Source organism: Arthrobacter cupressi (genome assembly GCF_900099975.1).
Lineage (GTDB): Bacteria > Actinomycetota > Actinomycetes > Actinomycetales > Micrococcaceae > Arthrobacter > Arthrobacter cupressi.
The window spans coordinates 113,026-223,610 of the sequence record NZ_FNEI01000006.1; the positions used below are offsets into that span (position 1 = coordinate 113,026).

General features: G+C 68.4%; 113 protein-coding genes and 1 pseudogene (2 of these 114 only partly in view). 76 read left to right on the forward strand and 38 right to left on the reverse strand.

Annotation, left to right across the window (positions count from 1 at the left end; all coding sequences use genetic code 11):
* Positions 1–1,170 carry the 3' portion of a cytosine permease gene (locus BLP88_RS09005; protein ID WP_074588572.1) on the forward strand. Its footprint begins 150 nt before the window's first position, so 1,170 of the gene's 1,320 nt are visible here — the last part of the coding sequence; its start codon lies beyond the left edge, outside the window; its stop codon occupies positions 1,168–1,170.
* A gap of 48 nt (positions 1,171–1,218) precedes the next feature.
* Here BLP88_RS09005 and BLP88_RS09010 read toward each other — a convergent pair whose 3' ends face one another.
* From BLP88_RS09010 to BLP88_RS09020, 3 genes are all read right to left on the reverse strand, one after another.
* Positions 1,219–2,130 (reverse strand): NADP-dependent oxidoreductase, encoded by a 912-nt coding sequence (locus BLP88_RS09010; protein WP_074588574.1) that lies wholly within the window; start codon positions 2,128–2,130, stop codon positions 1,219–1,221.
* Between the two features lie 57 nt (positions 2,131–2,187).
* Entirely contained in the window at positions 2,188–2,778 is a 591-nt protein-coding gene (locus BLP88_RS09015) for a hypothetical protein (protein WP_074588576.1), read from the reverse strand.
* A gap of 72 nt (positions 2,779–2,850) precedes the next feature.
* The gene (locus BLP88_RS09020) at positions 2,851–3,225 is read right to left on the reverse strand and encodes a DUF5997 family protein (RefSeq protein WP_373366907.1); all 375 of its coding nucleotides are present in this window, start codon (positions 3,223–3,225) and stop codon (positions 2,851–2,853) included.
* A 162-nt stretch (positions 3,226–3,387) separates the two neighbouring features.
* Between BLP88_RS09020 and BLP88_RS09025 the strand changes: the two genes are divergently transcribed.
* The 4 genes from BLP88_RS09025 to BLP88_RS09040 are packed head-to-tail and all read left to right on the forward strand — an operon-like array spanning position 3,388 to position 6,450.
* A complete protein-coding gene (locus BLP88_RS09025) occupies positions 3,388–3,798 on the forward strand; it encodes a TOBE domain-containing protein (protein WP_074588579.1) in 411 nt (136 codons plus the stop codon).
* Positions 3,795–4,568, forward strand: coding sequence for a molybdate ABC transporter substrate-binding protein (gene modA, locus BLP88_RS09030; protein WP_074588581.1), 774 nt, complete (start codon positions 3,795–3,797; stop codon positions 4,566–4,568). Before BLP88_RS09025 ends, modA begins: the two co-directional genes overlap by 4 nt.
* 8 nt (positions 4,569–4,576) lie before the next feature.
* Positions 4,577–5,392 carry an ABC transporter permease gene (locus BLP88_RS09035; RefSeq protein WP_074588764.1) on the forward strand — a complete coding sequence of 272 codons (816 nt, stop codon included), beginning with the start codon at positions 4,577–4,579 and terminating at the stop codon, positions 5,390–5,392.
* On the forward strand, positions 5,389–6,450 hold the full coding sequence (locus tag BLP88_RS09040) for a sulfate/molybdate ABC transporter ATP-binding protein (protein ID WP_074588582.1): 1,062 nt from the start codon (positions 5,389–5,391) through the stop codon (positions 6,448–6,450). Before BLP88_RS09035 ends, BLP88_RS09040 begins: the two co-directional genes overlap by 4 nt.
* A 26-nt stretch (positions 6,451–6,476) precedes the next feature.
* Here the strand turns inward: BLP88_RS09040 and BLP88_RS09045 are convergent, their stop codons facing one another.
* Both BLP88_RS09045 and BLP88_RS09050 read right to left on the reverse strand, forming a co-directional pair.
* The gene (locus BLP88_RS09045) at positions 6,477–7,334 is read right to left on the reverse strand and encodes an SDR family NAD(P)-dependent oxidoreductase (protein WP_245679821.1); all 858 of its coding nucleotides are present in this window, start codon (positions 7,332–7,334) and stop codon (positions 6,477–6,479) included.
* A 173-nt stretch (positions 7,335–7,507) separates the two neighbouring features.
* On the reverse strand, positions 7,508–9,001 hold the full coding sequence (locus BLP88_RS09050) for an amino acid permease (RefSeq protein WP_074588583.1): 1,494 nt from the start codon (positions 8,999–9,001) through the stop codon (positions 7,508–7,510).
* 478 nt (positions 9,002–9,479) lie between these two features.
* On the opposite strand from BLP88_RS09050, the gene BLP88_RS09055 reads away from it, so the two are divergent.
* Complete coding sequence (locus tag BLP88_RS09055) at positions 9,480–10,262, forward strand: substrate-binding domain-containing protein (protein WP_084111014.1); 783 nt, start codon at positions 9,480–9,482, stop codon at positions 10,260–10,262.
* A 63-nt stretch (positions 10,263–10,325) separates the two neighbouring features.
* Here the strand turns inward: BLP88_RS09055 and BLP88_RS09060 are convergent, their stop codons facing one another.
* The 3 genes from BLP88_RS09060 to BLP88_RS09070 form a co-directional block, all read right to left on the reverse strand.
* Positions 10,326–12,200 (reverse strand): APC family permease, encoded by a 1,875-nt coding sequence (locus BLP88_RS09060; RefSeq protein ID WP_245679822.1) that lies wholly within the window; start codon positions 12,198–12,200, stop codon positions 10,326–10,328.
* 202 nt (positions 12,201–12,402) lie between these two features.
* On the reverse strand, positions 12,403–12,873 hold the full coding sequence (locus BLP88_RS09065) for an iron chaperone (protein WP_074588584.1): 471 nt from the start codon (positions 12,871–12,873) through the stop codon (positions 12,403–12,405).
* Between the two features lie 93 nt (positions 12,874–12,966).
* Entirely contained in the window at positions 12,967–13,635 is a 669-nt protein-coding gene (locus BLP88_RS09070) for a GntR family transcriptional regulator (RefSeq protein ID WP_074588585.1), read from the reverse strand.
* A 106-nt stretch (positions 13,636–13,741) separates the two neighbouring features.
* Between BLP88_RS09070 and BLP88_RS09075 the strand changes: the two genes are divergently transcribed.
* Genes BLP88_RS09075 through BLP88_RS09090 form a run of 4 tightly spaced genes read left to right on the forward strand, consistent with a single transcriptional unit; the run spans position 13,742 to position 19,336 of the window.
* The gene (locus BLP88_RS09075; RefSeq protein ID WP_074588586.1) at positions 13,742–14,500 is read left to right on the forward strand and encodes a LamB/YcsF family protein; all 759 of its coding nucleotides are present in this window, start codon (positions 13,742–13,744) and stop codon (positions 14,498–14,500) included.
* A 60-nt stretch (positions 14,501–14,560) separates the two neighbouring features.
* The gene (locus BLP88_RS09080) at positions 14,561–15,895 is read left to right on the forward strand and encodes an MFS transporter (protein WP_074588587.1); all 1,335 of its coding nucleotides are present in this window, start codon (positions 14,561–14,563) and stop codon (positions 15,893–15,895) included.
* A 37-nt stretch (positions 15,896–15,932) separates the two neighbouring features.
* Positions 15,933–17,567, forward strand: a complete 1,635-nt coding sequence (locus tag BLP88_RS09085; RefSeq protein ID WP_074588770.1) for a 5-oxoprolinase subunit B/C family protein — start codon at positions 15,933–15,935, stop codon at positions 17,565–17,567.
* The gene (locus tag BLP88_RS09090) at positions 17,567–19,336 is read left to right on the forward strand and encodes an acetyl/propionyl/methylcrotonyl-CoA carboxylase subunit alpha (RefSeq protein WP_074588588.1); all 1,770 of its coding nucleotides are present in this window, start codon (positions 17,567–17,569) and stop codon (positions 19,334–19,336) included. The genes BLP88_RS09085 and BLP88_RS09090 overlap by 1 nt, the downstream gene beginning before the upstream one ends.
* 163 nt (positions 19,337–19,499) lie before the next feature.
* Here the strand turns inward: BLP88_RS09090 and BLP88_RS09100 are convergent, their stop codons facing one another.
* Entirely contained in the window at positions 19,500–19,841 is a 342-nt protein-coding gene (locus BLP88_RS09100; protein WP_074588591.1) for a hypothetical protein, read from the reverse strand.
* 172 nt (positions 19,842–20,013) lie between these two features.
* Here BLP88_RS09100 and BLP88_RS09105 point away from each other — a divergent pair, with 172 nt between their 5' ends.
* From BLP88_RS09105 to BLP88_RS09130, 6 genes are all read left to right on the forward strand, one after another.
* Positions 20,014–20,922 (forward strand): methyltransferase family protein, encoded by a 909-nt coding sequence (locus BLP88_RS09105; protein ID WP_074588592.1) that lies wholly within the window; start codon positions 20,014–20,016, stop codon positions 20,920–20,922.
* A gap of 26 nt (positions 20,923–20,948) precedes the next feature.
* Positions 20,949–21,299: an ArsR/SmtB family transcription factor gene (locus tag BLP88_RS09110; protein ID WP_074588593.1), complete on the forward strand. Its 351-nt coding sequence runs from the start codon at positions 20,949–20,951 to the stop codon at positions 21,297–21,299.
* Positions 21,296–21,994: an aquaporin gene (locus BLP88_RS09115; protein WP_074588594.1), complete on the forward strand. Its 699-nt coding sequence runs from the start codon at positions 21,296–21,298 to the stop codon at positions 21,992–21,994. The genes BLP88_RS09110 and BLP88_RS09115 overlap by 4 nt, the downstream gene beginning before the upstream one ends.
* Positions 21,991–22,401: an arsenate reductase ArsC gene (locus BLP88_RS09120; protein ID WP_074588596.1), complete on the forward strand. Its 411-nt coding sequence runs from the start codon at positions 21,991–21,993 to the stop codon at positions 22,399–22,401. The genes BLP88_RS09115 and BLP88_RS09120 overlap by 4 nt, the downstream gene beginning before the upstream one ends.
* A gap of 168 nt (positions 22,402–22,569) precedes the next feature.
* Positions 22,570–23,946, forward strand: a complete 1,377-nt coding sequence (locus BLP88_RS09125; RefSeq protein WP_074588597.1) for an FAD-dependent oxidoreductase — start codon at positions 22,570–22,572, stop codon at positions 23,944–23,946.
* 37 nt (positions 23,947–23,983) lie between these two features.
* Positions 23,984–24,403: an arsenate-mycothiol transferase ArsC gene (locus tag BLP88_RS09130; RefSeq protein ID WP_074588598.1), complete on the forward strand. Its 420-nt coding sequence runs from the start codon at positions 23,984–23,986 to the stop codon at positions 24,401–24,403.
* A 31-nt stretch (positions 24,404–24,434) separates the two neighbouring features.
* On the opposite strand, the gene BLP88_RS09135 is transcribed toward BLP88_RS09130, so the two are convergent.
* A complete protein-coding gene (locus tag BLP88_RS09135) occupies positions 24,435–25,337 on the reverse strand; it encodes a helix-turn-helix transcriptional regulator (RefSeq protein ID WP_074588599.1) in 903 nt (300 codons plus the stop codon).
* 123 nt (positions 25,338–25,460) lie between these two features.
* On the opposite strand from BLP88_RS09135, the gene BLP88_RS09140 reads away from it, so the two are divergent.
* A complete protein-coding gene (locus tag BLP88_RS09140) occupies positions 25,461–26,204 on the forward strand; it encodes an SDR family NAD(P)-dependent oxidoreductase (RefSeq protein WP_074588600.1) in 744 nt (247 codons plus the stop codon).
* A 143-nt stretch (positions 26,205–26,347) separates the two neighbouring features.
* Positions 26,348–26,953 (forward strand): dihydrofolate reductase family protein, encoded by a 606-nt coding sequence (locus tag BLP88_RS09145; protein ID WP_074588602.1) that lies wholly within the window; start codon positions 26,348–26,350, stop codon positions 26,951–26,953.
* A gap of 9 nt (positions 26,954–26,962) precedes the next feature.
* Here the strand turns inward: BLP88_RS09145 and BLP88_RS09150 are convergent, their stop codons facing one another.
* Positions 26,963–27,421, reverse strand: coding sequence for a hypothetical protein (locus BLP88_RS09150; protein ID WP_139163347.1), 459 nt, complete (start codon positions 27,419–27,421; stop codon positions 26,963–26,965).
* 147 nt (positions 27,422–27,568) lie between these two features.
* Between BLP88_RS09150 and BLP88_RS09155 the strand changes: the two genes are divergently transcribed.
* Positions 27,569–28,579 (forward strand): LacI family DNA-binding transcriptional regulator, encoded by a 1,011-nt coding sequence (locus BLP88_RS09155; RefSeq protein ID WP_074588605.1) that lies wholly within the window; start codon positions 27,569–27,571, stop codon positions 28,577–28,579.
* A 128-nt stretch (positions 28,580–28,707) separates the two neighbouring features.
* Positions 28,708–29,766, forward strand: coding sequence for an Ig-like domain-containing protein (locus tag BLP88_RS09160; RefSeq protein WP_175453527.1), 1,059 nt, complete (start codon positions 28,708–28,710; stop codon positions 29,764–29,766).
* A 6-nt stretch (positions 29,767–29,772) separates the two neighbouring features.
* On the opposite strand, the gene BLP88_RS09165 is transcribed toward BLP88_RS09160, so the two are convergent.
* Both BLP88_RS09165 and BLP88_RS09170 read right to left on the reverse strand, forming a co-directional pair.
* Positions 29,773–31,443 carry a thiamine pyrophosphate-binding protein gene (locus BLP88_RS09165; protein ID WP_074588771.1) on the reverse strand — a complete coding sequence of 557 codons (1,671 nt, stop codon included), beginning with the start codon at positions 31,441–31,443 and terminating at the stop codon, positions 29,773–29,775.
* 119 nt (positions 31,444–31,562) lie between these two features.
* Entirely contained in the window at positions 31,563–32,066 is a 504-nt protein-coding gene (locus tag BLP88_RS09170; RefSeq protein WP_074588607.1) for an Lrp/AsnC family transcriptional regulator, read from the reverse strand.
* A gap of 93 nt (positions 32,067–32,159) precedes the next feature.
* Here BLP88_RS09170 and hisC point away from each other — a divergent pair, with 93 nt between their 5' ends.
* On the forward strand, positions 32,160–33,287 hold the full coding sequence (gene hisC / locus BLP88_RS09175) for a histidinol-phosphate transaminase (protein ID WP_074588608.1): 1,128 nt from the start codon (positions 32,160–32,162) through the stop codon (positions 33,285–33,287).
* Between the two features lie 81 nt (positions 33,288–33,368).
* A complete protein-coding gene (locus BLP88_RS09180; protein WP_074588610.1) occupies positions 33,369–34,796 on the forward strand; it encodes an amino acid permease in 1,428 nt (475 codons plus the stop codon).
* A gap of 96 nt (positions 34,797–34,892) precedes the next feature.
* Here BLP88_RS09180 and BLP88_RS09185 read toward each other — a convergent pair whose 3' ends face one another.
* The 3 genes from BLP88_RS09185 to BLP88_RS09195 form a co-directional block, all read right to left on the reverse strand.
* Positions 34,893–35,876, reverse strand: coding sequence for a bile acid:sodium symporter family protein (locus tag BLP88_RS09185; RefSeq protein ID WP_074588611.1), 984 nt, complete (start codon positions 35,874–35,876; stop codon positions 34,893–34,895).
* Positions 35,877–35,977: 101 nt separating this feature from the next.
* The gene (locus tag BLP88_RS09190; protein WP_074588612.1) at positions 35,978–36,976 is read right to left on the reverse strand and encodes an aldo/keto reductase family protein; all 999 of its coding nucleotides are present in this window, start codon (positions 36,974–36,976) and stop codon (positions 35,978–35,980) included.
* Between the two features lie 35 nt (positions 36,977–37,011).
* A complete protein-coding gene (locus BLP88_RS09195; RefSeq protein ID WP_074588614.1) occupies positions 37,012–38,037 on the reverse strand; it encodes a LacI family DNA-binding transcriptional regulator in 1,026 nt (341 codons plus the stop codon).
* 195 nt (positions 38,038–38,232) lie between these two features.
* Between BLP88_RS09195 and BLP88_RS09200 the strand changes: the two genes are divergently transcribed.
* The 12 genes from BLP88_RS09200 to BLP88_RS09255 all read left to right on the forward strand — a co-directional run bounded on the left by BLP88_RS09200 (position 38,233) and on the right by BLP88_RS09255 (position 49,672).
* Positions 38,233–39,018 (forward strand): amino acid ABC transporter ATP-binding protein, encoded by a 786-nt coding sequence (locus tag BLP88_RS09200; protein ID WP_074588615.1) that lies wholly within the window; start codon positions 38,233–38,235, stop codon positions 39,016–39,018.
* Between the two features lies 1 nt (position 39,019).
* Entirely contained in the window at positions 39,020–39,664 is a 645-nt protein-coding gene (locus BLP88_RS09205) for an amino acid ABC transporter permease (RefSeq protein ID WP_074588616.1), read from the forward strand.
* On the forward strand, positions 39,661–40,314 hold the full coding sequence (locus BLP88_RS09210; protein WP_074588617.1) for an amino acid ABC transporter permease: 654 nt from the start codon (positions 39,661–39,663) through the stop codon (positions 40,312–40,314). Before BLP88_RS09205 ends, BLP88_RS09210 begins: the two co-directional genes overlap by 4 nt.
* A gap of 49 nt (positions 40,315–40,363) precedes the next feature.
* Positions 40,364–41,236 (forward strand): substrate-binding periplasmic protein, encoded by an 873-nt coding sequence (locus BLP88_RS09215; protein ID WP_074588619.1) that lies wholly within the window; start codon positions 40,364–40,366, stop codon positions 41,234–41,236.
* A 166-nt stretch (positions 41,237–41,402) separates the two neighbouring features.
* On the forward strand, positions 41,403–42,308 hold the full coding sequence (locus tag BLP88_RS09220) for a dihydrodipicolinate synthase family protein (protein WP_074588620.1): 906 nt from the start codon (positions 41,403–41,405) through the stop codon (positions 42,306–42,308).
* Positions 42,309–42,506: 198 nt separating this feature from the next.
* Positions 42,507–43,508: a proline racemase family protein gene (locus BLP88_RS09225; protein WP_074588621.1), complete on the forward strand. Its 1,002-nt coding sequence runs from the start codon at positions 42,507–42,509 to the stop codon at positions 43,506–43,508.
* Complete coding sequence (locus BLP88_RS09230; protein ID WP_074588622.1) at positions 43,505–44,452, forward strand: ornithine cyclodeaminase family protein; 948 nt, start codon at positions 43,505–43,507, stop codon at positions 44,450–44,452. Before BLP88_RS09225 ends, BLP88_RS09230 begins: the two co-directional genes overlap by 4 nt.
* On the forward strand, positions 44,449–45,168 hold the full coding sequence (locus BLP88_RS09235; protein ID WP_074588624.1) for a GntR family transcriptional regulator: 720 nt from the start codon (positions 44,449–44,451) through the stop codon (positions 45,166–45,168). The genes BLP88_RS09230 and BLP88_RS09235 overlap by 4 nt, the downstream gene beginning before the upstream one ends.
* A 5-nt stretch (positions 45,169–45,173) precedes the next feature.
* Positions 45,174–46,370 carry an NAD(P)/FAD-dependent oxidoreductase gene (locus tag BLP88_RS09240; RefSeq protein ID WP_074588625.1) on the forward strand — a complete coding sequence of 399 codons (1,197 nt, stop codon included), beginning with the start codon at positions 45,174–45,176 and terminating at the stop codon, positions 46,368–46,370.
* A complete protein-coding gene (locus tag BLP88_RS09245; RefSeq protein ID WP_175453528.1) occupies positions 46,367–46,618 on the forward strand; it encodes a (2Fe-2S)-binding protein in 252 nt (83 codons plus the stop codon). The genes BLP88_RS09240 and BLP88_RS09245 overlap by 4 nt, the downstream gene beginning before the upstream one ends.
* Positions 46,615–48,048: an FAD/NAD(P)-dependent oxidoreductase gene (locus BLP88_RS09250; RefSeq protein WP_074588626.1), complete on the forward strand. Its 1,434-nt coding sequence runs from the start codon at positions 46,615–46,617 to the stop codon at positions 48,046–48,048. Before BLP88_RS09245 ends, BLP88_RS09250 begins: the two co-directional genes overlap by 4 nt.
* A gap of 139 nt (positions 48,049–48,187) precedes the next feature.
* On the forward strand, positions 48,188–49,672 hold the full coding sequence (locus BLP88_RS09255) for an aldehyde dehydrogenase (NADP(+)) (protein WP_074588628.1): 1,485 nt from the start codon (positions 48,188–48,190) through the stop codon (positions 49,670–49,672).
* Between the two features lie 189 nt (positions 49,673–49,861).
* On the opposite strand, the gene BLP88_RS09260 is transcribed toward BLP88_RS09255, so the two are convergent.
* Positions 49,862–50,968, reverse strand: coding sequence for a GTP pyrophosphokinase (locus BLP88_RS09260; protein ID WP_074588629.1), 1,107 nt, complete (start codon positions 50,966–50,968; stop codon positions 49,862–49,864).
* Between the two features lie 138 nt (positions 50,969–51,106).
* Here BLP88_RS09260 and BLP88_RS09265 point away from each other — a divergent pair, with 138 nt between their 5' ends.
* Positions 51,107–51,925: an alpha/beta hydrolase gene (locus BLP88_RS09265; protein WP_074588631.1), complete on the forward strand. Its 819-nt coding sequence runs from the start codon at positions 51,107–51,109 to the stop codon at positions 51,923–51,925.
* Positions 51,926–51,962: 37 nt separating this feature from the next.
* On the opposite strand, the gene BLP88_RS09270 is transcribed toward BLP88_RS09265, so the two are convergent.
* Positions 51,963–52,817, reverse strand: coding sequence for a lipase family alpha/beta hydrolase (locus BLP88_RS09270; protein ID WP_074588632.1), 855 nt, complete (start codon positions 52,815–52,817; stop codon positions 51,963–51,965).
* A 179-nt stretch (positions 52,818–52,996) separates the two neighbouring features.
* On the opposite strand from BLP88_RS09270, the gene BLP88_RS09275 reads away from it, so the two are divergent.
* Entirely contained in the window at positions 52,997–53,938 is a 942-nt protein-coding gene (locus BLP88_RS09275) for a carbohydrate kinase family protein (RefSeq protein WP_074588634.1), read from the forward strand.
* Between the two features lie 30 nt (positions 53,939–53,968).
* On the forward strand, positions 53,969–54,784 hold the full coding sequence (locus tag BLP88_RS09280) for an HAD family hydrolase (RefSeq protein WP_175453529.1): 816 nt from the start codon (positions 53,969–53,971) through the stop codon (positions 54,782–54,784).
* Positions 54,785–54,789: 5 nt separating this feature from the next.
* Here the strand turns inward: BLP88_RS09280 and BLP88_RS09285 are convergent, their stop codons facing one another.
* The 3 genes from BLP88_RS09285 to BLP88_RS09295 all read right to left on the reverse strand — a co-directional run bounded on the left by BLP88_RS09285 (position 54,790) and on the right by BLP88_RS09295 (position 59,814).
* Positions 54,790–56,208 (reverse strand): FAD-dependent monooxygenase, encoded by a 1,419-nt coding sequence (locus BLP88_RS09285; protein WP_074588637.1) that lies wholly within the window; start codon positions 56,206–56,208, stop codon positions 54,790–54,792.
* A gap of 44 nt (positions 56,209–56,252) precedes the next feature.
* Positions 56,253–58,469: a LuxR C-terminal-related transcriptional regulator gene (locus BLP88_RS09290; protein WP_074588638.1), complete on the reverse strand. Its 2,217-nt coding sequence runs from the start codon at positions 58,467–58,469 to the stop codon at positions 56,253–56,255.
* 70 nt (positions 58,470–58,539) lie between these two features.
* On the reverse strand, positions 58,540–59,814 hold the full coding sequence (locus tag BLP88_RS09295; RefSeq protein WP_074588640.1) for a LuxR C-terminal-related transcriptional regulator: 1,275 nt from the start codon (positions 59,812–59,814) through the stop codon (positions 58,540–58,542).
* A gap of 140 nt (positions 59,815–59,954) precedes the next feature.
* Between BLP88_RS09295 and hxlB the strand changes: the two genes are divergently transcribed.
* The 12 genes from hxlB to BLP88_RS09350 all read left to right on the forward strand — a co-directional run bounded on the left by hxlB (position 59,955) and on the right by BLP88_RS09350 (position 69,868).
* Positions 59,955–60,560, forward strand: a complete 606-nt coding sequence (gene hxlB / locus BLP88_RS09300) for a 6-phospho-3-hexuloisomerase (protein WP_074588642.1) — start codon at positions 59,955–59,957, stop codon at positions 60,558–60,560.
* Positions 60,561–60,610: 50 nt separating this feature from the next.
* A complete protein-coding gene (gene hxlA / locus BLP88_RS09305; RefSeq protein ID WP_074588644.1) occupies positions 60,611–61,234 on the forward strand; it encodes a 3-hexulose-6-phosphate synthase in 624 nt (207 codons plus the stop codon).
* 260 nt (positions 61,235–61,494) lie between these two features.
* Positions 61,495–61,743 (forward strand): hypothetical protein, encoded by a 249-nt coding sequence (locus BLP88_RS09310; RefSeq protein ID WP_074588646.1) that lies wholly within the window; start codon positions 61,495–61,497, stop codon positions 61,741–61,743.
* Between the two features lie 16 nt (positions 61,744–61,759).
* A complete protein-coding gene (locus BLP88_RS09315) occupies positions 61,760–62,554 on the forward strand; it encodes a glycerophosphodiester phosphodiesterase family protein (RefSeq protein WP_074588648.1) in 795 nt (264 codons plus the stop codon).
* Positions 62,555–62,634: 80 nt separating this feature from the next.
* Positions 62,635–65,343, forward strand: a complete 2,709-nt coding sequence (locus BLP88_RS09320) for an AMP-binding protein (protein WP_074588649.1) — start codon at positions 62,635–62,637, stop codon at positions 65,341–65,343.
* On the forward strand, positions 65,312–65,458 hold the full coding sequence (locus tag BLP88_RS18960; RefSeq protein WP_175453530.1) for a hypothetical protein: 147 nt from the start codon (positions 65,312–65,314) through the stop codon (positions 65,456–65,458). Before BLP88_RS09320 ends, BLP88_RS18960 begins: the two co-directional genes overlap by 32 nt.
* 93 nt (positions 65,459–65,551) lie before the next feature.
* Complete coding sequence (locus BLP88_RS09325) at positions 65,552–66,694, forward strand: glycerate kinase (protein ID WP_074588651.1); 1,143 nt, start codon at positions 65,552–65,554, stop codon at positions 66,692–66,694.
* A gap of 4 nt (positions 66,695–66,698) precedes the next feature.
* A complete protein-coding gene (locus tag BLP88_RS09330) occupies positions 66,699–67,574 on the forward strand; it encodes an HAD-IIB family hydrolase (RefSeq protein WP_217635140.1) in 876 nt (291 codons plus the stop codon).
* A 92-nt stretch (positions 67,575–67,666) separates the two neighbouring features.
* Complete coding sequence (locus BLP88_RS09335; RefSeq protein WP_074588653.1) at positions 67,667–68,131, forward strand: GatB/YqeY domain-containing protein; 465 nt, start codon at positions 67,667–67,669, stop codon at positions 68,129–68,131.
* On the forward strand, positions 68,128–68,340 hold the full coding sequence (locus BLP88_RS09340; RefSeq protein WP_074588655.1) for a helix-turn-helix domain-containing protein: 213 nt from the start codon (positions 68,128–68,130) through the stop codon (positions 68,338–68,340). The genes BLP88_RS09335 and BLP88_RS09340 overlap by 4 nt, the downstream gene beginning before the upstream one ends.
* Positions 68,341–68,462: 122 nt before the next feature.
* Positions 68,463–69,377, forward strand: coding sequence for an SDR family oxidoreductase (locus tag BLP88_RS09345; protein ID WP_074588656.1), 915 nt, complete (start codon positions 68,463–68,465; stop codon positions 69,375–69,377).
* Positions 69,378–69,412: 35 nt separating this feature from the next.
* Positions 69,413–69,868, forward strand: coding sequence for a hypothetical protein (locus BLP88_RS09350; RefSeq protein WP_074588658.1), 456 nt, complete (start codon positions 69,413–69,415; stop codon positions 69,866–69,868).
* Positions 69,869–69,981: 113 nt separating this feature from the next.
* On the opposite strand, the gene BLP88_RS09355 is transcribed toward BLP88_RS09350, so the two are convergent.
* Positions 69,982–71,334: a uracil-xanthine permease family protein gene (locus tag BLP88_RS09355; protein ID WP_074588659.1), complete on the reverse strand. Its 1,353-nt coding sequence runs from the start codon at positions 71,332–71,334 to the stop codon at positions 69,982–69,984.
* A gap of 62 nt (positions 71,335–71,396) precedes the next feature.
* Positions 71,397–72,341: an NAD(P)/FAD-dependent oxidoreductase gene (locus BLP88_RS09360; RefSeq protein ID WP_074588661.1), complete on the reverse strand. Its 945-nt coding sequence runs from the start codon at positions 72,339–72,341 to the stop codon at positions 71,397–71,399.
* Between the two features lie 77 nt (positions 72,342–72,418).
* On the opposite strand from BLP88_RS09360, the gene BLP88_RS09365 reads away from it, so the two are divergent.
* From BLP88_RS09365 to BLP88_RS09375, 3 genes are all read left to right on the forward strand, one after another.
* Positions 72,419–73,009, forward strand: a complete 591-nt coding sequence (locus BLP88_RS09365; RefSeq protein WP_074588663.1) for a helix-turn-helix domain-containing protein — start codon at positions 72,419–72,421, stop codon at positions 73,007–73,009.
* Positions 73,010–73,137: 128 nt separating this feature from the next.
* Complete coding sequence (locus BLP88_RS09370; protein WP_074588664.1) at positions 73,138–73,743, forward strand: malonic semialdehyde reductase; 606 nt, start codon at positions 73,138–73,140, stop codon at positions 73,741–73,743.
* Positions 73,744–73,861: 118 nt separating this feature from the next.
* Positions 73,862–74,404 (forward strand): 2'-5' RNA ligase family protein, encoded by a 543-nt coding sequence (locus BLP88_RS09375; protein WP_074588666.1) that lies wholly within the window; start codon positions 73,862–73,864, stop codon positions 74,402–74,404.
* On the opposite strand, the gene pgm is transcribed toward BLP88_RS09375, so the two are convergent.
* Positions 74,401–76,053, reverse strand: a complete 1,653-nt coding sequence (pgm, locus tag BLP88_RS09380; protein WP_074588668.1) for a phosphoglucomutase (alpha-D-glucose-1,6-bisphosphate-dependent) — start codon at positions 76,051–76,053, stop codon at positions 74,401–74,403. The genes BLP88_RS09375 and pgm overlap by 4 nt on opposite strands.
* Before the next feature lie 158 nt (positions 76,054–76,211).
* On the opposite strand from pgm, the gene BLP88_RS09385 reads away from it, so the two are divergent.
* A complete protein-coding gene (locus BLP88_RS09385) occupies positions 76,212–76,775 on the forward strand; it encodes a DUF4190 domain-containing protein (RefSeq protein ID WP_074588669.1) in 564 nt (187 codons plus the stop codon).
* A gap of 95 nt (positions 76,776–76,870) precedes the next feature.
* Here BLP88_RS09385 and BLP88_RS09390 read toward each other — a convergent pair whose 3' ends face one another.
* The 3 genes from BLP88_RS09390 to BLP88_RS09400 form a co-directional block, all read right to left on the reverse strand.
* On the reverse strand, positions 76,871–78,340 hold the full coding sequence (locus tag BLP88_RS09390; protein ID WP_074588670.1) for a peptide MFS transporter: 1,470 nt from the start codon (positions 78,338–78,340) through the stop codon (positions 76,871–76,873).
* Between the two features lie 85 nt (positions 78,341–78,425).
* Complete coding sequence (locus BLP88_RS09395) at positions 78,426–79,865, reverse strand: amidase (RefSeq protein ID WP_074588672.1); 1,440 nt, start codon at positions 79,863–79,865, stop codon at positions 78,426–78,428.
* Positions 79,858–80,586, reverse strand: coding sequence for a Type 1 glutamine amidotransferase-like domain-containing protein (locus tag BLP88_RS09400; RefSeq protein WP_074588674.1), 729 nt, complete (start codon positions 80,584–80,586; stop codon positions 79,858–79,860). The genes BLP88_RS09395 and BLP88_RS09400 overlap by 8 nt, the downstream gene beginning before the upstream one ends.
* Positions 80,587–80,717: 131 nt before the next feature.
* On the opposite strand from BLP88_RS09400, the gene BLP88_RS09405 reads away from it, so the two are divergent.
* The 3 genes from BLP88_RS09405 to BLP88_RS09415 all read left to right on the forward strand — a co-directional run bounded on the left by BLP88_RS09405 (position 80,718) and on the right by BLP88_RS09415 (position 82,366).
* The gene (locus tag BLP88_RS09405; protein ID WP_074588675.1) at positions 80,718–81,044 is read left to right on the forward strand and encodes a rhodanese-like domain-containing protein; all 327 of its coding nucleotides are present in this window, start codon (positions 80,718–80,720) and stop codon (positions 81,042–81,044) included.
* 31 nt (positions 81,045–81,075) lie between these two features.
* Positions 81,076–82,053 (forward strand): prephenate dehydratase, encoded by a 978-nt coding sequence (gene pheA / locus BLP88_RS09410; RefSeq protein ID WP_074588676.1) that lies wholly within the window; start codon positions 81,076–81,078, stop codon positions 82,051–82,053.
* 103 nt (positions 82,054–82,156) lie between these two features.
* Complete coding sequence (locus BLP88_RS09415; RefSeq protein WP_074588677.1) at positions 82,157–82,366, forward strand: hypothetical protein; 210 nt, start codon at positions 82,157–82,159, stop codon at positions 82,364–82,366.
* Between the two features lie 10 nt (positions 82,367–82,376).
* Here BLP88_RS09415 and BLP88_RS09420 read toward each other — a convergent pair whose 3' ends face one another.
* Positions 82,377–83,426, reverse strand: coding sequence for a diacylglycerol/lipid kinase family protein (locus tag BLP88_RS09420; protein WP_074588679.1), 1,050 nt, complete (start codon positions 83,424–83,426; stop codon positions 82,377–82,379).
* Positions 83,427–83,556: 130 nt separating this feature from the next.
* Here BLP88_RS09420 and serS point away from each other — a divergent pair, with 130 nt between their 5' ends.
* Positions 83,557–84,837, forward strand: a complete 1,281-nt coding sequence (gene serS, locus BLP88_RS09425; protein ID WP_074588680.1) for a serine--tRNA ligase — start codon at positions 83,557–83,559, stop codon at positions 84,835–84,837.
* Positions 84,838–84,929: 92 nt separating this feature from the next.
* Here serS and BLP88_RS09430 read toward each other — a convergent pair whose 3' ends face one another.
* Positions 84,930–85,922 carry a hypothetical protein gene (locus BLP88_RS09430; protein ID WP_074588681.1) on the reverse strand — a complete coding sequence of 331 codons (993 nt, stop codon included), beginning with the start codon at positions 85,920–85,922 and terminating at the stop codon, positions 84,930–84,932.
* A gap of 237 nt (positions 85,923–86,159) precedes the next feature.
* Here BLP88_RS09430 and BLP88_RS09435 point away from each other — a divergent pair, with 237 nt between their 5' ends.
* Positions 86,160–87,005 carry an HAD family hydrolase gene (locus BLP88_RS09435; RefSeq protein ID WP_074588683.1) on the forward strand — a complete coding sequence of 282 codons (846 nt, stop codon included), beginning with the start codon at positions 86,160–86,162 and terminating at the stop codon, positions 87,003–87,005.
* 64 nt (positions 87,006–87,069) lie between these two features.
* On the opposite strand, the gene BLP88_RS09440 is transcribed toward BLP88_RS09435, so the two are convergent.
* The gene (locus BLP88_RS09440; protein ID WP_074588775.1) at positions 87,070–87,810 is read right to left on the reverse strand and encodes a GAF and ANTAR domain-containing protein; all 741 of its coding nucleotides are present in this window, start codon (positions 87,808–87,810) and stop codon (positions 87,070–87,072) included.
* Between the two features lie 210 nt (positions 87,811–88,020).
* On the opposite strand from BLP88_RS09440, the gene BLP88_RS09445 reads away from it, so the two are divergent.
* The gene (locus tag BLP88_RS09445) at positions 88,021–88,731 is read left to right on the forward strand and encodes a sigma-70 family RNA polymerase sigma factor (protein ID WP_245679823.1); all 711 of its coding nucleotides are present in this window, start codon (positions 88,021–88,023) and stop codon (positions 88,729–88,731) included.
* Here the strand turns inward: BLP88_RS09445 and BLP88_RS09450 are convergent.
* A pseudogene (locus BLP88_RS09450) lies at positions 88,685–89,636 on the reverse strand (glycosyltransferase family 9 protein). The gene BLP88_RS09445 and the pseudogene BLP88_RS09450 overlap by 47 nt on opposite strands.
* An 86-nt stretch (positions 89,637–89,722) precedes the next feature.
* Between BLP88_RS09450 and BLP88_RS09455 the strand changes: the two are divergent.
* Genes BLP88_RS09455 through BLP88_RS09485 form a run of 7 tightly spaced genes read left to right on the forward strand, consistent with a single transcriptional unit; the run spans position 89,723 to position 96,476 of the window.
* The gene (locus BLP88_RS09455) at positions 89,723–90,256 is read left to right on the forward strand and encodes a D-glycero-alpha-D-manno-heptose-1,7-bisphosphate 7-phosphatase (RefSeq protein WP_074588685.1); all 534 of its coding nucleotides are present in this window, start codon (positions 89,723–89,725) and stop codon (positions 90,254–90,256) included.
* A complete protein-coding gene (locus BLP88_RS09460) occupies positions 90,253–91,365 on the forward strand; it encodes a glycosyltransferase family 9 protein (protein WP_074588687.1) in 1,113 nt (370 codons plus the stop codon). Before BLP88_RS09455 ends, BLP88_RS09460 begins: the two co-directional genes overlap by 4 nt.
* A complete protein-coding gene (locus tag BLP88_RS09465) occupies positions 91,362–92,381 on the forward strand; it encodes a glycosyltransferase (protein ID WP_074588688.1) in 1,020 nt (339 codons plus the stop codon). Before BLP88_RS09460 ends, BLP88_RS09465 begins: the two co-directional genes overlap by 4 nt.
* A complete protein-coding gene (locus BLP88_RS09470; protein WP_074588689.1) occupies positions 92,378–93,646 on the forward strand; it encodes a glycosyltransferase in 1,269 nt (422 codons plus the stop codon). The genes BLP88_RS09465 and BLP88_RS09470 overlap by 4 nt, the downstream gene beginning before the upstream one ends.
* Positions 93,643–94,329, forward strand: coding sequence for a D-sedoheptulose-7-phosphate isomerase (locus BLP88_RS09475; protein WP_074588690.1), 687 nt, complete (start codon positions 93,643–93,645; stop codon positions 94,327–94,329). The genes BLP88_RS09470 and BLP88_RS09475 overlap by 4 nt, the downstream gene beginning before the upstream one ends.
* Positions 94,326–95,735, forward strand: coding sequence for a PfkB family carbohydrate kinase (locus BLP88_RS09480; RefSeq protein WP_074588692.1), 1,410 nt, complete (start codon positions 94,326–94,328; stop codon positions 95,733–95,735). The genes BLP88_RS09475 and BLP88_RS09480 overlap by 4 nt, the downstream gene beginning before the upstream one ends.
* A gap of 45 nt (positions 95,736–95,780) precedes the next feature.
* Complete coding sequence (locus tag BLP88_RS09485; RefSeq protein ID WP_074588693.1) at positions 95,781–96,476, forward strand: SDR family oxidoreductase; 696 nt, start codon at positions 95,781–95,783, stop codon at positions 96,474–96,476.
* Positions 96,477–96,554: 78 nt separating this feature from the next.
* Here BLP88_RS09485 and BLP88_RS09490 read toward each other — a convergent pair whose 3' ends face one another.
* Positions 96,555–97,652 carry an FUSC family protein gene (locus BLP88_RS09490; protein WP_074588694.1) on the reverse strand — a complete coding sequence of 366 codons (1,098 nt, stop codon included), beginning with the start codon at positions 97,650–97,652 and terminating at the stop codon, positions 96,555–96,557.
* 174 nt (positions 97,653–97,826) lie between these two features.
* Here BLP88_RS09490 and BLP88_RS09495 point away from each other — a divergent pair, with 174 nt between their 5' ends.
* From BLP88_RS09495 to BLP88_RS09505, 3 genes are read left to right on the forward strand one after another with little or no spacing between them, the layout of a single operon-like run.
* Entirely contained in the window at positions 97,827–98,693 is an 867-nt protein-coding gene (locus BLP88_RS09495) for a hypothetical protein (protein WP_175453531.1), read from the forward strand.
* Complete coding sequence (locus BLP88_RS09500; RefSeq protein WP_074588697.1) at positions 98,690–99,121, forward strand: phage holin family protein; 432 nt, start codon at positions 98,690–98,692, stop codon at positions 99,119–99,121. Before BLP88_RS09495 ends, BLP88_RS09500 begins: the two co-directional genes overlap by 4 nt.
* On the forward strand, positions 99,118–99,693 hold the full coding sequence (locus BLP88_RS09505) for a DUF3618 domain-containing protein (protein ID WP_074588698.1): 576 nt from the start codon (positions 99,118–99,120) through the stop codon (positions 99,691–99,693). The genes BLP88_RS09500 and BLP88_RS09505 overlap by 4 nt, the downstream gene beginning before the upstream one ends.
* A gap of 85 nt (positions 99,694–99,778) precedes the next feature.
* Here the strand turns inward: BLP88_RS09505 and BLP88_RS09510 are convergent, their stop codons facing one another.
* The 6 genes from BLP88_RS09510 to BLP88_RS09535 all read right to left on the reverse strand — a co-directional run bounded on the left by BLP88_RS09510 (position 99,779) and on the right by BLP88_RS09535 (position 104,165).
* A complete protein-coding gene (locus BLP88_RS09510; RefSeq protein ID WP_074588700.1) occupies positions 99,779–100,378 on the reverse strand; it encodes a hypothetical protein in 600 nt (199 codons plus the stop codon).
* A 79-nt stretch (positions 100,379–100,457) separates the two neighbouring features.
* On the reverse strand, positions 100,458–101,090 hold the full coding sequence (locus BLP88_RS09515; protein ID WP_074588701.1) for a hypothetical protein: 633 nt from the start codon (positions 101,088–101,090) through the stop codon (positions 100,458–100,460).
* Entirely contained in the window at positions 101,077–101,703 is a 627-nt protein-coding gene (locus tag BLP88_RS09520; RefSeq protein WP_074588703.1) for a hypothetical protein, read from the reverse strand. Before BLP88_RS09520 ends, BLP88_RS09515 begins: the two co-directional genes overlap by 14 nt.
* Positions 101,704–101,751: 48 nt before the next feature.
* A complete protein-coding gene (locus tag BLP88_RS09525; protein ID WP_074588704.1) occupies positions 101,752–102,528 on the reverse strand; it encodes a hypothetical protein in 777 nt (258 codons plus the stop codon).
* On the reverse strand, positions 102,525–103,502 hold the full coding sequence (locus BLP88_RS09530; protein ID WP_074588705.1) for a WXG100 family type VII secretion target: 978 nt from the start codon (positions 103,500–103,502) through the stop codon (positions 102,525–102,527). The genes BLP88_RS09525 and BLP88_RS09530 overlap by 4 nt, the downstream gene beginning before the upstream one ends.
* A 174-nt stretch (positions 103,503–103,676) precedes the next feature.
* Positions 103,677–104,165 (reverse strand): inorganic diphosphatase, encoded by a 489-nt coding sequence (locus tag BLP88_RS09535; protein WP_074588706.1) that lies wholly within the window; start codon positions 104,163–104,165, stop codon positions 103,677–103,679.
* Between the two features lie 135 nt (positions 104,166–104,300).
* Between BLP88_RS09535 and dacB the strand changes: the two genes are divergently transcribed.
* The 7 genes from dacB to BLP88_RS09570 all read left to right on the forward strand — a co-directional run.
* Positions 104,301–105,779 (forward strand): D-alanyl-D-alanine carboxypeptidase/D-alanyl-D-alanine endopeptidase, encoded by a 1,479-nt coding sequence (dacB, locus tag BLP88_RS09540; protein WP_074588708.1) that lies wholly within the window; start codon positions 104,301–104,303, stop codon positions 105,777–105,779.
* Positions 105,780–105,891: 112 nt separating this feature from the next.
* On the forward strand, positions 105,892–106,368 hold the full coding sequence (locus tag BLP88_RS09545; protein WP_074588709.1) for a hypothetical protein: 477 nt from the start codon (positions 105,892–105,894) through the stop codon (positions 106,366–106,368).
* 86 nt (positions 106,369–106,454) lie between these two features.
* Complete coding sequence (locus BLP88_RS09550) at positions 106,455–107,603, forward strand: zinc-dependent metalloprotease (protein WP_373366891.1); 1,149 nt, start codon at positions 106,455–106,457, stop codon at positions 107,601–107,603.
* Positions 107,604–107,659: 56 nt separating this feature from the next.
* Positions 107,660–108,766 (forward strand): tRNA lysidine(34) synthetase TilS, encoded by a 1,107-nt coding sequence (gene tilS, locus BLP88_RS09555; RefSeq protein ID WP_074588778.1) that lies wholly within the window; start codon positions 107,660–107,662, stop codon positions 108,764–108,766.
* Between the two features lie 25 nt (positions 108,767–108,791).
* Complete coding sequence (hpt, locus tag BLP88_RS09560) at positions 108,792–109,343, forward strand: hypoxanthine phosphoribosyltransferase (RefSeq protein WP_074588710.1); 552 nt, start codon at positions 108,792–108,794, stop codon at positions 109,341–109,343.
* 161 nt (positions 109,344–109,504) lie between these two features.
* Positions 109,505–110,113 carry a SipW-dependent-type signal peptide-containing protein gene (locus BLP88_RS09565; protein ID WP_074588711.1) on the forward strand — a complete coding sequence of 203 codons (609 nt, stop codon included), beginning with the start codon at positions 109,505–109,507 and terminating at the stop codon, positions 110,111–110,113.
* Between the two features lie 22 nt (positions 110,114–110,135).
* Positions 110,136–110,585 carry the 5' portion of a SipW-dependent-type signal peptide-containing protein gene (locus BLP88_RS09570; protein WP_074588713.1) on the forward strand. Its footprint extends 207 nt past the window's final position, so the window shows 450 of its 657 coding nt (coding positions 1–450); it begins with the start codon at positions 110,136–110,138; its stop codon lies off the right edge, out of view.

Below are 110,585 nucleotides of genomic sequence, written 5' to 3' on the forward strand. Positions count from 1 at the left end.
GCCGTGCCCGGTGGCCTCGTGGTGGCCCTGCTCGGCTTCTGGCAGGGCCTCGCCGCGATTGTCGTGGCCAACCTGATCATGTTCGTTTACGTCAGCCTGCTCAGCTACCGGGCCGGAAAGACGGGCAAAAGCTTCGCGTTGCAGGCCACGGAAACCTTCGGCACGGCCGGCTACGCCATCGCCTCGGGCTTCCTGGCCACGGTGGTGGTGGGCTGGTTCGCCTTCAACACCGGCGCCACCGGGGCCAGCCTGAACAAGGCATTCGGCTGGAACGAGACCCTGGTGGTGGCGGTGGCCGGCGTCGCGTTCATCGCGGTGACCTACCTCGGCATCAAGGCGCTGTCCTGGCTCGGTGCCATCGCCGCCCCGCTGTTCATCGTCGCAGTGATCATCGCCATCGCGATCGCGGCCCAGAGACACGACCTCGGCCAGATCGTGAACTTCCAGGGCGTGGGCGGCGGCGCCATGACCTTCGGCGTGGCCGTCACCTCGATCATGGCCACTTTCGCGGACTCAGGGACCATGACGGCGGACTTCACTCGCTGGTCGAAGAACGGCCGCGAAGCGGTGCTCGCCACCGTCACCGCGTTCCCGTTCGCGAGCCTGGTGGCCCAGCTCAGCGGCGGCCTGCTGGTGGCGGCCGGCGCGATCGCCTCCGCGCAGACCGCCGGCGGCGACTTCACCCCGATCCTCACCGGCGTAAACAACCCGCTCCTGAACGCCCTCGTGGTGGTCTTCGTGGTGATCAACCTGGGCTCGGTGTGCACGCACTGCCTGTACAACGGCGCCTTGGGCTGGTCCCACCTAACCCGTTCGAAGATGCGCCTGCTCACCCTGGTGCTGGGCGTGGTCGGCGTGGTGGTGGCGCTGCTGGGCGCGTGGAACTACTTCGTGAACTGGCTCGCTTTCCTCGGGGTGATCGTTCCGCCGCTCGGCGCCGTGCTCATCGCCGACCAGATCATCCTCCGCAAGCGACTTGCGGACCGCGCCGAGTCGAAGATCCGCCCGACGGCGTTCATCGCTTGGGCGATTGGTGCGGTGGCCGCCGTCGTGGTCCATTTCGGTGCGCCGATGCTTTCGGACGCGGTGGTCGGCCTGATCGTCGGGCTCGTGGCCTACCTGGCGATCGAGCGGCTGGCAGGCACGGCGGCGGCTGGCGTGGGGTCCTAGGAATGCGAAGGGCCGGGAGCCGTGCGGCTCCCGGCCCTTCGCCGGTTCTTAGTTGAGCGTGATGATGATCTTGCCGCGCACGTGGCCCTGTTCGAGCCGGCGGTACGCGTCGGCCACCTGCTCCAGCGGGTAGCTTGCCTCGAGCGGAAGGACCAGCGAGCCGTCCGCCAGCCCTTGGGCAATCCGCGGCAGGGCGTCGGCCGGCGCGTCCACGCCGCCGGTCGCGACGAAGCCGCCGTCCTCGTGGCCGTGGGCCGCGATGGCGGTGATGCGCCCGGCCGGGACGCCGAACTCCTTCGCCGTCTCGATCACTTCGACGCCGTTGAGGTCCGCCGCCGCCGTCGGCGTTCCGAGGTCCTTCACCCGGTCCGCCAGGCCGTCCCCGTAGCTGACCGGAATGGCATCCAGGCCGCGGAGGAATTCGTGGTTGCGTTCCGAGGCGGTGCCGATCACCGTGGCCCCCGTGCGGGCGGCCAGCTGGGTGGCCAGCACGCCGACGCCGCCGGCCGCGCCGCCGATCAGGACCGTGTCCGAGGCACCCAGGTCCAGTTGCCCGATGGCAGCGGCGGCGGTCCGCCCGGCAATCGAAAGCCCCGCCGCGAGTTCGTCCGTGACGCCGTCGGGCGTGCGGTGCAATGCCCTGGGTGAGGTCACCACGAAGTCCGCGATGGCCTCGTGGCGCTTGCCGCCGAAAACCCGATCGCCGACAGAAAGCTCCGTGACGCCCTCGCCCACCTCGTCCACCACGCCGGCGAAATCGTTGCCGACGCCCGATCCGGGTGCGCCGCCGAACGCTTCCGCCGCCGGGCCGCCGTGGAAGATCTTGTAGTCCACCGGATTCAGGCCTGCCGCCGAAACCCGGACCCGCACCTCACCCGGGCCCGCATGGGGTTCCTCGACCTCAACTACCTTCAGGACCTCGGGTCCACCGAACTGTTCGTACCGTACTGCGCGTGCCATGCCGTCCTCCTTTGATCGTTGTTGCCTGACGCTCCGTGCAACAACGCCGAGGGCAGGCTATTCCGGAGGTTTCGGGGCATGAAGGAGGGTGACGCCCGGTGACTGCGCGGCGGCACCGGCCGCGTCCTCGGCGTCTTCGAGAGCCTTCGCGAGCTGTTCGACGGCGGCCGGGTACCCGCCGTCGGCCATCAGCCGGGAGGACTCCGCCTGACGCATGGCCCGGAACAGTTCGGCGGTCCTGGGTGCTCTGGGGTCGCTCATCGCGGGGTAGTCGATCTGCCGGGCCGGATCCAGCTCATAGAGCTGCCAGCGCTTGAGGATCGCGTGGTGCCGGGCGGCGGCGGACGCCAACATGGATTGCTGCCGGCGCAGTTCGCCCACCTTCCGTTCACCGAAGAGCGCGGCGAGTGCCGTGGCGGCGGCGAGGCAAAACAGGACAAGCCCGACGGCGGGGGACAGCAGCGCGGGAACCAGCAGCGCCGGGACAATCACCACGAGCCCGGCGAACGCGTTCCAGAAGAAGGCGTCCGGCTCCTGGCCCTGTTTCCTGCGGAGGGAGAGAACGGTGGCCGCCACGGCCGTGACAAGCAGGACCGCCCAGAAAACGGTCTGCCAGGGGCTCAGCTGGGCTCCGGATATGGCGGGCATTGGACACCTCCGCAGACTGCATGGCCGCCTTTCATCCAGTATGCGCCGGTGCGGAGGTACTTGCGAGGGTGCCTAGGCCTTCTTGCCCTCGGCCTTCTTGGCGTCCTTCTTCGCGTCCTTGACGCGCTTCGCTTCGGAGCGCACGGCGGCGTGGGTGGCGCGTTCGACGACGAGCCACTGCGGCGGTGCGGCCAGCAGGGCGGCGATTTCCGCCGTCGTCAGCGGCTCGGTGATGCCGCCGCGGGCAAGTCCTGCGATGGAGATGTTCAACTTCTGGGCGACCACCGGGCGGGGGTGCGGGCCGGTGCGGCGGAGCTCGGCGAGCCACTCGGGCGGATTGGCTTGCAGTTCCGCGAACTCGGCGCGGGTGACGGCCGAGTCCTGGAACTCCTGGGGAGCTGCGGGCAGGTAGATGCCAAGCTTCTTCGCAGCGGTGGCCGGCTTCATGGCTTGGGGGCTCGGGGTCTTCATTGTCCAAGGGTATCGCCAGCGGCGGCATCCCGGCCGCCCGGGCACAACCGTCAGCCTGCCGGAGCGGCACTTGGTAACATTTGTTTTTGCGGGTCAATCAGATGGATTGCTCCGCAAATGCGTATCTATGATGAATGTATGCCGCAGATACGAGTTTCCGAGGCCGCGCGCTTCCTCGGGGTGAGCGATGACACCGTGCGCCGCTGGATCGACAACGGTGCCCTGACCGGGACGAAGGACGACGCCGGGCGCGTGGTGGTGGACGGTCTGGAACTGGCCCACCTGGCCCGCGAACAGGCCGCGCTGCCGGAGGATCCCACCCGCGTGGGCAGTTCTGCGCGCAACCGCTTCGTAGGCCTCGTCACCGGAATCACGGCGGACAAGGTCATGGCCCAGGTGGAACTGCAGTGCGGCCCCTTCCGCGTGGTGTCCCTGATGAGCAGTGAAGCCGTGCGGGACCTCGGCCTGGAGCTTGGCTCGGTGGCTACCGCCGTCGTCAAGGCGACCACCGTCATCATCGAAACACCCCAAGGAAAGGGCATCGTATGAGGATCACGCGCAGGAAGACGGCGGCGCTGGTCGTCTCCGCTGTGCTCGCTGGCTCCCTGGCCGCCTGCTCGCCGGGCGGGGGCGGGAGCACTGGATCCGGCACGGTGACCGTCTACGCCGCAGCGTCCCTGAAGAAGACGTTCACCGAGCTGGCCGCCAAATTCGAAGCAGCCCACCCCGGCACCAAGGTCACGCTGAACTTCGCCGGTTCCTCGGACCTCGTCACCCAGATCACCCAGGGCGCCCCGGCCGACGTGTTTGCCTCGGCGGACTCGAAGAACATGACCAAGCTTTCGGACGCCTCCCTGGTGGACGGCGACCCCGTGGACTTCGCCACGAACGTCCTGGAGATCGCCGTTCCACCGGCCAACCCCGCGTCGATTTCGTCCTTCGCGGACCTCGCCAAGCCGGGCGTGAAGGTTGTGGTCTGCGCACCCCAGGTGCCTTGCGGCGCCGCCACGGAAAAGGTGGAGAAGGCCAGCGGCATCACCCTGAAGCCGGTCAGCGAGGAATCCTCCGTGGCAGACGTCCTCGGAAAAGTCACGTCCGGGGAAGCCGACGCCGGGCTGGTGTACGTCACGGACGTGAAGACCGCCGGGGACAAGGTCAAGGGCATCACCTTCCCGGAGTCCGGCCAGGCAGCAAACACCTACCCGATCGCCACCGTCGAAAACAGCAAGAACAAGGAGCTGGCGAAGGCGTTCATCGAACTGGTTACCGGCAGCGAGGGCAGGAAGGTCCTGGGCGACGCCGGCTTCGGGGCGCCGTGAACCCTTCCTTGAACGCTTCCCCGGCCGACGGCGGCCACGGCTACAGCGGCATTCCGCGTTGGCTGTACCTTCCGGCCGCCGTCGGGGCCCTGTTCGTCCTGCTGCCGCTGGCCGCGGTGCTGGCGAAGGTCAACTGGGCCCAGTTCATCCCGCTGGTAACGTCCGCCGCTTCACTGGACGCGCTCGGCCTGAGCCTGCGGACCTCGGCGGCCAGCACTCTCCTGTGCCTGGTGTTCGGGGTGCCGCTGGCCATGGTCCTGGCGCGCCGGCCATTCCGGGGCCAACGCCTGCTGCGCGCCTTCGTCCTGCTGCCCCTGGTGCTTCCGCCGGTGGTGGGCGGCATCGCGCTGCTTTACACCTTCGGCCGCCAGGGCCTGCTGGGGAAATCGCTGGAACTGGCCGGAATCCAGATTGCCTTTTCGAACACCGCCGTGGTCCTGGCCCAGGCCTTCGTGGCCCTGCCCTTCCTGGTGGTCAGCCTCGAGGGCGCCCTGCGCACCGCCGGCAACAAATACGAAGCCGTGGCCGCCACCCTCGGGGCAGCGCCCACCACCGTGCTGCGCCGCGTGACCCTGCCCCTGGTCATGCCGGGCCTGGCCTCCGGTGCCGTGCTGTCCTTCGCCCGCAGCCTGGGCGAGTTCGGCGCCACCCTCACCTTCGCCGGCAGCCTGCAGGGCGTGACCCGGACCCTGCCGCTGGAAATCTACCTGCAGCGCGAGTCCGACGCCGATGCCGCCGTCGCGCTGTCCCTGCTGCTCGTCGCGGTGGCGGTGGCCGTCGTCGGACTGTCCTACCGCAAACCCGGCAGGCAGGTCGGCGCATGACGTTCCGGATGACAGCGCGCGTCCATGGACGGCTCGACGCCGAATTCACGGTGGCGCCGGGGGAGACCGTGGCGGTCCTCGGGCCCAACGGCGCCGGGAAATCCACGCTGCTCGCCGCGGCCGCCGGGCTGGTCAAACCCCACGGCGGTTCCATCCGTTTGGGGGACAAGGTCCTGTTTGCTCACGACGGCGGCCGGCAGCATTGGGTTCCGCCGCACCTGCGCGGGGTGGCGCTGCTGGCCCAGGAGGCGCTGCTGTTCCCGCACCTGAGCGTGCTGGACAACGTGGCGTTTGCGCCGCGCAGCGCGGGGGAGCCGCGCGCCCGGTCCCGGGAAACGGCACGCCGCTGGCTGGCCGAGGTGGATGCGCTGGACCTGGCAGGGCGCCGTCCTGGGCAGCTCTCCGGCGGGCAGGCGCAGCGTGTCGCCGTGGCCCGTGCGCTGGCCGCCGACCCGGAACTCCTGCTGCTGGACGAACCCATGGCTGCCCTGGACATCCACGCCGCCCCGCAGCTGCGCAGGGTGCTGAAGCGGGTGCTGGCCAGGCGCAGCGCGTTGATCGTCACCCACGACGTGCTCGACGCCCTCATGCTCGCGGACCGGATCGTGGTGCTGGAGAAGGGCCGGATCGTGGAGGAAGGCCCTGTCCGCGAAGTGCTCGGCCGCCCGCGCAGCGCCTTCGCCGCCGGGCTCGCGGGGCTGAACCTGCTCACCGGCACGGTCACCCCGGACGGGCTGCTCGTGTCCGGGCCCGGGGCCGCGGGCGGGCAGGCTGTCTCCGGAACTCCCGACGGCGAAGCGCTGGCCGGGGAGCCCGGCGTCGCCGCCTTCCCGCCGTCGGCCGTCTCCGTGTTCCTCGAGCTGCCGCACGGCAGCCCCCGCAACTGCCTGCCCGTGGCCATCACCGAACTGGAGCCGCACGCGGGCCGGATCCGGGTGCACGCCGGGGAGCTGGCCGCGGACATCACCCCGGCGGCCTCGGCCGAGCTGGGCCTGGAGCCGGGGACGCAGGTGTTCTTCGTGGTGAAGTCGGCCGAGGTGCAGCTGTACGGGGCCTGATTTTTGGTGGTCCTGTGTTGCCCGGCTTACGGCATCCGGGTGAGCTGTGCGCAGGCGTCCCACAGGCGGTGGCGGGCTTCCGGGTCCGAACCCATGCCCGGCGTCGGGAGTTCCTTGCGTTTGGCCCAGAGCTTTCCGGAAACGGATGCGGTTTCCGGTGCCGTGGCGAGCCAGAGCGGGGTGTCCGCGGCCTTCTCGGCAGGTGCGCCGAAGGTGTTCGTGACCCAGCGGAACGGGCCGCCGACGTCCTGCAGCAGCGAGGTGTTCTTGACCAGCCCCGGATGGACGGCATTCGCCACCACGCCCGAACCGGAAAGCCGCTCGGCGAACTCCTGGGTGAGGAGGACCCGGGCGAGCATTGTGGGCGGCGTGGAGCGCAGGTAGCTGTAGGTGCCGTGGGCGGTCTGGAGGTCGTCGAAGTCGAGCTTCGTGTTCCCGTACCTGGACGCAATGTTGACAATGCGGGACGTGCGCGGCCCTGCTGTGGCGGCGTTTTTGAGTGCGTCCTGAAGCAGGTTGCTCAGCACGAAATAGGCCATCACGTTGGTGGCGAAGGTTAGTTCGAGCCCGTCGGCGGTGATGTGGCGTTCCTTGCGGAACACTCCCGCCGCGTTGACGAGCACGTGGAGGCTGTCGTGGCGGGCCAGGAAGCCGCCCGCCGCGGCACGGATGGAGGACTGGTCCGAGAGGTCACAGGCCAGCGGCTCGAGCAGGGCACCGGGCACCAGCGAACGGATGTCTGCCATTGCCTCTTCCGCCCGGGCCGCGGAGCGTCCCACCACCGCCACCAGGGCGCCTTCGCGCGCGAGCCCGGTGGCCACGGCCTTGCCCAAGCCGCCCGTCGCGCCCGTCACCAGCGCCACGGTGCCTTCCATGGAAGCCATCGACTTCGCCTCCTGCGGTCCTGTACCCCGTCGACTGGGCAACATCACAGCACACCACCGTCGGCTTTGCCAGACTGCAGGTGCGCCGGGGACGCCGGGTCGCCGGAACGCTGCGGGGTCGCCGGAATTTTCCAGCGACCCCGCAGCGCTCCCGCGAATTCGGCGCGCCAGCTCTAGGCGCCGACGCCGGCCGGAACCTTCGCGTCGTCCTCTTCAGCGCCAAGCGGTTCGGAGGCCGCAACCGCAGCCGCCCCGCGCTTCTTGTACCGGAAGTGGAAGAACAGGTAGCAGGCCACCGTGAAGGCACCGCCGAAGTACAGCGCCGGGGCCTGGGTGGGATCGAAGCCGATGCCGACCATGGATCCGAGGCAGGCCACAAAGGCCAGGATCGGCACCAGCGGGAAGAGCGGCGCCTTGTACGGCAGGGTGGAGAGGTCCCCGCCGTTCCGGACGAAGGCGCGGCGGTGGAAGTAGTGGGATGCCACGATCGACATCCACACGGCCACAGTGGCGAAACCGGCAACAGAAGTGAGCACCAGGTACACCGTGGTGGGAGCCACGATGCTGCTGATCAGGGAGGCGAGGCCGCCGAAGATGCTCACGATCAGGGCAACCAGCGGGATGCCGCGCTTGGTCAGCTTGGCGAAGGCCTTGGGGGCGTGGCCCTCGTCGGCCAGCGAGAAGAGCATCCGGGCACAGGAGTAGAGGCCGCTGTTGCCTGCCGAAAGCAGGGCCGTGATGACCACGAAGTTCATGATGTCCGCGGCATACGGGACGCCGATGCTGGAGAAGACGGTGACGAAGGGGCTCTCGTCGAGGCCGGCCTTCTCGTACGGGATAGTGGCGGCGATGACCACGATCGCGCCGATAAAGAAGATCACCAGGCGCAGCACGGTGGTCCGCATGGCCTTGGGGATGTTCCGTGCCGGGTCTGTGGTTTCGCCGGCCGCCACGCCGATCAGCTCGGAGCCGGAGAACGCGAAGAACACCACAAGCACGGTGACCAGCACGCCGGTGAAGCCGTTCGGGAACAGGCCTGCCGACGTCGAGAAGTTCTCGAACAGCTGCGGGTAATCGCCGCTGGCCATGGGGTGGAAGCCCAGGAGTGCGGCGCCGCCAAGGATAATCAGGCCGACGACGGCGGCGACCTTGATCATGGCGAACCAGAATTCGCTCTCGCCGAAGACCCGCGAGGAGATGGCGTTCATGGAGAACAGGACGGACGCGAAAACCAGGCACCAGATCCACACCGGGACGTCCGGGAACCAGCGCTGCATGAGCAGGCCGGCGGCGGTGAACTCCGAGCCGAGGGCCACGGCCCAGGTCAGCCAGTAGAGCCAGGCCGTGGTGAAGCCGGTGGCGGGGCCGATCGAACGGGCGGCGTAGATGTGGAACGCACCGGAGACGGGGTAGGCGATGGCCAGTTCGCTGAGGCAGGCCATCACCAGGTAAACGACGACGGCGCCGATCAGGTAGGCGATGACCGCACCGAGCGGCCCGGCCTGGGAGATCGTGTACCCGGAGCTGACGAACAGCCCGGAACCGATCACGCCGCCGAGGCCGATCATGACCAGGTGGCGGGCTTCCATAGACCGCCTCAGGCCGGTTTTGGCCGGTGCTGCCGGGGTTCCCTGTGTGTCGGCTTCTTGGAGCGGAGCAGCGCTCATGGGTCCTCCGTTGGTTGATGCAGGGGCAAAGTTGGGCGCGCAGAAAGAGCCGGGCAACGCCGGAATCTGCGGGATTCTGTTCTTCAGGATAAGGGGGAGTGCCCCGTCTGGGCCCACGCCGCCAGGGTTCCCTGGCCGAAGCGAAGCGAGGCTAGGGTGGCGGTGGGGACCATTCCGGTGATCAAGCTAACACCGCCCGGGAGGGCCCATGAGAGCTCGGGCACATTGGCAAAGGATCGTCACCGATGAGCGTCGCGGCTGCCGTTTGAGCAACAGCTGAGCTGATGCTGAGGCGGAATTGTTTCAAGCGTTGCTTGGGTTGGGTGCTATCTTGCCCCCGATGATGATTTGCCCGGCGGCCGCCCTGGCTGAAGTGGCCCGGTTTTCGAGGTTCCGTGGACGGAAAATCAAGGCCGGATGCGCCTGAGGCCGCAAGAGATGGGCCAGTCCGGCCGGCGCTGCGCGGTACTGTGAAGTGGTGCCAGCCGACCTTGATCCCGCTCCCGCATCCGACGACGCAGCATCCGACGAAACCGCGCCGGCCGAAACCGCGCCCGACGAAGGCCGCCGCGAGCTGCGCTTCGCCTATGTCCCTGGGGTAATGCCGGGCAAATGGATCCGCCGCTGGGAAGAGCGCATGCCGGACGTCCCGCTCCATTCGTTCATGTCCGACGGCGACGCGCAGCTTTCGGTGCTGCGCGACGGTTCCGCTGACCTCAGCTTCGTCCGGCTGCCGGTGGACCAGGAAGGCCTGCACGTCATCCCGCTCTACGAGGAACAGCCCGCCGTCGTGGCGCCGAAAGGCCACGAGATCACGGTGTTCGAGGACGTGGACCTGGCCGACCTGTCCGAGGAGAACTTCCTGAACATCGCCGAAATGGGCGGGCCGGAGATGGCCCTGCAGGTGGTGGCGTCGGGCGCCGGCCTGGTGATCATGCCGATGCCCATGGCCCGGCACTTCAACGTCAAGGACACCGTGGTCCGGCGCCTGCACGGAGCCGAAGGCACGCGGATTGCGCTGGCGTGGCCCACGGACGCCACGGACGACGTGATTGAGGAATTCATCGGCGTGGTCCGCGGCCGTACCGCCAACAGCTCGCGCCAGCCCTCGGCCAAGCAGGACAAGCCGAAGAAAGCCCCCAAGCCGGACCGCCGGGGCACCGGCTCTTCAAGCGGCGGCGCCAAGAAGGTGGCCCAGCGCTACGCCCCGAACCCGGACAAAGGCCGGGGCCGCGGTTCCCGGAAGAAGGGCAAGCGCTAGGAAGCCCGCCGGCTGAGGGCCGACGGAACTCCGGAGTCCCCGCTCAGCCGCCCGAGTCGCGCCTCAGCCGACGTGGATGCCGGGGCGGAGTGCCGGGTCCGGTTCGTTCTCGCGGATGATTTCGCGGACCACCGGCGCGGTGTCCCCGCGGCCGAGCAGCAGGTAGCGCATCAGGTGCGCCAAGGGATTGCCCTCGGACCACTCGAAGTAGGCGTGGGGACGGACACCGGTGGCGTCGCGCAATGCCAGGAGGATTGCGGCGATCGCGTTCGGGGCAGCGGGGCTCTCCGTGCGCAGGACCCGGTGACCTTCCACCTCGATGCCCCTGACAACCAGGGTATCGCTGAAACCGGACGGGTCCGTGATGTCGATTTCGAGGAAGATGACGTCGGCCGTACCCGGGACCGGGTTCATTTCCCGCTGGTCGATTTCCTTTGCCAGGTATTCAGCGGCATCCCGGGCCTGGGGGCGGTTCGCGATCAGGTTGATCCGGCCGTCGAAGTCGATGGTGTCCTTGATGAAGCGCCGGGCGTTCTCATCGAACTCGATGCGGTCCACGCGCAGCTCGGTGGTGCGGCTGACCCGGGAGACCAGGGAGACCGCAATGATGCCGAGGATGAAGAAACCGGAGATGGTGAGGCCGTCCGGCTTTTCGATCACATTCGCCACCAGGGCGTAGATCAGCACGAGGCTCAGCACGGTGAAGCCGATGGCGGCGGCCCGTTGTTTCTTGCGGATCGCCGAAATGGTCACCGCGACTGCTCCGGAGACCATCATGGCGAGGATGCCGGTGGCGTAGGCGCCGGCCTGGGCGTTGACGTCGGCGTTGAATCCGATGGTGATGAGGATGCTGACGGTGGTGTAGACGAGCACCACCGGGCGGACAGCGCGGCTCCAGTCCGGGGCCATGCCGTAGGAGGGCAGGTAGCGCGGGACGATGTTGACCAGGCCCGCCATGGCCGAGGCACCGGCGAACCAGAGTATCAGGATGCTGCTGATGTCATACACCGAGCCGAAGCCCTCGCCGAGCCTTTCGTGGGCCAGGTACGCCAGGGCGCGGCCGTTGGCTTCGCCGCCGGCCTGGAAGGCTTCGGCGGGAATCAGGACGGTGGTGACCAGGCTGCTGCCGATCAGGTAGACGCTCATGATCAGCGCCGCCGTCGTGAGGAGCTTCCGGGTGTTCTTGATCTTGGAGGCAAGCCGTTCTTCGGCGGTTTTGCCCTCGGCGGCCACCAGCGGCATCATGCTGACGCCGGTTTCGAACCCTGACAGGCCCAGGACCAGGAGCGGGAAGGCAACAAGGGCGGGCCCGATCAGTCCGCCCGGGCCGCTGCCTGCCGAGCCCAGGGCCGCCGTCCAGTTCGAGAGCATCTGCGGGGACGTAAAGACTTCCACGAGGCCGCTGCCGATGATGACCGCGTTCATGAGGAGGAAGACCGCCACCAGGGGGATGGCGACGGCCACGGCTTCGGTGAAGCCCATGAGGAACACGCCGCCCAGGATGAGGAGAAGGACCACCGTAACGGTTACGGCCTGGCCCTCCAGGAAGTGCGGCACCAATGGATTCTCCAGCAGGTGAACCGTGGCGTCGGCGGCGGAAAGGGTGATGGTGATGATCCAGGAGGTCGCGACGAAGCCAAGCAGGATCAGCACGAAGATCTTGCCGCGCCAGAAGGAGAGCAGCGTCTCGAGCATGGCCACGGAGCCTTGGCCGTGCGGGCTCTCCTTGGCAACTCTCCGGTACATGGGCAGCATGCCGAGCAGGGTCAGGGCAACGATCAGCAATGTGGCCAGCGGCGAGAGTGCACCCGCGGCGAGGGCGGCAATGCCGGGAAGGTAGGAAAGCGTGGAGAAGTAGTCCACGCCGGTGAGGCACATGACCTTCCACCAGCGCTGTTGCGGTGTGTGGTCCTCGGCGGATTCCGGTCCGACTGGCATGTGCACACGGTGTTCCAGCAGCCAGCGCATCAGCGGATGGCCGGATTCCGGCCGCCTTTGCGGGGTGGGAACGATCGGTGGAAGGCCGTGGGTGGCAGGTGCCGTCAAGGACTCGTCTTTCTGTTCGCAGGCTATGACCTCCCGGAGGCTAGCACCGCGAAAAACCCCGGCGGGCGAAAATCAGCCGATCTTAACGGTTCCTTTACGCCTGTGAACCCGCCGCCCTGCTGACGAGCTCCGCGATCCTGGCCTCGACTTCGGCGGTCAGCTCGGTCAGGGCGTAGGCGACCGGCCACATGTCGCCGTCGTCGAGTTTGGCCGGATCGTTGAACCCCAGCGTGGAGTAGCGGGTCTTGAACTTGCCCGAACCCTGGAAGAAGCAGACCACCTTGCCGTCCCTGGCGTACGCGGGCATCCCGTACCAGGTTTTCGGTTCGAGCGCCGGGGCGCTTTCCTTGACGATGGCGTGGATGCGTTCGGCCATGCCGCGGTCCGGTTCCGGCAGATCGGCGATCTTCGCCAGGACGTCGCTTTCGCCGTCGACCTTTGCCGCCTTGCCGGTGGACCCCCGGCGCTTTGCGCCCGACTTGAGCTCCTGCGCGCGCTCCTTCATCGCGGCGCGCTCTTCCTCGGTGAAGCCGTCGTAGGACTTGTTCCTGGTGCTCTCCGCCATGGCCGTTCCCCTTAAGAGTGGTGTGTGTAACCCACCCTACGCATGGGCCACGACGGCGGCTTCTCCGGAACTGCTCGATCGGAAACTCGCCCGCTACTCCCCGTGAACAGTGAGCTGCTGCTCCTCGGAGCGGTTGAGGTAGGCGAGGAGGAGTTCGCCGGCCCGCTCGAGCTCGCCGGCTTCGAGGGCGGCGCAAATGGCGTCATTCTCCTCGAGCCAGCCGCTGTAGAAGTGCGCATCCGCGGTGGCCTTGTGGAAGTACAGGCGCATCTCGGCCAGCACGTGTTTCATGATCGTGTCCAGCCGTTTGCTTTCGGCCAGGGCCACGATGGCGCCGTGGAAGTGCTGGTTGGCGCTGCCCAGAGCGTCGTTGTCTTCGGCCGCGGCGGCGCGCTTGCCCTCGTCGACGGCCGCACGGACTGCCGCTACCCGCTCGGCGCTCCCGCCGCCCCGGATCGAGCTCACCTCGATTGCCCGGCGCACGGTGTAGAGATCGTGGATATCCCCGGCTTCGAGGGTGGCCACGAAGACGCCGCGGTTGGGCTGGCGGACCACGAGCCGTTCGCTGGCGAGCTCGGCAAAGGCCTCCCGAACGGTGTTCCGCGAAACACCCAGATCCTCGGCGATGGTGGCCTCGGTGAGCCGGGCGCCGGGCAGGAGCATGCCTTCGGCGAGCTGGTAGCGCAGCTCTTCGGCCACGCGCTCGGCCACGGACGGCACGGCGACGCGAACGCGGGCGCTGCCGGTCTGGGTAGGTGCCATGACACGAATTTACACGATCGTCACATCTTCGGATCGAAGAATCGTTGAACAATTCGACAATGTAGTGCATCCTAGATGGACCACATCCGATGAGATAGGGATCACAATGGCAAGCATCGACCTGAACAGCGACGTCGGGGAGTCCTTCGGACGCTGGACCCTTGGCGACGATTCCGCGATGTTCGAGTCCGTTTCCAGCGCCAACGTGGCGTGCGGTTTCCACGCCGGCGACCCCAGCGTCATCCGCGCCACCACCGCGAAGGCGGCCCAGGCCGGCGTCGTGATCGGTGCGCACGTGGGCTACCGGGACTTGGCAGGCTTCGGCCGCCGCTTCCTGGACGTCGACCCCAAGGAGCTGGCCGACGACGTCGTGTACCAGATCGGCGCACTGCAAGCCCTGGCGGCCACCGCCGGAACCCGGGTCAAGTACGTGAAGCCGCACGGCGGCCTCTACAACGCGATCGTCAAGCACACCGCCCAGGCCCAAGCCGTCGTCGACGCCGTCAAGGCAGTGGACCCCGGCCTGGCGATCCTTGGCCTCCCTGGCTCGGAGGTCCTGCGCCTGGCCGAAAAGTCCGGCCTGCGGCCGGTGACCGAAGCGTTCGCTGACCGTGCCTACAACCCGGATGGAACCCTCGTTTCGCGCACCCTGCCGGGAGCCGTCCTGCACGATCCCGCAGAGGTCGCCCAGCATGTGCTGCGGATGGCCACCGAACGGCGGATCATGGCAATCGACGGCACCATCCTCAATGTCCGCGCGGAAAGCATCTGCGTGCATGGTGACTCACCGGGCGCCGTGGCCATGGCCACCGCCGTGAAGTCCGCCCTCAGCGACGCCGGCGTCAGCATCGCCTCCTTCGCCTGAATCCGTTCCCCTAGGAACCCCCCAAAACCCCAGCAAAACCCTCATCCCCCGGAGGAAACCATGACCACCAACAGCAAGGCACGTGCCGTGACAAGGAAGCCACCGGCCGGCGCCCTCAAGGCGTACATCGCCAGCCTCACCGGCACCTCGCTGGAGTACTACGACTTCGCCATCTACTCCGTGGCCTCGGCCCTGGTGTTTCCCAAGATCTTCTTCCCGGCGGGCGATGAGTTCGTGGGCCTGCTGCTTTCCTTCTCCGCTTTCGCCGTGGGCTACCTGGCCCGCCCGATCGGCGGCGTGGTGTTCGGCCGGCTCGGCGACAAGATCGGCCGCAAGTACGTGCTGGTCTTCACCCTGGTCCTCATCGGCGTGGCCACCGTCCTTATCGGTGCCCTGCCGGACTACTCGGTGATCGGCATTGCCGCCCCCACCATCCTGGTGCTGCTGCGCCTGGCCCAGGGCATCGGCGTCGGCGGGGAATGGGGCGGCGCGGTGCTGCTCTCCAGCGAATTCGGCGACCCCAACAAGCGCGGATTCTGGTCTTCCGCGGCCCAGATCGGCCCGCCCGCCGGCAACCTGCTGGCCAACGGCGTGCTGGCCGTCCTCGCCGCCTCCCTCAGCAACGAAGCCTTCCTCTCCTGGGGCTGGCGCGTGGCGTTCCTCGCCTCTGCCGTGCTGGTGGCCTTCGGCCTGCTGATCCGCCTCAAGCTCGAGGAAACCCCGGTGTTCAAGGCCATCCAGGCCCACGGCGACCGGCCCAAGGCCCCCATCAAGGAGGTCTTCACCACCGAACCCAAGGCGCTCATCTCCGCCGCCCTGTCCCGCGTCTGCCCGGACGTCCTGTACGCCCTCTTCACCGTGTTCGTGGCCGTCTACGCCACCAAGGAACTGGGCATGACCACCGGAAACGTGCTCGCCGCCATCCTGATCGGCTCCGCATTCCAGCTGTTCCTCATTCCGCTTGCCGGCGCCACGACGGACCGCTTCAACCGCCGCCTCGTCTACGGCGTCACCGCCGCAGCCACGGCCGCGTTCATCCCGCTGTTCTTCCTGATGATCCAGGGCAAGTCCGTGGTGATGCTGACCATCGGCGTGGTGATCGGTCTGGCCCTGCACGCCTTCATGTACGGCCCGCAGGCCGCCTACATCACCGAACAGTTCCCGGCCCGCCTGCGCTACGCCGGCAGCTCCCTGGCCTACACCCTGGCCGGCGTAATCGGCGGCGCCGTGGCACCGATCATCTTCACCGCGCTCTACGGTGCGGCCGGCGGCGGCTGGTGGCTGATCGCGCTCTACCTGCTCCTGGCCTCCGTGGTGACGGTAGTGGGCCTGCTGCTCGGACGCGACCCGCAGCCCGAGGAGGACGTCCGGCTCCTGCAGGACGCCCAGGCCTGAGCGGTCGCATAAGTTGAACTGAGTGAGGAAACCGATGATGGAAACCGGGATGCAGACCGTCCACAAGGTGCGCTCCGTGCGGCCGGTGGGGACCCGCGCGGTGCTCGCCGAGCTGGACGGCATGCAGGATGTGCTGGCACTGCAGTCGCTGCTGGCGGCCTCCCCGCTGCCGGGGCAGCTGGACGTGCTGGCCGCCGCCGAAACCGTGATGGTGGTTGCCGAATCCGCGGCCGCTGCCCGCGCCATCGGATCCCGGCTGCTGGAGCTGGAGCTTGCGGGTCCGGTGGAAACCGACAGCGCCCTGGTGGTCATCGATACTGTGTACGACGGCGAGGACCTCGCCGAAGTCGCCGGGCTCACCGGCCTGGGTGTGGACGGCGTCATCGCCGCCCACACCGGGCAGCTCTGGACCGTGGCCTTCGCCGGCTTCGCGCCGGGCTTCGGCTACATGGTGAGCGAGAACCAGCTCCTGGAAGTGCCGCGCCGTTCCACCCCGCGCACCGCGGTTCCCGCCGGTTCCGTGGCCCTGGCCGGCAACTACTCGGCCGTGTACCCGCGGCGTTCCCCGGGGGGCTGGCAGCTGATCGGCCGCACGGCCGCCCGCATGTGGGACCTCGACCGCCCGCAGCCCGCACTCGTCCGGCCGGGGGACCGGGTGCAGTACCGGGCCGTGCGCGAACTCGTTGACGTGTCGCCGGCTGCTGCCCCCGCGGCCGCTGCCGAGCCCGCCACCGGGATCCGCATCGTGGCCCCCGGCGCGTTGAGCCTCATCCAGGACCTGGGCCGCCGTGGCCATGGCGGCCTGGGAGTTTCGGCCGCCGGCGCCTTGGACCGGGCCTCGATCCGCCGTGCCAACCGGCTCGTGGGCAACAAGGCCTCCGCCGCCGCTATCGAAACCGTCAACGGCGGGCTCACCATCCAGGCCGTGGGGGACCAGGTGATCGCCGTGGCCGGTGCGCCGTCGAGCCTCACCATCACGCCGCCGTCGGGCCTTGCGGAAAACGACGACGACGGCGGGCCCGCCGGCCAGCCCCGCACCGTTCCGATGGCTGCGCCGTTCGCGCTGCTCGACGGCGAGACCCTCACCGTCGGCGCCCCGGAGGCCGGCTTCCGCAGCTACCTCGCCGTCCGCGGCGGGGCGGACCTGCCCGCCGTCCTCGGCAGCCGCTCCACCGACACGCTCTCCGGAATCGGGCCCGCGCCCCTGGCCGCCGGGCAGCTGCTCGCCGTCGGGCAGGACACCGAATCCACCGCCGTCGGGAGCCCCGAGCTGCAGCCCGACTTCCCGGAACCCGGCAGCGTCACGGTGCTGGACATCGTTCCCGGCCCGCGTGACGACTGGTTCGACCTTTCCGAACTCGAGTCCCTGTGCAGCCAGGAATGGGAGGCCACCCCGCAGTCCAACCGGGTAGGCATGCGCCTGGCCGGCGAGCCGCTCCAGCGCAGCCGCGACGGCGAGCTCCCGAGCGAAGGCACCATGGCCGGGGCCATCCAGATCCCGCCCGCCGGGCTGCCCGTCCTCTTCCTGGCCGACCACCCGATCACCGGCGGCTACCCCGTGATCGGGGTGGTCATTGACGAACACCTGGACCGCGCCGCGCAGGTCCCCATCGGCGGGAGCATCCGTTTCCGCGTTTCCCCCGCCCTCGGCACGAAAGAAGTGAGCAAGTAATGCGCAAGGTCCTGATCGCGAACCGCGGCGAAATCGCCGTCCGGATTGCCCGTGCCTGCGAAGACGCCGGCCTCGCGTCCGTGGCCGTCTACGCGGACATCGACGCCGATGCCATGCACGTCGGCGCCGCGTCCGAGGCCTTCAGCCTGGGCGGCAACAGCCCGGCCGATACCTACCTGAACATCCCCAAGCTGCTTCGAATCGCGCAGACTTCCGGCGCCGACGCCGTCCACCCCGGCTACGGTTTCCTCTCCGAAAACGCGGACTTCGCGCAGGCAGTGCTCGACGCCGGACTGGCCTGGATCGGCCCCTCGCCGGAGGCGATCCGGCAGCTGGGCAACAAGATCACCGCCCGCGAAATCGCCGTCCGTGCGGGCGCCCCGCTGGTGGCCGGCAGCGACGGGCCCGTGGCCTCGGCCGCCGAGGCCCGTGCCTTCGCCGAAGAACACGGGCTGCCCGTGGCCATCAAGGCGGCGTTCGGCGGCGGCGGACGCGGCCTGAAGGTGGTCCGCGAGCTGGCCGAGGTGGAGGAAGCCTTCGACTCCGCGGTGCGCGAAGCCGTGGTGGCCTTCGGCCGCGGGGAATGCTTCGTGGAGCAGTACCTGGACCGGCCTCGGCACGTCGAGGCGCAGGTGATTGCCGATACCCACGGGAACGTGGTGGTGGTCGGCACGCGCGACTGCTCCCTGCAGCGCCGCCACCAGAAGCTGGTGGAGGAGGCCCCCGCGCCCTTCCTGACTGCCGGGCAGCGTGAGTCGATCTACACCGCGGCCAAGGCGATCTGCCGGGAAGCCGGCTACACCGGGGCCGGAACTGTGGAATTCCTGGTTTCGGCCGGCGGCGCTGTGGCGTTCCTGGAAGTCAACACCCGGCTGCAGGTGGAGCACCCGATCACCGAGGAAACCTCCGGGATCGACCTGGTGCAGGAGCAGCTCCGGATCGCCGCCGGGCTTCCCCTGAACCTTCTGTCTGACCCGGAGCCGCGCGGGCATTCCTTCGAATTCCGCCTCAATGCCGAGGACGTGGGACGGGGCTTCCTGCCCTCCCCGGGCACGGTTTCTGGCTTTGTGGGGCCGACCGGCCCGGGCATCCGCCTGGATACCGGCGTGCGCGCAGGCTCCGTGGTGCCGCCGCAGTTCGACTCCCTGCTGGCCAAGCTGGTGGTCACCGGCGCGGACCGGCAGCAGGCCATCCGCCGTGCCCGCCGTGCCCTGGCCGAGATGGAGATTTCCGGGCTGGCGACCGTGCTGCCGTTCCACCGGGCCGTGCTCGAGGCGCCGGAATTCACCTCCCCGGAGGGTCTGGGCGTGCACACCCGTTGGATCGAGACCGAGTTCGCCGACCGCATTCCCGTCGACCCCGAGTACAGCCCCGTGGCCCCCTCCGGTGAGCGCCGCACGATCACGGTGGATGTGGACGGCAAGCGCCTGGCCGTGGGCCTGCCCGCTGATCTGCTGGACGGCTGGGCCCGTTCCGGCGGTTCCCTTTCGGGGGTTTCGTTCGCGCCCGACGGCGGTGCTTCCTTTGGGGCCGACGCTGCCGGTGCCGCTCTGCCTGAGTCCGCCGTGGTGTCCGGCATGGCCGGCACCGTGGTGAAGTGGCTGGTGGAGCCCGGCGCTCCGGTTGCCGCGGGCGATCCGCTGGTGGTCCTCGAAGCGATGAAGATGGAGACCCAGGTGCCCGCGCACCGTGGCGGAACGCTCGCCTCGGTGGAGTCAGCGGCGGGCGGCGTGGTGTCCGTCGGCTCGGTGCTGGGACATATCGAGTAGGGCTATCCGGGCTGTCCCGCCTGAATTGGGCGGAGTGCCCGCGGCGCCGGTTTGAGGCGGAGGAGCCGAATCGACTGCAGCATCAAGGCGAGGTACACGAAGGCCAACCAGAAGACCGGGAATTTCCGCAAGGTAATCGCGATGTCAATGGCGTTGATGACGGCTAGGACGAGGCATATGCCGGACAAAACTGCAGCCACGATGAGCGGAGCTTTCCCCCAGGAGAGCGCCGGGCCACAATGTTCCAAATTCCTGTCGCGAAAATGGCGAGAAGTTGCAGGATGGCTAACGCCGCGTCCAGGGCTTCCTTGCTTCTTTCGTCCCGGTCCATGAGTTCCAAGACGGGAAAGTATTGTGCATAAAGCCAAGCCGTGGCGGCCGTAGCGATCGCGCCCATGACGAGAAGCCCGATGCCGATGCTCGTCCGTCCCCTGCGGGAGCGTTTGGAATCGGGGTCTTCCACTGCCGGTGAAATGATTGCCTGCTGCGGGTATTGAGCGCTCATCCTGGGTTCCTTTGGATAGGGGAGTACCCTGATGCGCCCCCACTGCGAAGAATGTAGCAGTCCGGGTCCTCTTGTGGCGCAGTTTTCTGCGGTCGGTTTTGAAGAATTCGCTACGCTGAAGCCACCATTTGTTGTCGGCTTTAGGATGGGCCGAATTGTCCTGGGTTCGGTGATGCATTTGCTTCGGTTGGGAGCGGCCTATTTCGCGGTTCAGGCGGCTGCCGGTCTTTTGTGGTGGGTCCTGGTTTTCACTGTGCCGTTGGTGCGTGAGGCGACGCTTGGCAGCCTGGACCCGGTCATCGTAGCCGTCTTCGACATCCCGCTGTTCGTCATCGAATCGGCGGTAGCCGGGTTCGGCGTCCGGGCCGCCGCGGCGGTGAGCACGGGCTGGACGGTGATTGTCGCCGTCGTACTGGCCTCCTACGCAACAATCACCGGCGAGGCTGGCTGGGGCGTGCTGGCGATGGGTGCGGCCACCGCGGCTTTCCCGGCGGCGCTCTGCGCCGTCCTCCTAGGTCGCATACCCACCGAGCTGATTCTCCGGGGGCCTTTTGCGTTCCGCCCGGCCAGGCGAGCGGATTCTGCAAACCACGTGGCCACGACATTCGGCCAGCTCGTTGTTTTCTGGGGCTTCTTCCTGGTGGTGGTTCCGACTGCCATAAGCGCCCTGGAACAGCGGTGGAACGTGGCACTGCCCTTTCCGCCGTTGGCGGCTGGTGCCGGGGCCGTGATCCTTGTGCTTGCCAGCGTGCTTGGCGTCGCGTCCGCGGTGGCGATGTCCACGAAGGGGGAAGGCACGCCGCTGCCGGCCGCGATGCCGAACCGCCTGGTCATCGCCGGCCCGTACCGTTGGGTCCGCAATCCCATGGCCCTGGCCGGCATTGCCCAAGGCGCCGCGATCGGCCTCATCCTGCAGTCCTGGCTTGTTGTCGCATACGCGCTTGCGGGGTCGCTGTTCTGGAATTACGCCATCAGGCCGCTGGAGGAATCCGATCTGAAGCAACGGTTCGGCGAGGACTTCGAGCGGTACCGGGAGGCAGTGCGCTGCTGGATTCCCGGCACTCCTTGCGCCAAGACATAGATGAGTGTAGATATTTACATGTGTCTATGTCTCTTGAACTGACCCCGGTGCAGGCGGTCGCGTGCTGTTCCCCGCTTTCCCGCGAGCCGCTGTCCGAAGACGCCGCTGAGCAGGCCTCGGTGGTCCTGAAGGCGCTGGGCGATCCGGTGCGGCTCCGTCTGATGTCCCTGGTGGCGTCGCACGAAGGTGGCGAGGCCTGCGTCTGCGACCTCAACGATGCCTTCGACCTCTCCCAGCCCACCATCAGCCACCACCTGAAGGTCCTCCATGATGTGGGCCTGCTGGACCGCGAGAAACGCGGCGTGTGGGTGTACTACCGCGCCCGCAGCGAGGTGCTGCAGAACCTGGCGTCCCTGATCGGAGGGCAGGCCGGGTGAGCGGCTTCGCCCGCCGTGCCGCCGCCGAGTTCACCGGCACGGCCTTCCTGGTGATGGCCGTCGTCGGGTCCGGTGTGATGGCCTCGCGCCTGTCGCCGGACGACGTCGGGCTGCAGCTTCTGCAGAACAGCCTCGCCACCGGCGGCGCCCTGGTGGCGCTGATCCTTGCGCTGCAGCCGGTTTCCGCGTCCTTCAACCCGGTGGTCACACTCGTGGAACGGGCCCTGGGCGTGCTTGATACGCGGACGGCCGCGGTGCTGATCGCCGCCCAGTTTGGCGGCGGGCTTGCAGGAACCGTGGTGGCAAACCTGATGTTCGGCCTGCCGGCCGCGGATTTTTCCACCCACGAGCGCACGGGCGCCGGCCTGTGGCTGAGCGAGGTGGTTGCCACAATCGGCCTCCTGCTCATCGTGTTCGGAACAGTCCGCTCCGGGCGGGCGGAGCGGGTGGCCTTCGCTGTCGGCGGCTACATCACCGCCGCTTACTGGTTCACCAGTTCCACAAGTTTCGCCAATCCCGCGGTGACCATCGCCAGAACGGTCACGGACAGCTTTGCCGGCATCGCACCGTCGTCGGCTCCGGCGTTCATCCTTGCTCAACTGCTTGGCGGCGCCGCTGGATTCTTCCTGGTCCGCCTTCTCTACCCGATCCCCGCTTCCGCCGCCATCGTGGCTGACCGAAAGGTGCTCTCATGAGCAGCAAACCCTCCGTCCTGTTCGTCTGCGTCCACAACGCCGGCCGCTCCCAGATGGCCGCGGCATTCCTCACCACCCTGTCGCAGGGCGCCATCGAGGTCCGCTCCGCCGGGTCCCAGCCCGCGGACAAGGTCAACCCCGCCGCGGTGGAAGCCATGGCCGAAGTCGGGATCGACATGTCCGCCGAAATACCGAAGGTCCTCACCACCGAGGCCGTGCAGGATTCCGACGTCGTCATCACCATGGGCTGCGGCGACGAGTGCCCGTACTTCCCGGGCAAGCGCTACGAGGACTGGGTTCTCGAAGACCCGGCGGGCAAAGGTGTCGAGTCGGTCCGGCCCATCCGCGATGACATCAAGGCCCGGGTGGAGGCCCTGATCGAGTCCCTCTCTCCGGCCGCCCGGTAAACCCGCCGCATCGGAAGGGGGTGACCAGCATGAACACCGGTTGCTGCGATGACAACTGCTGCGACGACGAAGACTGCTGCTAGCGCCGCCACCCGGCCTGCCGGACCCACAAGGACCCGGCAGGCACCCGCCCCAACCGCACACCACCGGAGAAAGCATGAGGACAGCATGGATTCAGTGAAAAACCTCCCCGTCGCCGTGATCGGCGCAGGCCCGGTGGGACTCGCCACCGCGGCGCACCTGCTTGAACGCGGACTCGAGCCGGCCATCTTCGAAGCCGGCCCCACCGCAGGAGCCGCCATTGAACAATGGCGCCACATCCGCTTGTTCTCCCCTTGGCGGTTCAACCTCGACGCCGCTGCGGTCCGCCTGCTCGAACCGACCGGCTGGGAGTCCCCCCGCCCCACGGCGCTGCCCTACGGCGGGGAACTCATCGACCGTTACATCACCCCGCTGGCCGCGGCCCCGGCGATCTCGTCGAGCCTCCAGACCGGCGCCCGCGTCATTGCGGTCACCCGGCAGGGCCTGGACAAGACCCACGTCCGCCATCGCGACACCACGCCTTTCGTTGTGCGGGTCGAACATGCCGACGGCGAAACCCGCGACCACATTGTCTCCGCGGTGATCGACGCCTCCGGCACCTGGTCCACCCGCAACCCGCTGGGCACCTCCGGAATGCCCGCCATCGGAGAGGCCACCGCGGGGGACCGGATCTCCTCGCCCCTGCCCGACGTCTCCGGCCGGGACCGTGCAACCTTCGCCGGCCGCCGCGTCCTCGTGGTCGGGGCAGGGCACTCGGCGGCGAATACCCTGATCAACCTCGCCGAGCTCGCCAAGGACGAACCGGAAACCACCATCCTCTGGGCCGTCCGGGGCGCTTCCGCGGACAAGGTCTACGGCGGCGGTGACGCCGATGGCCTGCCCGCCCGCGGCCAGCTCGGCTCCCGGCTCCGCCGCCTGGTCGAGGCCGGCACCATCGCACTGCACGCCGGCTTCGGCATCGCGGCCCTGAAGACCCTCGACACCCACGTCAGCGTCGAAGCCGCCGACGGACGCACCCTCGACGCCGACGTCATCGTCCCCTGCACCGGATTCCGCCCGGACTTGGACATCCTGCGCGAACTTCGCCTGAACCTCGACCCCGCCGTCGAAGCGCCCGTCGAACTCGGCCCACTCATCGACCCCGAATTCCACTCCTGCGGCACCGTCCCGCCGCACGGCGCGAAGCTCCTGGCCCACCCGGAAAAGGACTTCTACATCGTCGGCATGAAGTCCTACGGGCGGGCCCCGACCTTCCTGCTCGCCACCGGCTACGAACAGGTCCGCTCGGTCGCCGCAGCCCTCGCGGGAGACCGGGAAGCCGCCGACGCCGTCCAGCTGGAACTCCCGGAAACCGGCGTCTGCTCCACTGATGCCGGCATCAGCTGCAACGTACCCGTCACCGCCGCGACCCGGGACGCTGAGTCCAACTGCTGCGCCGCACCCGAGCCGGTACTGATCGGCATCCCCACCGGACTGGCCCACGGCCGCTCCGGCGAACTCTGAACACCCCCATGACCGATCGGAAAGAAGCCGCGCAATCATGAACGAAACGCCCAACAAGCCCGCCGTCCTCTTCGTCTGCAGCAAGAACGGCGGCAAATCCCAACTCGCCGCAGGACTCATGCGCGAACTCGCGGGAGACGGAATCACGGTCTACTCCGCCGGCACGAAACCCGGTCCGGCCCTGAATGCCCAGGCCGTGGACTCCCTGGCCGAGCTCGGCATCGACACCACCGGCGAACACCCCAAACCCGTCACGGACGAGGTGCTCGACGCCGTCGACGTGGTGGTGGTCCTTGGCACCGAAGCCAAACTCGAACCCCGCGGCACCGCACGCTACGAAACCTGGGAAACCGATGAGCCCTCAAGCCGCGGCATAGAAGGCATGGAACGCATGCGGCTGGTCCGCGACGACATCAAAGCACGCGTCAGCGGGCTCTACAACGAACTCACTGTCTGATCCGAAGGAGGGAGCGAATTCAGAGGGAAACTCAGCCCGCCGGCTGCTTCCCCGCGTCCTGTTTCCCCCGGTCCCTAAGCTGCGTCTGTTCGGTGGCGGCCCAGGAGGCGAGCAGCCGCATCGCCTCTTCGGACGGCGACCCGGGCTCGGCGGTGTAGATGGTGAGCGTGAGGCCGGGTTCGGCGGCCATCTCCAGCCCTTCATAGGCCACGGTGATCTCGCCCACCACCGGATGATGGAAGGTCTTGAAGCCGGTGCCATGGTGCCGGACGTTGTGCGAACTCCAACGACGCCGGAACTCCTGGCTCCGCGTGCTCAGCTCACCCACCAGCTCGTGGAGTTCCTTGTTGTGCGGATCGCGGCCCGCCTCGGTGCGCAGGATGGAGACCACGACGTCGGCCGCGGTGTCCCATTCGGGGTGGAAGTCCCGGCCCCGTTCGTCCAGGAAGGTAAAGCGGGCCAGGTTCGGAGGCTCGCCGGGCATGTCGTAGGCGTCTTTGTAGAAGGCACGCGCGAGGGCGTTCACGGCGATCAGGTCCATCCGCCCGTTCCGCACGAAGGCAGGGCCGGACGTCACGGCGTCGAGCACCCATTGGAGGCTGGGGTGCGGCGCCCAACTCCCGGCACTGCGGCGCTTCGGCGGCCGGGCCACCGGGCTTGCGGCATGGGCGAGGTCGAAAAGGTGGGCGCGTTCGGCGTCGTCGAGCCTTAACGCGCGGGCGAGCGAATCGAGGACCTCGGGGGACGCGCCACTGATGGCCCCGCGCTCCAGGCGGGTGTAGTACTCGATGCTCACGCCGGCAAGCGTCGCCACCTCGCTGCGGCGCAGCCCGGCCACGCGCCGGTTGCTGCCGACAGGCAGCCCCACCGACTCGGGAGAAATCCTGGCGCGCCGCGAGGTAAGGAATTCGCGAACGTCAGCACGGTTGTCCATGGATCCACGATAGGCGCGCGTTCCGGATTGAAGGAGACCCTCCTGGTACCCCTCTTACGCGGGAGCTCCCGGCATCCGGCGATCCATGGTGAGGTGGAGGGACCACAATGCCAAGGAGAAGAGATGTCCCGCATCCTCGTCACTGGTTCCGCCGACGGACTCGGCCGCGCGGCAGCTGCCGCCCTGCTCGACGACGGCCATTCCGTGGTGGTGCACGTCCGGGCACCGGAGCGGCTGGCGGCCGTCCGGGACCTGCTCGACGGCGGCGCCCAGGCCGTGGTGGGCGATCTCGCCAAACTGGACGAGGTGCGCGCCCTGGCCGATCAGGCGAACGCCCTGGGCCGTTTTGACGCCGTAATCCATAACGCCGGTGTCCTCGGCGGCAGGGCTTTGCTGCCGGTTAACGTGGTGGCTCCTTTCGTGCTGACCGCGGAAATCGAACGGCCGGAGCGGCTGATCTACCTCAGCAGCGGTTGGCACCGCAGCGGGCAGCCGGATCTCGACGGCGTGGACTGGAGCGGCGCGCGGGAATCCCGCTCGTATCCCGACAGCAAGCTGTTCGTCACCGCCCTGGCGGCGGCCGTTGCGAGGCTGTGGCCGGAGGTGCGTTCGCACGCGGTGGACCCCGGCTGGGTGCCCACCCGGATGGGCGGACCCGGCGCACCCGGCGACCTCCGCCTGGGACACGTCACGCAGGCGTGGCTCGCGGTAAGCGACAGCCCCGAGGCCCTCACGAGCGGAGGCTACTGGTACCACCAGGCCACGCGGGAACCACATCCGGCGGTGCACGACGAGGACTTCCAGGCGGCGCTTCTGCGCTCCCTGGCCGATTACACGGGGAGCACCCTCCCGGGAGGAGGGCTGTGAGGGGGCGCTCGCTGCGGCGCCATCGTGCGTTCCAAGGGAAGACCTTTATCGAGGCAGCTCGGTTCGACTAATCTGGGGCGGACCTGGATCCGCAGAATCCCCGCACGACCGAGCGCACGTCGCAAGCACTCAGGAGGTTCGCGATGCCCGACACCACTTGCCACATGTCCATCTCGCTGGACGGCTTCGTCGCCGGTCCGGACCAGAGCCGCCAGAACCCCCTGGGCAAGCGGGGGTTGGAGCTGCACGGCTGGCACATCGGCGACCCGCGGGCCAACGATGCCGACAAAGTAGCTAATGACTGGCTCATGCGTCCGCGGGGCGCGTATGTGATGGGCCGGAACATGTTCGGTCCGATCCGGGGGGACTGGGATGAGGAATGGAGCGGGTGGTGGGGAGCCGAACCGCCGTACCACGCGCCGGTGTTCGTGCTGACCCATCACGGACATGACCCGATCCAGATGTCCGGCGGGACGACCTTCCATTTCGTCACCGAGGGCTTCGACGCGGCATACTCCGCAGCGTGCCAGGCCGCCGGGGACAAGGGCGTGGACATCGCCGGTGGGGCCTCGACCGTCCGACAGGCACTGATCGCCGGCGTGATCGACGAGCTCACCCTCGACATCGCACCGGTGCTGCTCGGTTCGGGAGAGCGCATCTTCGATGGGGTGGAATCTTTCGGCTTCGAACCAGCCGAAGTGCTTCACTCGCCACTGGCCACCCACATCCGCTATCGCCGCGCCAGCTAAGCCGAAAGGTCAGTAGGACCAGCGTTCCCAGTAGGCGTCGGCGGCCTCCAGGAACCGCCGCCGGCCGGTACGTTCTCCCAGCAACGGGTAGCTCGCAGGATCTCCGAGGGGGCCGGAAGCGTCGCCACCTGCGGGGTAGTAATTGACGGCGATGAGCAGCAGCAAGATGGAAGGCACTGAAAGCAGCGCCAGGAGAGTGAGGACCAGGCCGTACTTCGCCCCCGGTTCGCCCCCGCTTCGTGTGCGCAGCGCGAAGCCGGCGAGGCGTGCGCCAAGCGTGGTTCCACGGCTGGCCAGGGCCCAGTTGCCAAACAAGGACGCAAGGAGCAGGCCAAGAGCGACGGGGATCTGGAGTGCCGGCAGGAACACGAACGCCAGGACCGCCGGAGCCCACGCGACGAGTGAATCGACGAGCAGTGCGAAGAGCAATGAGGGCCAGTCCACGATCTCGGGCTCGGGTGCATCCATGGGGTGATTGTTGCACGGCGCGATAGTTGGCCCCGCGCCAGGCGGGCTTCCCCTCAAGGCGCGCGGGCGCCGTCGTACATTCACGAAAGGAGCCCCCCGGCAAATCCCGATAGAGTACGAAAACCGCAGGAGAGACAGGACACAGACGTGAGGCAAGGTTCCAAGCCGACCATCCGCGACGTGGCCGAGCGTGCCGGCGTCTCGCTCACCACGGTCTCCTACGTGCTCTCCGGACGCCTCGGCGGCACCACCCGGATCAGTGAGCCCACCAAACAGCGCGTGCAGGAAGCCGTGCGCGAACTGGGCTACGTGGCCAACCGTGCGGCCCGCGGCATGCGGCGCGGCAAGACCGAACTCGTGGCCGTGGCGATCGGCAACCTCGAATGGCCCTGGGACCGCGCCCTGGCCGCCGCAGCAGCACGGGTCCTTCCCCAACACGGCTACCAGCCCGTGGTGCTGCTGGGCGACGCCTGGCGCCAGTTCATGTTGTCCGGCGGGGCCGACGGCGTGATCCTCGGCTTCATCCAGGAGTCCGTAACCAAGGATGAAACCATGCTGGAGCTGGCCCGCCGCGGCGTTCCGCAAGTGGTCATCTCCGAGGTCATGCAGCCCGCGGGCTTCGACGTCCTGGCCCCTGAACCTGCCGATGGAATCGCCGCGGGCATGGATTTCCTGACCGCGCACCACCGCCGCATCGCCTGTATCCGGAGGGCGGACGAAAGCCGACGCGCCATTCCGTCCCGGTACAGCGGCTACGTGGCCGGGCTGGAGCGGGCGGGTCTGCCGGTGGATCCGGAACTGGTCCGTACCTCGCACCACCGCAAGGATGTCGCCTACCAGGCCGCCCTGGACCTGCTGCAATTGCCGGACCGTCCCACCGCGATCTTCGCCAGCGACGACATGGAAGCGCTGCAGGCCATCCGGGCCGCTTTCCGCCTGGGCCTACGCGTGCCCGAGGACGTGCAGGTCGTGGGCGTCGGGAACTCCACCGAAGGCCAGGAATCGGACCCGGCCCTGACCACCGTGGGGCCCGAGCCCATCTTCGACCGCGTGGTGAACATGCTCGTGGACCGCCTGGAATCGGGCTCCACGGGCGAAGGCGTCCGCGTTCCGGCGCCCTGGACCCTGCACCTGCGCGGCACCACGCTCCAGGACTAGCGCCCGGGCTCCCAAAGGGCCTTACGGTTCCCCGGAAGGGGGAGTATCGTCGGCGGAGGGTGCTGCAACCACCCGTTGGAGTTTCTGGGGGACTTCCATCAACAAATGCATTTGTTATGGAGGAACTCATGGATTTTGCGCGCTTGTCCGTGTTTCTGTCCGCCGGGCGCCCTGCTCCCCGCACCGTCCTGACCCTCGCTCTCGCCGCAGCGCTGGTGGCAAGCGTGGGCCCGGTCCATGCAAGGCCCAACCAACCGGATACCCGGTCCAAAGTCGAAATCCGGGCGCACTTGGATGAACCCAGCTGGGCTTTCGCCGGCAGCGCATCGGAGATTGTCATCGACTTTGTGGTGCCTCCAGCGGAAACCAGACGCCCGACCGGAACCCTGACAGTGCAATTGAATGAGCGGGGAGCCCTGCCCGAGACGCGCATCCTGACCGGTGACGAGGGCGACGTCCGCCTCTACCTCACATCCACCAGGACCGGCATGCGGCACTACACCGTCACGTACTCGGGGGACACCTACTTCCAGGCGGCGAAAAAGACCTTCTCCTACGAGGTGTGGACGGGCCCCCTCACCAAAACCTCACTCCAGGCCAGCGCCAAGAAGCCGGTGACCGTGAGCGAACCGGTCAAACTCACGGCCCAGGTCACGACGGACGACGGCAAGGCGCTGACCGGCACCTCGGACGGGCCCATCGTCTTCTACGCCGACGATAAGTTCCTCGGTGAGGGCGTGGTTGTCCCCGGGTCCCGAGGGTGGAAGGCCACTCTCGTTGTTAACTACCTGCCCGTGGGAGCCCACCGGTTGACCGCACGCCACGAATCCGTGATCCGCTACAGCGGACCCGAATCCGAGCCGGTGTCCCTCCAGGTCCTCCCGCCGGCGGATCCCCTGCCCCTCGACGGCGTCCATACACTGACCGTGACGAGCCCTTTCACCGTCCGGATGGACGTAACACTCACCCAGCAGACGGGTGCGCCCGACCCCGGCGGATACGTCCAGTTCTACGCCGACGGCATCGAGTACGGCTTACCGGTGCCCGTCACCGCAGGACTCGCCACCAGCGACTTCCTGCTGCCGACGGCGCCCCGGACCTTCACGTTCAGCGCCGCCTATTTCGGGGACAACCACTACGCCCCGATCACCTTCCCGGGGCAGACCCTCACCGTCCCGCTGCCCTAGGATCGCTTACCCGGCGACGGCTGCCTTCGCAGCCTGCGAGGCCCTCATCCATTCGTCCAGCCACGGGGCGCGGACGGTGGAGGTGATGCGGCAGTCGGCCACGAAGGTGCCCTTCGCGCCGGCGTCAATCCAGTCCTTGAGGGCGGAGAGGTCTGCCACGGAGCGGATGACCGCCGATTCTGCGCCGAGAGCGCGGGCAATGCCGCTGAAGTCCACCTCGGGGATCAGCATGGGCTTCTCGGTCAACCCCTGAGAGCCGTACTGATGGATCTCGGCCCCGTAGGCGGCGTCGTTGTAGATCACGACGACGGCGCTCGCCGCCGCGCCGACGAGCGACTCCAGGTCGGACAGCCCCATAAGGAAACCGCCGTCGCCCGAGGCGAGTACCAGGGTGCGGCCGTCCTCCACAGCGCGGGCCGCCCCGACGGCGCTGGCGAGGCCGAGGCCGATGGCCTGGTAAGCGGTGCCCACCATCACCAGGTCCTGCGGGCGCGGGATCCGCCAGTACATGGGCGCCCAGCCCACGAAGTGCCCGCCGTCCTGCACCACGGTGCGGCGCTCCGGCAGCACAGCATCCAGCGCGACCGCGAGGGCCCGGGGGTCCAGGCGGCCGTCCGGGGTGACCGCGGAGCCGGGGTGGTGGGCCTCGCCTTCGGCAAGCCGGGTCCGGGCTTCCGCGCGCCAGGCTCCTGCGTCCCGGACACGCGGCACCGAGCCGTCCAGCAACCGGAGGAGTCCCCGGGCGGCGGCCTTGGCGTCAGCGCTGACGAACAGGTCCACCCGGGGATGCGTCGCGTCCAGTGCGGTGTCGATCTGGACGACGGTGCTGTCCGGGCCGATCAGGTGGCCGAAGCGCATGGTGAACTGGCTCAGGCTCGCGCCGGCCACGAGGACCACGTCCGCCTCGCCCATGAGTCCGGCGGCGGTGTCCGTGCCGAAGCCGCCCGCGACGCCGAGGTATCCCTCGCCCTGCAACAGGTTGAGCGCCAGGGCAGTCCCGGCGGTCAGGGCGCCGAGGCGGTCGGCGAGCTCCCGGAGTTCAGGGCCGGCGCCGGCCAGATGCGCGCCACGGCCCGCGAGCACAAGCGGGCGCGCCGCGCCCGCGAGCAGTTCGGCCGCCCGCTCGAGTCCGCCGTCGACGTCGTCCGTCACCTCAAGTGCCGCCGGCACGGGGAGCTGTTCTTCCGCTGCTTCAAGCGCCGCGAGGTCGTACGGAATGGCGAGCACGACGGCGGTCCGCTGGGCGAGTGCGTATTCCACCGCCTGCTGGGTGATGGCGCCGGCGGCCTCACGGGTGACGGTGAAGGTTTCCGCCCCGAGCCCGGCGGCGATGGCCGCCTGGTCCACATCCCAGGGCCGGGCGCCGCTGCTCGGTGCGTCCCCGGTGACGAGCACCGCCGGGATCTGGGCCTGGACCGCCTCCGCGAGGGCCGTCAGGGCGTTGGTGTAGCCGGGTCCGTAAGTGGTGGTGCCTGCCGCGAGGCGCCCGGACGCGCGGTAGTAGGCGTCCGCGGCAGCGATGGCGGCACCCTCATGGCGGACCGGGGAGAAGCGGAGGCCCTGCTTTTCGGCGGCGTCCAGGAAGTAGGCGTTCCCGTTGCCCATTACGCCGAATATGTCACTGAGGTAGCCGCTGAGAACCTGTGCCACACGGCCGGAGACAGTCAAGGAGGTCATGGCAGAGATCTTCGAAGCCATGGCCTCAGCATGCAAGAGAAGCGAATCAGATTGGTATTTTTGTCATCTACTGACAGAAATAGTGCGAATATGCCCAGCTGTGGCGCAGACCACTCCGCTTAGGTGGCGGGGCGGTTCTCCTGCTGCGCCAGCCGGTCCAGGAGGCCGTCGAAGCGGGGCGGCATGAGCTCCAGCACGGAGATGGCGGTGCTGGTCCGCTGGATTCCCTCGATTTCCAGGATCTGGTTGGTGATGCGGTAAAGATCGCCCGTGTCCCGGGCCACCACCTTGGCCATGAGGTCCGCGTCGCCCGTGGTGGCGTGCACCTCGATGACCTCCGGGATGGCTTCGAGCCCGTTTTCCACCGAACCCGCCCGGGTCTGGCTGATCGCCAGGGACAGGAAGGCCATGAGGCCGTAGCCGAGCGCGGCGGGGTCCAGCCTGCGGCTGAAGGAACTGAGGGCGCCGCTGCGCTCCAGCCTCGCCAGGCGGGCATGCACGGTGTTCCGCGCGACGCCGAGGGTCCGGGAGAGTGCCAGGGCGCTCGCTTCCGGGTCCTTGTCGAGGGCAAGGATGATCCGGGCGTCCAGGGAATCGAGGTTGCGGGGACTCGGGATGGTCATATTTTCACCACAGACAATAGAAGTTGAGCAGAAATCCCAATGCTGTCAGCGTATCTTGCAATGTGCTCCGGGTCACTTCCATGATCGGGGCTCATGACCAGTGATCAGATGCTGACGGCGCCGGACGCCGCGCGACCCGCCTTGCGTGGAGCGGTTTCCGGCCTGCCGTCCTACGTCCCGGGCAGGCGTGCTTCCAGTGCGGAGCGCGGCGCCGTCGTGGACATCGCCGCCCTTGCCAGCAACGAAAGCCATTACGAACCGCTGCCTGCGGCCGCCGCTGCGGTGGCCGAAGCGGCAGCCAGGATGAACCGCTACCCGGACATGGCCGCCGTCGGGCTTCGCGAACGGATCGCCGCGCAGCTCGGTGTTACCGCCGCCGAGGTCGCGGTGGGGCCCGGCAGTGTCGGCGTCCTCCAGCAGATCATCACCGGACTGTGCGACGCCGGAGACGAAGTGGTGTTCGCGTGGCGCTCCTTCGAGGCCTACCCGATCCTGGTGGAGTTGGCGGGCGCCCGGTCCGTCCGCGTTCCCCTGGACGACGCCGAGGGCCACGACCTGGACGCCATGGCCGCCGCCGTCACCGAACGGACCAGGGTGATCCTGCTCTGCACGCCGAACAACCCGACGGGCGTCCCGATCGCCCACGACCGCCTCGAGGCGTTCCTGCGCTCCGTCCGATCCGGCGTCCTCGTGGTGATCGACGAGGCCTACGTGGAATACGCCGACGCCGGAAGCGGCCCCGACTCCCTCGCCCTCTACCGCGCGTACCCGAACGTCTGCATCCTGCGCACCTTCTCCAAGGCTTACGGGCTCGCCGGCCTGCGGGTCGGGTACGCGGTGGCGGCGCCGGACATCGCGGACGGGCTGCGCCGGACCGCGCTTCCCTTCGCCGTGACCGCGCTGGCCCAACAGGCCGCGATCGCCTCGCTGGACGCCAGCGATGAGATGCAGGCGAGGGTCGCCGCGGTCCGGGACGAGCGCGCCCGGATGGCCGCGCGGCTGGAGGCCCTGGGCTGGAAGCTGCAGCCGAGCCAGGGAAACTTCCTGTGGATCCGCGCCGATGACGAGCTCCGGACAAGGCTCGTTGCCGCGTTCGATCAAGCGGGCATCATGGTCCGCGCGTACCAGGGCGACGGCATCCGGATCACCGTTGCCGACCCCGCCTCCAACGACCGCGTGCTCACCGTTCTGGAAAACAGCGTCCTGGAAGCGCACGCCTGAACCGCCACCCCGAGACAAACCGTTCCACCCCAACAGCTGTTCCACCCCAACAAACCGTTCCACTACCCAGAGGACTCCCCCATGGAACAACGGACAATGACGTCTGACCGAGCTACATCCGGCACCGCGCTTGGCGCCGCCCTCAAACCGCGCCAGCTAACGATGATGGGGCTCGGCAGCGCCATCGGGGCGGGCCTCTTCATCGGCTCGGGCGCCGGCATCCAGGCCGCGGGCCCGGCCGTGCTGATCTCCTACCTCGTCGCCGGAACCCTCATCATCCTCGTGATGTGGGCCCTCGGCGAGATGGCTGCCGCCAACCCGGACAGCGGCGCCTTCTCCGTCTACACCGCGCGGGCCTTCGGACCCGTGGCCGGCGCCACCGTGGGCTGGCTCTGGTGGGTGCAGCTCGTTGTGGTGATCGCGGCGGAGGCGCTCGGCGCGGCCGCCCTGCTGGCCAGCGTCTTCCCGGCGCTTCCGGTCTGGCTGATGGCGTTCGTGTTCATCGCCGTGCTCACCGCCGTGAACCTCACCCGGGTGAAGAACTTCGGCGAGTTCGAATTCTGGTTCGCCCTGCTCAAGGTGGCCGCCATCGTCGGCTTCCTCCTGGTCGGCGCCGCCCTGCTCTTTGGCTGGCTGCCCGACGTCCAGTCACCCGGCCTGGCCAACTTCACGGGCGCCGGATTCGCCCCCAACGGCTTCGCCGGAATCGCCACGGCGCTCTTCGTGGTGGCCTTCGCCTTCGGCGGCACCGAAATCGTGTCCGTGGCCGCCGCCGAAACCCGGGACCCCGCACGCAGCGTGGGCAAGGCCGTCCGTACCGTGCTGTGGCGCATCCTGGTCTTCTACATCGGTGCGATCTTCATCATCGCGGCCGTGGTTCCCGTGGGCTCGGCGGGGCTGAAGAGCCCGTTCGCTGCCGTTCTGGACGCCGCAGGCATGCCCGGCGCGGCCACCGCCATCACGCTGGTGGCCGTCGCGGCCCTGCTCTCCGCCCTTAACGCCAACCTCTACGGCGCCTCCCGGATGGCGTTCTCCCTGGCCGAACGCGGTGAAGCGCCGCGCTCCCTCGCCTTCATCTCCAAGACCCAGGTTCCGGTCGTGGCCGTGCTGGCCAGCGTTGCCTTCGGCGTCGTCACGGCCGTGCTTGAGGTGGCCTTCCCGGACAAGGTGCTTCCGGTCCTCCTCAACATCGTGGGCTCCACCTCCCTGCTGGTCTGGACCTCAGCGCTCCTTGCCCAGCTGGCCTTGCGCCTCCGCGCGGACCGCGACGGGACCGTCCTTCCCCTACGGATGGCGGGCTTCCCCTGGCTCACGGGGATCGGTTTGCTCATCCTGGCCGCCATCTTCACCGTCGGCTTCATCGGCGAGGACTCCCGCCCCCAGCTCCTGAGCACCTTCGCCCTGGTGGCGCTCCTGGCGGTGGCGAACTGGATCCACCACCGCACGGCCAAGGCTCCGGCCGCCGTCGAGCCTGCGGAACAGGCCAAGGACTCGGTGCTGGTCGACTAGGGCCGCTTGAATCCCGCGCTCGCGGGTTCCTGTCCCACTCGCGGTGTGCACCCGCGAGCCGGGCAGGGACCCGCGAGTTCGTCCGCATCCGGAATCTCAGTCCTGCAGCGGCTTCCGGGCCAGCCACGCCGCCACCAGCGCGCCGGAGATGTTGTGCCACACCGAGAAGACGGCCGAGGGCAGGGCGGCGAGCGGCGTGAAGTGTGCCGTGGCAAGCGTGGCTGCCAGGCCCGAGTTCTGCATACCGACCTCGAACGCCAAGGCTCGGCGGGCCTTGCCGTCCAGGCGGCCCACCTTGCCCGCCAGGTAGCCAAGGCCCAGGCCGAAACCGTTGTGCAGCACCACGGCCAGGAACACGATGCCGCCGGCGGCGACGATCTTGCTGGCACTTCCCGCCACCACCACCGCAACGATCACGGAGATCACGACGGCGGACGCCCAGGGGAGTGCCGGCAGCACCTTGGCGACGAGGTTCTTGAGGAACAGGCGCGCCAGCAGGCCGGCGACCACCGGAAGCAGCACGGTCTTGACGATGTCCAGCACCATGGCGCCGGCGTCGATGTGCAGGAAGGACCCGGCCAACAGCAGCGTCAGGGCCGGCGTCACCAGTGGGGCAATCAGCGTGGACACGGAGGCGACGGCGACGGACAGGGCCACGTCGCCCTTGGCGAGGAAGGCCATCACGTTGGACGCGGTGCCCGACGGCGCGCAGCCCACCAGGATCAGGCCCACCGCGAGCTCCGGCGGCAGTTGGAGGGCGACGGCGATCAGCCAGCCCGCGCCCGGCATGATCACGTAGTGCGCCACGATGCCCAGCGCCACCGCCCAGGGCCGGCGCGCCACGGACGCGAAGTCCGGCGGCGTCAGGGTCAGGCCCATGCAGAACATGATGATGCCCAGCAGGTACGGCACCGACGGGGCCAGCGGCTTGAAGACGCCGTGTGACAGGAAGCCTGCCGCGCCCGCAACCACCACGAGCAACGGAAAGACGGTGACCGCCACCCGGGCGATCTTCGCTTCCGCGGCCAGGGCCGGGTTCGCGACGGTTGAATCGGATGCGGTGTTTGTTGCCTCAAGCATCTTTCCATCGTGGCAGCCGAGGCGAGGGAGCTGCGAATCCGTGACCCGCCGTCGGGCATATATGTCAGACATATCGCCCCGGCGGTGCGACGGCAGCGGCCTCAGGGCCGCTCGAGGAAGGACTCCACCTTCGCCGGATCGCGCTCGACAACGTCGCCCAGGATGCCGTCGATCTTGTCCAGCAGCGCCGGTTCGAGAACGACGCCGGCTGCCGTGGTGTTGTCCTTGAGCTGCTCGGGCCGCGAGGCGCCGACGATCGCCGCGGAGACGTTCTTGTTCTGCAGGACCCAGGCGACGGCGAACGCGGCCATGGACAGACCGGCCTCCTCTGCGAGCGGCTTCAGTTCCTGGACGCGCTCGAGCACGGCCGGCTGCATGTAGCGGTGCTCGGTCTTCGCGCCGCCGCCGTCCGTCGAGAAGCGGGACGCGGCCGGTGCGCCCGCGCCCGGCACGTACTTGCCGGTCAGTACGCCCTGCGCAATAGGCGACCACACGATCTGGCCGAGGCCCAGTTCCTCGCTGAGCGGCACCACCTCGGGCTCGATCACGCGCCACAGCATGTTGTACTGCGGCTGGTTGGAGATGAGCTGGATGCCGAGCTCCTTGGCGAGGGCGGCGCCGCGGCGGATCTCGTCCGGCGTCCATTCGGAGACACCGATGTAGAGCGCCTTGCCGGCCCGGACCACGTCGGCGAACGCCTGCATCGTTTCCTCAAGCGGGGTTTCGTAGTCGTAGCGGTGGGCCTGGTAGAGGTCCACGTAGTCCGTGCGGAGGCGGGCCAGAGAGCCGTTGATGGATTCCATGATGTGCTTGCGGGACAGGCCGCGGTCGTTCCTGCCTTCGCCGGTGGGGAAGTAGACCTTGGTGAAGATTTCGACGCCTTCGCGCCGCACGCCGTCGAGCGCTGCGCCGAGCGCGGATTCGGCGCGGGTGCCGGCGTAGGCGTCCGCGGTGTCGAAGGTGGTGATGCCCAGGTCCAGGGCGGTGCGGACGCAGGAGCTCGCGGCGTCCTGGCCGATCTGTTCGCCGTGGGTGGTCCAGTTGCCGTACGCGATTTCACTCACGTACAGGCCAGAGTTTCCGAGCTTGCGGTATTCCATGGGGTTCCTGTTCGCTGGGGTGTTGCGGGACGGATTTAGGGGGACACCGCGCGGAGGCGGCGGGGCGGGGCCGTGGAACCCCGCACAACGAGGTTCGGCTGGAGGCGCTCGACGGCGGCCGGCGCACCGTCGAGGGTGGCGATGAGGGCTTCCGCGGCGAGGCGGCCCTGCTCGGCGACGCCGTGGTCCATCGTGGTGAGGCCAACCGATCCGGCGAGTTCGTGGTTGTCGTAGCCGACCACCGAGAAATCCCCGGGCACCTGCAGCCCGGCGCCGCGGAGGGTGGCCAGGGCGCCGAAGGCGAGCTCGTCCGAGGCGGCGACCACCGCCGTCGGGGGTTCCGCCATGGTGAGCGCCGTCGCCATGGCCGCGGATCCCGCGTCCACGGTGTTTCCGACGCCGAACTCCAGGCCCGGATCGGGGCTGATCCCGGCGTCGGCGAGGGCGTCGCGGTAACCGAGCAGGCGTTCGGCGGGAGGCACGCCGCCGAGGGTGGAACCGGGTGCCTCCTGGATGCCGAGGAAGGCGATGCGCTCGTGGCCGAGGTTGATCAGGTGCCGGGTGGCCGCGCGCCCGCCGGCCCGGTCCTCGACGCACACCGAGGACGCGCCCGCCCGTTCCGAGCCGACCAGGGCCACCGCCTGGCCCTGCGCTTCGAGGGCCGCGAGTTCTTCCGCGGTGAGCTGCAGGGCGAGCACCAGGGCACCGTCGGAGCGGCCCTGCAGGCGGGGCGCGGCGAAGAACGCGTTGCGCAGTTCCGGCGTGGAAAGCTCCGTGAGCAGGACGTCGTAGCCGGCACGGCTCAGCACCCGGCCGGCCGCGGCAATCACCTCCGCGAAGAACCATTTCGAGAGAAGCGGTACGACGACGGCGACCGTGTGGGTGCGTCCCGTCGCCAGCCGGGAGGCGCTCAGCGAGGCGACGTAGCCGAGTTCTTCGGCAGCTTCTTGCACGCGCTTGCGGGTCGACTCGGCGATGCCAGGAACCCCGCGAAGGGCACGGGAAACCGTGGAAACGGATACACCGGCGCGGTCGGCGACGCTCTGGACGGAAGAAGGCATGCTCCGAGGCTAAGGGACTCTAGCCGAAGATTGCAAGCGCTTGCGAAAGATGAAACCCACTCGCGGCCCGGTTTCACAGCATCGGAAAAGTTGGGTCTTCCCAGCTCCAAATGTGTCATGTACCATTGCACATATCATGTGACATCGAACACAGCGAACGATGTTTTCACCTGTTTCCCCACATGGAAGAGCGTTATGACCCTTTCAGAAATCGCGAACGGCAAGCTCGCGCCCCGTACCGGCATCAGGCTGGACAACATCTCCAAGCGTTACGGCGACCATCTGGTGATCGACGATGTGTCGCTGAACGTCGAACCGGGCACGGTGACGGCGTTGATCGGCCCCTCGGGTGCCGGCAAGAGCACCTTCCTGCGGTGCATCAACCTGCTGGAGCGGCCCGACTCCGGAACCATCCAGGTGGACCACCACACCATCGAGCCCGGCAAGGTGATCAACGCCAAGGACCTCGCGGCCCTGCGCCGCACGGTCGGCATGGTGTTCCAGTCATTCAATCTTTTCCCGCACATGTCCGCCCTGAAGAACATCAGCTTCCCGCAGCAGAAAGTGCTCGGCCGCAGCAAGGAAGAGGCCGACGAGCGCGCACTGCAGCTCCTGGAGCGCGTCGGCCTGAAGGACAAGGCGCACCAGCATCCCGGCCGGTGTTCCGGCGGGCAGCAGCAGCGTATCGCCATCGCCCGGGCGCTGGCCCTGGATCCCTCCATCATGCTGTTCGACGAGCCGACATCGGCCCTGGACCCCGAGGTGGGCCTGGAAGTCCTGGCGGTCATGCGCGAGCTGGCCGACGACGGGATGACGATGATCGTGGTCACCCACGAGATGCAGTTCGCCCGGGATGTTTCGGACACCCTCGTGGTGATGGCCGACTGCAAGATCATCGAGCAGGGTGATCCGCGGGCCATCATGAGCGACCCGCAGGAGGACCGCACCCGGCGCTTCCTGCGCGCCGTGCTGGAGCGCTGAAATGGACGCATTCTCCGCAGTCCTGCAGGGGCTGCCCATGACGATCGTGCTGACGCTGTCCGCCTTCGCGATCGGCATCGTCGGTGCGGTGCCGCTGGCGGTGGGCCTGTCGTCGTCGAACATTGTGGTCCGCCTGGCCTGCCGGCTCTTCGTGGACCTGGTGCGCGGCGTGCCGATCATCGTGTGGCTGTTCCTGCTGAAGTTCGGCATCCAGGTGGGCACCTTCAAGTTCAACCCGGTGGGCGCGGCGATCGTGGGCCTGGGCGTGGTGTCCATTGCCTACCTGGCCGAGATCTACCGCGGCGGCCTCGAATCGGTGCCGCGCGGACAGAACGAGGCCGCGGATGCGCTCGGCCTGTCCCGTGGGACCACGTTCCTGCGGGTGCTGGTGCCGCAGGCCTTCCGGATCGTGTCCCCGTCCATTGCGACCTACCTCACCGGCCTTCTGAAGGACTCGTCCATCGCTTCGACGATCATCGTCGCCGAGATGGTGTTCCAGTCCCAGGCCTTCGCCCGGCAGCACCCCACCATGGAAGGCATCCTGCCCTACGTGCTGGTCGGCATCCTGTACATCGTGTTGAGCCTGCCGGTGGCCTACCTGTCCCGCAGCCTTGATGCCCGCATGAGGAAGGCGGTCTACGCATGAACTGGCTGATCGAATGGGCAGGCTACCTGCCGCAGCTGATGTCCGGGCTCGGCGTCAGCCTTATGATCGCCGGCGTCTCGATCGTGGCCGGCTACCCGCTGGGCCTGGTGCTCAGCGTCATGGTCCAGCACCGCAACCTGGCCGTGCGCACCCTGGGCCTGGCCGTCGTCGAAATCGGCCGCGGCGCCCCCGCCCTGGTGATCCTGTACCTGTTCTATTACGGGCTGCCGAAGTTCGGCATCGCCTTCGAAAGCATCACCGCGGCCTGCCTGGCGCTGATCTGGAATTCCGCGGCGTACTCCTCGGAGATCATGCGGGCCGGAATGCAGTCCGTGGCCCGCGGCCAGCACGAGGCCTCGGCCGCCCTGGGCCTGTCCCGCGGGCACACCTTCTTCCGGGTGATCATGCCGCAGGGCATGCGCTCTGCCATTCCGGGCCTGATGGGCGTGGCCATCCAGATGTTCCAGGGGACCTCCCTGGCCTACGCCATCGCCGTGCCGGAATTGATGAAGTCCGCGTACAACATCGGTTCGCAGGACTTCAACTACCTGCAGATCTTCGCCCTCGCGGGCATCTGCTACGCGGCCATCTCCATGCCGGCCACGTGGATCACCGTGTACTTCGAAAAACGCCTGGCCCGCCATACCTGACCCTTTTCCGCACATCCCCACGCATCCCCCAATCAACAGGAGGAAAGAAATGACCATGCACAAGCTCAAGACCACCGGGGCGCTCGCCGCCGTCGTCCTCGCCGCCGGGCTGGGCCTGACCGCCTGCGGCGGGTCCTCGACCGCCAGCAACTCCAACTGCACGCCCAAGCATCAGGGAATCCAGACCGTCGCCCAGGGCAAGCTGACCATCGGCGTCATCGACATCCCGCCGTTCAGCAGCTACAACAGCGGCAAGCCCAACGGCATCGACATCGCGATCGTCAACAAGATCGCCAAGGACGAGTGCCTCGAGCCCGTCTACCAGCAGGCCACCTACGCCGACGCCGTGCAGTCCATCTCCGGCGGCAACATCGACCTCGCCCTGGGTACCATCGACGCCACCGAGAAGCGCCTGAAGGCCGTGGACTTCTCCGCCTCCACCTACCTGGACGGCATGGGCATTGCCTCCAAGACCGGCGCCACCACTGTGGCCGAGCTGGAGAAGATGAAGAAAGTGGGTACCATCGACGGCTACCTCTGGGTGGAGGACCTCCGCAAGATCCTCGGCGACAAGCTGGTCACCTACCCGTCCAGCGTCGAGCTGAAGGCGGACTTCGACGCCGGACGCCTGGACGCCGACGTCGACGCTTACGGCGTGCAGGTCCTCCAGTTCAAGGACGCCGCCGGAGTCACGGTCGCCCTGTCCAACGAAAAGCCGGACCCGCGCGTCGGCGCGATCACGCAGGCGCCCGAGGCAGCGTTCCCGATGACCAAGGGCAACACCAGCCTGAAGGAAGCGCTCGACGCCGGCATTGAAGCCCAGCGCGAAGACGGCACCATTGCCAAGCTGCTCACGGACGCGGGCCTCTCCGAAGGACTTGGGAAGGTCGCCGAGAAGCAGTACGTGGTTCCCGCGAGCTGAACCCGCCCTTTGCGGGCGGCGACCCCGCCTGCGAACCCCGGATGCCGGGCTACGGCCCGGCATCCCCTTATTCCACCTGTGCAATGTCACATGGTAAATTTGCTGTGAGGAACTTCACGGCAGCACGATAACTGGCGCCTAGTGTGCCTGAAGAAAGGAACCGATCATGACCGAGACCCGCAAGCCCTGGCACGGCGTACACGTCGCCACCGCGCTGCCCTTCAATGAAGACTTCAGTGTGGACTTCGACGCCTACGCCGAGCACGTCCGCTTCCTGGCGAACGCCGGCTGTGACGGCGTGGCTCCCAACGGCTCCCTGGGCGAGTACCAGACCCTCAGCGAAGAGGAACGCGGCCGCGTTATTTCGACGGCGGTTGAGGCAGCCCCCGAGGGCTTCACCGTGATGGCCGGTGTGGGTGCCTACAGCGCCCTGCAGTCCGTGAACTGGGCGGAGCAGGCTGCCGAAGCCGGCGCGTCCTCCCTGATGCTCCTGCCGCCGAACGCCTACCGCGCCAACGACGACGAGGTGGTGGAGCACTACCGCCGTGTCGCCGCCGTCGGCCTGCCGATCGTGGCCTACAACAACCCGATCGACACCAAGGTGGACCTGACCCCGCAGCTGATCGCCCGCCTGCACGGCGAAGGCCTGATTGTGGGCGTCAAGGAATTCACCGGCGACGTCCGCCGCGCCTACGAGATCAAGGAACTCGCCCCGGAGGTGGACCTGATCATCGGCACGGACGACACCGTCGTCGAAATGGGCCTGGCAGGTGCCGTGGGCTGGGTGGCCGGCTACCCGAACGCCATCCCGGAGTCCACACTGGAGCTGTACCGCCTCTCCACCTCCGGCGACGTGGCGGACCTGGCCCGCGCCCGCGAAATCTACACGGACCTGCACTCCCTGCTCCGCTGGGACAGCAAGACCGAGTTCGTCCAGTCCATCAAGCTGTCCATGGACATCGTGGGCCTGCGAGGAGGAGCCTGCCGCCCCCCGCGCGGCCCCCTGACGGCCGAAGCCCACGCAGCAGTAACCAGGGACACGGAAGCAGCCCTCGCCAAGGGCTACAAATAAACAAAAGGCTGGTGCTGCATTGCCCGCAGAGGTGAGGCACCAGAACGGGATTTCGGTTCTCCGGAAAGGAGCGCATCGCGGCCGAACGCGCGACGGAGGTCGCTCAGCGACTGAAGAAGCGCCTTTCGGCCGTGTCTAAGCGACGCCGGAGGGCCGAAATCCCGCCCAACCCAGCCACAAAGCTTAAGGAGAGAGCACATGAGAACCAGCCGCATCTTTCACGCCGTGGACTCCCACACGGAGGGCATGCCCACGCGCGTGATCACCGGCGGCATCGGGACGATCCCCGGCGCCACCATGGCGGAGCGCCGCCTGTGGTTCATGGAACACAGCGACTGGATCCGCACCCTCCTGATGACCGAGCCGCGCGGCCACGCGTCCATGAGCGGGGCCATCCTGCAGCCGCCCACCCGGCCGGACGCGGACTACGGCGTGCTGTACATCGAGGTGTCCGGCCTGCTGCCGATGTGCGGCCACGGCACCATCGGCGTGGCCACCGTGCTGGTGGAGACCGGCATGGTGGAGGTCGTGGAGCCGGTCACCACGGTGCGGCTGGACACCCCGGCCGGCCTGGTGATCGCCGAGGTCGCGGTGAAGGACGGCCACGCCGAATCCGTGACCATCCGCAACGTGCCCTCGTTCGTGGACCGGCTCGACGCCGAGGTGGAGGTTCCCGGCTACGGCACGGTCGGCTATGACCTCGCCTTCGGCGGAAACTTCTACGCCGTGGTGGACCTGGACAGCCTGGGTCTGCCGTTCGAGCGGGAACGCAAGGACGATCTGCTCAAGGCCGGCCTGGCCATCATGGATGCCATCAACGCCAAGGACGAGCCCGTCCACCCGGATCGGGAGGACATCCGCGGCTGCCACCACGTGTACCTGAAGGCGCCCGGCTCCACGGCCAGGCACTCCCGGCACGCGATGGCGATCCACCCGGGCTGGTTCGACCGCTCACCCTGCGGCACCGGCACCAGCGCCCGGATGGCGCAGCTGCACGCCCGCGGCGAACTGGCCCTGGACACCGATTTCGTCAATGAGTCCTACATCGGTTCCCGCTTCATCGGGCGCTTGGTGGAGGAAGCCGAGGTGGGCGGCCGGCCCGCCGTCGTCCCCACCGTGACCGGGCGCGCGTGGCTGACCGGCACCGCGCAGTACTTCCTGGATCCCACGGATCCCTTCCCGGAAGGCTTCCTGCTGTGAGCCTGCCCTATTTCGACGCCGCGGCGGTGCGTGCCGCCGCCCCGTGGCCGACGGCGGTCGCGGCCCTGGAGCGCGCGCTCGCCGACGGGGTGGATCCGGAGTTGGACAGCCCCCGGCTGTTCAGCCCGGCGCCGGGTGGGGAGTTCCTGCTCATGCCGGCACAGGGTGTGAGCTATTCAGGCGTCAAGGCACTCACCGTCGCCCCGGGCAACCCGGCCCGCGGGCTCGAGAAGATCCAGGGCATCTACCTGCTGATCGACTCGGACACGCTGGCCCCGCTGGCCACCATGGACGGCACCGAACTCACGGCCATCCGCACCCCGGCCACCACCCTCATGGCGGTCAAGCACATCCTCGCCGCCGCCCCGGAACGCGAAACCAAAGAAGACCCCCAGGTCCTCGTCTTCGGCGCGGGCATCCAGGCGCTCAACCACCTCCGCGCGGCGCACGCCGTGCTGCCCGGGGCGCGCTTCGCCGTCGTCGGGCAACGTCCGGAAAGGGTGCAGTCGCTGATCGGAACGCTCGCCGCGGAAGGCATCGAGGTCCGGGCCGGCAGCACCGCGGACGTCCCGGAGGCGGATGTCATCCTCTGCGCCACCTCCTCCCGCACGCCCTTGTTCGACGGCGGGATGGTGGCGGAAGGCGCGGTGGTCGCCGCCGTCGGGCAGCACGGACTGGACGCCCGCGAAGTGGACGCGGCGCTGGTACTGCGCTCCGACGTCGTGGTGGAAGGCCGCGCCTCGGCGCTGCGCGAAGCGGGGGACCTCATCCCGGCGCGGAGCGCGGAGGAATGGGCAAGCATCCACCCGCTGAACCTGCAGGAACTCGTGGCCGGCAAGCTGGAACGCACGCCCGGGAAGCCCTGCCTGTACGCCGGGGTGGGCATGGCCTGGGAGGACCTCGTGACGGCGGCCGTGGTGTATGAAGGAGGCACCAGAGAATGACGCCCGCCCAAGGAGTGCTCACCGTGCCTGCCAACAACCAGCTCCCCATCGCCCCGCTCGGCCGCCAGCGCAGCCTGCGCGAGTCGGTCACCGAGTCGCTGCGTGCCGCGATCATCGCCGGCACGCTGGAGGAGGGGACCCTGTACTCGGCTCCGGCGCTGGGCGCGGCCTTCGGTGTCTCGGCCACGCCCGTGCGCGAGGCCATGATGGACCTGGCCCGCGAAGGCCTGGTGGAAACCGTCAAGAACAAGGGCTTCCGGGTCACCAGCATGAGCGACCGTGAACTGGACGAGATCACCGAGATCCGCCTGCTGCTGGAGCCCCCGGTGATGGCCGACATCGCCGGGGCCATCCCCGAAGGCGACATGGGCCGCCTGCACAAACTGGCCGAGGACATCGTGGACGCCGCCCGCGAAGGCGACCTGGCGGCCTATCTGGCCGCCGACCGCGACTTCCATGCCGAACTGCTCGAGTATTCGGGCAACAAGCAGCTCGTGGAGCTGGCCACCAGCCTGCGCACCCGCACCCGCATGTACGGGCTGAAGATCCTCAGCGACAACAACCGCCTGGCCAACTCGGCCCAGGAACACCACGAACTGCTGGACCTCCTTGCCTCCGGAGACGGGGCCGCAGCCCGCGAACTCATGCGCCGTCATATCGGCCACGCGCGCGGGCTCTGGGCCACCGGCGAGGACGAAACCCCACCCCTGGAGTAACAGACATGAACTTTGGAAATGGCCCCCGGGGCAGCGATGTCCTGGTCATGGGCGCCGGCGTCATCGGGGCCGCCACCGCCTATTTCGCCGCACAACAGGGCCTGAGCGTCACGGTCCTGGACAAGGGCCTCCCGGCCAGCGGCACCTCCTCCGCCTGCGAAGGCAACATCCTCGTCTCGGACAAGGAACTCGGCCCCGAACTCGAACTCACCCGGTACTCCCTGGGCGTGTGGCACAACGACCTCGCCGAGCACAAGAAACTCTGGGAGTTCGAATCCAAGGGCGGGATCATCGTGGCCTCCCGCGAAAGCAGCCTCGCCTCCCTGAACCGGGTGATGGCGGTCCAGAAGGGCTTCGGCGTGGACGTCGAGGAACTGGACCAGGCCGCTCTCCGCGAAGCCGAACCCCACATTTCCCCCGAAGCCCTGGGCGGTGCCAGCTACCGCGAGGACTGCCAGGTTCAGCCCATGCTCGTGGCGGCCCACCTCGTGCGGCTCGCCACCGAGGCCGGCGCCCGCTTCATCGCCGACACTCCAGTCACTGGCTTTATGCGCGACGGCGGCCGGGTCACCGGCGTCCGCACCCCGCGCGGCGATTTCCCCGCCGGAGCCGTGGTGAACTGCACCGGAACCTGGGCCGGCGAGCTCGCGGCGATGGCCGGCGTCGAGGTCCCCGTCCTGCCGCGGCGCGGCTTCGTGATGGTCACCGAACCGCTGCCGCCCATGGTCCACCACAAGGTCTACGCCGCCGAATACATCGACAACGTGGGCAGCTCCGACGCCGGGCTGCAGGCTTCGCCCGTGGTGGAAGGCACGCCCAGCGGCACCATCCTCATTGGCTCCACCCGCGAACGCGTCGGCTTCGACCGCACCGTCAGCACCGCCGCCCTCGGCCTCCTGGCCCGCAACGCCACCGCGCTCTTCCCCTTCCTGGAACGGGTCAAAGCCATCCGGCACTACCACGGCTTCCGCCCCTACTGCCCGGACCACCTGCCCGTGATCGGCCACGACGACCGCGCCCCCGGGCTCTGGCACGCCGCCGGCCACGAGGGTGCGGGCATCGGCCTCTCCGCCGGAACGGGCAAGCTCCTGGCCCAGGCGCTCGCCGGGCTCACCCCGGACCTGGACCTCACGCCCTTTGCGCCCGCACGCTTCGGCGAGGCACGTCCCCAAACAGCATCCCGAGAGGAGGCCACGGCATGAACCCGCAGCCTGTCACCATCACTTTCGACGGCCGCCCGCTCACGGCCGCAGCCGGCCAGAGCGTCGGCGCGGCCCTCGCTTCCCAGGGCGTCACCGCCTGGCGCAGCACCCGCAAAGGCGGCAGGCCCCGCGGCCTGTTCTGCGGCATCGGCGTCTGCTTCGACTGCCTGGTGACGGTGGACGGCGAGACGAACCAGCGCGCCTGCCTCGTGGAGGTCTGCGAGGGCATGGAGGTGGAGGGCTCATGAGCGTCACTGTTGATGTCGCCGTCGTCGGTGCCGGTCCCGCCGGGCTCGCCGCAGCGGTGGCGGCCGCCGAAGCGGGTGCGAGGGTCGCCGTCGTCGACGCCGGAAACCAGCCGGGCGGCCAGTTTTGGCGGCACGCACCCGAGACCGTCCAGCGCCAAGCTGCCGATGTCCAGGCGGACGGCCACGGCCACCACGGCTGGAACACTTATTTGGACCTGCGGGCGCGTTTCGATGCCGCGCAGCACGCCGGGCGGATCACGTACCTGCCCGGGCTGCAGGTTTGGATGGCTGAGCGCTCCGAGGACGGCTTCGTGCTGCGGACGACGCCGGCCGTCGCCTCCGCGGGCGCCGCACCCGTGACTGTCACGGCGGACCGCCTGGTCCTGTGCCCCGGCGGCTACGACCGCCAACTGCCCGTTCCCGGCTGGGACCTGCCCGGCGTCCTGGCGGCCGGCGGCATCCAGGCTTTCATCAAGGCCAACGGCGTGCTGCCGGGCAAGCGTTTCGTCATCGCGGGCACCGGGCCGTTCCTGCTGCCCGTGGCCGCGGGTATCGCCGAAGCGGGCGGGAAGGTGCTGGCCGTGCTGGAGTCCTCCGCGCCGTCGGCCTGGCTGCCGCACCTGGCCGCCGCGTCCGGTGTGCCCGGGAAGGCCCTGGAAGGCGCCGAGTACGCGGCCGCGTTCGCCCGGCACCGGATTCCATACCGCACGCGGAGCATCGTCACCGAGGTGCTTGGTTCGGATCGGGCTAGCGGTGTGCGCACGGCGCGCGTCGACCCCGCCGGCCGGGTCCGCCCCGGTACCGAACGGGTCTACGGGGACGTGGACGTGGTGGGTTTCGGCTGGGGCTTCACCCCGCAGATGGAATTGCCCGTTTCCCTCGGCGTCGAAACCCGGCTGGACGCCGACGGCTCTCTGGTCGGCGTCGTCGACGACCGCCAGCAGTCCAGCGTGCCCGGGCTGTACCTGGCGGGTGAGGTGACCGGCGTCGGGGGCGCCACCCTTGCCGTCCTGGAAGGCCTCGCCGCCGGAGCCGCGGCCGCCCGGCCGGACCCGGGTGTCCCCGTGAAGCCGCCGGCGGCGATCGCCCGGCACCGCCGCTTCGCGCAGGCCATGCATCAGGCGCATCCCGTGCCCGCTGCCTGGCAGGACTGGCTCACCCCGGACACCACCGTGTGCCGCTGCGAGGAAGTCACCGCCGGTGATATCACAGAAGCCCGGGAGGACCTGGGCGCCCGCGACGTCCGCAGCCTCAAGTCCTTCACCCGCGCGGGGATGGGCTGGTGCCAAGGCCGGGTCTGCGGCTTCGCGGCCGCCTGCCTCGGCGCCGGTCCCGGAGAAGCGCCCGGCGCCGGATCCCTCGCCGGAAGTGCCAAGCGCCCCCTCGCCGCACCCGTGGGCATCGGCGAACTGGCTGCCCTCGATGGCTAACCATGCCGGCTAACCTCGCTGCCAAACCCTCGAATTCGCCGGAGAGCTGCCAAATCGCCGGAACGTTCCAGCGATCCCGCAGCGTTCCCGCGACCCCGCTCATGACCCAGTACCAAGACCTCAACGGAAGGAGACCGCGATGACCGCGATCACCCAGAGCACCACCGGCGCCGCTGCCGGTACCACCGACGCCGAACTCGAACAGCACCTCGCCGCCGCCCACGCCGCCGCGGCACCCCTGGCCACCCTCCGCCCGGCCGAACGCGCCGCCCTGCTGGACGCCGTCGCGGACGCCCTCGATGCCGCCGCGGACGAGTTGGTTCCGCTGGCGCGGCAGGAAACCCGGCTCGCCGAGGCACGCCTGCACGGCGAACAGAAGCGCACCACCTTCCAACTGCGGCTCTTCGGCGAGGTGCTGCGCGACGGCGGCTACCTGGACGCCCGCATCGACCACGCCGACCCCGACTGGCCCATGGGCGCACCCCGCCCGGAACTGCGCCGCCTCAAGGTGCCCGTGGGCCCCGTGGTGGTCTTTGCCGCGAGCAACTTCCCCTTCGCCTTTTCCGTGGCTGGCGGCGACACCGCCTCGGCGCTCGCCGCGGGCAACCCCGTGATCCTCAAGGCGCACTCAGGGCACCCGGAGCTCTCCAAGGCGACGGCCGCCGTCGTGGTTTCAGCCCTGGCCGCTGCCGGGGCACCGGAGGGGACCTTCGCGCTGATCACCGGAACCGCGGCCGGAGCCGCTGCGCTGAAGGATCCGCGCATCAAGGCCGGAGCCTTCACCGGTTCCATCCCGGGCGGCCGCGCCCTGTTCGACATCGCCAGCTCCCGCCCCGAGCCCATCCCGTTCTTCGGGGAACTGGGCAGCAACAACCCCGTCTTCGTCACCGAGGCTGCCGCGGCCGAACGCGGTGCCGAGATCGCCGAGGCCTTCGTGGCTTCCTTCACCATGGGCGCCGGGCAGTTCTGCACGAAGCCGGGCACCTTGTTCGTACCCGCGTCCTCGGCCATGGTCGAGGCCCTGCGCGGCGCCGCGCTGCCGGGTGCCGCTCCGCTGCTGAACAGCCGCATCCAGTCCGGCTACGCCGAGGTCCTCCAGGAGCTGCAGGCCAATCCGCGCCTCGAGGTCCTTGCCCAGGGCGAGGAGCCGCTGGCCGATCCGCCCGCCCCGACGTTGCTGCTCACCAGCGCCGCGGACATGCTCGCCGAGCCGCACGCGCTTCAGGCCGAATGCTTCGGACCCACCGCCGTCGTGGTGGCGTACGACGACGAGTCCCGGCTCGCGGAGATCGCGGAGACTTTCGAGGGGCAGCTGACCGCCACGATCCACGGCACCGATACCTGCCAGGTGGCCGGGCTCGTCGAGGTCCTGGCCCGCAAGGCCGGACGCGTGCTCTGGAACCAGTGGCCCACCGGCGTTTCGGTCACCTACGCGCAGCAGCACGGCGGACCGTACCCGGCCACGACGGCGGCCGGCAGCACCTCCGTGGGCACCGCCGCGATCGAACGCTTCCTGCGACCCGTGGCGTACCAGGGCTTCCCGCAGCACTTGCTGCCCGAAGCCGTGCGCGAGGATAACCCGCTGGCCGTGCCGCGCCTGGTGGACGGCCGGCGGGAGGGGTAGGCTCGCGAACCCCGTGCATCCCTACACGCGCTCGCTGCGCGCCGCGGTGCCCCGGCAGGGGGATGGAAACCGGTGCGCAGCGAGCGGCTCGCGTCGTAGCAAGCGGGCCGCACGGGCGGCTGGCGGGACCGGGTCCGAGTTCCCTGCCAGCCGCCCGCGCGTGCGGGTGCTCGCCGCGTTGAGGGGGTCCTAACTTGAAGTCTGGCGGTAACGCTCAATCTGTTTGAGCCGCCGCTGGAGGCTGTCCCGCCGCGGGTGCGGGACGGCGTCGGGCGCCTCGGCGGTGAGGTCGATGTGCCGGGTGCCGTACTCCCAGAGCAGGAGGTCATCCAGCAGCCGGTCCGGGCCGGGGGAGTAGCGGTGGTCCAGGGCCTTGCGGACCTCGGTGATGCGGTTCGCGCTGAGCAGCCCGGCCAGCTCCACGGTCTTCTTCAGCCCGTGCGCCGCGAGAAGCTCCGCGGCCCAGCCCCAGTCATCATCAACTTTACGGTCAACGTGCGGCAGCAGGGTGCGCCAGACGTCCCGCACCCGGTTGGGGGTCAGCGGCGTGGACCCTTCTCCTTCCAGGTCCCAGTAGCCGCGGACTTCCGCGTACCGTTCGTTCAGGTCCGCGAACGCGCCCTCGACCGTTTCCAGCATGGCCGCGGTGGCGGTGAACTGGCGGTCGAAATGCGGAGTCCAGGCGCGGGGGTCTTCGGCCTTGAAGCGGATGTCGTGCTCGATCTCGCTCCAGGCGTGCGCGAACACCGTTCGGATCTGGCATTCGAAGAAGTAGCTGCCGTTGGCCGGAAGGTCCGGGTTGAAGATCTGCTGGTAGGCCTTCACGGACTCGTTCTGGATGGTGCGCAGGATCAGGTGCCGGCTGGAATAGCCGTACGTTCCGGACTCGATGGAGCCGATGTCCTTCTCGCGGTCGCCGCGACAGTCGAACAGCTGGCGCTGGCGCTTGATGAGGTTGGCCACCGCGGCGTTTTCCGCGGGCAGCTTGGTGATCACGCGGATGCCCACCATGTCATTGAGGGTCCGGAACGGGTCCGGGAACTTCAGGGGCCGCGGCCCGCCCGGTTCCAGGGGTTCGTCCGTGCGGGAGATCTTTTCCCGGAACGAGTCCACCGTCTTGGTGCGGCCCGTAACGAACAGCGGCACGGAGTCACTGTTCTTCAGCATGTCCCGCAGCGTGAGCAGCACGTCGCGCGTGACGAGCTTCAGCGCCGGGCGCACCCGCTGGTAAATCTCGACGTTCGCCTGCACCGATTCGCGCAGCTGCGGATCCAGCCTCTCCCAATTGCTAGCCATGTTTCCAAGCTTACGGGGCGGCACTGACACGGGATCCGGGTGGCGGCCCGCCCGCGCGGCGGCCCCCGGCGCCGGTGCGAAGGGGCTGTAGGCTCTTGAAAGGTTCGTGAACCAGGGAAGCCGCAAAGGAGGCGCGCAGTGAAGCGGCAGAAGTACCACTACGGCGATCACCCCAGCCAATGGGCCGAGCTTTTCCTGCCGGAACCCGCCCACGGGTCCAACGGTCACCACCCCGCCATCAAAGGCATCGCGGTGGTGATCCACGGAGGATACTGGCGGTCCCAATACGGCGCAGAACTGGGCGAACCGCTCGCGCGGGACCTCGCCGCGCACGGCATCGCCGCCTGGAACCTCGAATACCGGCGGGCCGGCAACGGCGGCGGCTGGCCGCACACCTTCGAGGACGTGCTCAGCGGCATCGACCACCTCAAGGAGGTGGCCCCGGAACACGGGCTGGACCTTGGCAAGGTGGTGGCCCTTGGCCATTCGGCCGGCGGCCATCTTGCCGTGTGGGCAGCCGGGCGCCGGAAACTGGACAAGATCGGAACCCCCGACGCCGACCGGCAGCTGGTGCGCAACGGAGACGACGCCGCGGTGCAGCTCAGCGGCGTTGTCAGCCAGTCCGGGGTGCTGAACCTGGCCGAGGCCGAGCGCCTCAACCTCAGCAACGGCGCGGTGGACAACCTGATGGGTGGCGACTCGGTTAGATACCCGAAGCGGCATATTTACGCCGATCCCATGAAATGCCTGCCGTTGAGTGTTCCTGTGTACGCCGTGCACGCAATGGAGGACGAAGACGTCCCGGCCACCCTCTCCGAGGGGTACGTCAACGCCTCCATCGCGGCCGGTGGGGCGGCGCAGCTGCTCAAGGTTCCGGGCAACCACTTCGACCTGATCGACCCGCGTGCGGCTGCGTACAAGAAGTGCCGCGAACTGGTGCAGCGCCTGCTGAGCTAGCCGCCGCCCTGGGTCGAGCCGCCTACAGTCAGGCGGCCTACAGGCAGACCGGGCGGAAGCCAGGATCGGCGGGTCCGCTCGCTTGCTTCAGGGCATTCAACACCCACTGGTGCACCACCGGATCATTGGGTGTCTGGTCGTGCTCGAACAGGTCCAGGGGGCACCGGTTTTGAAGGGTGATGTTGGTGACCTGTTCGGCGCTGCCGGACAGGAACTGGCTCTGATACGGCGTCACCACCTCGTCATGGACGGTGGAAATGACGGTGTACGCCGGACCCTTCACGGTGTCGCCGATCGAGTTGAGCCCGGTCAGGAAAGCCGAGCCCGCCTCTTGGTCGGCGCATGCCTGGCAGAAGGGTTCGAAGAGCTGCATCTGGGATGGGGCATCTTCCGGCGGAGGAAGGATGAGGCCCTCCGTGCCGTGGTTCGACGGCGAAATGCCCACCAGGTGGTGGACCTTCTTGGCTCCGCCCAGGAAGCCCATGTAGTACCGGGGCATCATCCCGCCCTGGCTGTGGCCCACCAGGTCCACCTGCCGCGCCTGGGTGGCGGCGAGGACGGCGTCCACGAACGAGGCAAGCTCCTTGGCGGAATCGGCGATCGGGCCGGAGGCGTCGATTCCGTTGGCCTCACCGTAGTTCAGGGCGAAGACGCAGTAGCCCTCGGATTTCAGGACCGGCGAAAGCGTGCTCCAGTTCTTGGCCATGTTTTCGAAGGTGCCCGGCACCAGGACCACCGGGTAGGGATGCGCGGCGGCGGGCTTGCAGCCCCAGTCGTTGGCTCCCGGCGGGGAGACATCCAGGGTGCCGGCCGAGGCCGCGCCGGCTCCGGTGAAGAGCGAGAGCACCAGCACCGCAATCGCGGTGAGGACGGATCGTTTTTGCACTGTCATAGGGCAGTTCCAATCGATGAGAAGTTTTCAACGCATCGGTGATGCGCATCACATCCCCCAGGGTTCAGAATGTTACCCGCGGGTAACTTGCCGGTGCAATCATGTGTGGCGGATTTGGGAAAACGTGCAATGTGGCCCGGCTCTGGTCCGGCTATGGCCGCTCTGGCAGAGTGTTGCCCATGCTGACAGTGATTGGTGAGGCCCTGGTGGACGTGGTCCGGCGTTCCTCGGGCGAGGAGGCGCATGTGGGCGGCAGCCCGCTGAATGTGGCCGTGGGATTGGCCCGGCTGGAGCATCCGGTGCAGTTCATCGGGCGCTTCGGCAAGGACCCCTATGGTGACGCCATCGCGGCCCACCTGCGCTCCAGTTCGGTCCTGGTGCCGTTCCCGCCCGACGGCAAGCCGAGCAGCGTGGCCACCGCGGTGGTGGACGACGACGGCGCGGCCCGCTACACCTTCGATCTCAGCTGGGAACTGCCCGGCCTGGCCGAACGCCTGCCGTTCATGCTGCAGGGTGCCTCCCTGCTGCACACGGGTTCCATTGCCACCATGCTGGAACCGGGCGCGTCCGAGGTGCTTGCCGCCGTCGAGCACGCCCATCCGAACACCACCATCAGCTTCGACCCCAACTGCCGGCCCAGCATCATCACGGACAAGGACTTCGCGCGGGAGCAGACCGAGCGTTTCGTGGCGCTGGCCGATGTCGTGAAAGCCTCGGACGAGGATCTCGAATGGCTTTACCCGGGCGTAGACGTGCGCGAATCCGCGCGCCGCTGGCTCTCACTGGGCGGCCACGAAGGCCCGGCCATGGTGGTGGTCACCCGCGGTGCGGCCGGACCCTGGGGCATCACCGCCGCCGGTGAGGCCGAGGCCCCGACGCCAAAAGTGAAGGTGGCGGACACTGTCGGTGCCGGTGATTCCTTCATGGCGGCGCTGCTCTCCGGCATCGTGGACCGCGGCCTGGACGGAGCCCAGAACCGCGGAGACCTCCGCGCGCTGCCGGCTGAGATCCTGCGGGAACTCCTGGTCCACGCGGCCGCCGCCGCTGCGGTGACGGTGTCCCGCGCCGGCGCCAACCCGCCCACCCGCGCCGAACTGAACTCCCTGAACGCAGGCGGGTAACCCGGCCCGCGCCGCCCGTAGACTGGCATGATGCGGCTTGTAGCAAGTGACATCGACGGCACCATCCTCGGCCACGACGGCCGGATCAGCGCCCGCACTGTCCGCGCTTTCCAGGCCTGCGCCGACGCCGGCGTGGAGGTGGTCTTCGTGACCGGGCGGCCGCCGCGCTGGCTCTACCCGCTCCGCGAACAACTGGGCCACAGCGGCACCGTGATCTGCTCCAACGGTGCCGTGTTGTGGGACCTCGCCGAAGACAGGCTGCTCTCCGCCCGGGCCATCGGACTCGAGGCGGTCCTGGAAGCCCGCAGGCTCATCAAGCAGTTGTGCCCTGATGCCCTGTTCGCGGCCGAAACCGTCGCCGGGTTCCACCTGGAACCCGGTTTCATCGAGAATCCCACCAGCGAACTGCTCGCCGAGTTCACCCCCGCACCGCTGCACGAGACCCTGACGGCGGAGGACGCCGTCGTGAAGTTCCTGGCGGTGACCCACAGCGGCACCCCGGACGCCTTCCTGGCGCAGGTGCAACCCGTCGTCGCGCACCTCGTGGAGACCACGCATTCGGCGCCGCGCACTGCGCTGCTTGAAATGTCCGCACCCGGGGTCAACAAGGCCGTCACCCTCGCCGCCTACGCAGCCTCCCTGGGGATCGAAGCCGCGGACGTCGTGGCGTTCGGGGACATGCCCAACGACATCGAAATGCTGCGCTGGGCCGGCCACGGCTACGCGATGGCCAGCGGCCACCCGGAAGCGCTCACCGCGGCGGGCTACCAGGCACCGCATTTCGACGACGACGGCGTGGCCCAGGTGATCGAGGCCCGGCTCGCCGAAGAGAAACTGGGAGCCTGAGCCGCTCAGGCGTTCAGCGGATAGGCACCCAGGGCGGACCGGAAGTCGTCGAGTGACCGGCGGTCGCCAGTTGAAGCCACGGCAGCGATATAGCCGTCCGGCCGCACGAGAATCCAGCCGCCCATGCCGTCTTCCGGGCCGAGCAGGACGTACCCGCCACCGCGTAACGCTTCGTGCAAGGTGCCGCCGCGGACGACGACGTTGGGCATGCGCTGACCGGGCCGCGGCAGCCCGGCAACCTGGTGCCCGCGGGTGATCGGGCTGGACTCATAGCTGACGGTGAGCTGCGCAATGCGCTGCGCCATCCTCCGTTGTACCTTCGGCAGCCGCACGAGCATCATCCGGGTGGACCGCTTCAGCGAGGACTTCTCCATCGCGAACCTGACCATGTTGTCACTGAAGGCGAGCACCTGCCGGGCCGCGGGACCGCGTTCGGACCCGTAGCTGTCGAGCAGCGGATCGGCTGCCTGCCCGCGGATGACATGGTCGAGTTTCCAGCCGAGATTCGCGGCGTCGTTGATGCCGAGGTTCATCCCCTGCGCACCGGTCGGTGCGTGGATGTGGGCCGCATCGCCGGCGAGGAACACCCTGCCGCGCCGGTAGGCGTCGGTCGAGCGGATCTGGCACCGGAAGCAGGTGAGTGTCTCGGGGTTGCGCAGCAGGATCCCGCCGGGACCGCGGGCATCGACGAGTGCTTGTACTTCTTCCAGCGTCGGTGGTTGCCCGCCGCGCCCCGGGACGGGAACCGAGACACGCCACAGCTTCTCATCGATCGGAATGAAGGCCACAGGCTGGCCGTCCACTCCCCAGAAGGTGTGCACCTGGTCTGCGGCGCCGTCCCAGTCGAGTTCCGTATCAGCCAGTAACCAGTCCCACGGGTAGGGCTGCCCGACGAACGGGACGTCCAGGACGTTGCGGACCTTGCTGTGGGCGCCGTCGCAACCAACGAGGTAGCCGGCCCGGAGATATTGCTCGGTCCCGTCCGGACTGCGGGTCAGGGCAGTGACGCCATCGGCGCCCTGTTCGAAGTCAAGGAGTTCGATTCCTGATTCCACCGTGCCGCCAAGTTCCGCGAGCCTCTCCCGCAGGAGATCCTCGGCCTTGTTCTGTGGCAGGCCCAGGATGAACTTGTATTCCGAATCGCAGTAGGACAGGTCGATGCCGAGATGGCGGCGGCCGCCAATGTAGACGCTGACTCCCCGCACGGGATGCCCGCGCGCCAGGAAGCGGCCGGCGATGCCCATCATGTCGAGCGTTTCAAGCGTGCGTGCCTGGAAGCCGATCGCTCGGCTCAGCTTCGGCAGGCCCGGGTCCCTGTCGATGACGCGCGTCCGTACTCCACGGGCGAGCAGGGTAATCGCAAGCGTGAGGCCGGTGGGACCGGCACCTACAACCAGTACATCGCAGTCCGTTGTTGTGTTCATGACCCAACAATGCGCGGGAAGCAGCAACCGCCACGTCCGTAGGACTACGTATTCTCGGCGAGAAGTCCGTGCAAGTGGACCCATGCGGTGAGCTGGCTGCGCGTTTTGAAGCCGAGTTTCGTCAACGCCCGGTCGACGTGGGTCTCCACCGTGCGCACCGAGACGAACAAGCGCTCCGAAATCTGCCGGTTCGTCAGGCCTGTGGCCACGAGCTGCGCCACCTCGGTTTCGCGCGCGGTCAGCGAATCACCCCAGGGCTTGTCCGATGCTTCGGACAATGCGGCTGCCATTGCCGCGTCCAGGCCCATCGCCCGGCCTTCCGCCCGGATCAGTTCGGCCGAGGGACCGAGCCTGGCGCGTGCCGGGGCGAGGACCTCATCTGCATAGCGGCGTATCGGCTCCGGCTGTCGCACCTGGTTCACCCGCTCGAACTCGTCGCGGACGCCGAGGAGCCGCAGCGCCAGCCTCGGCCGGGAGGTCCTCACAGCAAGAACGGTGAGCGCGCCGAGCCCGATCGCGATACCAAACCGGTCCCCGCTCTCGAAGACCACGGGAATCCCTTCGGCCAGCGCCGCGCGACCGTCAGCAATCCTGCCGGTGCGCAGGCGCGCGATCCCCATCAGCTGCAGTGCCCGGGCGCGCATCGTTGTGAGGCCGAGCCGTTCGCAGTATTCGACGGCGAGTTCAAGGCGTGCGCAGGCAAGGTCAAGTTCGGCCGTGAACAGCCCGCCCGCCCCCTGCAGGAGCAAGGTTGCTGCGACGCCCTTCTCGTCGCCCGCTTCCTGGAAGATGGCCTGCGCGGCGGTGATGTTCTCCAGCCCGCGCGGGACTTCCGTGCCGGAAAGCAGTATTCGGCCGCGCGAAAACAACGCGGTGCCTTCGCCTATGCGGTCGCCGATCGAGCGTGCGGCCGCAATGGCTTCGGTGTACAGCTCGTAGGTGGATTGGCGTTCGCCTTGGTCGGCCGCGAGCCAGCCCAGGCCGTTGCGCGCAGCTACCCGGTCCGGCGATTCTTCCGGGACAAGTTCAAGGGCACGTTCCAGCCGGCGCCGGCCCTCAGTGAAGTGCCCGCGAATGGACCAGAAGGCCGACAGCTTGGCTGCCATGTGCAGCGCTGCCGGAGGATCGTTCGTCTCGAACCAATCGAGGGCGGCGCGTATGTTGTCATGGTCGAGGTCCAGCCCGGCCAGGAATTCGTTCGACTGCCAGATTGGTGGCCGGTCCAAGGGTTCAACGCGGGCGCTGAACAGTGCCGCATGGCCGGCGCGGATAGGGTCGGAATCCGGCAGTTCGACAAGTCGTTCCGCAGCAAATTCGCGGACCGTTTCCAGCATGGTGTAGCGCGGCAGGCCGGCCTGCGCCCGGAGCAGGTTCTGGTCAACCAACTCCGTGACCGCCTCGACGACGTCCCGTGCGCGGGAGACGGCTTCGAGCTCGCCCAACCCGGCCCCGCCCCGGAACGCGGAGAAGATGGCGAAAAGTCGTTGTGCCGCCGGGCTGAGCAGCTCGTAGCTCCACGCGATGGTCGAGCGCAGGGTTTGTTGGCGGTCCGGCAGGTCGCGGTTCCCATCCACCAGGAGCGAGAGGGAATGGTCCAGCCGGCTCAGCAGGCTTTGCGGGGGCAGGACCCGGACGCGGGCGGCAGCGAGCTCGATGGCCAGCGGCAGGCCGTCAAGCCTGCGCACGATGCCGGTCACGGCCGCCTGGTTCGATTCGTCGAGCACGAAATCCGGCGCTTGGGCTTGCGCCCTCGCGGCGAAGAGGTGAACGCCGTCCGATTCAGGCGGCAGCGGCGGGACGGGGAACGACTGCTCGCCGGAGATGCGCAGCGGTGCGCGGCTGGTGACGATGAGCCGTGAGTCCCCGCCGCCGCCCAGGAGATCGGCAACCATGCCGGCCCCGCCAAGCAGGTGCTCGAAGTTGTCGAGCACCAGCAATAGTGTCCGGCCGCCGAGGTAATCGGCAAGATGTTCGGTCAGCGGACGGCCGCGGGAATCCTGCAGGCCAAGCCGCTGCGCAATCGTCGACGGCAGCAGCGCGGGGTCCCGGATCGGTGCGAGCGGAACGAACGTGACGCCGTCGGGATAGTTCTCGTGTAACTGCCAGGCGAGCTCGATGCTCAGGCGCGTCTTGCCGCTGCCGCCCGGACCGGTCAGCGTGACGAGCCGGTGCTCTCCAAGCAGCCGGGCAAGCGATGTGATCGCGTCCCCGCGGCCGATGAAGCTGCTGATGGGGCGCGGTATCCGGACACTGCTGCGCATGCCGTCCTCCGACCCTTGACGCTCACAACGTTACCGCCGTTCAGGCATTCAGCGAACGGAACTGTGCGCCTTAGACCTGTGCCCGCATCCCGTGGCTGTGCGCCAGTGCAATCGCCTCTGTGCGCGAGCTCACCCCCAGCTTCCGGAAAATATTCCGCAGGTGGAATTTAACGGTGTTCTCGCTGATGAACAGCTGCCCTGAAATGGCGCGGTTGCGCTGCCCGGCGGCCAGGAGCTGGAGCACCTCCAGTTCGCGTTCCGCCAAGCCCCAGCCGACGGCGTCGGCCACGGGAGCGGACGGCGGGTCCAGCGGCAGGGTCACCTGTACGTCGGCACCCCAGCCTGCCATGACCTCCACGCTCATCCGGCCCTTCAGCGCGGCCACCCTCGCGTTGAGCCGGGCGATGTTGGGCGAGTCCGCGGAAAGCTCGCCCTGGCCGTCGTCGCGCACGTTGATGAGCAGATTCGCGCCATCGCAGTCCCACTGGGCGCGCACCCGGCGTACCTCCGGCTGTTCCACGATGGCCAGCACCAGGCCGCGCACGATCGCCCGCGCCGCGTGGGCCACCTCGCCCGGCAACGCGCGTCCGTTCACCGGCGGCTCGATGAACTGCACGTCGATCCCGCTGAAATGCATCAGCGGGCGCAGGTCCTCGCGGAGCCGTTCGAAGGCCGTGGCCACCGGTTCCTCCACGAGGTCCGTGGTGCGGTCGCTGACCGTGCGCAGCTCCACGAGCGCCTTCACCGCGAGGTCGGTGACGTTCCGCCGTGCCGCGCGGTCGTCCAGGCTCTGCGACCGCAGCGCGGCCAAGAGGGTTTCCAGCGTGGTCGAGTGCCGGTCCACGAGTTCGGCGGTGACCCGTAGCCGCTCGGCGGAGGCGGCCCGGGATTCCAGCAAGTACGACGGCGGCGCGTCAGCCACCTTTTCCTTGATTCGCAGGGCCGCGAGCCCCCACAGGTAGCCGAGCATCCGAAGCGCCTCCGCGCGCTCCTCCGGCTCCGATGGGAGCTGCGGGGAGGTCAGGGTGAGCAGGGCGTTGGTCTCCGAGGGAAGGGCAAGGACCGGGTGCTCCGCGCCGGCAATCGTCGCGGCGCCTTCCCAGTGCCCGTGTTCCGGCACGCGTGCGCGCAGCTGGTCCAGTTCGGGCACGGAGACGCTGCTGATGATGGCCTCGGCGCCCGCCTTCTTCTGGGGCCTGCCCGTGCAGTCCTCGGTGAAGATGATGAGAGCGCTGTTGCCCACATAGGGCAGGACGGCCTCGCGCAGCCGTTCCGCGATGCTCATGAGCGGGGCGTTGACAAGGGCCGCGACGGCATCAAGCAGGGCATTCTGCGCTGAAGTCATTCGGCAACGATATCGCGTCCAGAGCCCCGCGCCTACCCGATCGGGTAGCCAACACTGCCCATCATTGCTGTTCTGCCTACCCGTTCAGGGACGGACGATGGATCTACGAAGTCGTCCAGAGCAGAACAAGGAGGCACGGCATGACCCTCACCGCAGAGGCAGTCCCCGCCGTTTCCGAGGCAGAAGGATTCGAGAGGATCCTGGCCAACCTTTCCCTGGTGCAGAGCGAGATCTCCGGGGCGGTGGCTGAAATCAACCCGGCCCAGCTTGCATTGCTCGCCGGGGAACTGCGCGGCGCGGGGCGCGTGTTCGTTGCCGGGGCAGGCCGCAGCGGCCTGGTCCTGCGAATGGCCGCCATGCGCCTGATGCATCTCGGCCTCGAGGTCCACATCGCCGGCGACACCACCACCCCGGCTATCCGTTCGGGCGATGTCCTGCTGTTGGCTTCGGGCTCGGGCACCACCTCCGGCGTGGTCCGGGCCGCGCAGACCGGCTCCAAAGCCGGCGCCCGCCTGGCCGTGTACACCGCGAACCCGGCGTCCCCGCTCGCGGAGCTGGCCGACGTCGTGGTCACCATTCCCGCCGCGCAGAAAACGGACCACGGTTCCAAGCTCTCGGCGCAGTACTCCGGAAGCCTCTTCGAGCAGGCGCTCTTCCTGGCCTCCGAAGCTGTCTTCCAGACCCTCTGGGACCACGATGAGACCCCCGCCGAGGAACTCTGGCTCCGGCACGCGAACCTCGAGTAAGCCCGGACCCCGTCCCGCTCCCGATTCCCGCAACTAGAAAAGAGACACCCATGAAGCTGCAAGTCGCCATCGACGTCCTCTCCACCGAGGCTGCCCTCGAACTCGCCGGCAAGGTTGCCGAGTACGTGGACATCATCGAGCTTGGCACCCCGCTGGTGAAGAGCGAAGGCCTCGCCGCCATCACGGCCGTCAAGGAAGCCCACCCGGACAAGATTGTCTTCGCCGACCTGAAGACCATGGACGCCGGCGAACTCGAAGCCGACATCGCCTTCAAGGCCGGCGCTGACCTGGTGACCGTGCTCGGTGCCGCAGACGACTCCACCATCGCCGGTGCCGTCAAGGCTGCCAAGGAGCACAACAAGGGTGTTGTGGTGGACCTGATCGGCATCGAGGACAAGGTGACACGCGCCAAGGAAGTCCGCGCGCTGGGTGCGAAGTTCGTGGAGATGCATGCCGGCCTGGACGAGCAGGCCAAGCCGGGCTATGACCTGAGCGTGCTGCTGAACGCCGGCGAAGAGGCCCGCGTGCCGTTCTCCGTGGCCGGTGGCGTGAACCTGTCCACCATTGCTGCCGTGCAGCGTTCCGGTGCTGATGTCGCCGTCGCCGGCGGCGCCATCTACGGGGCCGACGACCCGGCCGTTGCCGCGAAGGAACTGCGCGCCGCGATCATCTAGCGGACGCGCGTCCAGCGCGAGCCCCCACGAGGCCGATGAGGCCTCGTGGGCAACAAGACACAGCGGCGGTGCGTTCCTGCCGGGACGGCGGACAGGACTCCATGTCCCGGCAGGACTGGGTGCGCACCGCCGCTGTATTTCCTTGCTGAGAAGCACCGGGAGATTAAGCTCACCGGAAACTCACATCTGGATTCCAACTACCGTTCAACTCAGGCCCTTAGGCTGGCCTCATATCTGAGAGCTCACTTCAGGGGGACATCATGGCCAAGCGAAAGATTAGCGGCCTTTACGAAGCGCCGATCCGCCGCGCGGAGCCGGCCGAGCACTGGAAGCAGCTGCGCCAGGGCGACCGCGTCAGCGTCAAGCTCGCGCCCGGTTACGAGGACCGGGGTTCCGTGGACGCCGTGTCCGGCGACCACAGCATTGTGTGGGTGAACCTCGACGGCGGCCGCGGCCGCACGCTGGTGCACTGCGCCGACGGCGTGGAGATCGTCCGCCAGGAAAGCTGAGCGTTACGCTACCCGGGTGAGCCAGCCGCTGCCCTATTTCCTGCGACCCGACGGCGCCAGCCGCCCCCTTGCCCTGGCCCACCGCGGCTTTTCGCGTGAGGGACTTGAGAATTCCGCCGCAGCCTTCCGCGCCGCCGTCGGGCTCGGCCTCACGCACCTTGAAACGGATGCCCGTGCCACCGCGGACGGCACGGTGCTGCTGTTCCACGACGAAACGCTGGACCGCGTGACTGACTCCCGCGGACGGATCAGCGGGCTGAGCGCGGATGAGGTGTCCAGGGCAAGGATCGGCGGGCGCGAAGCCATCCCGCTGCTCGAGGACACCCTGCGCGAATTCCCGGACGCCCGGCTGAACATCGACGTCAAGGACCGGCACACCGCAGCACCCCTGGCAGCGGTGATCGAGCGCTGCGCCGCGCATGACCGCGTGCTCATCACCAGCTTCTCGGACCGCCGCCGCCGGGCGGTGCTGAAGCGGCTCAGCCGTCGCACGGCGTCGTCGGCCGGGATCGTCTGCACCGCGGTGTTCACGCTGGCCGGGCCGCTGCTTCCGGAGCGCTGGCTCGCCTGGATCCTGCGCGACGTCGACGCCCTCCAGGTCCCGGTCCGTTACGGTCCGCTGGAACTGGTGACTCCCCGATTCCTGGCCAGGGCCCGCCGGCTCGGGCTGCAGGTGCACGTGTGGACCGTCAACGATCCGGCGGAAATGGAGCGGCTGCTGGACCTCGGACATGGGGGCGTGGACGGAATCGTCACCGACAGGGCCGATCTCCTGAAGAAAGTCCTCGAAAATCGGGGCCAGTGGTGGTGAAGTGACGCCCGTGGTTGGAGTGGTGACGCCGGGCGAAACTCAAGTGAAGTTAGCTAAGGCTAGCCTATAAAATTTGCCGGGTGACCATCCCCCTTGATCTCGCGCGGATCCCGTTTGTCGCAGGCCTGGCCCGCTTCGGAAACCGCGCCGCCGTCATCGACGGCGACACCATCATCAGCTACGAGGAACTGGCCGGCCGCGTGGACGCCGTCGCCGCCCGGCTCGGCACCACCCGCCGCCTCGTGGCTCTCGCCGCGGCGAACGATGTCGCGTCCCTGGTGGGCTACCTCGCCGCGCTCTCCGGCGGCCACCCGCTGATGATCGTCCCCGCGGACAAGCCCGCTGCCCTCGAGTCGCTGATCGCGGCCTACGACCCCGACGTCGTCATGCACTCCGCCTTCGAAATGGCCGGCGCCGAGGCAAGCGGGACGCCCGCCCTCCAGGAGCGCCGCCCGGGCAGTCGCCACGAACTGCACCCGGAGCTCGCCCTGCTGCTGAGCACCTCCGGGTCCACCGGATCGCCGAAGCTGGTGCGGCTGTCGCAGGACAACGTCCAGGCAAACGCCGAGTCGATTGCCGCATACCTGCAGATCGGCCCCGAAGACCGCGCCGCCACCACGCTGCCTATGTCCTACTGCTATGGGCTCTCTGTCATCAACAGCCACCTCCTTCGCGGGGCTGCCCTGGCGCTCACCGGGCTGTCCGTGGTGGACCCCTGCTTCTGGGAACTGATGCGGCGCCACCGCGTGACCTCCTTCGCGGCCGTGCCCTACACCTTCGAACTCCTGGAGCGGGTGGGCTTCGAGGCCATGGAACTGCCCGCCCTGCGGTATGTCACGCAGGCAGGCGGCCGGCTCGCGCCGGAGAAGGTGCGGCACTACGCGGAACTCGGCAGGCGCCGCGGCTGGGAGCTGTTCGTCATGTACGGACAGACCGAAGCCACCGCCCGCATGGCCTACCTGCCGCCCGGACTCGCCGCTGAAAACCCTTCAAGCATCGGCGTTCCGGTGCCCGGCGGCTCCTTCCGGATCGAGCCCGTCGACGGCCTGGACTCCGCCGACGGACCCGTTGGCGAACTGGTCTACAGCGGCCCGAACGTCATGCTCGGCTACGCGCAGGACCCCGCGGACCTGGCCCATGGCCGGACCATCACCGAACTGCGGACCGGCGACCTCGCCCGCCTGCAGGACAACGGCCTGTACCAGGTGGTGGGCCGGCGCAGCCGCTTCGTCAAGATCGTGGGCCTGCGGATCGACCTCGGCCAGGTCGAGACCATGCTGGCCGAGCTCGGCATCCCCGCCGCCGCGGCGGGCACCGACGAAAAGCTGGTGGTCGCCGTCGAGGGCGGGCACGACACCAAACTGCTCGCCAAAATCGTCACCCAGGGTCTCGGACTGCCGCGCGCCGCCCTGCAGATGCACGCCGTCGAGGCACTGCCGCGCTTCTCCACCGGGAAGACGGACTACCCGGCGGTGCTGGCGCTCTCTGACAACCTGCCCGACGGCGGCCCGGTCACCGGCGACGGCGGCACGGCTGCCGGGCGCTCCGGCGTCGACGGTTCCGGCAAGGCGCCCGGCGCGGCAGCGAAGCGGCCCGAGGACGCCCGCGCGATCTTCGCCGATGCCCTGGAACGGGACGACATCGCCGACGGCGACACCTTCGTCAGCCTGGGCGGGGACTCCCTGTCCTATGTTGCCGCGTCCATCCGCCTGGAGAAGGCGCTCGGCCACCTGCCACCGGACTGGCATATCACGCCCGTGCGGGATCTGGTGCCCAGGGCCGCCGCGCCGGAAACGCACCGCTTCGGCCGCGCCAAGCGCCTTTTTGCCCCGTTGGAGAGCGGAATCCTGCTGCGAGCGGTGGGCATCATCCTGATCGCTGCCACGCATATCGGGGTGTTCCACTGGGAAGGCGCGGCGCACATCCTGATGGCGGTGGCCGGATACAACTTCGCGCGCTTCCAGCTGGGCGGCGAAGGGGTCCGCCGGCTGAAACGGCAGCTGCACAGCCTGGGCCGCCTGGTGATCCCGGCGGTGGCGTTTATCGCCGTCGCGTTCGTGCTGACGGACCACTACACCGTGGCGAACATTCTCCTCCTCAACTCGATGATCGGGCCGGAGGAAGTGACCACCCAGTGGCACTTCTGGTTCATCGAGGTGCTGGTGTACATGCTGGTGGGGCTGGCCGTGCTGCTCGCCGTTCCCGGGGTGGGGCGGCTGGAGCGGCGGTTCCCGTTCGCGTTCCCGCTGGCGCTCGCCGGGCTGGCGCTGATCAGCCGCTACGACATCGTGGACCCGCAGCTTCCGCACCCGATGCCCACGTTCTGGCTGTTCATGTTCGGCTGGCTGGTGGCACGGGCCAAGACTCTGCTCCGGCGCCTTTTCGTCTCGGCGCTGGTCATCCTGACCGTTCCCGGCTACTTCTTCGGCGACCAGTTCCGCGAGAACACGGTGCTCGCCGGAGTGCTCATGCTGATCTGGCTGCCCACGCTGCTGGTGCCGGTGGTGTTGCGCCGCCCGCTCGGCCTGCTGGCCAGTGCCTCGCTGTACATCTACCTGACGCACTGGCTGGTGTACCCGCTGTTTGCCGGGACCAGCCCTTTGCTGGCACTGGTGGCATCGCTGGCTGCGGGCGTGGCGTACTGGGCATTGTCCATGCGCCTGCTGGGCCTGGGGGAGCGGTGGTTGGGGAAGCGGCGCGCTGCCGCAGGGACTGGTGTTGTGCAGGGATCCGGAGAACACCTTGTAGGCTCGCGGCGTGAAGAAGAGCCGCATCCGGCTGGCCCTTGAGCGGGTCCTCGCCAAGCAACGCCACGTCATCATCAGGCGCCGGCTGAAAGGTGCCGACGAGCTCACGGGCTACGTCCTCGCCGTCGGGAAATCCTGGTTGCTGTTGGCCACCTGACGGCCTTGCTCGCGGTGGGCGGCCCGGTGCCGCCGCCGTCACGCTCAGCGTAACGCAGCTCATACTGTCTGTCCCGGATGGCAGGATGGTTCCATGCGCATCCTGATCGCCCCGGACAAGTTCAAAGGCTCCCTGACCGCAACTGAGGCGGCCGCAGCGATCGCCGAGGGGGCGCTGCGCGTCTACCCGGACGCCGTCGTCACCCGCTTCCCCATCGCCGACGGTGGCGAGGGGACACTCGAGGCCGCCGTCGCCGCCGGCTACGAGGAACGCATCAACGCCGTCACCGGTCCCATCCTCAAGCCCGTGGGCGCCGCCTGGGCGATCCGCGAAGACTCCTTCGGCGGCGCCACCGCCGTGATCGAAACAGCCCAGGCGTCCGGCCTCGCCAGCATGGAGCCGACGCCGGAAAACTCGCTGCGCGCGCACAGCTACGGTTGCGGCCAGCTCATCGCCGCGGCGCTCGACGCCGGGGCCACCGAGATCGTGCTCGGCCTGGGCGGTTCGGCCATGACCGACGGCGGCAGCGGCGCCCTCCGCGCGCTCGGCCTCAAGCCGCTCGACGCCGCCGGAACCGTGGTCCCGCTCGGCGGCGGCTCACTGGCTGACATCGTCTCGCTGGACGCCTCCGCCCTTGACCCGCGCCTGGCAAAGACCACGTTCCGCATCGCCGTCGACGTCCGCAACCCGCTGTACGGCAGCGACGGCGCCGCGCACGTTTTCGGACCGCAGAAGGGCGCGGACGCGGACGCCGTCGAACTGCTCGACGCCGGCCTGCGCAACTGGGCGTCCGTGCTGCGGGAAACGACGGGCCGGGACGCCAACGTGCCCGGAGCGGGCGCGGCCGGCGGTTTCCCGGCGGCGTTCCTGGCCTTCACGGACGCGCAGCTGGAAGGCGGCTTCGAGCTGGTCGCCGGACTGACCGGACTGGAATCGCAACTGGGCGACGCCGACCTGGTGATCACCGGCGAAGGCTCGCTCGACACCCAGTCGCTGAGCGGCAAAGGGCCGATCGGCCTCGCCGACGCCGCACGGGACCGCGGCATCCCGGTGCTTGTGGTGGCCGGCCGCATCACCGTCACGCCCGAGGATCTCGCCAAGCACGGCGTGGAGGGCGCGGCCCAGCTGCTGGACATCGCCCAAAAGCGCGACGGCGAACCGGACGTCGCGGACGCCGTCGCCAACGCGGCAAAGTACCTCGCCTCGGCCACGAGCCAGCTGCTCGAAGGAGCGTAGCGGTTTGGGCGCCGAACCGGGCATCGAGACCGCGGGCCCCCGGAAGGCCGCCACCACCATCCGGGCCGTCTTCCTGGACGTGGACGGCACCTACGCGGACTACGGCGTGGTCCCGGAGGGCCACGTGCGCGCCGTCCAGGCTGCCCGGAAGGCGGGCCACCGGGTGTTCCTCTGCACCGGCCGCCCCGTCTCGATGCTGCCCCGGGCCATTCGCGGCGCCGGCTTCGATGGGCTCGTCGCCAGTGCCGGCGCCTACGTTGAAGTGGCCGGGGAAGTGCTCGTGGACCGGCGTTTCTCCGCGGCCCTCGCGGCGCGCACGGTGGCGGCCCTCGACGCGCACAATGCCGTCTACGTCCTGGAAGCCCAGGAATCGCTGCACGTTCCGCCCGCCGCGGAAGAGCGGCTGCGCGCCATCATCGAGGAACACTTCAGCAAGGCGCCGGACGGCCGGGAGGTGGGCGCCTCCGCGATCCTCGGCTCCCTCGTACGCGTCCCGGACCTGGCCAAAGTGCCCTTCTCCAAGGTCTCGGTGTTCGACTCCGCCGCCCCCATGCGGCAGCTGGTCGAGGAAATCGGCGAGGGGATCGCCGTCGTCGAGAACTCCATCGCTGACGAAGGCCGGCACGCCGGTGAGCTGTTCCAGCGGGGCATCAGCAAGGCCGACGGCGTAGCCGCCGCGATCGCGCATTTGGGCATCCCGCGGGAAGACTCCATCGCAGTGGGCGACGGCGAGAACGACCTTGAGATGCTCGCTTTCGCCGGCATCGGTGTCGCGATCGAGGGATCCTCGCCCGAGTTGCTGGCCCTGGCCGACCACACCGCCGCACCCCCGCACCGGGAAGGCCTCGTGGCGGCCTTCGAGGAGCTGGGGCTCATCTAAGCGGGTCTCCCGGTGAGCGCCCTGGTCTGCTCAATTCGCGCCGCCAGGCAGATAATTGATGCATAAGCCGGGGTATCGAATCGAGGAGCACCATGTCCACGTTGAAAGAACGGCTGCACGCAGACGTCGTCAGCCACATGAAGGACGGCAACCGCGTGGCCTTGTCCGCCGTGCGCAATGTCCTGAGCGAGATCGACACCCGTGAAAAGGCGGGCAAGACACCCATCCATCTGGACGACGCCCAGATCACGGCCATGCTGCAAAAAGAGGCCGCCAAGCGCCACGAGACCGCCCACATTTACGAAGAAGCGGGCGAAGCCGAACGCGCAGCCACGGAGATCGCAGAGGCCGAGGTCATCGAGGCCTACCTGCCGGAACCGCTGACGGAGCTTGAGGTCGAGGCCATTGTCGAGGAGGCCATCGCTTCCCTCAGGGCCGAGGGCGTGGAGCTGTCCCTCATGCACATGGGCTATGTCATGAAGCCGGTTACCGAGAAAGTGGCCGGCCGTTTCGACGGCAAGGCGGTCAGCGAGATCGTCCGCAAGCGCCTGTCATAGCGAAACGGACCCGCAGCTGCGACGGCGGCCGCGCGGCCGCCGTCGCACGCGCGGAGCGCATCGGGATCACCCCCCGCCTACTCGCCGTGCTCAAGAACGGCCGCGCCAAGGCCATTCGGTTCACCACCCTCGAGGCCATCTGCGAGGCGCTCGACTGCCAGCCGGGAGACCTGCTGCGCTGGGAAGCCGACGGGGACGGGCAAATTTAGTAAGTTTGCTGATTATTTTTCCCGAAACCATGGACTCGGACTTGGTGCGCCGATAGCGTCGAAGGTGTGGACGGCACGTCCAACCCCTCGACCAGCAGACCAAGCAGACGAGCAGGTGGATTATGAGCGACTCATCGCAGCAGACCCCCGACGCCTTGGATTCTCCTCCGCCGGACCCCCGGAGCGGCTACCACTCGGGGCCTTTTCCCAAGCAGGAACAGGAGCAGCCCGGCCTCACCGCGAAAACCGAACCGACGCCGGACCACGGGGAGCGCAGCTACCAGGGCCACGGCCGGCTGGAGGGCAAGGCGGCGCTGATCACCGGCGGGGACTCCGGAATCGGCAGGGCAGTGGCGATCGCTTTCGCCAGGGAGGGGGCCGACGTCGCGATCTCCTACCTCCCGGAGGAAGAAGCGGACGCCAAGGCGACAGCGGACCTCATCCAGGAAGCCGGCAGGCGGTCCCTGCTGCTGCCCGGGGACGGGCGCGAAGAGCAGTTCAGCACGGAGATCGTCGAGCGGACGGTGGGTGAATTCGGCCGGCTCGACGTGCTGGTCCTGAATGCCGCATACCAGAAGAACCGGGACAGCCTGGATTCGACTCCCACGGACGAGTTCGACCGCGTCTTCAAGACCAACCTCTACAGCCTCATCTGGACGGCGCAGGCCGCGGTCCCGCACATGAAGCCGGGCGCGTCGATCATCACCACGGCCTCCATCCAGGCCTTCAACCCGTCCCCGGGATTATTCGATTACGCCATGACGAAGGCGGCGCAGGTGGCCTTCACCAAGGCGATCGCCCAGGAACTCGGGCCGAAGGGAATCCGGGTGAACGCGGTCGCCCCCGGGCCCATCTGGACGCCGCTCATCCCGGCCACCGAATGGCCGGACCACCTTCCGGAATTCGGCCAGGACACGCCGCTCGGACGCGCGGGCCAGCCCGCCGAACTCGCCGCCGCCTATGTGCTGCTGGCCTCCGACGAAGGTTCTTACATCTCAGGCGCCGTGCTTCCCGTCACGGGCGGCAAAGGCCTCTAGGTCTCCACAAGGTCCAGACAACAGGGAGGAACACCATGGATCAGGATCGCACCAACCCCGAGGAAGAAGCAGGCGGCTACGGAACACCCACGGTGGAGCAGGAAACCGGAGGGCAACAGTTCGCCCAGCCTCGCGAGGAGCAGGCCATCGACGAGGCCGGGCTTGAGGAGGAACGCGGCGAAGGTGGAGGCTACCCGGGCGGCGCACCGGACCTCAGCCACCTGGGAGATGAGGACGCGGACAGCGCAGGGGAGCCCGGCGCCGGACGCCTGGGCGGTACGGAGGACCAGGCCAAGGCCGAGCAGCAGAGCGGCGAGCCGGACGTGGACCTGCCTTCGGCAGAAGCGCCGATGGACGAAGGAAACACGGACGTGCTGGACCGCCCGGATGTTGATTCTTCCGGGAATCCCGACGGCGGCGCTACCGGCCTTCCGGCCGAAAAGTCGCCCCGCGATGACGAAGACGAAGGTGAGAGGTTCGACGCGGGGTAAGTAGCCCATGCCCGGCCGGCGGTACCGCCAGGGCCGGTTCGTCCTGCAGATCAGACGGGTCTCGCGCGGCTCTGACCGCCTGATCTGCAGGATTGCTGGGCTGAAAAGGGCCGCTACCGCTTCTTCGGGTGCCGTTTCGCCGCTGCGTTGATCGCGGACTTCGCGGCGGGAGGCAGGCCCGCGGTTTCCATTTCCGGCTCGGCAGCCGTTCCCCGCCAGCGGGCAATGGCCGTCATACCGTGGTAGATCACCAGGGCCGCGGCTGAGCCCAGCGCGATTCCGGTGAACTTCAGCTCGCCAAGCGTCCACGTGTAGTCGGCGATGCCTATGATCAGGGCGACGGCGGCCGTGGTCAGGTTGACCGGGTTGGCGAAGTTCACCTTGTTCTGGACCCAGATCTTCACGCCCAGGTTGCCGATCATGCCGTACAGCATGGTGGCCGCGCCGCCCAGCACGCCTGCCGGGACCGTGGCAATCAGTTCGCCGAACTTCGGCGAGAAGCTCAGCAGGATCGCGAACACGCCCGCCACCCAGTAGGCCGCCGTCGAGTACACCTTGGTGGCGGCCATGACGCCGATGTTCTCCGCATAGGTGGTGGTGCCGGAACCGCCACCGAAGCCGGCCAGGACGGTGGCCGCGCCGTCGGCCATCAGCGCGCGGCCGGAGACATCGTCGAGGTTCCGTCCGGTCATGGTGGCAACCGACTTCACGTGCCCCACGTTCTCAGCCACGAGCACCAGCACCACCGGCACGAACAGGCCCACCACGCCCAAGTGGAATTCCGGCGTCTGGAACTGTGGCAGGCCGATCCAGGCCGCGGCATCCATCTTGGCGTAGTCCACCTCGCCGCGCGCCATGGCCACGAGGTAGCCGACCACTACGCCGACCAGGATGCTCAGGCGGCCCAGGATTCCGCGGAACAGCACGCTGACCAGGATGATCGTCACCAAGGTGACGAGGGCGGTGATGGGGGCCTTGTCGAAGTTCGCCTTGGCGGCCGGCGCCAGGTTCAGGCCGATCAGCGCCACGATGGCGCCCGTGACGATCGGCGGCATGGTCCGGTTGATCCATTCCGCGCCGAACTTGTGCACCACCGCGCCGATCAGAGCCAGTACGACGCCGGCCAGCACCACTCCGCCCAGGGCGCCGGCCACGCCGTACTGCTGCTGGGACGCCAGGATGGGGGCGATGAACGCGAAGCTGGACCCGAGGTAGCTGGGGACCCGGCCCTGGGTGATCACCAGGAACAGCAGAGTGCCGACGCCGGAGAACAGCAGGGTGGTGGCCGGCGGCATGCCCGTGATGATGGGCACTAGGAATGTCGCGCCGAACATCGCCACCACGTGCTGCACGCCCACGCCGATGGTCAGCGGCCAGGCCAGCCGTTCCTCGGGTGCAACGACGTGGCCCGGACGGATGGTCTTGCCATTGCCGTGGAGCTTCCATTTGGTGCCGAGCATGCTCATGGCAGGGGCCTTCCTCAGAAGATTGCGGGGGTTTCGCTGCAACTTTACCCCCGCAAAGCGGTTCAGTACCCCAGGTTGAAAGAGCGCACCGACTCCCTGATGTCCTCCTCCACCAGGTCGGCGTTGATGGCAGCGGCCGCCACCGAGCCTTCGCTGGCCGCCGTGATGACCTGCGCCCGCGGATTCGCCAGGTTGCCCGCGACATAGACGCCGCGGACGCTCGCCTGCCCGGTTCCGTCCAGGACCACCCAGCCGGCATCGTCCATCTCGCAGCCGAGTCCGCTGAGCAGGGTGTTGTTCGGCACAAAGCGCGGCGGAACAAACAGGGCGCCGCGGGGAACCAGCGCGCCGTCTGCCATTTCCACGCCGGAAAGGTGGCCGTCCTGGGTCACCAGCCGCCGCACGGTGCCCTCCACGATCCCGATGGCGCGGGCCGTCAACTCCATGCGCTGCTGGACGGTCAGGAGTCCCGGCGGGATGAAGAGGACCACGTCCTTGGCCCACTGCCGGATCAGCTGGACGTAGCGCACCGAGTCCGGGGAATTGCCCAGGACGCCAAGCGGCCGGTCCCGCACCTCGTAACCGTGGCAGTAGGGGCAATGCAGCACGTCCTTCGCCCAGAGTTCCGCCAGTCCCTCGACGTCGGGAAGCTCGTCCCGCAGGCCGGTCGCCACGAGCACTCGCCGTGCCGAAATCCGCCGCCCGCCCACGGAACCCTGCCCGGACAGCAGCACCCAGAAACCCGAGGTGCCGTCCGGCACCAAATCCAGCACGACGCCGTCGAGCACCTCCCCGCCGTAACCCCGCACTTCCTCCCGGCCCAGCGCCAGGAACTCCCGGGGCGGCATGCCGTCACGCGAGAGGAAACCGTGCATGTGCGCCGCCGGCGCGTTGCGCGGCGCCCCGGAATCCACGACCATGACTTTCCGTCCGGCCCGGGACAGGACCAAGGCCGCGGACAATCCCGCCGCGCCGCCACCAATAACCACCACGTCGTATTCGCTCATGGATCCAAGGCTGGACCCACATCCCTGAACCGGCAACAAACGTTGCTGTTTCCGGGAATTCCGGCTTGGATGGGCAGGTGGACGACGAAGCAGAAGGTATCGCGGCAGCCCTCGATCAGGTGGGGGCCAGGCTGAAACGGCTGAGGACCCAGCGCGGTGTGACGCTTACGGAACTGGCCGAAACCACGGGAATCTCCAAAAGCACCCTGTCCCGGCTGGAGACCGGGCAGCGCAAGCCGAGCCTGGAACTGCTGCTCCCTCTGGCGCAGGCGTACCGGGTGCCGCTGGACGACCTGGTGGGAGCGCCGGAGGTCGGTGACCCAAGAATCACGCTCAAGCCCCGGCAGGTGAACGGCCGGACCGTCATCCCGCTCACCAAGCAGCCCGGCGGCCTGCAGAGTTGGAAGATGGTGATCCCGCCCTCGAAGGCCGCACCGGATCCGCGCGTCCACGAAGGCTACGAATGGATGTACGTGCTGTCCGGGCGGCTGCGGCTGGTCCTTGGCGACCATGACCTGGTGCTTGGTCCCGGCGAGGTGGCTGAATTCGACACCCGCGTGCCGCACTGGTTCGGCAGCGCGGGGGAGCAGCCGGTGGAACTCCTGAGCGTCTTCGGCGGGCAGGGCGAGCGGATGCACGTCCGGGCGAAGTCGGGCCCCAAGCGCTAGCGGGGGAGCGCGTGCCCAACGTCACAGGGCGTTAAGGGAATCTGTGGAAAACGCTTGTAGTTGCAACGATGGAAAGCAACAGCGCCCGGCCATCCCCAAACGCCATGGGCCAAGCGAAAGGTACGCGAATGACAATCGCACACGAAGAAGCAGTGATTGACGCCGCCGCAGTCGACGCCATTTTTGCCGAAGCCCGCACCGCCAACTCCTTTGCCGGTGAAGTCACCGAGGAACAGGCCCGGGCCATCTACGAACTGACCAAGTTCGGCCCCACCGCCTTCAACTCCCAGCCGCTGCGCGTCACCTACGTGCGCTCCGACGAGGCCCGCGCGAAGCTCGTGGACTCCCTCATGCAGGGCAACAAGGCCAAGACCGCTTCCGCCCCGTTGGTCGCCATCCTCAGCTACGACACCGCGTGGCACGAGCAGTGGGACAGCTTCCTCCCCGGCTACAACGCCCCCAAGGCCATGTATGACGCCAACGCCGAGGTCACCGCGGCCACCGGCAACAACAACGCCCACCTGCAGGCCGGTTACTTCATCCTCGCCGTACGCTCCCTGGGCTTCGCCGCGGGCCCGATGACCGGCGCCGACTTCGGCGCAATCGACCGCGACTTCTTCCCGGCCGGCGACCAGAAGAGCTTCCTGGTGGTCAACATCGGCCAGCCCGGCCCGGACGCCTTCGGTGCCGCCAAGCCAAAGTTCGCCTACGACGACGTCGTCCGCACCGTCTAAGGCAGCCGCCGTCTAAAGCAGGACAGCCAAGGCCCGGGGCCGCGCTCGCAGCGCGACCCCGGGCCTGACCGTTTAACGGACCTGCTCGTTTGGAAAGATCCGGTGGGAAACTGTCCCTATGCGGAACCTCATCATGGTGGTCTTCGTCGAGGAAGTGAGCGAGGGGCTTGTCTTCCCCCGCGATGACTGGCCGCTGCACATCACCCTGCTGAGGTTCGACCTTGAGACTGCTCCAGCAGGACCGGACCCGTCGGCGGACGGGACTTCCGACGTCGTCGATCACCTCGCGGAGCTCGCCGCGGCACCCGTGGCCGGTGCGCTGGGGACGGAACTCACCGTGGGCGGCGAAGAGAAGTTCGGGCGGCAGGGTTCCATCCCGGTCAGCCTGGTGGACCGCCACCCGATCCTGCAGGGGCTGCACGAGGAACTGTTCGACGCCGTCGCGGCGCTGGGCGGGAATGTCGCCACCCCGCACCACACCCTGGAGGGCTACCGCCCCCACATCTCGCACCACAACGGCAAGCGCGCCCACGAGGGCGACGCCGTCCTGCTGGACCGCGTCGCCCTCGTGGACATGGCACCCGGCGGCAAGCACAGCATCCGCCGGATCCTGAAGCTGTGGCGCCTGGCGGAAGCGGAAGACCAGGCCAAGAGCGCCTAGGCGATGACCCCGTCCACCAGCTTCTTGGCTTCGTCCTGGACCTGCTTGAGGTGCTCGGCGCCCTTGAAGGACTCGGCGTAGATCTTGTAAACGTCCTCGGTGCCGGAGGGGCGGGCGGCGAACCACGCGTTCTCCGTGACCACCTTGAGGCCGCCGATGGATGCGCCGTTGCCCGGTGCCTCGGTGAGCTTGGCCGTGATTTCCTCGCCGGCCAGGGTGGTGGCGGTGACGTCCGCGGCGGAGAGCTTGCCCAGCTTGGCTTTCTGTTCGCGGGTGGCCGCGGCGTCGATGCGGGCGTACACGGGATCACCGAACTGCTCGGTGAGGCCCTTGTACAACTGCGAAGGGGAAGAATCCGTCACGGCCGTGATCTCCGAGGCCAGCAGCGCCAGCAGGATGCCGTCCTTATCCGTGGTCCACACGCTGCCGTCCCGCTTGTTGAACGAAGCGCCCGCGGACTCCTCGCCGCCGAATGCACCCTCGCCGGAGAGCAGGCCGGGCACGAACCACTTGAAGCCGACGGGAACCTCCACCAGCTTCCGGCCCAGGCCGCCGGCCACGCGGTCGATGATCGAGGAGGACACGAGGGTCTTGCCGACCACCGAGTCCGGGTTCCAGCCGCTGCGGTTGCGGTACAGGTAGTCGATGGCGACGGCGAGGTAGTGGTTCGGGTTCATCAGGCCGCCGTCGGGGGTGACGATGCCGTGCCGGTCGGCGTCGGCGTCATTGCCCGTGGCGACGTCGTACCGGGCGACCCCGGAGGCAACCTTCTGGATCAGCGATGCCATGGCCGACGGCGACGAGCAGTCCATGCGGATCTTCTCGTCCCAGTCGAGTGTCATGAAGGCCCACTGCGGGTCCACCGTGGGGTTCACCACAGTGAGGTCCAGCTGGTGGCGCTCGCCGATTTCGCCCCAGTAGTCCACCGAGGCGCCGCCCATGGGGTCGGCGCCGATGCGTACGCCGGCGCGGCGGATGGCGTCCAGGTCCAGCACGGAAGGCAGGTCATCCACGTAGCTGCTGAGGAAGTCGAACTTGCCGGTGGTTTCGGCCTTGAGGGCGTCGTTGAGCGGGATGCGCTTGACGCCGCGGAGCCCGTTTTCGAGCAGTTCGTTGGCGCGGTTGGCGATCCAGCCGGTTGCATCAGTGTCCGCGGGGCCGCCGTGCGGCGGGTTGTACTTGAAGCCGCCGTCGGCAGGCGGGTTGTGACTGGGGGTAACGACGATGCCGTCGGCCTGCGGGGTGCCGGGCGCGGCCTCCCGGTTGTGCTTGAGGATGGCGTGGCTCAGGGCCGGGGTGGGGGTGTAGCCGTGGCGGGCGTCGATCAGGACGTCGACGCCGTTCGCGGCGAGGACCTCGAGGGCGGAGTTTTGCGCGGGTTCGCTCAGGCCGTGGGTGTCCTTGGCGAGGAACAGTGGGCCGGTGATGCCCTGCCCGGCGCGGTATTCGACGATGGCCTGGGTGATGGCGAGGATGTGTCCCTCGTTGAATGATGCCTTCAGGCTGGAGCCGCGATGGCCGGACGTTCCGAAGGCCACCCTTTGCGAAGGATCGCCCGGATCCGGCGTGACGTCGTAGTACGCGTCAAGGAGGGCGGTGAGGTCTACAAGGTCCTGGGGGAGGGCAACTGTGCCCGCACGGCTAGCCATTGCCCCAGCATGCCAGACCGTTTCGTGGCGTTGAAGTGATGTGACCGCGAAACAGCCCCTGTGACGGCGGGAGTCGCCGTAAACGCGCAGGTTTCACCGTCCGTTTACCTGCCGTGCGGCGGTAGGCTGGACGAAACAGGACTTCCATAGGGGGACTCATGAGCGAGCAGCCAGCCAAGCCGGACGAAACACCGAAGAACGACACCCCTCAGGGGTACGAACCGCCGCCGGCCCCGCCTTACGGCCAGCCGCAGGACCAGCAGCCTTACGCCGCGCCGTCCGCGTACGGCCAGCCGGCCAGCCCCTATGGACAGCAGCCCTACGGGCAGTCCGAACCCTACGGTCAGCAGTCCCCGGCGTACGGTCAGCCCGCCAGCCCCTACGGTCAGCCAGCGGGCGCGTACGGCCAGCAGCCTTACGGCCAGCCCGCCAGTCCCTACGGCCAGCCCAACTACTACGGCATGCCCGCCGAACCCAAGGGACTGAGCATCGCCAGCATGTGCTGCGGCATAGCGGTCTACCTTGGCTTCGGGTTCATCCTCCTGCCGCAGATCGCCGCCGTGGTCCTCGGGCACATGGCCCTGAAGAAGGAGCCTTCCGGCAGGGGCATGGCGATTGCCGGCCTGGTCATGGGGTACCTCGGCATCCTGCTCACCGTGGTGCTCGGCGTCTTTTTCATCATCGCCATCACCGCGGCAGCCCAGTACGACTACCGCTACTGAGCAGTCACCGTTAAACGACGACGGCGGCAGGCACACCGGCGGGAATCCCGCCAAAGTGCCTGCCGCCGTCGCGCGTTAAGGGAGGCGGTGGGGAGTCAGCGCACGCCGGCCATCAGCTTCCTGATGGCTGGGGTGCCCGCGGCGAGGGCCACGGCGAGGACCACCGCGGCGCCGCCGACGCCCACGAAGTACGGGAGTTCGTCCTCCGGGTTGTAGAGGCCTGCCAGGATGCCCGCGAGCGTTGTGCCGAGGGACACGGACAGGAAGAACAACGCCACCATCTGGGTGTGGAAGGCCTGCGGTGCGAGCTTGGTGCTCACGGACAGGCCGATGGGGGAGAGGAACAGCTCTGCCAGCGTGAACAGGAACAGGATGCCCGCCAGTGCCAGCAGCGGTGTCTTGCCTTCACCGGCCAGCGGGATGAAGGCCAGGAAGGCCAGGCCCATCACCAGCAGGCCGGCGGCGAATTTCATCGGCGAGCTCGGCTGTTTGTGGCCCAGCTTGGTCCAGAGGGCGGCCATCACGCCGGCAAAGATGATGATGAACACCGGGTTGATGGACTGCACCCAGGCCGCCGGCATATCCCAGCCGAACAGGCTCCGGTCCAGCTTCTCCTCCGAGTACACGGCGATGAAGGTGAACTGCTGCTGGAACAGGGCCCAGAACGCGGCGGAGGCGATGTACAGCGGGATGAAGGCCAGCACCCGGCTGCGCTCGACCGTGGAGACTTTGGGGCTGCGGAAGATCAGCACGAAGTAGATCACCGAGGCACCGATCGCGGCGTAGGCCATGGAACGGGCCAGGTTCCCGGCGTTGACGATTCCCGTGGCCAGCAGCGCGGCGATGACGGCGGCGATGGCCAGGAAAATGAGCCCGAAGCGGCTGCGCTCGGCCGCGGGCAGCGGGTTCGGCACGTGGTGGGCTTCCTTCGGCAGCTTGCCGCGGTTTACGGCGTAGATGCCCAGGCCGATCGCCATGCCGATCGCGGCGGCGCCGAACCCCCAGTGGAAGCCGTTGCTTTTCTGCAGCCAGCCGGTCACCAGCGGGCCCACGAGGCCGCCGATGTTGACGCCCATGTAGAAGATCGAGAAACCGGCGTCGCGGCGCTCATCCTTCTCGTCGTACAGGGTGCCCACGAGGGCGGTCGCGTTCGCTTTCAGACCGCCGGATCCTACGGCCACCAGCACCAGGCCGGCGATCAGGCCCGGGATGCCGGGCAGCAGGGCCAGGGCCACGTGGCCGGCCATGATCAGGAGGGCGGAGCCGAAGAGGACGCGCTCGGAGCCGAAGACCCGGTCAGCCAGCCAGGCGCCCAGGATGGTGGAAAGGTACACGCCGCCGCCGTAGGCGCCCACCAGGCTGGCGGCGAGGGCCTGGCCGATGGCGAGACCGCCCTGCTCGGCGGTGAAGTACATGTAGTACAGGAGGATTCCCTGCATCCCGTAGAAGGAGAACCGCTCCCACATCTCCACGGAAAACAGGCTGGCCAGCATCTTTGGGTGGCCGAAAAAAGAGGTGTCGCCCGGGGTTTTGGCCGGGGACACCGTCGTTTGCGATGTGCTCATTTACACCATGCTGGCACTAAATGGTAGTCAAAGTCACATTCTGGACACCTGGGCGATACTGGCGGCACGGGGCGGCGACACCCGCTCAAACGGGCAGCACGGGCGCTCCCTGCTGCTCCTCCACCTGCGCGGCGAGCTGCAGGAGCAGCAGTTCCGAGCCCGCATTCCCGATCAGCTGGATGCCTGTCGGCAGGCCGCCCGGGGCGTCCGCCGGGACGCTGACCGGGACGCTGACCGCGGGCAGGCCGCACACATTCACCATGGAAGACCAAGGCGCGAACTCGCACTGCCGGCGGTAGTCGTCGTCGGGATCGCCGTCCCAGAGGCCGCCCGCGCCGCTGAACCAGCCCACCGGCCGCGCGGTCCCGGCCAACGACGGCGTGAGGATGACGTCCCACTGTCCGTACTGGGTGATGGTGTCCTGGCTGAATTGACGCAGGAAGGCCACCGCCTCGGCCACCTTCCGGGCGCTGCGCTGCTGTGCCCGCTTCCGGAAGGTCCGGGTAAGCGGCGTCAGGAGCGCCTCGCGCTGCGGCAGGATCCGCGCGCTCCCGACGCCGGCCGTCCAGGCCGCGGTGAACGCGTCCGGGTAGCGGTTGTCGTAGCGGATGGACGCCTCGAAGACGGTGTGCCCGGCCGCTTCCAAAAGTGCGATGCCGCGGTCCAGCCCCGCCAGGGCTTCCGCGCTGGCCTCGAACGGGAAGATGCCGCTCCACGGGCTGTCCAGGCTGACTCCGATCCGCAGCCGCGGCGGCTCCCGGCGCACTCCGGCGAGGTAGCCGCCGTCGGGGCGGTATTCCGGGGGCACCAGCGCGTCCAGCATCAACGCCGCGTCCGCCGCGTTCCGGGCCAGCGGCCCGGCCACCACCAGGCGCGCGGCATCGCCAGGGCTTTCGCCGGCGGGCACCAGCCCGCGCCCGGGCTTCAGACCCAGGATTCCGCACGCCGCGGCGGGGATGCGGATGGAACCGCCGCCGTCGCTCCCCGGGGCGAACGGCAGCAACCCCGCCGCCACCGCGGCAGCGCTGCCGCCGGACGAGCCACCGGAGCTGCGGCTGAGGGCGTGCGGGTTGCGCGACGGCGGCGCGATCCGGTTTTCGCTGTAGGCCGTCAGCCCGAATTCGGGAACCTGCGTCTTGCCCAGCGACACCGCGCCGGCGCCCTTGAGGGCGGCGGCCAGGGCGCCGTCCGCGGGTGCGGGCTTGTGGTCCAGGGCGGCGCTGCCGTGCGTGGTCACGACGCCGGCCACGTCGGTCAGGTCCTTGAAGGCCAGCGGGATGCCATGCAGTGCCGGAAGTTCGGGCAGGCGGCCCTCCCGCCGGAGCCGGGCGTGCAGCGCGTCCGCCCGGCCGGCGTCGAGCAGGGCCTGTTCGGCGGTGACGGTCACGAAAGCGCCGAGCAGAGGGTTGCGGGCGGCGATCCGCGCCAGGAAATGGCCGGTCACTTCCCGGGCGGAAACGTCCCCGGCGGCCAGGGCATCCCGCAGCCCGACGCCGCCGAGATCGTGCAGTTCGTTTTCAGCCAAGGAAGCGCGGCTCCAGACGTTCTTCGGCCACGGCCCCGTCGGCGGCGGTGATCCGGTAGCCCGCTCGGTCCCGGACCTCGGTGACCACCTCCACCAAGTCCGTTCCCCGGTACACCAGCCCCACGCCGTCGTCGGTGCAGTGCGTCTCGCCCAGCACGCCCTCGGCCACGAGGCGGTGCACCGTCGGCCGGCGGGCGGGCTCGGAGTCGAAATGCACGCCGTTCGCGTAGGGGAGCAGGGCGAGGCCGTTGGTGACGGGCCGCAGCTCGGGGCCGAAGGAATCGGTGGCGCCGCCCTGGAACCAGCAGATGGAGCCCGCAGAGACTCCGGCCAGGACAACCCCGGCCTCCCACACCCGGCGGATCACCGCGTCCAGGCCATGCGCCCGCCAGACCGCCAGCAGGTTCACCACGGACCCGCCGTGCACCCACACCACGTCCTGTTCCATCAGGTACGCTTCGGGGTCCTCCTGGTTGGGCATTGTGAAGAGGTTCAGGTGGCTCAGGTCAAAACCGGCGGTCCGGGCGGCCTGGTCCATCTCCGCGGCGAACCAGCGCTGGTCCCCGGACGCCGTGCCCAGGTGCGCGATCCGCGGCGTCCTCCCGGTGACACCGGAAAGGTCGACGGCGTAATGCACCAGGCGGTCGAACTCCAGCCGGGTGCGCTGTCCCGGTTTGTAGCCGCCGGACGTGGCCAGGATGGTGGGTAATCCGGCGGGCATGGCGGGTCTCCTTGGCGTACTTCAGGGCGTCTTCTTCAGCGCCCACCCTAGCGCCGGGCCGCGGGAGCCGGAAGCGGGCGCAGGTCCCGGGCATTAAGCTGGATAGGAGCCAAAGAGGAGTGTAAGGACCCATGAGCGATTTCGAAACAGTTCCCGCACGCGACGTCCCGGAGGGCGCCAGCATCCTTGACGTGCGCGAAGAGTACGAGTGGGCGGCCGGCCACGTGGAAGGCGCCCTGCACATTCCGCTCGAGCAACTGCCCGAACGCCTCGAAGAGCTCGACGCCGACGAGGACCTCTTCATCATCTGCCGCACCGGCGGCCGTTCCATGCGCGCCGCGCAGTGGCTGGTGGGCCAGGGGTACAGCGCCACCAACGTCGCCGGCGGCATGGACATGTGGTTCGAGGCAGGCCGGCCCATGGTTTCCGACAACGGCCTGAAGCCCGTGGTCCTCTAGGGCCCGGAATATAACGATTAAGGAATATGCAATGTCGGCATCCGAGCTGAGCTACACCTTCCTGGGCCCGGAGGGCACATTCACCGAAGCGGCCCTGCTCCAGGTCCCCGGTGCGGTTGAGGCCACCAGGGTGCCGTGCTCCAGCGTGAACACCGCCCTCGAACGGGTTCGCCAAGGCAAGGCGGACGCAGCGATGGTGCCGATCGAGAACTCGGTGGAAGGCGGCGTCACGGCCACCCTCGACGCCATCGCCACCGGCCCCGAACTGCGGATCGTTCGGGAAGCGCTGGTCCCCATCACCTTCGTGCTCGTGGCCCGGCCCGGCGTTCGGCTCGAGGACATCCGGCGGATCTCCACGCACGGCCACGCCTGGGCCCAGTGCCGCCTGTGGATCGAAGAAAATATCCCTCACGCGGAATACGTTCCGGGGTCCTCCACGGCCGCCGCCGCCGTCGGCCTCCTGGACGAGGACCCGCACTATGACGCCGCCATCTGCGCGCCGCTCGTGGCCGCCGAACGTCCGGGTCTGAACATCCTTGCCGAGAACATCGGCGACAACCCCGGCGCGGTGACCCGCTTCGTGCTCGTCAGCCGCCCGGGCCCGCTCACACCCCGCACCGGCGCGGACAAGACCACCGTGGTGGTCCCGCTGCCCGAGGACCGGCCCGGTGCCCTGATGGAAATCCTGGACCAGTTCGCGTCCCGGGGAGTGAACCTGAGCCGCATTGAATCCCGGCCCACCGGCCAGTACTTGGGGCATTACTTCTTCAGCATCGACGCGGACGGTCACGCCGAAGACTCCCGCGTGGCCGACGCCCTGGCCGGCCTCCACCGGATCAGCCCGGCCACCCGCTTCCTGGGCTCCTATGCCAGGGCCGACCAAGAGAAAACCCCAGTCGTCCCGCACACCTCGGACGCCGCCTTCGCGGCCGCGCACGCCTGGGTGAACGGCATCCTGGCCGGTGCGCCGGGCGTCCTTGCCGGCCCGCAGGGTACGCCGGTTATTTGACCGATTAACAGACCGGGCAGCCCCCTACCGCCGGGTAAGAACAGTGCGTATGCTTGCCTGATCCATAACGGATGGACCATGCCCCAAACGGAGGGAGCGGGCCATGACAGACAAGAGCAGCGACGCCGGCGGCCAGGGAATGATCGTCAACCCGAAGCCGACAGTGGAAAACCAGGACTGGGACGGAGACGACGCCGACCGCGCCGACCGCCTGCGCTTTGAAGAAGAGCAGGCCATGATCCGCGAGCAATCCGAGGCCCGCGCGGCAGCAAAAGCCGCGGCCGAGGCGGAAGCCGAAAAGGACGCCAGCTAAGCGGTGGACTCTAGCGGACGCGCACCAGCAATGACCGCGCTTCCACTTTGACGGTGACCTCCGTCGCCTCACCGGCGGGGTCGCCGTCGAGTTGTGTGGCCATCGGCTCGCTGCTGCGGATCACCACCTTGCCGGAACGGTAGAAGTTCATCACCGGCAGGTTCCGGTTGTGTTTGAACAGCACCTTGGCGTACATGGCCAGCCAGCCGATAGCGCTGCGCGGGCTCATCACCACCACGTCCAGCATGCCGTCGTCGATCATGGCCTCGGGGATGAAGTCGATGCCGCCGGGAATCAGCCCGCAGTTGGCAAACAGCACGCTGCGGATTTTCCGCGCCTGCTCGGGCTCGCTGTCCAGGGAAATGGTGACCCGTTTCCGCCGGCCCGGCAGGTGCCGCACCCCGGCCTCGGTGTAGGCGAGCCATCCCACGGCCTTCTTGAGCCCGGCGTTGGTGTCGCCCACCACTTCGGCGTCCAGGCCCATCCCGGCGATGACCAGGAAGACGTGCTCGGAGGATTCGCCGGTGCGGCTGTTGGTGATGGCCATCCGGGCGGTGTCGATGTAGCGCTGGTGCCCGAACAAGGCCGCATGGACGCTGCCGCGGAGGTCGTTGACGTCCAGGTCGATGTTGCGGACCAGCAGGTTTCCCGTCCCCAGCGGAACCAGGCCCATCGCTGTCTTGGTTCCCGTGAGGGCCTCGGCCACCACCCGGACGGTGCCGTCGCCCCCGCCCACCAGGACGACGTCGGCCCCGTACTCCAGCGCCGCACGGGCTTGGGCATGTCCGGGGTCGTCCGCGGTGGTTTCCAGGAAAAGGGGGTCATCCCAGCCGGCCAGCTGGCAGGCGTCCAGGATCTCGGCGCGGGCCTCCTGCGCCCGGTTTTTTATCGGGTTGAGGACCACGGCCACCCGCTGCGCGCCCGGCATCGCCTTGTGTGATTCGCCGCGGACCGCGCTCCTGCTGTGCCTGGCCCTGAGCCGGCGCACACCCCACCAGCTGGAGACGAGGAAAACCACCATGCCCCCAGCGAGAACCGCGTAAAGGATCCAGTCGCCCATGATGCTCCAAGATTATCCCGCCGCGCCGCCCTTCCGGGTCCGCCTCCGCCCCGGCCGGCCGCCGTCGTGCGATCCGGGCGGCGCAGCGCAATGACCGCGGGGGATGCCCGCGATTAGATACCCTTGTCAGGTGATCGACGTAAAAGACCTCAGCGAAAACCCGGACAAGTTCCGTGCCAGCCAGCGCGCCCGCGGTGCCGACGAGTCCCTGGTGGATGCGATCATCTCCGCCGACGCCGAACGCCGCGCCGCGCTGATCCACTTCGAAACCCTGCGCGCCGAGCAGAATGCCTTCGGCAAGAAGGTCGCCAAGGCCAAGGGCGAGGAGAAGCAGGCCTTGCTGGCCGAGGTCAAGGAACTCGCGAACGCCGTGAAGGCCGCCTCGGCTGACGCCGACGCCGCCCAGGCCAAGCACGACGAGCTCCTGCGCATCATCCCCAACCTGATTGTCGACGGCGTTCCCGCAGGCGGCGAGGACGACTTCGTGGTGGTCAAGACGGTCGGCACCCCGCGCGAATTCCCGGATTTCGAGCCGAAGGACCACCTCGAAATCGGTGAACTCATCGGCGCGATCGACATGGAACGCGGCGCCAAGGTTTCCGGTGCGCGCTTCTACTTCCTCAGGGGAGTGGGCGCCCGACTCGAGATGGCGCTGCTGCAGATGGCCATGGACCAGGCTATTGAAGCCGGCTTCGTCCCGATGATCACCCCCACCTTGGTGCGTCCGGAGACCATGCAGGGCACCGGCTTCGATGTGAAGCACGACGCCGAGATCTACCGTCTGGCCGAAGACGACCTTTACCTGGTGGGCACCTCCGAGGTGGCCCTGGCCGGGTACCACGCGGACGAGATCCTGGACTTCTCCGGCGGCCCCATCCGCTACGCCGGCCAGAGCTCCTGCTACCGCCGCGAGGCCGGATCCCACGGCAAGGACACCCGCGGCATCATCCGCGTCCACCAGTTCAACAAGGTGGAGATGTTCATCTACACCACCGTGGAAGAGGCCGAGGCGGAGCACGAACGCCTGCTCGCCTGGGAAGAGGAAATGCTGGCCAAGTGCGAGCTGCCCTACCGTGTGATCGACACGGCCGCCGGCGACCTCGGCATGTCCGCGGCCCGCAAGTTCGACTGCGAAGCCTGGGTTCCCACGCAGCAGGCCTACCGGGAGCTGACCTCCACCTCCAACTGCACCACCTTCCAGGCCCGCCGCCTGAACGTGCGTGAGCGGGCCTTCGCCGCGGACGGCACGCCAAAGGGCACCCGCTCGGTCGCCACCCTGAACGGCACCCTGGCCACCACCCGCTGGATCGTGGCCATCCTGGAGCACCACCAGAACCCGGACGGCTCCGTTAACGTTCCGAAGGCACTGCAGAAGTACCTGGGTGGCCTCGAGGTTCTTCCGGTCCTGTAGCTTCCCCTCGGGGTGAAACGTTCACTCCCCGGTCTACGGACTTTTCCCCGCCGTGTTCGGTGCGGATTTGTCCGTAGGCCGGGGATTTTTCGTTAGTGCCCGACGGCGGGCAGCCCTGCCGCTGCGAGTTTGCGTTTGAGTCGCTCGGGGTCGTTTGCCGTGGCCCAGTCCCAACGAACCACGGCGAAACCCAGCGCCCGGAGGCGGTCCTCACGCTTCTTCTCGGCGAGCACGGCTTCACGACTTGAGAGCCCGCCCAGGTACTCGTCGCGCAGATACTTGGCGTCGCCGTCGAACTCGCCGATCAGCCGGAACTTCCGCCAATGGAAGTCGGTGCGGGCAACAAAGCCGTCGTCATCGTGGAAGCTCGTCTGGAGTTCCGGTTGAGGAAAGCCGAGGGCATGGATCCGGGCGCGGCTCAACGACTCGCCGGCCGACCCCGAGCGTGGATCGGCGAAGGCAAGCACAGAGGCCACCCAGCGCCGTTTGGCGCCCGAGGCCAGGCGATCGGTTTCCCTGAGAAGGTCTGCCGGGCTGCAGGCCTGCCCCTTGAACCGCTCGGGGCTGACGGCATGATCGGCGAGCACTACGCCCTTCGTGAAGTTGGACCTGGCGATGACATCCACTGCCGTCCGGGCGAGGGTGGTTACCTGGAATCCTTTGTGGGTTACGGTCTCGGCGTCATAGCAATGCCTGAAGACCCCGTAGCCGCGAATCTTCTCCAGCCCCGTGCTTTGCGTTTCTGCCTGGAATGCGGCGCTGGTGGTGGGCGCGGTCCTGCCTGCCCGGCTCGGTGATGCCCCGGCGAGGTGCACATGTTCCGGCACGCCGACCAGATTGAGCCCCCAAATCAACCCGGCGGATTCGAAACACAGCCCGGGCCCGGAAAGTTCTTGCGAGACCGCTTCGACTGTGGCGGTGTAGCGTTCCCAGGGCTTCATGGCCAGCCATGTTGCCTTGTCTGTATAGATTCCCCTGCGGACCCGGACGAGTTCACCCCGTTGGTAGCGCAGACTGAGGGAACGGATGTTTCCGGTATTGAGCCGTTGGTCCGCGGCAACAATGAGCGTGGCTTTCGTGGGCATGTACCAAGCCTCGGATGGGCCGGTGCGCATCAAAACGGGCCGGTGTCGCTATGTGGATAAGTCGTTGAAACGGTTCGTCCCACCGTTGCGGCGTTTTCCCCGCCGCAGACGGTGCGGATTTTTCCGTAGGCCGGGGACTTTCGGTCCAACGTCCGCGCCGAGTCTTCACGACAAATTCATCCTGTGCTGTGGTGACGGTCCTAGTCGCTGTCGGCGGGCTCTGCAACACTAAGGACCATGACTATCTTGACTGATTCCTCAGTCGCTGGCATCGATGACCAGCGGAACGAAAACCACAAGCTCATGATCGCCCTGGACGTTGACGGCACCCTCGTGGACCACGACGGCCACATGTCACCCGGCGTCCGCGAGGCCGCACGCGCGGTGGTCGCGGACGGCCACGACGTCCTGATCGCCACGGGCCGCTCCCTGAACGCCACCCTGCCCGTGATCGAGCAGATCGGGCTGGATCGCGGCTACGCAGTGTGCTGCAACGGCGGGGTGACCCTCCGCCTGGACCCGTCCCTGGAGGCGGGCTACGAGATCATCCACAAGGCCACCTTCGATCCCGCCCCGGCCCTCAGGGCCCTGCGGGACCGGCTTCCTTCCGCGAAGTACGCGCTGGAAGACGAGGCCGGCAACTTCCTCTCGACCGAACGCTTCCAGGACGCCAGTTTCGGCGTCGAAGCCGTCGGCGTGGACTTCCAGACGATGCTGGAAGCCACCGCGGTGCGCGTGGTCGTTTTCAGCAGCGAGAACACCCCGGAGGAGTTTTCCGAGGCCATCCGGCAGATCGGCCTGGCCGGCGTCACCTACTCCGTGGGCTGGACCGCCTGGCTGGACATTGCGGCCGCCGGTGTCACCAAGGCCAGCGCCCTCGAGCAGCTCCGCCACCGGCTCGGCACCCACCGCAGGCACACCCTGGCGGTCGGCGACGGCCGCAACGACATCGAGATGCTCGGGTGGGCCGGCCGGGGCGTCGCCATGGGGCAGGCGCCGGAGGAGGTGCTCGCCGCCGCGGATGAGGTCACCGCTTCGGTGTACGACGACGGCGCCGCCCTGGTGTTGCGCGGCCTTCTGTAAGTGCCGCACGGTACGGCCGGAACCGCCTGGGGCGGCGCGGGAGCCGGGGGTTCCGGCCGCCGGACTACGTGAAGTGAGTCGAGATCGGGCCGCCGCCGGCCGAGTCGACGATCGCCTGGGCCACTTCCCGGAGCTTGACGTTCCGGTTGCTTGAGGCCTTCATGATCAGTTCCACGGCCTCAGCCTGGGTGCACCGGTTCTGGGCGATGATGATGCCTGTGGCGACGTCGATGACCGTCCGGGAGGTCATCGCGGCCCGCAGGTCTGCCGCTGTTTGGCTGTGCTGCGCAATGAGGACGGCCAGGCGGAGTCCCTTGGATGCCTGCTGCACGTAGTCGGTTGCGCGTTGGATCGCTGCCTCGTCGAAGCCATGGACGGTTTCGGAATAGAGGTTCAGGCCGGCCTTGGCGTTGTCCTCAGGGAGTTGGAAGGGCACGGCCAGCACGGAGCGAACACCGTTCGCCGCAGCCACCTCAGTGTAATCGGGCCAGGTGGTGTCGTTTTCAAGGTCGGGGATGTGGATCCGGACCCCAGTCCGGGAGGCGGTGAGGCAGGGGCCTTCCTCGAACTGGTACTGCAGTTCATCGAGCAGCCGGGCACGTTCGTCACTGCTGGCCACGGTGGTGGCGGAGCGATGGCGGAGCATGGTGACGCCGCAGAAAACCCTGGCACCGGGCGAACTGAGCATGGCCGCCGAGTGGCGCGCGAGCTCGGTGAGGAAGGCTTCGACGTCGGGGGTGTCGAGGAGCAGGTCCTGGATATCCGCGGCCACAACTCCCGCACCGCTTGCTTGCTGGTTTTCCATGTGGATCTCCGATCCCCGCATGAGGCTTCATCTTCGAGCCTAGTCCTGGACCACCGTTGAAAGCCATTGATAAGTGTGCTTATCTTTTAGGGAGTCTTGCCATGGGCTCACCCTTCCTTCGCGTACGTCCAAGGGTGAAGCCACTTGCAACAAGACCCATCATTTCCCTCCCCCGAAAGTACCATTAGGCAGAGCTTCCGGGATGCCTTGGTGTTGGACCACCTGCACCTTGCGAAAGCCATTGCTGCCCGGTACTCCGCCCACAACCATGACCTCGAAGATGTGCGCCAGGTTGCATACATGGGCCTGATCAAGGCCGCGCGCGGCTATGACGAAGCGAAGGGCGTCAGCTTTACTGCCTACGCCGCACCGACCATCGCCGGCGAGGTGAAGAGGTATCTTCGCGACCACTGCTGGGTGGTGCGGCCGCCCCGTCCCGTCCAGGACCTGCGGCGCCTGGTGCTGGTCCGGACTGAGGAGCTGACCCAGGACCTGCGGCGCTCCCCGTCGGTGGAGGAACTGGCGGCTGACCTGTGCCTGGATCCCGGCCAGGTGCGGGAGGCCCTGCTGGCCGGCACCAGCAAGCGGCCCGACTCCCTGGATACCCCCGCATTGGATGGCCGCGACGGCCTCCAGGATTTGCTGGCCGGTGAAGGCAGTCCCGGCGACCGCCTTGAGGATGTCCTCGCCCTGCGGAATGCGATCCGGAACCTCTCCGCCGAGGACCGCCGGTTGTTGTACCGGCGCTACTACCGGGAGGAGACACAGTCCACCATCGCCGGGGCGCTGGGCATTTCCCAGATGCAGGTCTCCCGGAGGCTCGCCAAGATCCTGGTGGCCCTCCAGGCCCAACTGCTCGACGACGGAGCCGGCCTCAGCAGCGGAGTTCCGCCACCGCGTCAAGCACATCGCGCACGCTGACGGCCAGGAGCGCGGGATCCGGTTCGGAAGCGAAAACGTCGCCGCGCCGGAGTCCGACGTCGGTAAGCACCACGTGCGGTCCCGGCGGCGGACCCCATTCTTCAGCGGGCGCGGGTCCGAAGATGACCACGGACGGCCGCGCGTAGGCAGAGGCCAGATGCGCGGCACCGGTGTCGGCCGACACCACCAACCGGGCCCCGGCGATGGTGGCCGCAAACTCTGCGAGCCCCTGCCGCCCGGCCAGCACGCCGCCGTCGAGGTTTGCTCCCTTGAGCTTGGCCAGGGCGGCAGTCTCCTCGGCACGTCCACGCTCGGAAACACCGCCGGTGAACACCACCTCGTGCCCCGCCTCCGTCAGCTGCGCGGCGACGTCGGCGAACCGGTCCACGGGCCAGAACCTGCTGCCGGAGGACGCTCCGACGTGGATCACGGTGGCGCCCGGCCGCGGGGAGCGGACGGCAGGCGGGTCCAGGCGGTAGTCCAAGGGGTCGGCGTCGATCCCGTACCACGCGAGGAGCCGCGTCCACCGCTCGCGTTCCGGAAGGCCGGTGGGCCATTCGGGGCCGTCCAGGCCCGGGGCCCGGTGCGCGAGCACCCGGTTGGCGGCCAGCTCCGCGAGGCGGTGCCTGCTTTCCGGTCCGTTGCCGTGCATGTTCACGGCCACGTCAACCGTTCCGGGGGGGAAGCGCCAGCGGAGCTTCGAGGCCCGGCGTTGGCAGGAGCTGGATGCCGCCAACGAGATCCAGGGCCTCGGCCACCCAGGCGGGGGCCGCGTAGAGGATGCGGTGCTCCGGGAAGGCACGTTTCAGGCCGCGCAGCGCGGGAACGGCGACCATCAGGTCGCCGAGTTTCAGTGCGCGAAGCACCAGCAGAACCGGCTGTCCGTTGCTTTCAACAGTTTCCATGGGGGCCTCCCGCTAGGAGTCTAGCGGCACGAAACTTCTCATGGCCGCAGCGTTTAGCGTGCTGTGAACCGGGGAACTTTGCGGGTATGGGAGCTACCGGCACGCTGAAAGCGGTCTTGTTTGACCGCGATGGAACGCTGGTGGTTGACGTGCCGTACAACGGCGACCCACGGCTGGTCCGGCCCATGGACGGCGCCGTCCCGGCCGTGGCAAGGGTACGCCAGGCCGGGCTGGCAACGGGCGTGGTCAGCAACCAGTCGGGAGTCGCCACGGGCTTGTTGACGCTCCACCAGGTGCATGCCGTCAACCGGCGCGTGGATGAACTCCTGGGCCCCTTCGATGTGTGGGAAGTGTGCCCACACGGCCCGCAGGACCGCTGCGCCTGCCGCAAACCTGCCCCGGGGATGATCCTCAGCGCCTGCAGGGCCCTGGGGATCGACCCCTCGGAAACGGCGGTAATCGGCGACATCGGCGCTGACCTCGGCGCGGCAAAGGCAGCGGGTGCCCGCGCGGTCCTGGTCCCGACCGCCGCAACGCGCAGCGAGGAAATCGAGGCGGCGGAGTTGGTGGCCAGCGATCTTCGGCACGCTGTCGGGCTGCTGCTGGGTACGCCTCGATGAGCCGGGTCCTGGTCGCCCGGCTGGACTGCATGGGCGACGTCATCGTTTCGGGGCCGGCCCTGCGCGCCGTCGCCAACGGAAGCAGGCCCGACGGCAGCTGCCCCAACGACGTCGTGCTGCTCTGCGGACCGGAAGGAACGGCCGCCGCCGAGCTGCTCCCGGGCGTCACTGAAGTCCACACGTGGTCCTGCCCCTGGATCGTGACCCCGGCACCGGCCGTCACCGCCGGGCTGGCCGATGCGCTGGTTGATTTTGTCCGCAGTTCCCGGATTGACGAAGCCGTGATCCTCACCTCCTTCCACCAGTCGCCGCTCCCGCTCGCCATGCTCCTGCGCCTGGCCGGCGTCCGGCGGATAACGGGTGCCTCCACGGACTACGCCGGATCCTTGCTGGACGTCCGGCTCAAGCCGGGCGAAGACTTTCCCGAAGACCAGGCTGAAGCCGTCCGTGCCCTCGGCATTGCGCGGGCCGCGGGTTTCGGCCTTCCGCAGGGCGACGACGGCAGACTCCGCGTCGAGCGGACACCGCACCACCTAGCCAGTGGCGACCTTGCCAGTGACGCCCTTGTCCGTGACCTGTCCAGCGAGGGGCCGTACGTCGTGGTCCACCCCGGTGCGGCAGCACCGGCAAGGGCCTGGCCGGCGCTCCATCACGCCGCGACAGTGGAGCTCCTGGAAGCCTGCGGCCACCGGGTGGTGGTCACGGGAGGCCCGGCGGAAGCCTCCCTCACGGCAACGGTGGCAGGACCTTCGGCCCTGAACCTTGGCGGCAGGACCAGCCTGCGCACGCTCGCAGCTGTACTGGAGGGGGCCGCCGTCGTGGTCACCGGCAATACGGGACCCGCCCACCTTGCCGCAGCGGTCGGGACGCCCGTGGTGTGCCTCTTCTCGCCCGTGGTCCCGGCCATCCGGTGGGCGCCCTACGGGGTGCCGATGGAGGTGCTGGGCGACCAGGAAGCACCCTGCAAGGACACACGGGCGCGGACGTGCCCCGTCCCTGGCCACCCGTGCCTGAGTTCGGTGACTCCGGAACAGGTCCTGGACGCCGTGAAACGGCTGCTGGGAGGAGTCCCCTCCCTGACCACACGACGAAAGGTGCGGAATCCATGAGAATCCTGGTGTGGCATGTCCATGGCGGATGGATGGAGGGATTCGTCAGGGGTCAGCATGAATACCTGCTCCCGGTGGAGCCCGACGGCGGCCCGTGGGGTTTGGGGCGCGGTGGCCGCCAGTGGCCGGCCGCCGCGCAGGAGATAGACCTCGCAACCATCGATCCCGACAGTGTGGACGCTGTGGTCCTGCAGCGGCCCGGGGAGATTTCGGCGGTGTCCCGGGCGCTGGGGCGCAGGCCCGGAGTCGACCTTCCGGCCGTCTACCTGGAGCACAACACCCCCAGGATCGGTGTGCCGTTCACCCGGCATCCGCTGGCGGACCAGCACGCCATTCCCGTGGTCCATGTGACCCATTTCAACCAGCTGTTCTGGGACACCGGCTCGGCCGGCACCAAGGTGATAGAGCACGGCATCCCCGACCCCGGGCGGCTCTACACCGGCGAACGCGAAGAGATGGGCGTGGTGGTCAACGAGCCGGTGAGGCGCGGCCGGGTGACGGGCACGGACCTGCTGCCCGGCTTCGCCGGAGTGGGGCCGCTGCGCGTATTCGGCATGGGAACGCAGGGCCTGCCCGGAGCCCTGGACCTCGCGGGCCACGGTCTCGGCGAGGAGCGGATCCGCGTGGCAGGGGACGTTCCGGCCCCGCAACTCCACCGCGAACTTGCCCGCTGCCGGCTCTACCTGCACCCCTTCCGGTGGACCTCGCTGGGGCTCGCCCTCCTGGAGGCGATGCACCTGGGCATGCCGGTCGTGGCGCTGGGCACAACGGAGGCACACCGTGCGGTGCCGCGGGGTGCCGGACTGGTGTCCAACGACGTCCATGAACTCCAGGCCTTCGTGCGGCGGCTCCTCGATGACCCGGATGACGCCTATGCCATGGGGCTGGTGGCCCGGGCGGCGGCCCTGGACCGCTACGGACTGGGGAAGTTCCTGGATGCCTGGGACGAACTCCTCGCCGACCTCGGCACGGGCCGCAAACAGCACCGCCAGCCTCCAGAGAGGACACACCGATGAAGATCTCCATGGTTTCCGAACATGCCAGTCCCTTGGCGGCGCTGGGGGGCGTGGACGCGGGCGGACAAAACGTCCATGTCGCGGCACTCTCCTCAAGCCTGGCCAAACGGGGCCACAACGTCACGGTGTACACGCGGCGCGACGATCCGGACCTCCCGGCCAGAGTCCATGTAGCCCCCGGACTCACGGTTATCCACGCGGACGCGGGGCCCGCCCGCCATATTCCCAAGGACGGCCTGCTGCCGTACATAGGTGCGCTCGCGGACGGCATCGGCGCGGACTGGGCCGGCAACGTTCCGGACCTGGTCCACGCGCACTTCTGGATGTCCGGCCTTGCTGCCATCCAGGCCGCCCGCAGGGCCAGCGGGGCGGACCCGGTTCCCGTGGTCCAGACCTTCCACGCCCTGGGTTCGGTCAAACGCAAGCACCAGGGCCCGGCCGACACCAGCCCGGCCGCAAGGGCGTGGCTGGAACCATGGGTCGGCCGGACCGCGGATTGGGTTATCGCCACCTGCCCGGACGAGGTCTTCGAACTCAAGGCGCTGGGAATCAGCAAGTCCAAGATCTCGATCGCCCCCTGCGGCGTGGACCTGGCACTCTTTGACGGCGCCGCCGAGCCCGAACCAAGACCCCGCACCCACCGAATCCTGAGTGTGGGCCGCCTGGTGCCGCGCAAGGGCGTGGACCTGGTGATCCAAGCGCTCCCGCTGCTCGCCCGGGCGGGATTCGACGACGTCGAACTCCTGATCGTCGGCGGTTCCGGCGACGCCCTGACCCTCGAAGACGATCCCGAAGCCCGGCGGCTCCGCATGCTCGCCAAGGAACTCGGCGTCGAAGACCGGGTGACCCTGCGCGGGCAGGTTCCCCGGGACGCCATGCCCGGCATCTTCCACAGCGCCGATGCCGTGGTCTGCGCGCCCTGGTACGAACCCTTCGGCATCGTTCCCCTGGAAGCCATGGCCTGCGGTGTCCCGGTGGTGGCAGCCGCCGTCGGAGGCCTCCGGGAGACCGTCGTCCACCAGGAGACCGGACTGCACGTCCCGCCGCACGATCCGGAAGCGATCGCCGACGCCGTGGCCCGGCTGCTCGCCGATCCCGCGCTGCGCGCCCGCATGGGAAGCGCGGGAACCCGCCGCGCACGCTCCCGGTACTCATGGGACCGTGTCGCGGCCGATACCGAGAAGGCGTACTGGTCGGTCCTCGCCTCCGGACTGTCCCGGCACGCGACCGAAGGCCTCGAACCTCTGGAAGGAACGGCACTATGACCATCATCAAGAGCCCTGCCGGCTCCGCCGTGCCCCTCGCCGCCCCTGCCGTTGGGCCGGGAGGACCGGAACGCCAGACTGGAGCCGAGGTGACCACCCACTTGGACAACGTCCTTCCAGCCCTGGAATCCCTGCGTTCGCAGGCAGGCCGCCTGTCCGAGTGGGGAACCGAGCTCGCGCTCCGGCTCCTGGCCGGGCAGCGGCTGCTGGCCGCCGGCAACGGTGGCTCCGCGGCCGAAGCCCAGCACCTGACAGCCGAGCTCGTCGGACGGTTCGACGCCGAGCGGGCACCCTTCTCGGCCATCTCACTCCATGCCGAGTCCTCGGCGTTGACCGCCGTTTCCAACGACTACGGCTACGAGGAGGTGTTTGCCCGGCAGGTCAGGGCGCACGGCAGGTCCGGGGATGTCCTGATCCTGCTGTCCACGAGCGGGCGAAGCCCCAACCTCCTCAAAGCCGTCCGGGCCGCCGCCGAACGTGGCATTACGGCGTGGGCGCTCACCGGGCCGGGCCCCAACCCCTTGTCCGAGGCCTGCGAGCAGGCGGTGATGGTCGACGCAATCGCCGCCAACGCCCAAGAGGGCCACCTGATCGCCGTCCACGCGGTCTGCCGCGCCTTTGACGCGGAGGTAGCGCGGCGGGCCGGCGCGCACGCCGGCACCACGCGGCGGACCCAGCCATGAAAGTGACGGTGGTGGGGGATCTCCTCCTGGACGTCGACATCAACGGCACCGCCACCCGGCTCAGCCCGGACGCGCCGGTCCCGGTGGTCGACGTCGCTGGCATCCGGCGTCGGGCAGGCGGCGCCGGGCTCGTCGCCGCGCTGCTGATGCGGGACGGCCACGACGTCGCGCTGGTTACCGCTTTATCGGACGACGACGGCGCGAGCCACCTGAGACGGGCGCTGTCCGGAGTGCAGCTGCTCGCCGGCGCCCCGCTCGCCCCGACGCCCACCAAGACCAGGGTCCGGATAGGTTCCCACCCGATGGTCCGGTTCGATGAAGGGTGCGGACCTGCCCCCGTGCCGGAATGCACCGCGGAAATGCTGGCGGCCCTCGGATCGGCGGAGGCGATTGTGGTGGCCGACTACGGGCGGGGCATCACCTTCAACGCGGACCTCCGCGCGGCGCTGGTGGAAGCTGCGCGCCGGATCCCGGTGGTGTGGGATCCGCACCCGGCCGGTTCGGAGCCCGTGCCAGGGGCCGCCGTCGCGACGCCCAACCTTGCCGAGGCGATCGGGGCGGCGAAAGCGGCGGGGCCTGACCCGGCCGGGGCCGATGCCGCGAGTGCCGGGAAACGGCTGCTGGAACGCTGGGGCAGCACGGCCGTCCTGGTCACCCGTGGCAGCGCAGGGGCACTGCTGTTTGCTTCGGAGGGGGAACCCCTCCCCATACCTGCGCCGGCAACGCCCGTTGATGACCCTTGCGGCGCCGGTGACCGCCTGGCCGACAGCCTGGCCGTTTACCTGGGCCTGGGATTGGGCCTCCCGGACGCAGCCGCCCGGGCCGTGGAAGACGCCTCTGCCTTCCTGGCGGAAGGCGGAGCGGCGTCCCTCGGAGCGGCGTCCCTCGCGATGGGGGAGGGCGGTACGGGTACCGGCGGTACTGGCTACCGCGCCGCACCCGTTGACACCACACCCGACGGAGAATGGCTCGCCGAATCCGTCCGCGCCGCCGGCGGAACTGTCGTCGCGACCGGCGGCTGCTTCGACCTGCTCCACGCCGGCCACGCCCGGACCCTGGCGGCCGCACGGACCATGGGCGATTGCCTGATCGTTTGCCTGAACTCCGACCAATCCGTCCACCGGCTCAAGGGGCCGCACCGGCCGATCGTCAGCATGCAGGACCGCGCGGAACTGCTGCTCGCACTGTCCTGCGTGGATGCCGTGGTGGTCTTCGACGAGGACACCCCGGAGGCCTGCCTGGAACGGATCCGGCCCGATATCTGGGTCAAAGGTGCCGACTACGAACCCGGCGGGCTGCCGGAAGCCCGCCTGGTGGCCGGCTGGGGAGGACGATGCGTCACCGTGCCGTTCCAACCGGCGCGATCCACCAGCGTCCTGGCTGAAGCGCTCGCCAAAGTCGGATGAAGCCACCCTTCGTGAACGAAGGACTTACCAACTGAAAGGAACCGCATGAAAAAGCAATCACCGGGCCGCGTCATCGTGACCGGAGGCGGCTCCGGCCTCGGCGCCGCGATTGTCGAAGTCATCCTCGACGCCGGAGGGACGCCCTTCGTCTTCGACCGTGATGTCAGCAGGGTGTCCGGAGCAAAGGCGTTGCAGGTGGACGTCTCCGACCGGGAAGCCGTGGAAAGGGCAGTCAAGGAGGCAGCCGAGAGCCTGGGCGGCCTTGACGGCGTGGTGACGGCGGCGGGCATCGACCGGTGCGGCAAGCTCGGGGACGTCCCGGCCGGGGAATGGGAGAAGGTCATCGGCGTCAACCTGCTGGGCACGGTTTCGGTGGTGCGCGCCGCGCTGCCGTACCTCAAGGAGTCCCGCGGCCGCGTCATCACCATTGCGTCCACGCTCGGCCTCCGCGCGTTGCCGGATGCCACGGCCTACTGTGCCTCGAAGTTCGGCGTCATCGGGTTCAGCCGGGCGCTGGCCGCGGAAACCGGGGGCGTCATCGGCGTCACCACCATCATCCCGGGCGGCATGAAGACCCATTTCTTCGACGACCGCGATGAGCAATACAAACCGCAGGACGACTCCAAGCTCAACGATCCCGAGAACGTGGCGCACGCCGTCGTGTTCGCCCTGTCCCAGCCGCTGGGCAGCGAGGTGCGTGAACTGCTTATCTGCCCCGCGGAAGAGGGCTCGTGGCCGTAGGGTCCCGCACGTCCTGAACAGCACGGCGGCCTAAACAGCACGGCGGCGCCCCGGACGGGGCGCCGCCGTCCAAGTGCTTCACGCCTGCGACGACATCACAGTGATCATGCGGCGCATGCTCATGGCCACTGACGCCGCCGCGTTCACCGAGGCCTGGCCCGTGGCCGCCTCCGTAATGGCATCACCGAGGGCCGCCACCCGCTCCCTGGCCTCGTCCAGCCGCTTCTCAAGGTCTCCTGCCTCGTCGTTTCCTGCCTCGTCGCTCCGCCACCCGTCAATCACGGCAGCCACGGATTCCAGCGCCCCGGACAGCGTGCTGAGCACACTGTCCGGGATCACGGTGCCCGCCCCCTTCTCCCAGATCACACTGGCCAGCACGTCGGTGATGTCCTGGACGTGGAACGTCAGGCGCTCCACGGTCCGCAATCCCTTGAGGTCGCCGGGCAGGCGGCCCGCACGACGGCGGGACCGCGGATTCGCTTTGGTGCTGAGTTCCGCTTCGTGCACCGCCGTCCGCACGGCCGCCGCGGTGGCAGACAGCTCGCCGCTGCGCCCCGCCCAGGCTTCATGGTCAGGCGGCCAGGACTCCTGCATCGCGGTTGCCATGTCCCTGAGCTGCCGGGACAGCGCGCGCCGGTGTCCGGCCAAGGCAGGATCGATGCCTTCAAGGTGCAACGGGGGAAAGACCGTCCAGTTGACGGCGAAACCCACCGCGACGCCCATGGCCATCTGGAGGACGTAGCCGAACGAGAAGCCCTCCGCATTGGAGTCGCCGAGGACCAGCACGAACAGCGCTGCCACGGGAATCCACTCGGAGGCTGTGCCCAGCCGGGGGAGGCTGCCGATCAGTACTCCCAGGCCCACCACACAGGCGACGGCGAACGCGGTAGGGGCCGCCACGGTGGTCACCGCGAATGCCATGCCGATTCCGAGCGCGAGTCCCAGGAGGCTTTGCAGGCCGTGCTTGGCGGAGGCCGCCACGGTGGGATGCATGCTGACGAGGGCACCCAGAGGGGCGTAGTAGGGATAGGAAGCAGCGGGTCCCGGCATGAAAGGAGCTAGATACCAGGCCAGCCCGGCTGCTGCGGCCGTCTTGGCGGCGAACAACAGCCTTTGGCGGGTGACGGTATTCCGAAGCGCAGGAATCAGCCGCTGCCATACGGGCGAGTGGCTCATGGCCTCAACGTAAGCAGGTCTGCGCCGGCCTGTCGAGCCCGGAAAGACGGGCTGAAGTTCATTCGGATGGCTGCGGTTGAACCCACGCCGAGGGGGTACACACCCAGTGATAGTAATCATGCTTACTATCCCGGCTGCTGTCCGCAGCCTGCCAACTGTGGAAAGAGAGCGACAATGACTGAGAGCCAATCGCCGCAGGACGGAAGCTTCGCGGCGCCACAAACAGGTGTCCCTGCCGGCACCGGATCCTACTCCGGGAGCTACGTGGACACGCCTGTCGAAATGGAGGCGGAACCGGCCACCCCCGGCTACCAAACCGGTACAAATTCCGGGACCGGGACGGTGGAGGCCGCCAAGCAGGAAGCAGCGGGCGTGGCCGATGCAGCCAAGGAAGCTGCCGGGGGCGTGGTCGGCGTGGCAAAGGCAGAAGCCTCGCAGGTGGCCCAGGATGTCAGGATGAATGCCCGGGAACTGTTCACCCAGACCAAGGGCGAACTGGCGGACCAAGCCGCAATCCAGCAGCAGCGCGTTGCGGACGGCCTGCGGTCCATCTCCGAGGAACTGTCCACCATGGCCAACGCCTCCCAGGACGGCGGCGTGGCTACCGACCTTGTCCGGCAGGCCGCCCAACGCTCCTCCTCGGTCGCCGCCTGGCTGGAAAACCGGGATCCGGGATCACTCCTTGACGAAATGAAGGGCTTCGCGCGCCGCAGTCCCGGCACCTTCCTCCTGCTGGCAGCAGGAGCCGGGGTGCTGGCCGGACGGCTCGGACGGAGCATGGCGGACAACGCGGCCGCTGATTCTTCCGGAACCACAACCGCCGCACCACGTGCCGGGTCCTACCCCGACACCCGTGGAGCGGTGCCGCCGCCACCCGTGGACCTGCCGGCACCGCAGGCCACCACCGCCGCGTACCCGCAGAGCTACCCCCAGGCGGACGCCGGCGGAGTCAGGACGCAGGGCGACCCGCTTGCAGGAGCCCTTCGTCCTGAAACTCCGGGCTACGACCCGGACAGCCCGGAATACGGGGGTCCCCGATGAGCAACCCCGCGGACCTGCCACCCACCGAAGCCCACATCAAGGCGGAAACCATGCCCCTCGGGGAGCTGCTGAACGACCTTACGCGTGACGTGTCCACGTTGATGCGCCAGGAAGTGGAACTGGCCAAGGCGGAGCTCAAGGAGTCAGCCACCAAGGCCGGGAAGGGCGCCGGGATGCTTGCGGGAGCCGCGTGGGCCGGGCATCTTGCCGTGGTGTTCCTTTCCCTTGCCGTGTGGTGGGCCCTTGGCCTCCTCATCGGCCTGGGCTGGTCCGCCGTCGTGGTTGCGGTCATCTGGGGCATTGTCGCGGCTGTGCTCGCCAGTGTGGGCCGCAAGGAACTGAAGACCATCAACGGCATGCCCCGCACCGCCGAAACCGTCAGGGAAATACCTCCCACCTTCAAACCGAATACCGAGGAGACACGATGACGCAGAACCCCGACGCCCTGCGCGCCGACATCGAAGAAACCCGCCGGCGGCTCAGCACGAATGTCGACGCCGTGGCGGACAAAGTCACGCCGTCGCACATCGTCAACCGGAGGATCGACAGGATCCGGACCGCCGTGTTCGGTGCCCGCGACGATGTCCAGCACGCCGCCGGCGACGCCGCGCATCACGCCCAGGACGCCGTTTCCGGAGTGGTTTCGGACATCGGCGACGCACCCCAGGTGATCGCCCGTAAGGCACAGGGCAGCCCCGTTGCCGCAGGCCTGATCGCTTTCGGTGCCGGTCTGTTGGTCTCAGCCCTCATCCCGCCTTCAGAGAAGGAACGCGAGGCAGCCCAGGCAGTAAAGGACGCGGCGCAACCGCTGGCCGAAGAGCTGGGCCACGCGGCACAGGATGTCGCCGAGCACCTCAAGGAGCCGGCACAGGATGCCGTGCAGAACGTGAAGGACAGTGCCATGGAGGCCGCGGCCAACGTCAAAGACGAAGGCCAGGCCGCGGCAGCCGACGTCCAATACCGCGCTTCCACCGCCAAGGACAACCTCGGCAACCAGTAAGCGCCCGCCTGCCGAGTCGCAGCGCCCGCCGTTAGCCCTCCCGACGGCGGGTGCTGCGACTCAGTCATGGAAGCGGCGAGTGGCGTCAGCGCACCTCGAGGATGAGTGAGAGCAGCCTTGCCGCGGCCGGACGGGCGGCGTGTTCCTCGGCCCACTGGGCGCGGGCCAGGGCCTTGCTGACGGCCTGCGTGGTGATGCCGAGTTCCGCCGCTACTGCTTTCTGCTGGCCCCGGACGCCCGGCGTCAGGAGGTCCAGTACCCGCCATTCGGCGGCGGTGCGGTGCTGCACGATGTGTCCCAGCAGACGCAGCACGGCCTCGGATTCGGCGGCCAGCGCGGCCACCGGTCCTTCGACTGCCACGGTCACCCGGTCCTTGCCGCTGCGGAGCCGGTCCACGGCCCTCCGGGCGTACACCAGCCCGTGCCCCGAGGCGTCCTTGATCTGGTTGGGCAGCGGCTCATTTACCGGCCCGACGCCGATCCCCACGTACCAGCGTCCGCCGCGGAGGGCGATCAACGCCGTCTCCACCGCCTGGTGCGGGCACTCCACGATTCCCTGGACTTCGTCCTCCACGGAACGATCGAAGTCCAGCCGCGCGGGAATGTGCCGCAGATCCCTGAGGAGCCGCGGCACGAGGTCGCCGTCCTTGCGACTGTCGCGTTGATTGATCGTCAGCGTGAACATGTGGATCACAGCCTACCGGCAGGTAGCTACGCGGCAAACGAAGGGAAACACAACGTCACCGGCCGCACCGGGATCAGCGTCAGTCCAGGCTCGTTCGGGTTGTCACGACGGCGGGCGGCAGCGCCCGGGACGCGACCCCGGCGGCGCCGGGCACGCCGGCGTCGAGCATCGCCTGCTGAATGGCGAGCACCAGCGGCGCGGTGTCGCCCCTGCTTTCAAAGAGCCAGAATCCGCCGGCGGCACGGAACACCAGCGCGTTCCGCCCCGAAACCCCGAGCGAGGCTTTCCTGCCCGCTGCGAGCATCCGGGACGGTGTGGCGCCTTCCGCGGTGGTCACGGCTTTGACGGTGGCGGCGTCGATTTCCGGCCAGCGGAAGACCACGGTGGTGTGCTTCTGCGCAATGCGTGCCGCGAGGCCGCCATCGAAGACGAGCAGTTTGCGGAAGCTCAGCAGCAGCGTCAGGGACCAGAGCACCAGGCCCGTGAGGGTGCTGACCAGCAAGTACATCGGAAGATCGGTGAAGAGGCCCGGTTCCCGGCTGGACCGGGGAGTCACGAACTCGCCGATGGCGCCGTAGGCGAATCCGACGGCCAAACAGGGGGCCAGCGCCTTCCAGTACACCTTGCTGGACGTGGCCACGAAGCGGAGAGCGCCGAGCTCCGGGCCAAGCCTGCGTTCGGCGCGCCGGACCAGCCAGTTACGGCCGCGCATCGGGCTGCCGGCCGTACAGCTTGGGCAGTCCCTGATCGTCCGTCTGCTCGGCTGCAGTTTTCGGATCAGGGACGGGCTGCTGGCCGCGGGCCAGCCCGGAGCGCAGGTCGATGGGCGTGAACTTGGCTTCGAAGCTGTCGCCGCCGCTGCCGCTGAGCGCCGCAGAGATCGTCAGGACCACGTAGAGCGGGGCGAAGGACCAGCAAACGGCCCGCCAGCCGCCCAGCCAGGCGCCGGAGGTGGTGCCGTCGGTGATGCGGACACCCCGCATGCCGGAGGCGGCGTCTCCCAGCCCGCCAATGGCTCCGCAGATCATCCCGTAGCCGAAGAGCACCAGGAACCAGATGGCCGCCACGACCCCATAGAACGCTCCCGTGCTGGAGGCGAACGTGTACGAGAGCGAGCCCAGGGAGTAGTTCCGGACCAGGCTGTTGAAGACCACGATCAGGAGTCCGGCCACCGCGACGACCACCAGCGCATCGAGGACCCGTCCCCAGAAGTGCGGCCAGCCGGCCTTTCGCACGTAGTAGCTGCCGGTCTCGGTGTGGCGCCTTACGGGCAGGCCGTTGGCGGCGTCGACAAGGCCGGTGGACTGGGTGTGCTTGCTGCGCATGGAATTCTTTCGGGCTGGGAATCTCAGGACTGGGAAACGGGCGGACGCCTAGGACAGGCCTGCGAGGCGCCCAAGAATCCCGGTCAGGGTCTCCCGGGAAGTTTCACGCAGTTCCAGGGAAACGGTGTCTCCCTGGGTGCTGGGGGTCAGCACGTGGACCGACTCCGTACCCGTGTAGACGGTGACGGTGGGGAAGTCCCCGGCATCGGAGTCGAAAGCCACCACGTTGCTCGCGGCGCGCGTGTCGCCCAGGACCGTCGGCGCGCTGGCCTCGAATTCGGCCTCGGTGTACGTCGCGGCTTCGGTGTCGCGGGCAGCGGTTCCTTCGGGATCGACGAAGTCCGCCAAACGGGCAGCCAGTGCACCGCGGGCGATCACGGTGTAGCCGTGGAGGCCGCCGTCGTCCACTTCCTCCAGCAGGACACCCTCGGCGTGGACGTAGGCGTAAAGCCAGCGCCGGCCGGTGGAGACGGTGCGCTCAACGGAGACCACGGTGCTGCCGCTGCGGCGCAACGTGAGGGCTCCGGTGATGTCCTCGACGGCGTGAAGGCGGCTGGGCTCGGTTTCGCCTTCGAAGATCACGGGGTAGACGAGCTCCTTGGCCAGGAGTCCGCGCAGTGCCACGGCGCACATGACGTCCTTGCTGGCGTCCTGGGCGGTGAGCCACGGCAGGGCGACGATCTGCTCGCGCTGGACGCCGTCCAAAGCCACGACTTCCTCATCCGTGAGCGTGGGCAGGGCGAAGCCGCCTTCGGACGCCTTGCCAAGGACGGCGGCGGCGCACTGCACATCGCGCTCGGTCCAATTGATCGTGTTTGTAGTCATCCGAAAATCCCTCCGACGAACTTACCGACTGATTTGGCCGCGTTACTGACCCCGTCTGCAACCTTAGTGCCCACGTCCTTGGCGAATCCCGCCACCTCCCGGGCCCCGTCGGCGATGTAGCTGCCGGGGTTCCTGGCGAAGTTGCTGATGGAGTCCCAGTTGTCCGCCACAAGGTTGCCCAGTGCCCAGGCACCGGCCACGATTCCCGCCCCGATCACGATCGGGGCGCCGATTGGTCCCAGCATCGCCGCGCCCCCGGCGGTCATGAGCATGATGCTGCCAACGCCTCCCACCACGGAGAGACCGCCGGCAACCCGGTCTCCGGCGCCGCGCCAGCCGTCATGCTCCGGGCTGATCATGTCGCTGATGCCGCCCACGATGTTCAGGGGCGCCGCCAGCGCTCCGGCCATGCGCAGGCCCTTGGAGAACTTCGAGGCGTCCTGGAAAGCCTGGCTGTAGGGGATGTTCGCCTTGAGGTCGGAGATGACATCCGTGATCTTGCCGCCGCTGCGCAGCGAATCCAGGGCCTCGCGGAGCACGGTGCCGCCGGCGCGCCAGTTGGTAAGGATTTCCTTGGTCTTGGCGAACTCCTGCCAGCCCAGTTTCCCCAGCTTGTACGCCTGCCACAGCTGGGCGCCGACCTCCTTGACGCCGGTGGCGGTGTCATACACGTCCATCATGACGCCCACGGAGCTTTCGCCGCTCTTGTGGCTGGCGAACTCCTGCTGGTTGGCGTGCTTCTTCAGTTCGCTCGCGCCCGAGCGCAGCATCGATGCGGCCTTGATGAGGCTTTGGCGGTGCCTGCCGTTCCAGTCGCTCTTGAAATGGGCGGCGTCCTGGCCCTTCCAGGCGGTGCTCGAGTTGATGAGCTGGGTCAGCTGCGAACCCTGCATAGCGATGGTGTCTGCGGCCTTGCCCATGACCCCGGCCAATGATCGCAGCTGCGCGACATCGGCCCCATAGAATCCCGCCATCCGGATTCCCCCGTTCTCCGTGGTTTGTCAGTTCCGACCCAGCCTAAGGACCGCCCGCCGGTCGCGTCGATGGGGATCCCTCCCCATGTGGGCTGCCGTTAAACAGCGACGGCGGCAGGCCAGGTCCCATGGAACCCGGCCTGCCGCCGTCGTGCAAGTCAAAAGGCGGTGGGGTCAGTGGCCCTCTGCCTCGAAACGCTTGATGGAGGCTTCCAGCTCGGCCTCGGCGGCCGCGCGGTCGGCCCAGCCTTCGGCCTTGACCCACTTGCCCGGCTCGAGGTCCTTGTAGCGGGTGAAGAAGTGCTCGATTTCCTTGATGAGGAATTCGCTGACGTCCGAGACTTCCTGGATGTGGTCGAAGCGCGGGTCCGCGGGAACGCAGAGGACCTTGGCGTCTCCGCCGCCGTCGTCGGTCATGTTGAAGACGCCGATGGGGCGGGCCTCGACGATCACGCCGGGGTGCAGGTCGAAGTCCTGCAGGAGCACCAGGGCGTCCAGCGGGTCGCCGTCCTCGCCCAGGGTGTTCTCGAAGAAACCGTAGTGGGTGGGGTACTGCATGGACGTGAACAGGACGCGGTCCAGGCGGACGCGGCCGGTCTCGTGGTCAACTTCGTACTTGACGCGCGATCCCTTCGGGATCTCGATGGTGACGTCATGCTTCATGGAATGCTCCTTGACGGTATTGGCGTGGGCGCGGCAAAAGAACGGCCGGCGCCGCCGACTACTATTGAGGATATAGCGAGAGGTCCACGTTTCTTGAACCGGGGGACATCCAGGACGTTAAGGACCACAACCCACATGAAGGCCCAGGAGCAGGCTGCCGCGCCGCGCAAGCCCCGCCGCCCCCTCCGCGGGCTGCGTTGGCCGGGTGCGGTGCAATGGCTGGCCCTATCCGCGGCGATCGCCGCGCTCGCCGTCCCGATGGGCCTCAACGTCGCCCCCGCGTTCTTCGCGCCGCACGAAGCGCCCGTGGCCCCCCTTCCGCCGTGGCAGCGCGCTCCTGAACAGCTTTCCACGTCCCGCGGAGTCGAGCCCCTCGACCCGTCCGCTCCCATCCCGCTGCCCTCCAAGGTTGCCGCCCAGCTGGACGCCGCCCTGAAGCCCGACGGCGCCGGCAACTTCACCGCGGTGGTGCTGGATGCGCTGAGCGGGGACGTCGTCTACGAGCGCGACGGCGGCAGGAACCGGGTGCCGGCGTCCAACATGAAACTGCTCACCGCCGTCGCCGCCCTGCAGGCGGCCGGGCCGGAGACCCGGTTCGCCACCGAGGTGCTGGCCGGGCCGAAGCCCTCCACCGTGGTGCTGCGCGGCGGCGGGGACGTGCTGCTGGCCTCAGGACCGTCCGCGCCGGAGGAAGTCATGGGCCGGGCCGGGCTGCAAACCCTCGCCGTGGACACCGTTGAGGCGCTGTCGGAACAGGGCGTTACCGGTCCCGTTTCGGTGCAGCTGGACGACTCCCTGTTCACCGGCAAGCCGCTCAACCCGGCCTGGAGCATGGAAGACGTCGACGCCGGCGAAACCGCGCCGCTGTTTCCGCTGGCAATGAACGGCGGCCGGGAGGCTCTCGGCGCGGTCGGCGGGCCGCGGCCCGAAGACGCCGCGCTTGACGCGGCGCGGACCTTCACCACCAAGCTGAAATCGGCAGGTGCCGCCGCGGGCATCACCGTCCGGACCGCCGTCGTCCGGGCAAAAGCGCCCGCCGGTGCCGAGGTGCTGGCCGCCGTCGAATCCGCCACCGTCCGCCAGCAGGTGGACCTCATGCTGGAGACCTCCGACAACTACCTCGCCGAAGTGCTGGGCCGCATGGCTTCGTACGCTTCCGGCGGGCCCGCATCCAACGACGGCGCCACCGCGGCCGTGCGGGCGCAGCTGGGCCAGCTGGGTATCGACACCGCCTCGATGCGGCTCTCCGACGTGTCCGGGCTGTCGCTGGAAAACCGGGTGTCCGCGCGGCAGTTCGCCGAGGTGGTCCGGGAGATCACTTCGGGTCCGGATACCCGGCTCCGTGCGGCGCTCGCAGGCTTCCCGGTGGCCGGCCTGACCGGAACGCTGGATGACCGCTACGCCGATGCCAGCACCGCCAGCGGAGCCGGGCTGGTGCGCGCCAAGACGGGCACCCTGAACTCGGTCATCGCGCTCAGCGGCTACGTGGTGGACGCCGACGGCCGGCTCCTGGTGTTCTCCTTCATCGGCAACGGCCTCACCCCCGGAGCGGCGGGCAACAAGGTGGCGCTGGACCGGGCGGCGTCCGCGCTGGCGTCCTGCGGCTGCAGCTAAGGGTGGGCTGTGCCGGCAGCACGGGTACCTGCTGATTGATCCTGCAGGTAACGTGACGTCCTCGGGTCGGATGCCGCCTGATCTGCAGGACGAATGAACCGTAGCGAGTCTGATGGGGGTACATGGCTTGGCGCAGATATGCCATCTCTACGAAGAATGCGATCCCGCTCCGCCTGGATTCGCGCCGATTCCCGGATGGGTCGGCGATGAGGAGGACCAGCGCATCCACAGCGCCGCCCGGTTCGGTGCGCCAGGAGATGCATGGGCAACGATAGTTACGGCGCAACTGGGGGAGGAGCCGTTCTTAGCGGGGCTGCTCTCTCGACTCATTCCTTTTCTGCCGAAACCGGAACTGGACCATTTCAGTACCTTCCTCCAGCTCAGGGTATGTTCGCCAACATTCAAAGAGAGGGATACCCGCTTCCTTGTCGCTGGCAGGCACCTGGCCCTAATTCAGGAGAAGTTCGATATGGAGGCTGTGAGCCACTATTTCGAACGCAGAATTCAGGAGAATCCGCGGCGAAAACTGTCGGCTCGCTACCTTGACTGGGAGAAGTATTTCCATCTGTATGACCCGGACGATGACTGATCAACCAAAGGGCAGTGGCACGGCCCGCGCCCCAGGCCTCCGCGCGCAGCGAACTTAAGAGACGGCTGTCAGGGGCCTGTGTTCTGATGGGAAGCATGGAGTCCCAGCAGCCTGCCAATCCATCAACGCCTGATTCGTCTGAGACGGCCCAGTCACTGATCAACTGGGAGCTTGCCGCGTCCACGGCAGCCCGCCTCGCCCCGCCGGGCCCGGCGCTGAGCCGTGCGGAGATCGGGAAGGCGGTGAACAGCCTGCGCCGCAGCGCGGAGATTTCGGTGCCGCACGTGCATGAAATCACCGGGCTGGAAGCTGCCCGGGATCTGCGCGACTCCCACGTCCTGGTGGTGGACAGGGCCTCATGGTCCAAGGCCAACGCCCAGAGCTTCGCCGTGATGCTGCAGCCGGCGCTGAAACAGATGCTGGACTCCCGCCGCGGCGCCGCCCTGACTCCGGCGGCCGCGGCCACCAGCGGCGCGATCACCGGCAGCCAGCTCGGCGCTGTCCTGGCCTTCCTGTCCAGCAAGGTCCTGGGCCAGTACGATCCCTTCGCCGCGCTCGCCCCGGAGTCCAAAGCCCCGCCGGGCGGCCGGCTGCTCCTCGTGGCGCCGAACATCATCTCCGTGGAACGCGAACTCAACGTGGACCCGGACGACTTCCGGCTCTGGGTCTGCCTCCATGAACAGACCCACCGGGTGCAGTTCGCTGCCGCCCCCTGGCTGCGGCACCACATGCTCGACGAGATCGAAAAGCTGAGCACCCACCTGCTGGGCAATGTCGACTCGCTCATGGAACGCGCAAGTGCGGCAGCCCGCTCCCTCCGCGACCGCTCCGGCCCCGGCGATCTGCCGCGCCGCGGCGCCATCCTGGACCTGCTGCAGAACCCCGAGGAGAAAGCTTCGATTTCCCACCTCACGGCGGTCATGAGCCTGCTGGAGGGTCACGCCAACGTGGTGATGGACGCCGTCGACTCCTCTCTGGTCCCTTCGGTCAAGACCATCAGGCAGCGGTTCAACGACCGCGGCAAGGACCGCGGCGTGATCGAGAAATTCATCCGGAGCCTGCTGGGACTGGACGCCAAGATGCGCCAGTACAGCGACGGCGCCAAGTTCGTCCGGGCCGTGGTGGCCGTGGCGGGCATGGAGGGCCTCAACCGGGTCTGGGAATCCGCCGAACACCTGCCCACCGAAGAGGAAATCCATGACGCCAAGCTGTGGCTTGAGCGGATGGGACTGTGAGCAACGGGACACTGAGTGCCGGCAAGGCCCCCGGGGGCCGACGGCGGCCCGGCCGGCTGGCGCCGGTCGTCGGCAAGGCGCGGAACCAGCTCCGGGACGCGCTGGCCTCGGCCGGCTACCCGGAGAGCGTGCTGGTCGCCTGCAGCGGCGGGCCTGATTCGCTGGCCCTGGCCGCCGTGGCGGCGTATTTTGCCCGCCGCGGCAAGGTGGACGGGCATCCTGTGTCCGTGGGCGCCGTCGTGGTGGACCACCAGCTGCAGCCCGGTTCCGCCGGGGTCGCTGCACGGACCGTCGCGGTCCTGGAGGAACTGGGTCTTTCGCCGGTGCAGCTGCGTACCGTCGAGGTGGCCGCCACCGGCTTCGGGCCCGAGGCCGCCGCCCGCGACGCCCGGCACGCCGCCCTTGACGCCGCGGCCGATGAACTGGGATGCGGTGCCATCCTCCTCGGCCACACCCTGGACGACCAGGCCGAACAGGTGCTCCTGGGCCTGGCCCGCGGTTCGGGCACCCGCTCCCTGGCCGGAATGAGGCCCGCACGCGGCAGGCTCCTGCGCCCTTTCCTGGGCCTGCGCCGCGCCGAAACCCTGGAAATCTGCGCCGTCGAAGAACTCGATCCCTGGCACGATCCGCACAACACGGACCCCGCGTTCGCGCGCTCGCGGATCCGGGTGGAAGTCATGCCGGTGCTGGAGGAAAGGCTCGGGCCCGGCGTCGCGGAATCACTGGCCCGCACCGCGGCCATCCTGCAACAGGACGCCGACTTCCTGGACGAGCTCGCCGCCGACCGCTACACCGCCCTCGTGCACCGCACCCACGACGGCGTTTGGCTCCCCGAAGCCGAGGTGAGGGAACTGCCGCCGGCGCTCAGGTTCCGGGTGATCGCCAAGGCGGCGGCCGACGTCGGGGGCCAGCAACCGGGGTACGGCCGCCTCCAGGCGGCCGAGGCACTGCTGCGGCGGCAGGGTTCGGCCGGCCCGGTCCAGCTTCCCGGCAACGTGGCCGTGTACCGGCTTTCGCTCGCCGTGCAGGAAAAGGAGAAAGCGAAGGAACAGGAGAAACGGGCGCGGGAGCAGCAGCCGGCGCCTCCCGGCGTTCCCCGGGAAGGGGACGGCTGTGGGAAGCTAGTATTCCGGCATCACAAAACGCCCCAACACCAGCCGTAGACCCGCATCAACACAGGAGCCATTGGTGGATTCACACGACGTCCAGGCAGACCTCAAACACGTTCTCTACACCAAAGAGCAGATCCAGCAGCGGATCGCCGAACTCGCAGCTCAGATCGACAAGGACTACGAGGGCCGCGAACTCCTGATCGTGGGCGTCCTGAAGGGTGCCGTCATGGTCATGGCGGACCTCGCCCGCGCCCTGCACAGCCACGTCAGCATGGACTGGATGGCCGTGTCCTCCTACGGCTCCGGCACCCAGTCCTCCGGCGTCGTCCGCATCCTCAAGGACCTCGACACCGACCTCATGGGCAAGGACGTCCTGATTGTCGAAGACATCATCGACTCCGGCCTGACCCTTTCCTGGCTCAAGACCAACCTGGAATCCCGCGGCACCGCCTCCGTGGAAATCTGCACCGCGTTCCGCAAGCCGGACGCCGCCAAGGTCGAACTCGACGTCAAGTACGTCGGCTACGACCTCCCCAATGAATTCGTGGTCGGCTACGGCCTCGACTACGCCGAAAAGTACCGCAACCTGGAGTTCGTGGGCACCCTCGCCCCGCACGTCTACGAGTAGGAACACACCGCCCGGGCTTCGGGCCGGCATGAAGGCGGCTTCCCATTTGGGAAGCCGCCTTCTTTTTGTACCCCTTTTGTGCTTACCCTGAAGCCCGGTTGACCCCTCCGCAGTTCCGCAAATGCTCCGCGGGGGACTTCGCAAGCCAATGGGGAGGCAAAATGAAAGACCAAGCAACACGCAGCCAAAGCCGCGGCAAAGTCCGCGCCCTCCTGGCCGGAGGCCTGGTGCTCGGTGTAGGCGCCACCGTGGTTCTCGCGGCCTGGAACGATTCCGAATTCGGCACCGGCACCTTCACTGCCGGCAGTTTCAACCTGCAAGGCAGCACCAACGGCACGGCCTACTCGGACCATGCAGCGGCCCCCGGGGCCACCCTGCCGTTCACCGTGAACCCGAGCAACCTGGCTCCCGGGGACACGGTCTACGCCCCGTTCGCGGTGCGCCTCGCGGCGAACACCTCCACGGGTGCCACGGTAACCGTCAACGGGGCCACGGCCGGCGGCAGCAGCATCGCCAATCTGACGTACGAGCTCATCCAGCCCACGGCCTTCGGCTGCGATGCCAGCACCACCGGAACGGGGCTGGTAACGGCCGGAACCGCACTGGACGGCACGCTCAGCGGCGTCACCTTCAATCTCGACGCCGGCTCGCCTGTCACCGATCCCGGCGATCCCGTCTTCCTGTGCTTCAAGGTGACCGCTGGCGCGGGCCTCGTCCAAGGCCAGAGCGGCACCGCCACCTGGGAGTTGTCGGCAGCTTCCACGTCCTGACCGGGTCAGCGGGAGACAGACGATGACCGGACAACTACGGGCCGGACACCTCCGGACGCGGCCACGCAGCACGCCCCGCACGAAGCTGCTCAGGGTGCGCGCCCTCCTGGCGGGGGGCCTGGTGCTCGGCGCGGGCGCAACCATGACGCTCGCTGCCTGGAACGATTCCGAGTTTGCCACCGGAACGTTCTCCGCCAGCTCGTTCGCCCTGCAGTCCTCCACGGACTCCGGCGGGACGTGGCAGGAACACGGCACCTCGGCGACGGCGGCCACCATGTCCTTCACCGCCGGGGGGATGTCCCCCGGAGCGGTGAACTACGCCCCCATCTGGCTCCGGACCGTCACCGGTTCGGTGTCCGGGACCTTGGAGCTCCAGGGCGGGCAGGTGGTCCAAGGCGGCGACGCCTCGCTGTTCGCCGCCTTCGACTACCGGGTGGTCCGGTACAGCTCTGGAAGCTGCGACGCCAGCCAG

Coding starts and splice junctions, on each gene's coding strand:
- BLP88_RS09295 (WP_074588640.1), bottom strand. CDS start 59,814: ATGACTTCAGCGCAGAATGCCCTGCTTGATGCCGTCGCGGCCCTTGTC.
- BLP88_RS09400 (WP_074588674.1), bottom strand. CDS start 80,586: ATGCCCGCCGGATTACCCACCATCCTGGCCACGTCCGGCGGCTACAAA.
- BLP88_RS09200 (WP_074588615.1), top strand. CDS start 38,233: ATGACCCTTTCAGAAATCGCGAACGGCAAGCTCGCGCCCCGTACCGGC.
- BLP88_RS09335 (WP_074588653.1), top strand. CDS start 67,667: ATGTCCACGTTGAAAGAACGGCTGCACGCAGACGTCGTCAGCCACATG.
- BLP88_RS09130 (WP_074588598.1), top strand. CDS start 23,984: ATGAACGAAACGCCCAACAAGCCCGCCGTCCTCTTCGTCTGCAGCAAG.
- pgm (WP_074588668.1), bottom strand. CDS start 76,053: ATGGCTAGCCGTGCGGGCACAGTTGCCCTCCCCCAGGACCTTGTAGAC.
- BLP88_RS09430 (WP_074588681.1), bottom strand. CDS start 85,922: ATGCCCACGAAAGCCACGCTCATTGTTGCCGCGGACCAACGGCTCAAT.
- hxlB (WP_074588642.1), top strand. CDS start 59,955: ATGACCCTCACCGCAGAGGCAGTCCCCGCCGTTTCCGAGGCAGAAGGA.
- BLP88_RS09485 (WP_074588693.1), top strand. CDS start 95,781: ATGAAAAAGCAATCACCGGGCCGCGTCATCGTGACCGGAGGCGGCTCC.
- BLP88_RS09455 (WP_074588685.1), top strand. CDS start 89,723: ATGGGAGCTACCGGCACGCTGAAAGCGGTCTTGTTTGACCGCGATGGA.
- BLP88_RS09510 (WP_074588700.1), bottom strand. CDS start 100,378: ATGTTCACGCTGACGATCAATCAACGCGACAGTCGCAAGGACGGCGAC.
- BLP88_RS09270 (WP_074588632.1), bottom strand. CDS start 52,817: ATGACAGTGCAAAAACGATCCGTCCTCACCGCGATTGCGGTGCTGGTG.
- BLP88_RS09385 (WP_074588669.1), top strand. CDS start 76,212: ATGAGCGAGCAGCCAGCCAAGCCGGACGAAACACCGAAGAACGACACC.
- dacB (WP_074588708.1), top strand. CDS start 104,301: ATGAAGGCCCAGGAGCAGGCTGCCGCGCCGCGCAAGCCCCGCCGCCCC.
- BLP88_RS09310 (WP_074588646.1), top strand. CDS start 61,495: ATGGCCAAGCGAAAGATTAGCGGCCTTTACGAAGCGCCGATCCGCCGC.
- BLP88_RS09140 (WP_074588600.1), top strand. CDS start 25,461: ATGTCCCGCATCCTCGTCACTGGTTCCGCCGACGGACTCGGCCGCGCG.
- BLP88_RS09080 (WP_074588587.1), top strand. CDS start 14,561: ATGACCACCAACAGCAAGGCACGTGCCGTGACAAGGAAGCCACCGGCC.
- BLP88_RS09215 (WP_074588619.1), top strand. CDS start 40,364: ATGACCATGCACAAGCTCAAGACCACCGGGGCGCTCGCCGCCGTCGTC.
- BLP88_RS09165 (WP_074588771.1), bottom strand. CDS start 31,443: ATGACCTCCTTGACTGTCTCCGGCCGTGTGGCACAGGTTCTCAGCGGC.
- BLP88_RS09530 (WP_074588705.1), bottom strand. CDS start 103,502: ATGGCGGGATTCTATGGGGCCGATGTCGCGCAGCTGCGATCATTGGCC.
- BLP88_RS09185 (WP_074588611.1), bottom strand. CDS start 35,876: ATGCTTGAGGCAACAAACACCGCATCCGATTCAACCGTCGCGAACCCG.
- hisC (WP_074588608.1), top strand. CDS start 32,160: ATGACCAGTGATCAGATGCTGACGGCGCCGGACGCCGCGCGACCCGCC.
- BLP88_RS09255 (WP_074588628.1), top strand. CDS start 48,188: ATGACCGCGATCACCCAGAGCACCACCGGCGCCGCTGCCGGTACCACC.
- hxlA (WP_074588644.1), top strand. CDS start 60,611: ATGAAGCTGCAAGTCGCCATCGACGTCCTCTCCACCGAGGCTGCCCTC.
- BLP88_RS09535 (WP_074588706.1), bottom strand. CDS start 104,165: ATGAAGCATGACGTCACCATCGAGATCCCGAAGGGATCGCGCGTCAAG.
- BLP88_RS09415 (WP_074588677.1), top strand. CDS start 82,157: ATGACAGACAAGAGCAGCGACGCCGGCGGCCAGGGAATGATCGTCAAC.
- BLP88_RS09420 (WP_074588679.1), bottom strand. CDS start 83,426: ATGGGCGACTGGATCCTTTACGCGGTTCTCGCTGGGGGCATGGTGGTT.
- BLP88_RS09120 (WP_074588596.1), top strand. CDS start 21,991: ATGAGCAGCAAACCCTCCGTCCTGTTCGTCTGCGTCCACAACGCCGGC.
- BLP88_RS09405 (WP_074588675.1), top strand. CDS start 80,718: ATGAGCGATTTCGAAACAGTTCCCGCACGCGACGTCCCGGAGGGCGCC.
- BLP88_RS09065 (WP_074588584.1), bottom strand. CDS start 12,873: ATGGCGGAGAGCACCAGGAACAAGTCCTACGACGGCTTCACCGAGGAA.
- BLP88_RS09150 (WP_139163347.1), bottom strand. CDS start 27,421: ATGGATGCACCCGAGCCCGAGATCGTGGACTGGCCCTCATTGCTCTTC.
- BLP88_RS09025 (WP_074588579.1), top strand. CDS start 3,388: ATGCCGCAGATACGAGTTTCCGAGGCCGCGCGCTTCCTCGGGGTGAGC.
- BLP88_RS09135 (WP_074588599.1), bottom strand. CDS start 25,337: ATGGACAACCGTGCTGACGTTCGCGAATTCCTTACCTCGCGGCGCGCC.
- BLP88_RS09040 (WP_074588582.1), top strand. CDS start 5,389: ATGACGTTCCGGATGACAGCGCGCGTCCATGGACGGCTCGACGCCGAA.
- BLP88_RS09260 (WP_074588629.1), bottom strand. CDS start 50,968: ATGGCTAGCAATTGGGAGAGGCTGGATCCGCAGCTGCGCGAATCGGTG.
- BLP88_RS09060 (WP_245679822.1), bottom strand. CDS start 12,200: ATGCCAGTCGGACCGGAATCCGCCGAGGACCACACACCGCAACAGCGC.
- BLP88_RS09180 (WP_074588610.1), top strand. CDS start 33,369: ATGGAACAACGGACAATGACGTCTGACCGAGCTACATCCGGCACCGCG.
- BLP88_RS09480 (WP_074588692.1), top strand. CDS start 94,326: ATGAAAGTGACGGTGGTGGGGGATCTCCTCCTGGACGTCGACATCAAC.
- BLP88_RS09545 (WP_074588709.1), top strand. CDS start 105,892: ATGGGGGTACATGGCTTGGCGCAGATATGCCATCTCTACGAAGAATGC.
- BLP88_RS09125 (WP_074588597.1), top strand. CDS start 22,570: ATGGATTCAGTGAAAAACCTCCCCGTCGCCGTGATCGGCGCAGGCCCG.
- BLP88_RS09275 (WP_074588634.1), top strand. CDS start 52,997: ATGCTGACAGTGATTGGTGAGGCCCTGGTGGACGTGGTCCGGCGTTCC.
- BLP88_RS09220 (WP_074588620.1), top strand. CDS start 41,403: ATGACCGAGACCCGCAAGCCCTGGCACGGCGTACACGTCGCCACCGCG.
- BLP88_RS09550 (WP_373366891.1), top strand. CDS start 106,455: ATGGGAAGCATGGAGTCCCAGCAGCCTGCCAATCCATCAACGCCTGAT.
- BLP88_RS09470 (WP_074588689.1), top strand. CDS start 92,378: ATGAAGATCTCCATGGTTTCCGAACATGCCAGTCCCTTGGCGGCGCTG.
- BLP88_RS09525 (WP_074588704.1), bottom strand. CDS start 102,528: ATGACTACAAACACGATCAATTGGACCGAGCGCGATGTGCAGTGCGCC.
- BLP88_RS09475 (WP_074588690.1), top strand. CDS start 93,643: ATGACCATCATCAAGAGCCCTGCCGGCTCCGCCGTGCCCCTCGCCGCC.
- modA (WP_074588581.1), top strand. CDS start 3,795: ATGAGGATCACGCGCAGGAAGACGGCGGCGCTGGTCGTCTCCGCTGTG.
- BLP88_RS09190 (WP_074588612.1), bottom strand. CDS start 36,976: ATGGAATACCGCAAGCTCGGAAACTCTGGCCTGTACGTGAGTGAAATC.
- BLP88_RS09355 (WP_074588659.1), bottom strand. CDS start 71,334: ATGAGCATGCTCGGCACCAAATGGAAGCTCCACGGCAATGGCAAGACC.
- BLP88_RS09370 (WP_074588664.1), top strand. CDS start 73,138: ATGACAATCGCACACGAAGAAGCAGTGATTGACGCCGCCGCAGTCGAC.
- BLP88_RS09345 (WP_074588656.1), top strand. CDS start 68,463: ATGAGCGACTCATCGCAGCAGACCCCCGACGCCTTGGATTCTCCTCCG.
- BLP88_RS09070 (WP_074588585.1), bottom strand. CDS start 13,635: ATGGCACCTACCCAGACCGGCAGCGCCCGCGTTCGCGTCGCCGTGCCG.
- BLP88_RS09505 (WP_074588698.1), top strand. CDS start 99,118: ATGACGCAGAACCCCGACGCCCTGCGCGCCGACATCGAAGAAACCCGC.
- BLP88_RS09020 (WP_373366907.1), bottom strand. CDS start 3,225: ATGAAGCCGGCCACCGCTGCGAAGAAGCTTGGCATCTACCTGCCCGCA.
- BLP88_RS09015 (WP_074588576.1), bottom strand. CDS start 2,778: ATGCCCGCCATATCCGGAGCCCAGCTGAGCCCCTGGCAGACCGTTTTC.
- BLP88_RS09170 (WP_074588607.1), bottom strand. CDS start 32,066: ATGACCATCCCGAGTCCCCGCAACCTCGATTCCCTGGACGCCCGGATC.
- BLP88_RS09250 (WP_074588626.1), top strand. CDS start 46,615: ATGAGCGTCACTGTTGATGTCGCCGTCGTCGGTGCCGGTCCCGCCGGG.
- BLP88_RS09465 (WP_074588688.1), top strand. CDS start 91,362: ATGAGAATCCTGGTGTGGCATGTCCATGGCGGATGGATGGAGGGATTC.
- BLP88_RS09205 (WP_074588616.1), top strand. CDS start 39,020: ATGGACGCATTCTCCGCAGTCCTGCAGGGGCTGCCCATGACGATCGTG.
- BLP88_RS09100 (WP_074588591.1), bottom strand. CDS start 19,841: ATGAGCGCTCAATACCCGCAGCAGGCAATCATTTCACCGGCAGTGGAA.
- BLP88_RS09195 (WP_074588614.1), bottom strand. CDS start 38,037: ATGCCTTCTTCCGTCCAGAGCGTCGCCGACCGCGCCGGTGTATCCGTT.
- BLP88_RS09045 (WP_245679821.1), bottom strand. CDS start 7,334: ATGGCTTCCATGGAAGGCACCGTGGCGCTGGTGACGGGCGCGACGGGC.
- BLP88_RS09160 (WP_175453527.1), top strand. CDS start 28,708: ATGGATTTTGCGCGCTTGTCCGTGTTTCTGTCCGCCGGGCGCCCTGCT.
- BLP88_RS09375 (WP_074588666.1), top strand. CDS start 73,862: ATGCGGAACCTCATCATGGTGGTCTTCGTCGAGGAAGTGAGCGAGGGG.
- BLP88_RS09515 (WP_074588701.1), bottom strand. CDS start 101,090: ATGCGCGGCCGTAACTGGCTGGTCCGGCGCGCCGAACGCAGGCTTGGC.
- BLP88_RS09390 (WP_074588670.1), bottom strand. CDS start 78,340: ATGAGCACATCGCAAACGACGGTGTCCCCGGCCAAAACCCCGGGCGAC.
- BLP88_RS09460 (WP_074588687.1), top strand. CDS start 90,253: ATGAGCCGGGTCCTGGTCGCCCGGCTGGACTGCATGGGCGACGTCATC.
- BLP88_RS09280 (WP_175453529.1), top strand. CDS start 53,969: ATGCGGCTTGTAGCAAGTGACATCGACGGCACCATCCTCGGCCACGAC.
- BLP88_RS09565 (WP_074588711.1), top strand. CDS start 109,505: ATGAAAGACCAAGCAACACGCAGCCAAAGCCGCGGCAAAGTCCGCGCC.
- BLP88_RS09245 (WP_175453528.1), top strand. CDS start 46,367: ATGAACCCGCAGCCTGTCACCATCACTTTCGACGGCCGCCCGCTCACG.
- BLP88_RS09325 (WP_074588651.1), top strand. CDS start 65,552: ATGCGCATCCTGATCGCCCCGGACAAGTTCAAAGGCTCCCTGACCGCA.
- BLP88_RS09075 (WP_074588586.1), top strand. CDS start 13,742: ATGGCAAGCATCGACCTGAACAGCGACGTCGGGGAGTCCTTCGGACGC.
- pheA (WP_074588676.1), top strand. CDS start 81,076: ATGTCGGCATCCGAGCTGAGCTACACCTTCCTGGGCCCGGAGGGCACA.
- BLP88_RS09435 (WP_074588683.1), top strand. CDS start 86,160: ATGACTATCTTGACTGATTCCTCAGTCGCTGGCATCGATGACCAGCGG.
- BLP88_RS09490 (WP_074588694.1), bottom strand. CDS start 97,652: ATGAGCCACTCGCCCGTATGGCAGCGGCTGATTCCTGCGCTTCGGAAT.
- BLP88_RS09110 (WP_074588593.1), top strand. CDS start 20,949: ATGTCTCTTGAACTGACCCCGGTGCAGGCGGTCGCGTGCTGTTCCCCG.
- BLP88_RS09235 (WP_074588624.1), top strand. CDS start 44,449: ATGACGCCCGCCCAAGGAGTGCTCACCGTGCCTGCCAACAACCAGCTC.
- BLP88_RS09440 (WP_074588775.1), bottom strand. CDS start 87,810: ATGGAAAACCAGCAAGCAAGCGGTGCGGGAGTTGTGGCCGCGGATATC.
- BLP88_RS09210 (WP_074588617.1), top strand. CDS start 39,661: ATGAACTGGCTGATCGAATGGGCAGGCTACCTGCCGCAGCTGATGTCC.
- BLP88_RS09240 (WP_074588625.1), top strand. CDS start 45,174: ATGAACTTTGGAAATGGCCCCCGGGGCAGCGATGTCCTGGTCATGGGC.
- BLP88_RS09010 (WP_074588574.1), bottom strand. CDS start 2,130: ATGGCACGCGCAGTACGGTACGAACAGTTCGGTGGACCCGAGGTCCTG.
- BLP88_RS09105 (WP_074588592.1), top strand. CDS start 20,014: ATGCATTTGCTTCGGTTGGGAGCGGCCTATTTCGCGGTTCAGGCGGCT.
- BLP88_RS09520 (WP_074588703.1), bottom strand. CDS start 101,703: ATGCGCAGCAAGCACACCCAGTCCACCGGCCTTGTCGACGCCGCCAAC.
- BLP88_RS09145 (WP_074588602.1), top strand. CDS start 26,348: ATGCCCGACACCACTTGCCACATGTCCATCTCGCTGGACGGCTTCGTC.
- BLP88_RS09285 (WP_074588637.1), bottom strand. CDS start 56,208: ATGAACACAACAACGGACTGCGATGTACTGGTTGTAGGTGCCGGTCCC.
- BLP88_RS09085 (WP_074588770.1), top strand. CDS start 15,933: ATGGAAACCGGGATGCAGACCGTCCACAAGGTGCGCTCCGTGCGGCCG.
- BLP88_RS09290 (WP_074588638.1), bottom strand. CDS start 58,469: ATGCGCAGCAGTGTCCGGATACCGCGCCCCATCAGCAGCTTCATCGGC.
- BLP88_RS09225 (WP_074588621.1), top strand. CDS start 42,507: ATGAGAACCAGCCGCATCTTTCACGCCGTGGACTCCCACACGGAGGGC.
- BLP88_RS09500 (WP_074588697.1), top strand. CDS start 98,690: ATGAGCAACCCCGCGGACCTGCCACCCACCGAAGCCCACATCAAGGCG.
- BLP88_RS09050 (WP_074588583.1), bottom strand. CDS start 9,001: ATGAGCGCTGCTCCGCTCCAAGAAGCCGACACACAGGGAACCCCGGCA.
- BLP88_RS09090 (WP_074588588.1), top strand. CDS start 17,567: ATGCGCAAGGTCCTGATCGCGAACCGCGGCGAAATCGCCGTCCGGATT.
- BLP88_RS09495 (WP_175453531.1), top strand. CDS start 97,827: ATGACTGAGAGCCAATCGCCGCAGGACGGAAGCTTCGCGGCGCCACAA.
- BLP88_RS09350 (WP_074588658.1), top strand. CDS start 69,413: ATGGATCAGGATCGCACCAACCCCGAGGAAGAAGCAGGCGGCTACGGA.
- BLP88_RS09360 (WP_074588661.1), bottom strand. CDS start 72,341: ATGAGCGAATACGACGTGGTGGTTATTGGTGGCGGCGCGGCGGGATTG.